The following is a 114560-nucleotide window of genomic DNA, read 5'->3' on the forward strand; positions in this document are numbered from 1 at the left end:
GAGGGGTTTACGCTCTTTCGTGGTCCTGCGCCCCTCACCCGATTTGCACTGGACGATGCTTCGCATCGCCAGGAGCAAATCGACCTCTCCCCGCTGGGGAGAGGTAAGGGACCTGCGGCCCTCAGTTTAACTCCCAGCAGATGTGCGTTGCGGGGCGGTGCATTGCGCGCCGTCTGTCCCTATATTCCGGGCCGACCCGATCGCGCCCTGAGGAGTAACGCCATGACCCCGACTGCCGCCCGCGCCCCGCAAGCCTCGTCCAATCTGCGCGACCGGTTGAAGGACCCGTCGCTGCTGAGGGAAGCCTGTTACATCGACGGCGCCTGGACCGGCTCGCCGGTCTTCGCCGTCAATAATCCCGCGACCGGCGTCGAGCTCGCCAAGGTTCCGCAGCTCGGCGCGGACGATACCACCAAAGCGGTCGAAGCCGCCGAGCGCGCGTTCCCGGCCTGGGCCAAGCTCACCGCCAAGCAGCGCTCCAACATCTTGCGCAAATGGTTCGAGCTGATCGTCGCCAACCGCGAGGATCTCGCGCTGATCCTCACTTCCGAGCAGGGCAAGCCGCTCACCGAGGCGCTCGGCGAGGTCGATATCGGCGGCGCCTATGTCGAGTTCTTCGCCGAGGAGGCGAGGCGCGTCTATGGCGAGACCATCCCGACGCAGCGGAGCGACGCGCGCTTGCTCGCGATCAAGCAGCCGATCGGCGTCTGCGGCGCGATCACGCCGTGGAATTTCCCGAACTCGATGATCACGCGAAAAGTCTCGCCGGCGCTGGCGGCCGGCTGCACCGTGGTGTTGAAGCCCGCCAACGAGACGCCGCTGTCCGCGCTCGCGCTCGCGGCTCTTGCCGAGAAGGCCGGCGTGCCCAAGGGCGTGTTCAACATCGTCACCGGTGACGCGCCGCCGATCGGTAAGGTGCTGTGCGAGCATCCGGCGGTTCGTTTCGTCGGCTTCACCGGCTCGACCGCCGTCGGCAAGATCCTCTACCAGCAGGCCTCCGTCGGCGTGAAGCGGCTCGGCCTCGAGCTTGGCGGCAACGCGCCGTTCGTGGTGTTCGACGATGCCGATATCGACGCCGCGGTCGAAGGCGCCATCGTCTCGAAATACCGCAACATGGGCCAGACCTGCGTTTGCGCCAACCGCCTCTATGCCCAGGATGGCATCTACGACGAGTTCGTGCAGAAGCTGTCGAAGAAGGTCGCGACGATGAAGATCGGCGACGGCACCGAGGGTGGCGTCACGCAGGGTCCGCTGATCAACATGAAGGCGGTCGACAAGGTCGAGCGCCACATCGCCGACGCCGTCAAGCGCGGCGCCAAGGTCGTCACCGGCGGCAAGCGCAGCGAGCTCGGACGCTCGTTCTTCGAACCGACGGTGCTGGCCGACGTCAAGCCGGAACTCGCTGGTGTCGCAGGAGGAGACCTTCGGCCCGCTCGCACCCGTCATCCGCTTCAAGGACGAAGCCGATGTCATCGCGATGTGCAACGCCTCGCCGTTCGGCCTTGCCTCCTACTTCTACTCCCGCGATCTCGGCCGCGTCTGGCGCGTCGCCGAGGCACTGGAATCAGGCATGGTCGGCGTCAACACCGGCCTCATCACCACGGAAGTCGCCCCCTTCGGCGGCGTCAAGGAAAGCGGCCTGGGGCGTGAAGGCTCGCATCACGGCATGGAAGAGTATGTCGAGATCAAATACGTGATGATGGCGGGGGTGTGAGGGCGCATCAGTCTCTCCGAGTCATTGCGAGCGAAGCAATCCAGAATCTTTCCGCGGAGACAGCCTGGATTGCTTCGTCGCCAGCGCAAAATTGCTTCGCAATTTTGTCGCGGGCTCCTCGCAATGACGAAGCGAGGTGCAACAGCAGGGCTAAATCTTCAGCTCTTTCCCCGTCACGCGCCTGTAAGCTTCGAGATACCGCTTGCTGGTTGCATCCACAACGCTGGCGGGCAGCGGCGGCGGTGGGGCGTCTCCGTTCCAGCGGCCGGCGCGGCGCTCGACGTCGAGATAGTCGCGTAAGGGTTGCTTGTCGAAGCTCGCCTGCGGCTGGCCAGGCTTGTAGGCATCGACCGCCCAGAAGCGCGAGGAATCCGGGGTCATGACTTCGTCGATCAGGATGATGCGGCCGTCCTTGTCACGGCCGAACTCGAACTTGGTGTCGGCGATGATGATGCCCTGCTCGCGCGCCAGCTCCTCACCGAGCGAGTAGATCGCGCGCGTCATGCTCTCCAGCGTATAGGCGACCTCGTCGCCGACCACCGCGCGCATCTTCGCGATGGTGATGTTCTCGTCATGGCCGCTCTCGGCCTTGGTTGCCGGGCTGAAGATGGCAGGCTCGAGCTTCTCGCTCTCGACGAGGCCGGCCTTCAGCTTCTCGCCGGCCAGCGTGCCGCTCGCGGCATATTCCTTCCAGGCCGACCCCGAGAGGTAGCCGCGTATCACGCATTCGATCGGAAATACGGTGGTGCGCTTGCACAGCATGGCGCGGCCGAGAGTCTCGGCGCGGTGGGGCATCAAGGCCGGCACGGCCGCGATGATCGCGTCGGTGTCGGCGCTGATCATGTGATGCGGCACCACGCCTTCGAGCTCGTTGAACCAGAACGCGCTGATTTGAGTCAGCACCGCGCCCTTCATCGGGATGGTCTCGTCCATCACGACGTCGAAGGCGCTGATGCGGTCGGTGGTGACGAGCAGCAGGCGGTCGTCGTCGACGGCGTAGATATCGCGCACCTTGCCGCGTCCGATCTTGGGGAGGGGCAGGTCGCTGGAGAGCATGGTGGTCATCGGCAAAGCCTTCGCGCAAGAAATCCGGCCGCGGCTGACAGTGCGGCCGGAAACCGGATTAGCCTATTCCGGCAGCGGAATGAACTCATGTTCCTGCGGAACTGCCGCGAAGCGGCCGGTTTTCCAGTCCTGCTTGGCCTGCTCGATCCGCTCCTTGCTGGAGGAGACGAAATTCCACCAGATGTGGCGCGGACCCTCCAGTGCATCGCCGCCGAGAAACATCATCCGGGTCGCCTTCAGTGGCTTCACGGTGATGCGGTCGCCCGGACGGAAGATCAGCAGCCGCGGCCCTTCGTAGCGTTCGTTCGCGATCTCGACCTCGCCGTCGACCAGGTAGATCGCACGTTCCTCCTGATCGGGATCGAGCGGCACGCTCGCGCCTTCCGCCGCCGTGACCTCGGTGTAGAACCAGGGCGAGACCATCGACACTGGCGAGGTGATGCCGAACGAGGAGCCCGCGATCACCCGCGCGGTAAAATCGCGCTCGGAGATCATCGGCAAATCGCCTGCCGCATAATGCTGGAACGACGGTGCGATCTCCTCGGATCCCGCCGGCAACGCGATCCAGCTTTGCAAGCCCAGCATCTTCTGGCCCGAGGCGCGTTGCGCGTCCGGTGTGCGCTCGGAATGGGCGATGCCGCGCCCGGCGGTCATGAGGTTCATCGCGCCGGGCGCGATCTCCTGGACGTTGCCCTCGCTGTCGCGATGCATGATCGCGCCGTCGAACAGGTAGGTGACGGTGGCAAGCCCGATATGTGGATGTGGCCGCACGTCCATGCCCTTGCCGGAGACAAACTGCACCGGTCCGAAATGATCGAAGAAGATGAAGGGCCCGACCATCTGCCGCTTGCCATGCGGTAATGCGCGCCGCACCTCAAATCCGTCCCCGAGATCGCGCGTGCGCGGCACGATGACGAGATCGAGCGCATCGCAGGACATGGGATCGCCGAGCACGGGATCGTTGGAGGGTTGCCAGCTCATCGGTGAACTCCTTTTGGCTTTGTTGGATGCGAGACTAGCAGGAATTTGCAGCGCCGTCGCGACAAAGCCGGGGCTCAACGTCGCGGACCGCAATAGCGCCTTGTGCAGAACTATCATCGCCTCACCCACCGCTGTCATTCCCCGCGAAGGCGGGGAATCCAGTACGCTGCGGCTCATCGGTCTAACCACTGCCGTCTCGGAGTACTGGATCGCCCGGTCAAGCCGTGCGATGACAGTTGTGGTGCGGATGGTCCTTGAAAAAATACACCTGACGAAGGATGTTCGGCTGATTTCAATCGCGACCGTCGCATCGCCCGATGACATTTGCCGCAACAGAACTCGCATTTCGCGCCGCGTCCGTGGCGCTGCTGCTTGTGCTTGGAGCGTCGCTCGTCTCTGATTTCGGCCACGTGCTGGCAGCCCGGCTCGGCGCTGGCTTCGCGATCGGCTCGGCCGCGCATGCGGCGAGCTATTCGGTCGGCGTGTCGTCGCTGGTGCCGGCCTGGCATGCGCCGCTGATTGCGTTGTCGACGGGCAACATCGTGGTGTTCTGGCTGTTCACGCGCGCGCTGTTCGACGACGAGTTTCGCTTGCGCTGGTGGCACGGATTGATCTGGGGACTGGTGACCGCGTTCAGCTTCGTCAACTGTCTCTGGATCGCACCGGGCGGAAACGTCCGGCTTGCCGTCACCGTCGTCAATCTGATCGTGCTCGGTTTCATTGCGCTCGCGGTGGTGCAGACGATCAGTTCGTGGTCGGCCGATCTGGTCGAGCGCCGCCGCCGCGTTCGCGTCTTCATCGTCTGCGCGGCCGCGCTCTATGGCGGGCTGAACGCGCTGCTCCAGATTGTCGTGGCCGGAACGGAGGTTGGCGAACTCGCCGACACGATCAATGCGGGCGTGCTCGCCTGCATCGTTGCGGCCATCGCCTATGCGATGATGCGCGTCGATGGTGCCGACCTGTTTCCGGTGGCTGCGGAGGCCGCGCCGCCGCTGGTTTTGAGCCAAGCCCCGGCGGCAGAAGACGCCGCCGACCAGAAGCTCATCGATGCCCTGATGCGGCTGATGGCGGACGAGCGGATCTATCGCCAGGAGAACGTCACCATTGGCGTGCTGGCGAATTGGCTGAAAATTCCCGAATACCGGCTGCGCCGGCTGATCAACCAGCGCCTCGGCTATCGCAACTTCAACGTCTTCCTCAACAATCACCGGATCGAGGAAGCCAAGGCCGCACTCGCCGATCCCGCCCAGGCCGAAGTCCCCGTCATCACCATCGCCATGGATGCCGGCTTCCAGTCCCTCGGCCCCTTCAACCGCGCCTTCAAGGCGGTGACCGGCGTGACCCCGACGGAATATCGGCGGCTTAAAGCGAGCACGGCGTGATGGGCTCTTCGCCTCTCCCCGCCTGCGGGGAGAGGCCGGAATTTGCGGAGCAAATTTCGGGTGAGGGGAGCCTCCGCGAGTCCGTCTGTCGCCGTCCCCGCGGAGGCTCCCCCTCACCCCAACCCTCTCCCCGCAAGCGGGGCGAGGGGGGTCCACCGTCCCCGGTGCGACAGACCAGCCCGATTTTCAAGCTGTTGGATCTGTTGCGTTATTTCAGAATCGATCAGTCCCGGCCAAATCCAGCCACGCCATTTTCCAAATCCGGCGAGCACATATCCCATGTCTCCTGCTTCGTCCCGGGCACACGCCCCAAGCCGGAGACAGCCCGTGACCCGCCGCCGCAAGATCGTCCTCCTCGCCACCATCGCCTGTGCCGGTCTCGCGCTTGGCGCCGCGCGAGCGCGCGACGTGCCGAAGGTCGCCACCGGCTTTGTCGCCGGCATCCTGTGCTCCGAGACCTTCGTCTCCGGCCTCGATCCGCGGCGCACCTTCACCGAGACCAACGATGCGATGCCCGGCACCGGCCTGATCAGCTGGGCGATGGAGTATCGCGTCGACCGCGTGCGCAAGGACGTTACGGTGACACTATTTGGCCTCGGCCGCAGCCATGCCGTCTATCGCGAGGGGCTCGGCTGCACGCTCGCGCATGGCGAGCCGCTCGCCGAAGTCATCCCGCCGCCGGACGACCGGCAGCCCGCGCTGCTGCCCGAGATCGCCGGTCCGGCGATCGTGCCGCCGCAAAGTCCCGAGCTTGCTGCCGCGCTCGATCGCGCCTTTGCCGAACCCGTGCAGCCGCCCTATCGCCGCACCCGCGCGATCGTCGTAATGAAGGCGGGCCGCGTCATCGCCGAGCGTTATGCCGACGGCATCGGACCGGAGACACCGCTGCTCGGCTTCTCCATGACCAAATCGGTGATCTCGGCGCTGACAGGCGTGCTGGTGCGTCAGGGCAAGCTGAAGCTCGACGGGTCCGCGCCGGTCGCCGCCTGGAAGCATGCGGATGACCCGCGCCATGCCATCAGCGTCGATCAATTGCTGCGCCACACCGCAGGGCTGGCACTCGGCAGCTCGTTGCAGGCCTCGCTCGGCTCCGCCTTCGAGCCGGTGAACCGCATGAAATTCGTGGAAGACGACATGGCCGCCTATGCCGCGAGCATGCCGCTCGCGACCGCGCCGGGCGCAGCGTGGAATTATCACGACGGCAACACCATCCTGCTCTCGCATCTGATCCGCAACGCGGCCGGCGGACATCCCGCAGCTGCTGCACTGCACTTCGCGCGCCGCGAATTGTTCGTTCCACTCGGCATGCGCCATGTCACGCTCCAGCTCGACGCTTCAGGCACGATCGAGGGCTCGAGCGAGATGCTGGCATCGGCGCGCGACTGGGCGCGCTTCGGCCAGCTCTATCTCAATGACGGCGTCGCCGGCGGCCAGCGCATCCTGCCCGAGGGTTGGGTGAGCTATTCGTCCTCGCCCACGCCGAAGGCCTGGGTTGGCATCGGCGCCGGCTTCTGGACCAACCAGGGCGACAGCTTTGGCGCGAAGTTTCGCATCGCGCACGGCTGGCCGCGCGATGCCTTCTTCGCCAAGGGCACGATCGGGCAGTACACGATCGTGATCCCGTCCGAGCGGCTGGTGATCGTGCGCATGGGACGCTCGCCGAACTGGCCGCCGGAAGCAGATGGCGTGTTCGATCTGGTGCGCGATGTGGTGGCCGCAACGCGCGAGAAGGGGAAGATGGCCGGGGCGGATTGAGAGGAGCGGTGCGGCGCTTCTTACCCTCCCCTGGAGGGGGAGGGTCGATCGCGCGCAGCGCGAGCGGGGTGGGGTGACGGTCTATCCTTTGAAGCAGTGCCCGTGTGGAGAGATCACCCCACCCCGCTTCGCATTGCGCTTTGCTTCATGCGAAGCGACCCTCCCCCTCCAGGGGAGGGTGAGCATGCGCGCTCGAGCTATTGCCTCCCCAGCTCCGTCGCCTTCGCCACGCGGTCGAACCGCTCCAGCGTCATGATCGCATCCGCAAACTTCTCAGCGCGCGCGTTCAGCACGGGCCGCGCCAGCGTCAAAAACTTCTGCTGCATCGCCTGCCTGTCAGGAAACGAATTCGGCTCGCCGGAGGGATCGGCATAGAGCCGCTCATGCACGCCATCGTCCGTCGTGATGCTGACGCGGGCGCCGAACGGATGGGTGCGGCCGATTTCGAGCCGGTCGTCCTGCACCACGTCGAACTTGTCGGCGAGGGCGTCGACGGCGGCGTCGCCAAGGCGGTTGTAATCGTCCCAGCCGAATGAGCCCTGGTCGAGCGCGAGCGCGCCGGTGAAGAACATCGAGAACTGGCCGCCGACGATCGAGGTCGGATGCCGCTTGGTCGCGGCATCGCCGGTGAGCGTGATGCCGTTGCGATGCAGGCCGATCTCGACACGCTTGACCTGGTCCGGCGTCAGATTGTGCTCGCGCCGCATTGCGATCAGCGCGTTGATCGCCGCATGGGTGTAGCGGCAGCTCGGATAGGGTTTGACGCCGATCTTCAGCGTCTCGTAGGTCTTGCCGAGCTCGGCCACCGCTTTGCCCGGATGCGCATCGTCGGTGTAGCCGGCGAGCAGGCCGTGCTTGCCCTCGACCGATTCCGTCGCGCCGACGAAATCGTTGCGCGCCAGTGTCGCGGCGATCACGCCGTTCATCGCGGCGGCGCCGACCTGGTAGCGCTTGTTCCAGGCGCCGTTGACCAGAAATTGCAGCGATCCGGCAGCTTGGCTGCCGGAGACGCCGAAGGCGGCGATGATCTGCTGCTCGGAGAGGCCGAACAGTTTTGCGGCGGCCGCGGCCGCGCCATAGGTGCCGGCGGTCGCGGTCGGATGAAAACCGCGCGCGTAGTGTGAGGTCGGGTCGAGCGCATTGCCGAGCCGGCAGCAGACTTCATAGCCTGCAACGATCGCGGTCAGCACGTCGCGGCCCGACGCGCCGACCATCTCGCCGACCGCGAAGGCGGCCGGCACCACCGGCGCGCTCGGATGCAGCGAGGAATCCGCGTGCGTGTCGTCGAAGTCGAGCGAATGTCCCAGCGCGCCGTTGAGCAGGGCCGCCACCGCCGGCGTCCAGGTTTTGCTGTCGCCGAACACGGTGGATTCGCCCTTGGCATCGAGCGCGAGCGCTTCCAGCGTCTTTAGCATCGACGGGGTCGATTCCGCCTCGCTGCGGGCGCGGATGGCGCTGCCGAGGAAGTCCAGCGTCAGCACTTTGGCGCGATCCAGCACCTCCGCCGGAATATCCTGATATTTCAGATTGAAGACATAGGCGGCGAGCGTTGCGGTTTCGTGGGCCATCGTGTTTCCTCGCTTTGGCCGGCAAGTTAGGCGGGCTAATTTCGCCTTTCAAGCGGCCTAGCGGGGGCGGGCATCAGCCATGCTTTTGCCTGGCGCAAGAGGATCGGACCGGGACGTTGACGATGACACGCGCAAGAGAGCTGTTCGACCGGATTCGGGCGCGACGGACGCAATTGGGGCTGGCGATCCGAGTCACCGTGGCGGCGGTAGCCGCCTATGCCATCGCCACCGCGCTGCATTTGCTTTTGCCGCTCTGGGCGGTGCTGACCTCGCTGATCGTGACCCAGATGAGCGTCGGCCGCTCGCTGAAGGCGACGCGCGACTACATGCTCGGCACCATCGGCGGCGCCATCTATGGCGGCGCCATCGCGATCCTGATCCCGTACTCCGGTGAAGCGGGCCTGTTGGGGCTTCTGGTGCTCTCGGTCGCCCCGCTCGCCTTCATCGCCGCGATCAATCCGAGCCTCAGCGCCGCGACGGTCACCGCCGTGATCGTGCTCCTTGTTCCGACCATGCATCACTCCGATCCCATGACCTCGGCGATCGATCGCGTCAGCGAGGTCGCGGTCGGTGCCATCACGGGCCTGCTCGTCTCCTTCCTGGTGCTGCCCTCGCGCGCGGTGCGGCAGATCCGCGCCAGCGCAGCAAGACTGCTCGAACTGATCGCCGATGCCTTCACCGAACTGCTCGCGGGCCTCACGCGCGGCCGCGACAACGACGCGCTGCACCGGATCCAGGACGGCATCGGCACTGCGATGGTCAGCCTCAACGCGATTGGCGCCGAAGCCGAACGCGAGCGCGCCGCGCGGCTGTCGAGCGGGCCGGATACCGGTCCCTTGCTGCGAACCATCCTGCGGCTGCGGCATGACGTCGTGATGATCGGCCGCGCCACCGTGGTGCCGCTGCCGGCCGAGGTGCAGACGCGGCTCGCAGCTCCGCTGACGGAGGTCTCGACCGTGATCGCCCGCTTCCTGCGCTCAGCCGCTGCGGCCTTGCGGGAGGGCGCCGGCGCGCCGCCGCTCCATCCGGTCCACGTTGCGCTCCAGCATTACGCCGAGGCGGTCGCCGCCGTCCGTCACGATGGTCTGATCCGCGGCCAGCCGAGCGACACCGCCGAGCGCTTCTTCGCGCTCGGCTTCTCGCTGGAGCAGATGCACCAGAACCTCTGCGATCTCGACCGCGTCGTCGGCGAATGGTCGGAGGCAGCGGCCGACAAGCCCGCGCGGGTGGCGGAGTGAGCTAGCGCCGCTTCAGCCCCTTGCTCTGCATGCGCCAGACCAAGAGGTCGATGCGGTCCTGGCCGAAGAACGGCTCGTTCTCGAACACGAAGGTCGGCACGCCCCAATGGCCCGACGCGGCGTGGTCCTTCTCGTTCTCCGCGATCACCTGCTCGTAGCGATCCGGGTCAGCGGTGATTGCGGCATCCATGGCGGCAAGATCGAAGCCGGCCTTCTCGGCCGCGCGCGCGAGATGAGCGCCCTCGTTCCATCCCGCCACCGAACCGTCCCATAGCACGCGCGCGATCGCATGTGTGAATTCGAGCGAGCGGCCCTCGAGCTGCGCCATCGCGCCCAGCCGGGTCAGGCGGTGGATGTAAGGCTGCTCCGCCGCAACGTCGAGCGTCGTCTTGTCCTGCACGATCGGATCGGGCCTTGGAAAGCGGAACGGAATGCCCTCGTGCTGCGCCACACGCGTGCTGTCGAGCACCACATAGCGAATGAAGTTCGGGCTGGCCTTCTTGAAGAATCCAGGCACGCGGACCGCGAGCGGGTAGACCGGCCGCAGGTTGACCGCGAGGTCATACTCGGCGACGAGATTCAGTGTCTTGGGCAGGGCCAGATAGCTGAAGGGACTGCGGTAGGAGTAGAAGAGATCGACGGACAGCGTCATCCGGCCGGCTCCACGATGTCTCCCATCATGCTGCGGGCCACGAGCTTGTGGAACGGTACGATCAGCGTGAGGTAGGTACGCCCGAGCAGATTGTTGGTCCGCACCAACGTGGTCAATGTCACCTGCTGGTCCGCCCCGTCGCCGGCGACGTCAACCACGACGCGGAAATCGAGATGGTAGTCGTCAAACCCGGCGATGAGCTGCTCCGGCGTTTCGCTCAGCACTGGAAACAGGCCGATCATCCCGTACGGAGCCGGAGCACCTTCGCCCGACGTCTTCAGTCTGAAGGGTTTCACCAGGATGTTGCGCAAGCGCGTCAGCGCATCGATCCAGCGCGGCCCGTGCAGCACCATTCGGGTGCAGGCCTCGCGGGCGCTCAATTGCGTCGCGCCGACCTCTACACGAAAGGCATCGATGAACTGCGCGCCTGATAGTACAGCGCCGGCATCGACATCGGGTGTGACTTCGCGAACCGAGCCTGTCATCCCGCCAGTTTGCGCGTCAGCATGCCAAAGCGCAAGATCAACAGGCCGGCATAAACGAACGATCCGATCGACAGCCCGATCCAGACGCCGACCGCGCCGAGGCTGGCGTGGAAGGCGAGGACCCAGGCGATCGGGAAGCCGACGCACCAATAGCCTGTTGCTGCGAACACAAGCGTCATCTGGGTGTCATTGATGCCGCGCAGGGCGCCGCCCATGATGGTCTGGAGCGCATCGGCGATGAAGAAAGTCGCGCCGACCAGCAAAAGTGTCGCGGTCAGCGCGACGGTCGGCGCGCTGGCCTCGCTGCTGCCGAAGAACAGCCGTCCCAGCTCATAGCGGCCGAGGATGATCGCGACAGTCAGGGCCGCGACGAACGCAATGCCGAGCACGGCGGCAACGAGCCCCGCGCGCCGGACGCCGGCCGGCTCGTTGCGGCCGAAGGCGTGGCCGACGCGCACGGTGGCAGCCATGCCGATGCCGAGCGGCACCATGAACAGCACGGCGGTGACCTGGAGCGCGATCTGATGCGCGGCGAGCGCGGTGGTCGAGATCAGCCCCATCAGCAGCGCCGCCGAGGAGAACAGGCCGTATTCCATCAGCAGCGAGAACGAGATCGGCGCGCCGATCGCGATGAGCTGGCGCATCAGGGGCCAGTCGATCCGCCAGAAATGGACGAGCGGGTGATAGTCCGCGAACGGTTTTCGCCACGCGGCAATAGTGAGCGCGGCGAGGAAGGTGCCGAGATTGACCAGCGTGGTCGCAAGCCCCGCGCCGAGCAGGCCGAGCTTCGGCAGGCCGAACAGGCCATGGATCAGGACATAGACCAGCGCGGCATTGGCGGGGATCGCGGCGAGCGTGATCCAGAGCGGAGCCTGCGGCCGGTTCACCGCGCTCATCATGCTGCGCAGCGCGATGAAACCGAGCGCCGGCGCAATGCCCCAGGCCAGCCCGTTGAGATAGCGCTGGGCCAGCGCGGCAGAATCCGGCGCCTGCCCGAGCACGAGCAGGATCTGCTCGCCATAGAGCGGCGAGGCCATCATCGGCAGCGAGATCAGCAGTGCGACCCACAATCCGACGCGCAAGGAACGGCGGATCAGCCTGACATCGCCGGCGCCAAAGGCCTGCGCGGCGAGCGGCGACACCGCTGACATCAATCCGAGTCCGAAGGTGAAGCTGACGAAATAGACCGTATGCGCCAGCGCCGCCGCGGCCACCGCGTCCTCGCCGAGCCGGCCGATCATCGCGAGATCGGTCGTGATCATCGCGATCTGCCCGAGCTGCGTCAGCATCATCGGCACGGCCAGCCGCAACGTCTCGGCGAATTCATCGGCGAGATGGTTTGACGGCGCGCCGGCTTGCGGCTGCGCATGATGTTGCACGGTGTCGAGCATGGCCGGTCCCTAGCACAGCCACACGTCGAAAACATGGCCCGTGCTTTTTTCCTCTCCCCTTGCTGGCGAGGGTGGCTCGCCGCGATAGCGGCGAGACGGGTGATGGGTTTCTATCCGCTAGCTCGGAATTGTAGGGTGGGCAAAGGCGCGCTTGCGCCGTGCCCACCATCGATCCAACATCGCAACAGAAGCGGTGGGCACGCTTCACTTTGCCCACCCTACGATACTGCGTTCGGGGCACGAGATGGTGCGAGGTTTTTTTGCCCTCTCCGGCAAGGGGAGAAGGGAAGAGCTAGCCCTTCCGTTCCGGCACGCGCTTGATCTTCGCACCCAGTGCGTTCAGCCGTTCCTCGATGCGCTCGTAGCCGCGCTCGATCTGGTCGGCGTTGTTGATGGTCGAGGTGCCCTCGGCGCAGACCGCGGCGAGCAGCATCGCCATGCCGGCGCGGATGTCGGGCGAGGTCATCGGCGCGCCGCGCAGGCGGCTGGGGCCGGCGATGATGGCGCGATGCGGGTCGCACAGCACGATGCGCGCGCCCATCGCGATCAGCTTGTCGACGAAGAACATCCGCGATTCGAACATCTTCTCGAACATCAGGATCACGCCCTCGCATTGCGTGGCGGTGACGATCGCGATCGACATCAAATCGGCCGGGAAGGCCGGCCAGGGTTGGTCCTCCAGCTTCGGCACGTGGCCGCCGAAATCGTCCTGGATCTTCAGCGTCTGGTTCGAGGGCACGATGAGGTCGTCGCCCTCGACGCGGCAGACGATGCCGAGCCGCTCGAATCCCATGCGGATCGAGCGCAGGTGCTCGACACCGGCACGCACGATGCGCAAGGGCGAACGCGTCACGGCGGCAAGGCCGATCAGCGAGCCGACCTCGATATGATCGGGCTGGATGGAGTAGGTCGCTTCCCCCAGTGTCGCCGGACCATCCACGATCATGGTGTTGGTGCCGATGCCCTCGATCTTCGCGCCGAGCGCGACCAGGAAATTGGCGAGGTCCTGCACATGCGGCTCGGACGCGGCATTGCGCAGATAAGTGACGCCATCGGCGGCGACAGCTGCGACCAGCGCGTTCTCGGTCGCGGTGACGCTCGGCTCGTCCAGGAACACGTCCGCACCGGCGAGCTTCGGCGCACGGAATTCGAGCCGGTCGGTCGCGGTGACCTTTGCGCCCAGCTGCTCCAGCGCCAGCACATGGGTGTCGAGACGTCGGCGGCCGATGACGTCGCCGCCGGGCGGCGGCAGCATCACTTCGCCGCAGCGGGCGAGCAGGGGACCCGCCAACAGAATCGAGGCGCGGATGCGCACGCACAGCTCGGGGTCGAGATCGGCGGCGCGGATGCTCTTGGCATGGATGCGCAGCGTATTGCGCGCGGTCCACTCCGCCGCGGCGCCGACCGAGCGGATCAGCTCGACCAGCGTCTCGGTGTCGCGGATCCGCGGCACGTTCTGAAGCGTCACCGGATGCTCGGTCAGCAGTGCCGCCGCGATGATCGGCAGCGCCGAGTTCTTGTTGCCGGACGGCTCGATCGAGCCCGAGAGCCGGTGACCGCCCTCGACGATGTATTGGATGGGCGCCACGGGGTTCTCGCTGTCCTGTTGGTGGGGCTGTTTCGGAGGCGGAAACTACAGAGAATTGAGCGCGGGAGCAATTGTGGTGGCCGTGGCTCGAGCCCGTCCCTCGGGAGCTTGTGACAGGCGGCCCTTAGAACAACCCAATGATATTCCCGACCACGTAAAGGATGGCAATCAGGATCAGCGCGCCGATCATGACGTAGGAAATTTCGATCGCGATGGCGCCGGTGCCGAGCGTGGCGGCCACGGCGGCGAGGAGCCGCTCTTCCCGGAAGATGAGCGCGAGCACCGAGAGCAGGATAGCGAGCAGGCCGAGCGAGATCGCGGTGACCGATGCGGTTTCACTCCAGCTTCGCGCCGCGGATTTTTCGATCCTGGGAGCCTGATACTCTACGCCCTTCACCCGCGCCATCACGCGGTCCTTGATGCGATGTCCCGTGTCGACGATGACCTGCTCCGCTGGCGGCGGCGGAAACACGATCGGCACGACCCAACGCGGCAGCACGGCGGCCATCAGCGCCAGCACGCCGACGATGCTGCCGATGATGCCGAGCCGGCGGGATGGCGCGGTGGAACTGGTCATTGCGGAGCTGGTCATGGCGTGAGCGCTTCCCGGCCGGAATGGCCCGCGGGTTCATGCCACTTCGTCGCGATGGCGGGAGGTGAGGTTCAGGGGGGCCTCACCTCTCCCCGACGGGGAGAGGTCGGATTGCGCCTGGCGATGCGAAGCATCGTCCAGTGCAATCCGGGTGAGGGCCCGCGACACCCAGTGAAATCAGATCCCCTCACCCGGATCGCATCTAGCGATGCGCTCCGACCTCTCCCTACGGGAGAGGTGATCTTTGCTCGCGGTCAGCACCGGTCAAGCAAAAACGCGTCGCGCGCTAGATATCGATCGTCGCACTCAGCGAATGTTCCTGGATGAAGTCGCGGCGCGGCTCGACCACGTCGCCCATCAGCTTGGTGAAGATGTCGTCGGCCTCGTCGACCTCCTTGACCTTCACCTGCAAGAGCGAGCGCGCCTCGGTGTCGAGCGTGGTCTCCCAGAGTTGCTCCGGGTTCATCTCGCCGAGACCTTTGTAGCGCTGCAGCGCGATGCCCTTGCGCCCGGAATCGGTGACCGCCTCGAACAGATCGACCGGACCGTGCACCACGTGCTCGCTGTCCTTGCGCCGCAGCTTGCCGGAGCGGGCGTAGACGTCCTGGAGCTTCGTCGTGTACTCGTCGAGCTTGCGGGCCTCGGCCGAGCCGAGCAGCGCGTCGTCGATGACAGCCGCTTCCTTGACGCCGCGCACGGTGCGCTCGAACAGGAACCCCTGGCCCTCGACGAATTGCCCGACCCAGCCGCGCTCGACCTCCTCGGCCTGGTTGTCCAGCCGGCTCGCGATATATTGCGCGGCGGCCGCCGCGTTCTCGGGATTGCCGTAGATCGACTTGTTCAGCACGCCGGTGATGGCGGCCTGCTCGACCACTTTGCGGTTATAGCGGCTGTGCAAATTGCGCAGGATGCTGCGGACCACGCGGGCGTCGTCGACCAGCGAGCGCAGATCGCGCCCGGTGCGGTCGCCGCCGGTGCCGGGAACGAACACGCAATCGTCGAGCCCGGCGTCGATCAGGTAATCCTCCAGCGCGCGCTCGTCCTTCAGGTATTGCTCGGACTTGCCTCTGGAGACCTTATAGAGCGGCGGCTGGGCGATGTAGAGATAGCCGCCGTCGATGATGTCGTGCATCTGCCGGTAAAAGAAGGTCAGCAGCAGCGTGCGGATGTGAGCGCCGTCGACGTCGGCGTCCGTCATCACGATGATCTTGTGGTAGCGCAGCTTCTCGATGGAGAATTCGTCGCCGATACCGGTGCCGAGGGCGGTGATCAGCGTGCCGATCTGCTCGCTCTTCAGCATCGTGTCGGAACGAACGCGTTCCACGTTGAGGATCTTGCCGCGCAGCGGCAGCACCGCCTGGAATTCGCGGTTGCGGCCCTGCTTGGCACTGCCGCCTGCCGAGTCGCCCTCGACGATGAAGAGCTCGGATTTGGCCGGATCCTTTTCCTGACAGTCGGCGAGCTTGCCCGGCAGCGACGAGACCGAGAGCGGGCTCTTGCGCGTCAGCTCGCGCGCCTTTCGTGCGGCTTCGCGGGCGGCGGCGGCCTGGATCACCTTGCCGACGATCATCTTGGCTTCGCTCGGGTGCTCCTCGAACCAGGCCTGGAGCGCCTCGTTGAGGACGTTCTCGACCACGGGACGCACCTCCGAGGACACCAGCTTGTCCTTGGTTTGCGACGAAAACTTCGGGTCCGGCACCTTCACCGACAGCACGGCGGTGAGGCCTTCGCGGCAGTCGTCGCCGGTCAGCGCGATCTTTTCCTTTTTCGCATTGGCCTCGGCATAACCGTTGACCTGGCGCGTCAGCGCGCCGCGGAAGCCGGCCAGATGGGTACCGCCGTCACGCTGTGGGATGTTGTTGGTGAAGCAGAGCACGTTCTCGTGGTAGCTGTCGTTCCACCACAAAGCAGCCTCGACGCCGATGCCGTTGGCTTCCGCGCGCACCATGATTGGCTTGGGCACCAGGGACTTCTTGTTGCGGTCGAGATATTTGACGAACTCCTCGACGCCGCCGGAATAGTGCATCTCCTCGCGCTTCTCGACCGCGTGGCGCGTGTCGGAGAGCGCGATGTTGACGCCGGAATTGAGGAAGGCGAGCTCGCGCAGACGGTGCTCGAGCGTGGCGAAATCATATTCGACGTTCTTGAACGTCTCGGTCGAGGCCAGGAACGTCACCTCGGTGCCGCGCTTGCCCGGCGCATCGCCAACGACCTTGAGCGGCGCCACGGCATCGCCATGGGCGAACTCGATGTAGTGCTCCTTGTCGTCGCGCCAGATCCGCAAGCCGAGCTTGCTGGACAGCGCGTTGACGACGGAGACGCCGACGCCGTGCAGGCCACCGGAGACCTTGTAGGAATTCTGGTCGAATTTTCCGCCGGCATGCAGCTGGGTCATGATGACCTCGGCCGCGGAGATGCCTTCGCCCTTGTGGATGTCGACGGGAATGCCGCGGCCGTCGTCGCGCACCGTGACGGAATTGTCAGCGTTGAGGATGACGTCGACGCGCGTGGCGTGACCCGCCAGCGCCTCGTCGATGGCGTTGTCGACGACCTCGTAGACCATGTGGTGCAGGCCCGAGCCGTCGTCGGTGTCGCCGATATACATGCCCGGGCGCTTGCGGACGGCATCGAGACCCTTGAGCACGCGGATCGATTCCGCGCCGTAGTCGCTCGCGTTGGAGGGCTCGTTTTCGGCACGCGGCTGCCGAGCAGGTTCTGTCATGAGAGGCCTTTGAGATGTCGCCCGAATCAGCGGCGCAAAAGGCGCTGATTTGCAGGCTATTTGTGCCATGAAAGAGGGTTTGCGCCTAGCGCAAAGTATCTCCTCGCAACCCTTTGGGAAGATAGGGTTTTTGGACCGATTTTCAAGGCTTTCGAAAGCCGATTCAGCGCGCTGCAAAAAGCCCGATTCGAAGGCCCGTTTGGGGCCTCGAAAACCCTTGAATTTGTGGGAACGGAAAGGTCAGTTTCGGAGCCCTCAATACAGCTGGAGCGGCGGCCACGCCTCACCGTCGCGCCCGACCGTGAGCTCCCAGGTATCGCCGGCGGCGACGGTGAGACTGTTCGTGATGGCCGGGCGGTCCGGCACGCCCAGTCTGTAGGAGTATTTGCCGGGCCCAAGATCCAGCGCGACGGCGTTCGCGCCGGCGGGGCGCGGGATGGTCCGCTCGTTGATCGTGAGCACGGCTTCCTGCTCGCCGATGTTGCTGAACACCAGCTTCGCCTGGCCGGGTGCGGGCAGGACGTTCGCCCGGGTCGCTGCATCCGAATTCTTCTGCACGAGGTGGACCGAGGTGCTGCCGGCCTTGCGGTCGAGCTCCAGCGCTGCCGGCCCGATTGGGGAGACGAAGTCGAGGCGCACGTGATCGGCGGTGATCACCGCGCCATCCTGCTCCTGCCAGCCGAGCTTTCCGAGCTCCGTGCGATAGAAGGCGAGGACGTCGTCGAGCCCTGCGGGCACGGTGGCTTCGAGCCGGGTCCGGAGCGGGGCTTCGATGCCCGGCATCACGGTGGTGTGGATCCCGCGATAGCTGTAGCGGGTCGGCGCAGGCAGCTTGGCATCCGGATCCAGCGTGAGCGCGGCAGAAAAGAGCGGCGGCAGATTCGACACAAAGGCGCCGGCGCTTGCCGCGAGCAGGCAGCTTGCGAAGAGAGCAAGGCCGCACGCAAAAACTTGCCATCGTGCCGGAGCTCGCACCCCAGGCCTCACCGTCGTCATGCTCACGCTCCAAGGATATCGCGCGTGTTGGAAATCTTGCGCGATGGCCGCTTCCAGCGGCCTCTGGCAGCTAGTCGCTGACGGAACCGGGCGGGTTCAATGCAGCGGCCTACCTACGGGCGGAGACGCGTCCGCTCTCGACGTCAAAGACCTCGCCTCCCGCGCCGATCTCGGCGAAGGCGGCAGGGTCCGCACCGGTCAACCACACTTGTGCGCCGAGCTTCTTCAGCTCCTCGAACAGCGCCGCGCGGCGGTTCGGATCGAGATGGGCGACGACCTCGTCGAGCAGCAGCAGCGGTACGATGCCGGTCATTTCCGCCACCAGCGTCGCATGCGCCAGCACGAGGCCGATCAAGAGCGCCTTCTGCTCGCCGGTGGAGGCATCGCGCGCCGGCATGCTCTTGGGCGCGTAGATGACCTGGAGATCGGTGAGGTGCGGGCCGTCGGTGGTGCGGCCGGCGATGGCGTCGCGCGGACGGTTGTCGCGCAGGATCTGGCGGTAGCGGTCCTCGACCGACGTCGCGGTCTCCTGAAGCAGCGCGTTCTCCATCCAGCCGTCGAGCGCGATTTGTGCCGACGGAAAGGCCGAGGCTTGCGCGCGCGCATTGAGCATGCCGGTCAGCCGTGCCGCGGTCTGGCCGCGCGTTGCGGCCACCGCGACCGCAAGCTCGGCGGTCTCGCGCTCGATCGCGTCACACCAATGATCGTCGTAATTGCGTGCCTCGAGCAGGCGGTTGCGCGAGCGCAACGAGCGTTCCAGTGCGTTGATCCGGCTGGAATGGTCGCTGTCTGATGGCGAGCACCAGGCGGTTCGAAGAAGCGCCGCCGCTCCGAGGCCGCGCCCATGAACAGCCCGTCCATCGCCGGCGTCAGCCACACCATGCGGATGTGGTCGCCGAAGCTGGCGGCGGAATTGACCGGCTCGCGGTCGATACGGCAGCGCCGGCTGATGGCGGCGTCAGTGCGCGGCGCATCGATGCCGGTGCCGAGCGTCGCCAGCCCCAGCGCGCCCTCGACCTGCGCCGACACCGCCCAGGAGCCGTCGCCCTGGTTGTCGGCGACGTCTTCCAGCGTCGCGCGCCGCAAGCCCCGCCCCGGCGACAGGAACGAGATCGCCTCGATGCAATTGGTCTTGCCCGCCCCATTCGGCCCGACCAGCGCCACCATGTCAGCCGCCGTCTCGAGCCCCGCCGCCCGATAATTGCGAAACTGCGTCAGCGTCAGACGATGAATGCGGGAGGGGGTCATATCAGCTCGTCATTGCCGGGCTTTGCTTTCCCTCCCCCCTTGTGGGGGAGGGTGGCGCCTCACGCAGTGAGGCGACGGGTGAGGGGTATCTTACCGCCCGGCAAGCTTTGCAAGAATATCCTCTAATACGGACACGGATTGCTGCAAAACGTCGTTGTTCCAATAGCGCGCGACCGCGAAACCTTCTGCGAAAAGTGCGGCTTCGCGAACTGCATCACGCTGCGATCCCGCATGCTGACTTCCGTCAATCTCGATCACGAGGCGCTTGTCGAAACAGACGAAATCGAGAACGTAGTTCTTGAATGGAACTTGCCGGCGAAACTTGTAGCTGGAGAGCCGACGATCCCTGAGCAAGCGCCACATGGCCGCTTCTGCGTCCGTCGGTTCGTGCCGCATATTCTTCGCAAATTGGCGGAGACGTTTGGGGACTGGCCGATGGGACGGATCCTGCGGCACTAACCCCTCACCCGACCGACTGTGTCTCCTCCAGCGGAGCTGCCCTCTCCCACAAGGGGAGAGGGCACAGCAATGCGCATCGCGTTCGGCTCTAAAGGCAATCTGCGTTGGCGAGGGAGCACCTCGCTCACACCCGCATCGGCATCAGCACGTACAGTGCGCTCTTGTCGTCGCGGTCTTGCACCAGGGTGGGGGAGCCGGGGTCGGCGAGCCTGAGTGTTGCGACGTCGCCTTCGATCTGGGCGGCGATGTCGAGCAGGTAGCGGGAGTTGAAGCCGATATCGAGAGCGTCGGAGGCGTATTCGACCTCCAGCTCTTCGGTCGCGCTGCCGGAATCCGGATTGGTCACCGACAGCACCAGCTTGCCCGCCGACAGCGACAGTTTCACCGCCCGCCCGCGCTCGCTCGAAATCGTCGAAACACGGTCGACCGCGTTCTCAAAATCCTTCTTGTCGACGACGAGCTCCTTGTCATTGCCCTGCGGGATGACGCGGCCGTAGTCGGGGAAGGTGCCGTCGATCAGCTTCGAGGTCAGCACCACATTGCCGATGGTGAAGCGGATCTTGGCCTGCGACAGCTCGATCGTCATCTCGGCCTCGGTGTCCTCGATCAGGCGCTGCACCTCGCCGACAGTCTTGCGCGGCACGATGACGCCGGGCATGCCCTCGGCGCCCTTGGGCTGGACCAGGTCGAGCTGGGCGAGGCGGTGGCCATCGGTGGCGACGCCGCGCAGGGTCGCCGCCTTGGCGGTGCCGGCGGCGTGCAGATAGATGCCATTGAGGTAATAGCGCGTCTCCTCGGTCGAGATCGCGAACTGGGTGCGGTCGATCAACCGCTTGACGTCCTTGGCGGCGAGCGAGAACGAGTGCGACATGTCGCCGGCGGCCAGATCCGGGAAATCATTCTCCGGCAGGGTCTGCAGCGTGAAGCGCGAGCGGCCTGCGCGGATCGCCAGCACCGCGCGATCGCCGTCGGCCTCAAGCACGATCTGCGAGCCGTCCGGCAGCTTGCGGACGATGTCGTAGAACATGTGCGCCGGCACAGTGGTGGAGCCCGCGGTCGCGGTTTCCGCAGGTAGCGTCTCCGTGACCTCGAGGTCGAGGTCGGTCGCCTTCAGCGACAATTTCGCATTCTCGGCGCGGACCAGCACGTTGCCGAGGATCGGAATCGTGTTGCGGCGCTCGACCACGCGATGGACATGGCCCAGCGACTTCAGCAATTGCGCGCGTTCGACCGTAACCTTCATTGCATTACTCGCCCGATCCCCAAGGAAAACACAGCGTTGAGAAGGCCGGGCAGCGGGACGCGCGCCACGGCACCGAAGACCCCGAAAAGCCGGATCATTCCTGCCGATATGACCAAAGCTGTCAGGGTCGCGCAAGGTGGCGCGGATGGCCCCCGGATTCAAGGGATCGGAGGCAGTTCCCCACGATTTACCGCCCAAACGAAGGCCGCCGCCCAGGCATGGCCGGGGCGGCGGGAGAATGGCGGCAGCCCTAGGCGTTTATTCCTGAAGCTGGCGCTTCAGCGACTCCACTTCCTCGGACAGCGCCGTGTCCTTGGAGACCAGGGCCTCGATCTTGCGCACGGCGTGCAGCACGGTGGTGTGGTCGCGTCCGCCGAAGCGGCGGCCGATCTCGGGCAGCGAGCGCAGGGTCAGCGTCTTGGCGAGATACATCGCCACCTGGCGCGGGCGGACCACGTTGGCGGTCCGGCGTGAGGACAGCAGATCGGAGCGGCTGACGTTGTACTGCCGCGCCACCACGCGCTGGATGTCCTCGATCTTGATCCGCTTGGGCTCCTGCGGCCGGACAAGGTCGCGCACCTCGTGCTCGGCCATTTCCAGCGTCACCGGCCGGTTGTTGAGTTTCGAGTGCGCGAGCAGACGGTTGATCGCGCCTTCGAGGTCGCGGCCGTTATGGGTAATGGTGCGCGCCAGATAATGCAGCACCTCCTCGGGCACCTCGAACGTCGCATGGTGGGCGCGGGCCGCGGCAACGCGCGACTTGAGGATGCCGTGCCGCAGCTCCTCGCCGAGCGAGCCCATCTCGACCACGAGGCCGCCGGCGAGCCGCGAGCGGACGCGATCGTCCAGGCTCTCGAGATCGGACGGCGGACGGTCGGCCGCGATCACGACTTGGCGGCCGGCGTCGATCAGCGCGTTCAGCGTGTGACAGAACTCGGCCTGCGTCGACTTGCCCTGCAGGAATTGGAGATCGTCGATGACGAGCACGTCGATGCCGCGCAGCGCTTCCTTGAAAGCGAGCGCCGTCTGCGTCTTCAGCGCGGCGACGAAGCCGTACATGAATTTTTCCGCGGTGAGATACAGCACCTTGCGCTCGTTGCCGGAATTGCCGGCCCAGGTCACCGCCTGGAGCAGATGCGTCTTGCCGAGGCCGACGCCGGCATGGATGTAGAGCGGGTTGAACATCACTGGGTCGCCGCGGCGTCCTTCGGCGACTTGGCGCGCGGCCGCATGCGCCAGCGTGTTGGAGCGGCCGACGACGAAGCTCGCGAAGGTCAGGCGCGGATCGAGCGGCGAGCCGCCGAGCGCGTCGTGATTGGCCGAGACCGGCGCGGTCGCGGTCGAGCGCAGCTCCGGGGTCGGCGCGCGGCGCGCCTCGACCGGGGCGGGCGCTTCCTTCGGCTGCGCGACCGGGCGCACCGCCGAGCGGACCGTGAGATCGATACGATGCACTTCCGGCATCTCGGCCTGCCAGCACGACAGCACGCGCTCGGCATAATGGGCCTGAATCCAGCTCTTCAGGAAGCGCGTCGGCACCGAGAGTTCGCACGCTCTCGTCCTGCACGCCTTCCAGATCCATGCGCGCAAACCAGCTCGTGTAAACGTCTTCGCCAACGCTCGAGCGCAGCCGACCCTTCACGCGTGACCAGCGATCCTGTTCCATTGTCATCGTCAGAAAACTTCTCTTGAGAGATAAGGTTGCGTTGTGAGCGCCATGCAGGGTTCCTGCCGAAATCCCTGGGATGGCGCGACCTCAAGCAAGTCCATCATCAGACACGGCTCGACCGTTCGGCGGAAACGCCGCGGGTCAGATCAGCGATGTCGGAGATGGAGGGGTCGCGAGGTCAGCGCGTACTCTGCGCGCCCTCACACGTCGGAGGCTGGTCGCTTGACGGATCGGAGACGGCATCGTCGAAAGAACGAAACTGTGTCAATACCGCGTTGAATCCGTAGGACATGATACCTCCCCGTCCCGCCGTGATTGCTCACGACAAGGTCCTGCGTGTGAAAAGACAGCCGCCCCTGAAAGCCCCAGTCGCGGATGCCCTGCCCGTCTGTACTCGCCGTTCGTTCGGCTTCGCCTCGCGTCTATCGGGGTAGCTTTACGACGTCTCTCATTTGCGCCTGGCGCGAGCGGGACAGTTGAGATCCCGCTTGGAGACATTCAGACAAAGAGCTACCATTCCCACATTGCTATGGGTTTCGAACCGACAATCGCTTGTTGAAGCGTCGCCTACGTGCACACCGCCGCCGATTTGCACGCTCGCCCCGTTTCCAAAACCGCGCTGGTCTCAAGATCGTGGGCGCCGCGAACGACTTAAGGAATACACTAAGCGGAAAGACTCGCAACGAAATTGATTCACACTTGAGGCGCCAAAAAACTTGATCTGCGTTAACGCCGCGCGCGAGTTGTTCACAGGCTCCGAAGCAAGTTTTTGGATTCGTGCACAGAATCGAAAATGCCGCGCCTCGTGTGACAATTCTCCGCCTACGCCAAAAAACTTTTAAAAATTCGTCACGCACCCGACGCGCGAGCGAATTTTCCAAATGCTTCTCGCTGCTATGTTGATAAGTGATTATTGAGTCATCGCTTTTCGAGACTCGTTTTGCAGGGTAACTCCACGCCGAGACGCGTTCCTGTGAATCTACGGTGTGCAGAAGTTTCGTCGCCCGCGGATTCAATTCGAGCCCGCAGCACAGGGGTTTTTGCAACGCGGTGAAAGTTTCCGCTGTTGCAAAATTTCGGCAGTAAAATTACGGAACGAAGAATAGCGCAGGCGATACAGATCTTCCAATCCGAGGATCGATCGTGCCGTGACGGCTTGCCTGAATATGACAGCCAACAAAAAAGCCCGGCGCGATGCCGGGCTGTTTGACGCGCCGATCGGATCGACCGATCGGATGCCGGAAGACTACTTCGCGAGCTTGGCAATCTGCGCGGTGAGGCGCGAGACTTTGCGGCTGGCGTTGTTCTTGTGAATGATGTTGCGCTGGGCGGCGCGCATCAAGGCCGGCTCGGCACTCGCCAGCGCCTTGACGGCAGCGGCGCGATCGCCGGTCTTGATGGCTTCCTCGACGGTGCGCACGGCGCCGCGCATCTGGGTGCGGCGCGACTTGTTGACGGCGGTGCGGCGGGCGATCTTGCGCGTCGCTTTCTTGGCGGAAGTGGTATTGGCCATGGTCTCAATGTCCTTTGCGGTACCGGTCGCGTCTTGGTCGGGTAGCGCCGGCTGCTTGACCGCGGAATCGACGCTCGGATTTAGGGTGTTCGGTTGCTGGGCTGTCCCGGGAACATGAGGCCTCAAAGGGCCTGCACCTGCTCAAAGAACAGCGGCGGCAGGATTGCGCCCACCGCCAGTTGGCGCCCTTATAGAGAGGGTCTTTCGCACCGTCAACGCTTTCGGGAGCTGGAAAACCGGCCTGAACGGGCTGGAGGCGGGCCGTAACGCCCTGAAGAGGTTGAATTTCTGCCGTCGCCCGGCTATTGGCTGGCAACATTCTGGAGGGTCGTCCGATCGCACGACCATGGCAGGTGAGGCATGATCCGCGGCTTTTTCCGACTGATTGGGCTGTTGCTGCTCGCCGGCGGGTTCATCTTCATGGTCTATGACGGCGCCCGCTGGGTGGCCGACCAGACCCTCAAATTCACCCGGTTCGGCCAGTTCTGGAACGACATCAATCAGGCCAGCCAGACCGCGTTCCGGACCTGGGTCGAGGCCAAGGCGCCCTGGCTCTGGACTTCGGTGATCCGCCTAGTGCTGGATCAGCCGGTTTTCGCCGTCCTCGGCATTCTCGGCATTTTGCTGATGATCCTGTTCCGCCCGCGCAAACCGCTGATCGGCTATTCCCGGGATTGAGCTTTCAATTCCCGGGATTGAGCGCGCGCGGGCCGCGTAACAGAGCTGCCTGTCGCTGCGTAGATGCCTATATTCCCACCTGATCGCGAGCACGCCGCCTGAGCGCTCGACCTCTTGAGCTCGCTCACGCGACGGACAGCTCGTTTCGGAGACCCATCATGCTGTTCATGCGCAAGACCACCGCATTGCCGAGCGCAACTGAGGCGCTGCCCGGCCGTGCGCAAGCCATCCCGACCGCGACCACCCATTTCGTCAACGGCGTGAAGCTGCAGCCGCCTTATCCCGCCGGTCTCGAGCAGGCGATGTTCGGGCTCGGCTGCTTCTGGGGCGCCGAGCGCAAGTTCTGGCAGCTCGGCGATGGCGTCTACGCGACCGCGGTCGGCTATGCCGGCGGTCACACGCCGAACCCGACTTATGAAGAGGTCTGTTCGGGCCGCACCGCCCATACCGAAGTGGTGCTGGTCGTGTTCGATCCGAGCAAGATCTCCTACGAGAGGCTCTTGAAGACGTTCTGGGAGAGCCACAACCCGACGCAGGGCATGCGCCAGGGCAACGACGTCGGCACGCAGTACCGCAGCGCCATCTACACCTTCAGCGACGCGCAGAAGAAGGCCGCCGAGGAGTCGAAGGCGCTCTACCAGAAGGCGCTCGCCGCAAAAGGGATCGGTGCCATCACCACCGAGATCGCGCCCGCCAGCGAATTCTACTTCGCCGAAGACTACCATCAGCAATATCTGGCCAAGAATCCCGCCGGCTATTGCGGCCTCGGCGGCACCGGCGTGTCCTGCCCGATCGGGGTTGGTGTGAGCGCGTAATTGTAAACTCGAAGTGTGCTGCGCTTACCCTCCCCTGGAGGGGGAGGGTCGGCTCACATTGAGCGCAGCGAAATGTGAGACGGGGTGGGGTGATCTCTCCACTCGGGCAGTGCTCATTGCGGAGAGACCGTCACCCCACCCCGCTACGCATTTCGCTTCGCTGCATGCGTAGCGACCCTCCCCCTCCAGGGGAGGGTGCGACAGTGACCACATCACTCAACGCTTTATTAACCATAACCGGTGCAAGACTGGAGCCGTCTCGTTTCGAGGGATAGGTCCGGTGCCGGTTGCACGCGCGTTTCGATGGTCGATCTTGGCAGCGTCCCTGGCAGCGTCCGCCGCGCTTGGCGGCTGCATGCAGACCGCCGGCCCCGTCGCGGTGATGCCGCCGCGCGCCGATCTCGACTCCATGGCCTATGGTCAGCCCTACAGCGCGCCGCAGCCGGTCGTCGTTGCCGACGGTGGCGGCGCCATCGGCGCGCTGCGCAATTCCTTTGCCTCCTCGCCCGCGCCCATGCCGGTCGGCTACGCCGCGCCAATGGCGGCGCCGGTGCGCTATGACCCTTCCTATCATCTCGACGCCGGCGACAGGCTTCGCGTCGTGGTCTACGGCCAGGAAGGTCTCACCAACAGCTATGCGATCGACGCCGGCGGCTCCATCACCATGCCGCTGATCGGTGCGGTGCCCGCGCGCGGCCGCACCACGGCGGGCCTCGCCGGCGAAATCGCCGCACGCCTGCGCAACGGCTATATCCGCGAGCCCTCGGTCGCCGTGGAGATCGAGGCCTATCGCCCGTTCTTCATTCTCGGCGAGGTCCTCGCGCCAGGGCAATATCCTTACGTGCCGAACATGACGGTCGAAAGCGCGGTCGCCATCGCCGGCGGCTTCTCGCCGCGCGCCAAGCGCGACGTCGTCACCGTCACGCACACGGAAGCCGGCGGCGCGATGCGCGCGGTCGTCCCCCTCGGCACGCCGCTTGCGCCGGGCGACACTGTGTTCGTCGGCGAGCGCTGGTTCTAGGCTTCAGCCCAACTTTTCTCCCCTCGTCATTCCGGGGCGCGACGAAGTCGCGAGCTATGATGCGCAATTGCGCATCAGAGAATCCATTCCACCGCAGAGCCCGCGGCCCGATGGATTCCGGGCCTGCACCGCTTCGCGGCGCATCCCGGAATGACGGCACGCTATTTCGTCAAATGCTTCGCGAAAAATGCCATGCTGCGCGGCCAGGCGATGTCGGCGCTGGCCTTGTCATAGCTGGCCCGCTCGTCGCAATGGAAGCCGTGCTGCGCGCCCGGATAGACGAAGACCTCCACATCGGGCCGCTTCGTCTTGATGGTCGCGACATCGGTCAGGGGAATGCCGGCATCTTGCTCGCCGAAATGCAGCTGCGTCGGCACCTTCGGCGTCTCATCGGCAAAGCGCACGATAGCGCCGCCGTAATAGCCGATCGCGGCCTTGAGGCCCGACAGCCGCGTCGCCGCAACGAAGGCGACGCTGCCCCTAAGCAAAAACCGATGATGCCGACCGGGCCGACGCTTCTGGCCGCATCGATCGCTGCCTGGACGTCGCGGAGCATCGCGGCCCAGTCCGGATTGGCGACGAATTTGCGCGCCTCCGCGATCTCGTCGGGCGAATAGCCCGACTGGAAGTTCGGCGACGTGCGGTCGAAGATCGACGGCGCGATCGCGGCATAGCCTTCCCCTGCGAGACGATCGCAGACCGAGCGGATGTGGTGATTGACCCCAAAGATCTCCTGGATCACCACCACCGCGCCCTTCGGCGTGCCCAAGGGATCGGCGCGATAGGCGCCCAGCTGGAAATTGTCCGAAGCCGTCAGCTTGATGTCTTGTCCCACGCGGGTTGTCCTTCTTGGTTGATCATTGATTGAGAGTTCGGAATGCTCCACAAACTCGTCATGCCCGGGCTTGTCCCGGGCATCCACGTCTTGTCTCAGCGCAGAAGAACGTGGATGGCCGGGACAAGCCCGGCCATGACGATCCGGAATTGTCGGCGCGCAGCCACCCTCACTCCCACATCCAGTTCTCGCCGTAATCCTCCTTCCATCCTGCCAATCGTCCATGGCGGAATTGCAGGAATAGGCGGTGGCGGTAAGGGATCAAGCCGCTGCCGCCGATGTTGCGCAAAGCGAGGTAGATCTCGTTGCCGGGACGTCCCCGCACATATTGCAGCGGCTGTCCGAGGGCGCGCGCGGTCTGCTCGGCATCCATGCCGAAGGCGAGCGGCGTGTTGTTCGACAAGGTCGCGACGAAGGGCCGGCGCGGCGGCATGGTGCCGAACGGCTCGGCCTGCGCAGACATCGATAGCAACATCATGCCAGCAGCCAGCATCATCAGCTTCATCGCCTACGTCCTTGCTTGATCGGCCTATCCCGGCAAGTTCTTCAGGAAAGGCTCGACCGCGTCAACAAAAGCCTTGGGCTGATCGATGTTGACGGCATGTCCGGCGGCGGGGATCACGACCTTTTGTGCGCCGGGGATCTTTGCCGGCCATGTAGTCGGACGCCGCCAGGAACGGCGTATCGTCGGCGCCGACCACGACCAGCGACGGCACGTTGATCTCGGGTAATAGCTCGATCACGCGCGCGTCGCGCTGGGTCAGCATTCCTCGCGCGGCGAGCGCCAACCCCCTGGCGTTGCGATGGCTGGCGGTGGCGCGTTCGCGCGTTGCCGATTTCAAGACGTCGAGGCCTTCACGATCGAGCCGGTCGGCGGTGGCAAGCGCCCGCGCGTTCCAGGCTTCGCGCGCGTCGTCCTTCTTGAAGCCGGGGCCGGTGTCGATGATCAGCAGCGCGCGAGCACGCTCCGGGTACGCGCGATAGAACGCGAGCGACATGTAGCCGCCGAGCGAGAGACCACCGATGATGGCGCGCTTCGCACCGACCGCATCGAGGATCGCCGCCATGTCGCCGACCGTCAGCGCTTCACTGTAGGCTTTGGGATCGTCGGGGTAATCGGACTGGCCGTGGCCGCGCATGTCCCACAAGATCAGCTTGTGGTCTTTCGCGAGCGCATCGACCTGCCCATGCCACATCGCCGACGTCGAGGAATAACCGTGAGTGAGCAGCAATGGCGGCCCCTCGCCATGGACTTCGTAATAGATCCCGACGCCGTCCCGATTGATCTTCGGCATGTCTCCTACCCTTCTGTTTCTCGCCGCGGGCGTCGCTGCACCCTCTCCCCTTGCGGGAGGGTGGCTTCGCGAAGCGAAGCCGGGTGAGGGGTCTCTATCCTCACGAATGGTTTCGCGCGTGGAGAGAACCCCTCATCCGGCGCTTCGCGCCACCTTCTCCCGCAAGGGGAGAGGGACGTTCGTGGCGCCGCTATGACTTCAGCTCACTTCGTCACAGTCTAGTCCGCCAAGTTACCTCGAAGAAACTGCCTGAATGCGATGGCACGCATGTCTGGCGCACGTGCTGTTGTGTCCAGTGGCTGTGTCGGCGCCGTTGGCGCGGCGCACAACGAGCAAGCGCAGAGCTGGCCTTTTCGACTGCTTCCAAATTGCATTTGCCTCCGCGCGTGAACGCGATCATGCTCGCTGCCAAGGCGGGACGCCAGCCCGGTGGGCGTCCGCCAGACAAGTTGCCGCCGTAAGCGGCTTCATGCACCGGCAGGGGAAGACGCCTATGCCAACTCTCACCATCAACGGGCGGAGTCTGTCCGTGGATGCGGCGAACGACACGCCGCTCCTCTGGGCGATCCGCGAGCAATTGCAGATGACCGGCACCAAGTTCGGCTGCGGTGCCGGGCTGTGCGGGGCCTGCACCGTGCACGTCAACGGCGAAGCCGTGCGTTCGTGCCAGACCATGGTCGGCGACGTCGCCGGCAAGAAGATCACCACCATCGAAGGCCTGTCCGCCAAGGGCGATCATCCCTTGCAGAAGGCGTGGATCGCCGAACAGGTGCCGCAATGCGGCTACTGCCAGTCCGGGCAGATCATGCAGGCGGCCTCGCTGCTTGCGAAGAATCCCAATCCAACCAAGGAAGAGGTCGTGGCGCATATGGACGGCAATCTCTGCCGTTGCATGACCTATTCGCGGATCCAGAAGGCGATCATGCGCGCCGCATCCGAGATGCGCACCGCGTCCGCCACCTCCAGCGAACGGAGGCCCACATGAACGAGCATGTGAAGAACGTGACCCCCGAGACGACCGATCTCAGCCGCCGCTCCTTCCTGGTCGGCACCGCCGCCACCGGCCTGGTGCTCGGCTATGCCGGCGTACCCGGCATCGATTCTGCGGCGGCTGCGGCTCCTGCCAATTTCGAGCCGAGCGTCTGGTATGCGATCTCGCCCGACGGTCTCGTCACCGTGACCTGCGGCAAGGCCGACATGGGCCAGCACATCGCCTCCACCATGGCGCAGATCGTCTGCGAGGAGCTCGGCGCGAAGTGGAGCGACATGCGCGTCACGCTTGCCTCCAACGATCCGAAGTTCAACGATCCCGTCTTGGGCGCGCAGATCACCGGCGGCAGCTGGTCGACCATGATGAATTTTGAGGCGATGAGTCGGGCGGGTGCCGCGGGCCGCATGGCACTGACGGAAGGCGCGGCCGCCGCGATGGGTGTGCCGGCCAGCGAGCTCGTGGTGCGCGATTCCATGATCGTGCATCCGAAGTCGAAGAAGCAGATGTCGTTCGCCGAAATCGTGAAAAGCGGCAAAGCGACGAAAACCTTCACGCCGGATGAGCTCAAGGCGATCAAGCTGAAGACGCCGGATCAATACACCATGATCGGCGTCTCGGTGCCGCAGCTCGACATCCCCTCCAAGACCAACGGCACGGCAAAGTACGGCATCGACGTGATGCTGCCGGGCATGGTCTATGGCGCGGTGGTCACGCCGCCGGTGCGCTTCGGCGCCACGGTGAAATCGGTCGACGACAGCGGCGCCAAGAAGGTGCCGGGCTTCATCAAGGCCGTCACGCTCGACGACAAGACCGGAACGACGTCGGGCTGGGTCGTCGCGGTGGCCGGCACCTATGCCAACGCCAAGAAGGCCGCGCAGGCGCTGAAGATCGCCTATGACGGCGGTCCGAACGCCAAGCTGTCGAGCCAGTCGCTGCTCGATGAAGCCAAGCGGCTTCAGGCGCTGGAGGATTCCGGCCAGTTCTTCGTCAAGGACGGCGATCCCGACGCCGCGTTCGGTTCGGCGGCGAAAGTGCTGGAGGCGGAATACACCACCAGCATCAACATCCACGCGCCGCTGGAGCCGATGAACGCGACGGCGGAGTTCAAGGGCGAGATCCTGCACATCTATTCCGGCAACCAGTTCGCGACGCGCTCCGGCGCGATCGCGGCAGGCGCTGCCGGAATCGATCCGAAGTTCGTGGTCATGCACCAGATGTGGCTCGGCGGCGGCTTTGGCCGGCGTCTCGATGCCGACATGATGATTCCGGCGGTGCAGGCGGCGAAGGCGGTCGGCAAGCCGGTGAAGGTGATCTACTCGCGCGAGAACGACATGACGATGGATTTCTCGCGCCCGCTCACCTATCAAAAGGTCAAGGCCGGCGTGGACGGCGATGGCAAGCTCATTGCGATCAGCCACGACGTGGTCTCGGCCTGGCCGACCGCGCGCTGGGGAATCCCCGACTTCCTGACGCCGTCGGTCGACAAGAAAGGTCCGCTCGAATTCCTTCACGGTGAACGGGGCCGACTTCTTCTACACCGTGCCCAACCATTATGTGCGCGCGATCAAGAACGAGCTCGCGCACAACGCCACGCCGTCGGGCCAGCTCCGTTCGGTGGCGCCGGGTTGGACCTTCTGGGCGGTCGAAAGCATGATCGACGAGATCGCGGCGGCGGCGGGCAAGGATCCGGCGCAGTTCCGCATCTCGCTGCTCGATGGCGCGGGCAAGAACGACGGCGGCGCGCAGCGGCTGCGCAACACGCTGCTCGCCGCGATGGGGTTGTCCGGCTACGGCACCAAGCAACTCCCCAAGGGAGAAGGCATGGGCGTGGCCTGCGTCTCATCGCAGGAACGGGCGAGTGCGAGCTGGACGGCGTGCGTCGCCCATGTCGCGGTGGCGCCGTCGGGCGCGGTGACCGTGAAGAAGCTCACGGTCGCAACCGACGTCGGCACCCAGGTACATCCCGACAACATCCGCGCCCAGGTCGAGGGTGCGGCGCTGTGGGGCCTGTCGCTGGCGATGTACGAGAAGGCGACACTCAAGGACGGTGGCATCGAGCAGACCAATTTCGACAGCTACACGCCCTTGCGCATGAGCCAGACGCCCGAGGTCGCTGTCGCCGTGATTGCCAATGGCGAGAAGGCCACCGGCGTCGGCGAGCCCGCGGTGACGGTGGTGGCCCCCGCCATCGGCAACGCCATCTTCAACGCCTCCGGCGCCCGCGTCCGGGCGCTGCCGATCACAGCCGAAGCCGTGAAGGCGAGCATGAAGGCGTGAGACCGAGCGCGATTGTTGCGTAAGATGATCCGCCGGAGGCCAACCTCCGGCGGATTTCCTTTGGGGTGCCCTGCATCTCCATACTCGCCGTCATGCCCGGGCTTGTCCCGGGCATCCACGTTCTGCGTGCCGCGGGCAAGACGTGGATGGCCGGGACAAGCCCGGCCATGACGGAGACTGTAGGGTTAAAAATTCTCTTTGTTATCAATGACCGGCTACTGTGCATGGGGTTGTTTTTCGACTTTTTGCGGAAATCCCTCAAATTGCACTCAATTCCGCAGGGTTCCATTGAGCACGCCTCTTAAGGGCCAGAGAACCTGATCCGGCTTAGGCTTAAGGCCAATACTCGTGCTCTCGGTTCCTTTTGGGGAAGTTCATGAACGCCTCAGCCAAACCCGCCGCCAAACGCCGGCTTCTGCTCGCCTCCGACCGGAGCGACGAGAGCAGCGAGCTCGTCAGCATCCTGAAAGCGGTTGGCGAGGTCTCGACGGTCACGACCCAGGACATTCCCGAGAAGCCGTCGCGCGATCTCTCCGGCCTCGTCGTCGACATCAATTTGCGCTCGCCCGAGAGCGTGCAGCGGGTGCGCAACAAGCTGCGCGGCGATGCCTATCGGTCGATGCCGCGGTTGTTCGTGCTCGCCGACGCCCTGCATCACGGCACCATGCAGGCCTGGGCGCTGGGCGCCACCGACACCATCTCGCGCCCGCTGCAGGCGGACGCCATCCTTCAGCGCATCCGTTCCGCCTTCCCGGACACCGCCGTCTATGACGCGACCGATCGCGGCAAGACGCTCAACCGCGGCGTCGAGGCGGCGCATGCGGTCCTGGCCAAGATGTTCGAGAAGCTGCCGCTCGGCGTGCCCCTGACCTTCGACGACGTCATTGCCGCCGAGAGCAAGATCCTGAAGGCGATCAAGCACTCCTCGCTGCGCGAATGGCTTACCACGGTCGGCTGCCACCATGTCGGCAGCTATCGCCACTGCCTGTTCGTCACCGGTTTCGCCGTCGCCTTCGCCCAGCATCTCGGCATGCGCGAGGACGACCAGCGCCGCCTGACCCGCGCCGCGCTGCTGCACGACGTCGGCAAGGCCTTCGTTCCCTCCGCGCTGCTCGACAAGCCCGGCAAGCTCACCGACGAGGAGATGGCCGAGGTCCGCCAGCATCCGCGCCGCGGCTATGACGCGCTCGCCGCGCAAGGCGGCTTCCCGCCGGAGATGCTCGACGTCATCCTGCATCACCACGAATTCCTCGACGGCTCGGGCTATCCCAACGGCCTGTCGTCGAACCAGATCAGCGACATCGTGCGGCTGACGACGATCGTCGACATCTACGCCGCCCTGGTGGAGAAGCGTGCCTACCGCATGCCCTTCACCCACTCGCGTGCGTTCACGATGATGGAAGGCATGGGCGGCAAGCTCGACCAGCAGCTGTTGCAGGCGTTCCGCCCGGTGGCGCTGGGGGCGTTTTGATTTCATCGTCGTCCTGGCGAAGGCCCGCTGCCGTAGGGTGGGCAAAGGCGCGCCCTTTGCGCGCCGTGCCCACCATGCATCGGCGTTCGCGGTGACAATGGTGGGCACGCTTCCGCCTTCGCTCTTCGAGCTGCGGCGGACAAGTCGCTTTGCCCACCCTACGGCAGCGTGCCGTTTGGCGGCGCCTCACCCCACCATCTTCCTTAGCTCCGCCTTCGCCACCTTCTCCAGCGTCGAGCGCGGCATGTCGTCGACGAGCCTGATCTCGCGCGGCACCTTGAAGTCGGCAAGGCCGGCGCGGCAGGCCGCCATCACGCGATCATGCAGGTCGGGCGCAGCACCCAAGACGCCGCCCTGCGGGATGATGAAGACGACCGGCACCTCGTCCAGCATCGGATGGGTCTTCGCCACCACCGCCGCCTCGCGCACGCCGGGAACGAGCGCGATCACCTGCTCGATCTCGGAGGCCGCGACGTTCTCGCCGCCGACCTTCAGCATGTCCTTGGCGCGGTCGCCGAACTTGATGTAGCCGTTCTGAAGCCGTTCGACACGGTCGCCGGTGAGGAAGAAGCCGTGCTCGTCAAAACTCTCGCGCGTCGCCTTCTCATTGTGCAGATATTCGGCGAACAGCGACAGGCCGGGGATGCCCTTGATCGAGAGATTGCCGGTGCCGCCGACGTCCGTCGGCCGGCCGTCATCATCGGTGATGCGGATCTGATACTCGCTCGCCGCGCGGCCGATCGACATCGGGATGTTGGGCTGATCGACCTCGCCGACGATGCCGTGGGTGATGGTCTCGGTCATGCCCCACCAGCCGATGATCTTGACGCCGAACGCGGCGAAGGCCGGCGGCTCGTTGATCGCACTGCCCCACAGGCGGAATTTGTGGTCGTTCGGGATCTCCTGCTCGAGCAGCGCCTTCATGCAGAACGGAATCGTCGAGGTCCAGGTCGAGCCGTGCTCGCGCGCGACGCGCCAGAACCGGCTGGCGGAGAAGCGCGGCTGGATCACGCAAGATCCGCCGACCCACAGCGTCGCCAGCATGGAATAGGCCAGCGCGTTGGTGTGGAACAGCGGCAGATAGGTCTGGTGCACGTCGCCGGCATGAAGGTCTTCGTGCGCGGCGTTGATCTTGGCGCCCCACAGCGCATTGGCGTGGGTCCACAGCACGGCCTTGGGGCGCGACGTCGTGCCCGAGGTGTATTGCACGCTGCACGGCGCGAGCGGATCGGTGGCGCGCCTGGGGCGATCCGCGCTCTCAGTGAACAGGGATTCGAAACTGTCGCCGCGCGCGACCGCTTGCGCCGGCGCTGTGCCCGCATCGTGCGAGGTCACCGCCATCCAGCTTATGTTGCGGCAGTTCTGCGCGACAACTTCCGCATAGGCCGGCTGCGTGATCGCGGCGACCGCGCCGCAATGATCGGCGAAGTACGCGATCTCGGCCGGCGCCGAGCGGGTGTTGGTGGTCACCGCGACGGCCCCGAGCTCGACACAGGCGAACCACGCCAGCATCGCCTCAATGCAATTGTCGAGATGGATCGAGCACATATTCGCCCCGCCTGACGCCGCGCCTTGCGAGGCCCGCCGCGAGGGCGCCGACCCGCTCGTGAAACTCGCCATAGCTCCAGCGTCGCGCCGGCGCATCGAACGGCGCCCAGATCAGGAACGGATGTGAGCTGCGCACCTCGGCGCGCAGCTTCAGCAGCCACGGCACGTCGAGCCCGTCGAAAGGGCCCACGATTCCGGCGGCGGTCTGTTGAATGGGCATGTGTCCTCCCGTGCAGCCTGCATCTTGATGGCGGCTGTCTTTGGATTATTGCGTCTTCCTGCCACCCGATGGCGCGGGAAGCAAATGGCGTGGGGCCGCCCGCTCTCTCCTCCGTCATTGCGAGGAGCCCTTGCGACGAAGCAATCCAGGCTGTTCCGGCGGAAGCAGTCTGGATTGCTTCGCGGAGCCTGTCATCGGGCCGCGCTTCGCGCGGACCCGTTGGCTCGCAATGACGGTGCTTGGGGCCGGCCGCCAGGCCCTAATCCTCATACGACGAGATCTCGATCAGGCTGCCATCGGGATCCCGGCAATACACCGAGCGCAGCGTGCCGCGGGCGCCCTGCCTCGGGCCCGGCCCTTCCTCGATCGCGACGCCATGGGCCTGCAGATGCGCCACCACCTCTTCGGGAGCGGCGGAGGTGAGGAAGCACAGATCCTCGCTGCCGGCGGTTGGGTGGTCCGCGGTGAACCACTCCACCTTGTCGCCATCGCGCGGCCGCACGTTGATCTTCTGGTTACCGAATTGTAGCGAAGTCCGCGGCGCTTTGCCGCCGCCGGGGTCGAACACCTTGACTTCCATGCCGAGAATCTTGCGGTACCACTCCGCGGTGGCCGCAACGTCGGCGACGTTGATCACGAGATGATCGAGAGCCTCGACCTTGACCGGCATGTCTCATCCTTTCGTCGTGATGCGCCCCGTGCACTTTCCGCCTGCGCCAAGCTTTGTTACAAGCCCCGCCGACGACATTTTACAAGATATCCGGCCTTCAAGAACAACACTGGGAGAACCCTTGAGATGATCACTCGCCGTACCGCGCTGGGCCTGCTCGCCGCCAGTCCGCTTGCAGCCACCCCGCTGTCCAAGGCCCTTGCCGCCGATTATCCGACCCGTCCGGTGAAATGGGTGGTCGGCTATCCGCCGGGCGGGGCCACCGACATCCTGGCGCGGCTGCTCGGCCAGCGGCTGTCGGAAAGGCTCGGCCAGCAATTCGTGGTCGAGAACAAACCGGGCGCCGGCAACAATATCGCCACCGAATCGGTCATCAACGCCGAGCCCGATGGCTACACGCTGCAGCTGGTCAACCCGGCCAACTACATCAACGCCTCGCTCTACGCCAACCTGAAGTTCAACTTCGTGCGCGACATCGCGCCGGTCGCCTCGTTCCAGCGCGTACCGAACGTGATGACCGTGAACAAGGACGTGCCGGCCAAGAACGTCGCCGAGTTCATCGAATATGTGAAGGCCAATCCCGGCAAGGTGAACATGGCCTCGTCCGGCAACGGCACCTCGGTGCATCTGTCCGGCGAGATGTTCATGGCCATGACCGGCTGCAAGATGCAGCACGTGCCCTATCGCGGCGCGGCGCCCGCGATCACCGACATGCTCGGCGGCCAGGTGCAGGTGATCTTCGACAACATGCCCTCGATCATCCAGCACATCCGCTCCGGCAGCTTGCGCGCAATCGGCGTCACCACCACGGAACGCTCGCCGCAATTACCCGACGTGCAGCCGATTGCCGACACCGTCAAGGGCTATGAAGCCAGCGCGCTGTTCGGCATGGGCGCGCCGAAGAACACGCCGAAGGAGATCATCGCCAAGCTCAACAGCGAGATCAACACGCTGATGAAGGAGCCCGACATGGCCAAGCGTCTGGTCGAGCTCGGCGGCGAGCCGCGGGTGCAGACGCCCGAGGCGTTCGGCGAGGAGATCAAGGCCGAGACCGAGAAGTGGAAGAAGGTCGTCGAGTTCGCCGGCCTGAAGGTCGAGTAGCGATCTTGTGATGAACGCGATTGAAGCCCTGCCGTTCGGCAGGGCTTTTTTCTTGCGCGCGCGATATACTTGATCTGGAATAAACCGGCGCGACGAAACCTCGTGAGGATGGTGGCGTATCTGACGCCAGCAAGAGAGGAGTTGGATCATGCGCAACACCCAATTGGCGCTGCTGACGCTCGGCGTGACGGTCCTTGCCGGATTCGCCAACATTCCCCCAGCCGCCGCGCGCGACTATCCCTGGTGTGCGCAAGGCGGCGAGTACGACTATCCCGGCGAATGCGCCTACAGCACCTATGAGCAGTGCCAGGCCAGCATCTCCGGCCGGCTGTTGTACTGCGGTCGCGATCCTCGCTTTGGCTACGGCCAGATGCAACCTCAGCCGCGAGTGCACCGCCGCACGCGCGACGTCGCGCCATACTAGCGCAACCCACGTTCCCCACTGCCCCGCTGCCTGATCACGCGCTCGTGCAGAACCGCGTGCGGAGGTTCGGGCTTGACGCATCTCGGTTCGCATTTATACTAAACCTCATGGTTAAGTATCAAGACGAGACGCTGGACCGGACCTTTGCGGCGCTATCCGACCCGACGCGGCGTGCCCTGCTGGCACGGCTCGGCGAGCAGGACAGCCTGTCGGTGAGCGAGCTGGCCGCACCGTTCCCGATCTCGCTGCCGGCGATCATTAAGCATCTCGACGTGCTCACGGATGCGGGCCTGATCGTGCGGGAGAAGACCGGGCGCACGGTCGCCTGCCGGCTCACCGCGCAGCCGATGGAGCAGGCGATGAACTGGCTCAATCGCTACGCGCAATTCTGGTCCGACAATCTCGATCGCCTTGCTGCCTTCGTGGAGGAAGAGACATGGCCAACGCAGCCGTCAACGCCGATCTCAGCGCCGCCGAGCGCCCAACGGAACGCCCAAGCCTCACACTCACGCGCCGGCTTCGCGCGCGGCCGGAAAAGGTCTACGCGGCCTGGACGCAAGCCGAGCAGCTAGCGCAATGGTTCGGGCCGCCGAACATGAAGCCGGCGACGCTTCGAGCCGAGCTCGACGTCCGCACCGGCGGCAGCTTTCGCATCAGCTTCACCCGTGAGGACGGCGAATATTTCGAGGCCGGCGGTACCTATCGCGACGTCGTGCCGAACGAGCGGCTGGTGTTCACCTGGGCCTGGCATTCGACGCCGGAGCGCGAATCGCTGGTGACGATCACGCTGAAGCCGGACAGCGGCGGCACCTTGATGGTCTTCCATCACGCCCAATTCTTCGACGAAACCGCCCGCGACAACCATTTGCGCGGCTGGAGCTCGTTCTTCGACAAGCTCGATGCCTTCGTCGCCTGATCCAGATCAGAGGAGGACACCATGCAGCAACATCAGATCGTCTCGCGCGAGCAATGGATCGCCGCCCGCAAGGCTCATCTCGCCCATGAGAAGGAGCTCACTGCGGCTCGCGAGCGCCTGGCCGAGGAGCGCCGTGCATTGCCGTGGGTCAAGGTCGACAAGAACTATTTGTTCGACGGACCGAACGGCAAGCTGACGCTCGGCGATCTCTTCAAGGGGCGGCCGCAGCTCGTGGTGCAGCACGTGATGTTCGCACCCGATTGGGACGCCGCCTGCAAGAGCTGCTCGTTCTGGGCCGACGGTTTCGAGCGCATGGTGCCGCATCTGGCCGCGCGCGACACCAGCATGGTTGCGATCTCGCTCGCGCCTGTTGCCAAGCTCGACGCATTCAAGAAGCGGATGGGCTGGACCTTCGACTGGGTCTCCTCGGGAAGCAACGACTTCAACTACGATTACGAAGTCTCGTTCACACCCGAGCAGATCGACAAGGGCGTGCCGAAGTACAATTTCGGCACCACGCCGTTCTACGGGCCCGAGCTGCCCGGCATCAGCGTGTTCTTTCGCAACGAGGCCGGCGAGATCTTTCACACCTACTCATGCTTCGCCCGCGGCCTCGATATGATGAACGCCGCTTATCAGTACCTCGACCTCACGCCGCTCGGCCGTCACGAGGAGGGCTTGCCCTATCCGATGGACTGGGTTCGCCTGCGCGACCAGTACGAACCGCAGGCGACGAAGGAGGCGTGCTGCCACGGGTGAGGGGAGCGGTTCGTTTCTCGATGTCGTCCTGGCGAAGGCCAGGACCCATACCGCGGAATCTATCGATGGCGCTCGGTTGTCGTACCGAACGACCAATCTTCGTCAAACCCCTTATTGGGGTAATGGGTCCTGGCTTTCGCCAGGACGACGTCGGAGGTTAGGCGCGGTCGGTGCCCGCCTTCACCGCTTCGCGTCGGCCTGCTCCGTCGCGTTGCACGAGATCAGCATCGTATAGGGCCGGGCGTTGCCGGCGATGTCGGTCGTCTTGAGCTCGCTCTTCGGCTCGGCGGTCTGGTAGGGCACCACGGAATTGTCGAGGAAGTCGCGCAGCGCGCCGGTCTTGATGGCGAAGTTGATGTTTTCGGGGATGTTCCCGGTTGCGACCGCGATCCGCAGATTGTCGAGCTTTCCGGTGACCACACCCACGACCTGCCCGGTGGTGTCGAACAGCGGGCCTCCGCTATTGCCGGGCTGCACGGGCGCGCTGATCTGCAGGAAACGCGAATCGTTGCGCATGCCACTGAGCGAGCTCACGATACCGGTGGTCACGGTGAAGTCCGAGCTCAGCAGCCCGTGATAGGGAAAGCCGATCGCGACGACGGAATCGCCGGAGCGGATCGAGCGGTCGCGAATCCGGGCAAACTCCTTGAACGTCGCTGTCGACGGCGCCTGCAAGAGGGCCAGATCGTTGTTTGCATCGCTCGATACGACGCGCAACACCATTGCGGCCTCGCCCGTGAGATTGCCCTTGAGGTCGCTGCAACCCTCGATCACATGGTTGTTCGTGACGATGTGCCCATTGGCGCTGACCACGAAGCCGGTGCCGCTCTTGGACTTGGCGGACTTGCTGGCCGGCGGTGGTGCCTGCTTGTCCGCTGTGGCCGCTGGCTTCGCTGTACCCTTGGTGAAGTCCCCGGCCTTGCTGAGCCCGTCCGCCTTCACCCGCGTGACGCAGTTCGCCAGCGCCGCGACCATGGGTGCCGTCGACGTCAACACGAACTGGAGTGGCTTGCTGCCGTTGGTCGTCACTACCATCAGGCTTGCCTTCTGGAAGGTGCGAGCGACATTGAGGGGCAGGATGGTCGTCACCATGTTTGGGGCGTTGGAGGTCGCAAACAACCTGGCCTGCTCCTGGCCGTCGAAGATGAAGTCGACGGGCGCGGTATCGCCCTTGTTGAAGCGAAAGCCGGGGCTGGCAAGGCTCAGAAGCCAGGAGCCGGCCGCATTCTGCGCGACGACGAGAACTCACCCCGTTGGCGTAAGGCGCGGTGGCCGCACAATGCGAGAACGCTCCCGTCTCGTCATTGCTGAAGGCGCCGCCGATCCAGTTGCCGACATTGACGGAGCCGAACGGTCCCGCCGCATGCGCGACGCTGACGACACCCACGTGCAACAAAGACGCAACGACAAATGACTTAAGCCACATACCAGCCCCCGGAAATGCTTTTCGCTCCATCTTATCTGTGGGACGCGGTGTCGCGCAACCGCCAGTTGTTCTTTCAAGTTCGATCTGGCTGTCGCGACATCCGGGCTTGCCTTTACTCTGCACTGCTATATACTTTGCAATACAAAGTAACAGGGCTCTGGGTAGCAGGGGCGGAACGAGGTTTTGGCGTTGCCAATGCGCGATCTCGACAAGGCGCTGGCCGACATCGTGACGATCCGCAGCCAGATCGCGGCGGGCACCGCGTTCCGCGGCTACGGCCCGGCGACAATGGCCGCGACAGGTGCCGTCGCGCTCATCACCGCGGTTCTGCAATTCTGGTTGCTCGGCGATCCCACCAGCGAGCCGCTCGACTTCTTCATCGGCTGGTTCATCGCCGCGGTGCTCTCCGGCCTGATCATCGGGATCGAGATGCGCGCGCGCTCGCGCCGCCATCATTCCGGCCTCGCCGATGCCATGATCCACCAGGCGGTCGAGCATTTCCTGCCCGCAGGCGTCGCCGGTGTGCTGCTTGCGGTGGTGATGTGGAAATTTGCGGCGGAAACGCTGTGGCTGTTGCCCGGCTTGTGGCAGATCCTGGTGTCGCTCGGCATCTTCGCCTCCGTCCGCTCGCTGCCGCGCACCGTCGCGCTCGCCGGCGCCTGGTATTTCGTTTCAGGCTTTGCAGTGGTGGTGCACGCCAGCCAAACTCACACGCTATCGCCATGGACCATGGGTCTGCCCTTCGTGATCGGGCAGTCGGTGATGGCGGCCATTCTGTATGTCGCGTCCGGAGACCATGATGTCGAAGTCTGACAGCGCGCCGTTCTCCTACGAAGGGCTCGATCGCGTCATCCACGAGAAGGCGAGGCTCGGCCTGCTGACCTCGTTGATGGCGCATCCCAAAGGGCTGGCATTCGCCGACCTCAAGCAGCTCTGCGGCCTCACCGACGGCAATCTCAGCCGGCATCTTGCCGTGCTCCAGGAGGCCGGCCTCGTCGAGGTGACCAAGGGTTATGAGGGCAATCGCCCGCACACGACCTGTCGCCTCACCAAGTCCGGCCGCCGCCGTTTCCTCGACTATCTCGCCGTGCTCGAACGCCTCGTGCGCGATGCCGCCAAGGCCGCCGGCCGCGAGGCGCCGCCGCTCGGACGCCTCGGTTTCGCTTCGACCTGAACCCCCTTTTTGACCGGAGACTTTGTAATGCAAAGTAACCCTGTGTCCTGCGACGACAAGCTTCACGTCGGCATCATCATGGACGGCAATGGCAGATGGGCGACGCGGCGCGGCCTGTCGCGCCTGCGCGGCCACGAGGCCGGCGTCGAGACGATCCGACGCATCGTCGAGGCCGCGCCCAAACAGGGCATCGGCACGCTGACGCTCTATGCCTTCTCCACCGACAATTGGCGCAGGCCCAAGGCCGAGGTCGCCGCGCTGATGACGCTGCTGCGCTTCTACCTTTCCAATGAAGTGCAGAGCCTGGTCAAGAACGGCGTGCGCCTCACCGTGATCGGCCGCCGCGACCGCCTGCCCGACGGCATCGCCAGCGCGATCGCGCGCGCCGAAGAGGCGACCGCCCAAGGCAGCACGCTGCATTTGCGCATCGCCGTCGATTATTCCGCGCGCGACGCCATCCTCAATGCCGCGGCGAAGGCAGCGGCGCTGACCAGCCTCACCCGCGAAGCGTTCTCGCAACTCGTCACCGGCGAGGCGGGCCTGCGCGACGTCGATCTCATCATCCGCACCTCGGGCGAGAAGCGGCTGTCGGACTTTCTGCTCTGGGAAGGCGCCTATGCCGAGCTGCATTTCACCGAGCGGATGTGGCCTGAATTCGATGCCGGCGATCTCGCCGAGGCGCTCGCCGCCTTCCATGGTCGCGAACGCCGTTTCGGCGGCCTCCAGGCGATCATGCCCGAGGAGGTGCCTGCGCTCTCACGAGCGTGACGCCCGGCCTTCACTTGCTGTAATCTTGAGCAAGCGTAGGGCGCGGATCATGCTCTACTGTCGCCGTGAGGGGAGCCTTTGGCGATGCGCGCAGTTCTGGATTATTGCAGCGGCGGGACGGAGCGGCAGGTCAAAGCCGGTACCGTGGTGATCACCGAGGGCGGCACCAGCGGCCATCTCTACGTGCTGATGCAGGGCAAGCTCGAGGTGCTCAAGGGCGAGATGGTGGTTGCCACCGTCACCGAGCCGGGCGCTGTGCTCGGCGAAATGTCGGTGCTGCTGGGCCAGCCGCATACCGCGACGGTGCGGGCCTGCTCCGATGTGGTCATCTACGAATTCGAAGATGCCGCCTCGCTTCTCGAGCAGCAGCCCGGCATGGCGCTTCTGATCGCGAAGATGCTGGCCCAGCGGCTCAACGCCGCCAACACCTATCTCGCCGACCTCAAGCGGCAATATGCCGACCATGGCTCCCATCTGGCCATGGTCGGCGAGGTGCTGCAGAGCATGATCAACCTACCGCCGCAGGAGGTCTCGCCAGGCTCGGATCGGCAATCCGATCCAACGATCTAAGCCAGTCCGGCGGATTCTCAATCGGAGCGGCGGGTCGCTTCAGCGGCGCGCTCAGGTCGATCCATTGCGCTTCCCCGGCCGCAAGCCAGAACGCCTTGTCCGCATCGAAGTCGAGCACGATGTAGGTCGGCGGCCGGCCCGGCTGCAGGCCGGTGTTGAAGACCCAGCTCTCGCCCAGCCGGTCGAACCAGGAGCCATCCTTGATGAACGGCGACTGATGCACATGGCCGGAGATCACCATCGCCGGCTGATACTGCATGATCCATTGCACCAGCTCGACGTCGCCGAAGAAGCGCTTGCCGCCCAGCTTCGTCGGCGATTCTGTCGGCGGCGCATGGTGCACCCAGATCCAGCGCCGCGGGCGATTGGCGGCGGCATCACGGAGCTGCTCGACGAGGCGCTGCTTGACCACCGGTCCATCCCACCATGGGCACACCGTGAACAAGGTACCGCCGATGCTGAGGCCGTCGCCGTCGCAGGCAATCCCAAGCTCTCGTACCTCCGAGATCCAGCGCGAGATCTTCTCGCCGTCTGCATTGCGTTCATCGAGGTCGTGATTGCCGGAGCAGAGGATCACGCGGGTCTTGGCGCCGAGCAGCGCGAGGTACTTCTTCACCACCACGATCTGCGCGCGGAAATCAACCATCGAGCCGATGTCGAGCGCATCGCCCGCGAAGATCACGAGGTCGAACTGCGGAGCCGCGCTGACCAGCCAGTCGAGCTGCGGCAGCGAATAATGCAGGTCGGCCACGACCAGGCAGCGCATCAAAATCCGTCCGCGGGAAATTGAAAAATGTCATGAAATTCCGAATGTCACGAAGCAAGAAGCAGGCCAGCACGGCTGCTCCTTCTGATCAATCCGCGCAGCGGGCTGGACCGGATCATCGAATTCTGATCTCGTGGCGCACCCTTCAACCGCTCGTGTCCGCATGACCCCCTTCAAGACCATTCGTGCCCGCGCCGAGAAACGCAAGGGCGGGCCCAAGGCGCTGGAGAAGCTGATGCCTAACAAGCCAGACCTCAAGCGGCTGGCGAAGCTCGGCGACGACCGCATCCTCGCCGAGATGACGAAGCGGGTGTTTTGCGCCGGCTTTGCCTGGAGCGTGATCGAGACGAAATGGGACGGTTTCGAAGACGCCTTCCTGCATTTCCAGCCGGCCAAGCTCAGCTTCCAGCCCGAGGAGTATTGGGAAGCCCTGCTGCGCGATGCACGCATCGTACGCAACGGCGCCAAGATCATGTCGGTGCGCGACAATGCCGCTTTCGTGCAGGAGATCGCGAAGGAACACGGCAGCTTCGGCAAGTTTCTGGCGAAATGGCCATCGTCCGACGAGATCGGGCTGCTCGATCTCCTCGCCAAGCGCGGCAGCCGGTTAGGCGGCAACACCGGCCAGATGCTGCTGCGCTTCGTCGGCTGGGACGGTTTTGTGACCTCCAAGGACGTGGTGGCTTGCCTGCGCGATGCGGGTCTCGACATTGCCGAAGAGGTGAAGTCGAAGCGCGATCTCGCCAAAGTGCAGGCGCAATTCAACGCCTGGTCCGAGGAGACCGGCCTGCCCTACACGTATCTGTCACGCATCTGCGCATTGTCGATCGGTGAGGACAGGAGCGAGTAGCAGGCCAATAGAAGGCCATTGGCCGCCGGATCGTGGACATCCTGTGGCGATCCCGTGCCATGAGCGCGGCAGAGGCAGCGCTCGATCACGAAATACATTTCTAAGGAACATTTGTGCGCAGCACTTGTTCGGAGTTTGAGCCAGGCGGCACACCGGCGCAGGGAACGTCCGCTCTGGCTCAGCTCAATGAAACCCGACGTGACAGAACGGAGCAGCTCATGAAGCTCACATCCGAACAAGTGAAGCAGACTGTCAACCAACTCGGTGCTCAGGTGCTGCCCGACGAACATCCCGCCATGCCGCAGCTTAACAGCATGTTCGGTGAGCACACCTTCTTCGTCGACGAGATGGGCCTCAAAGTTCTCGAGCCCACACCGTCGCTCGGTACCGATCGCGAGAGCGGCGAAGTCGTCAGCCTCGCCGATTGGGGCGATTCCGACCTGACCCGCCTGATGGCGCACGAGCCGGAACCGACCGGCGTGATCGTGGTGTTCGAGCATGTGAGGCATTGATCGGCCCGAGCGGGACATTTTGAGACACGTGCGCCGCGGTCGGCGAACTACGGTTCGCTGCTGTGGCGCACGGCTTTAGCGTGCCCGGTCACGTGGCAATCAGCTCCGTTGTCTTGCCAACGCGTGTCTTGTCAACAAGTGTCTTGCCAACGAGCTTGGTGCCGATCGTGTCATCCGCCACGGACGCTGCGTGCGTAGCGCCGCGACAGGCCGGAAACAGCGCGATGATCGTGAGCGAGACCGCATACGAAAGGCAGAAGCAGGCTGCCAAATCGGGAATCTCGCCGATCGAACGCGCCAGCAGCCAGCGATGCAGCAGACACACAGTCACGACTGAAGCGAGGGCACCGGCGAGATGAGGCCCGACGACTTTCAAGAGGTCTCGATGACGCACCGGGCCGCTTCGCCCAATCAGCCACCACAGGATGGGCGTGCGCACGCTTGCGCCCGCGGGTTTTCGTGAGAGAGATTGCGAAAGGACCGGGCTGGAGCTGCAGAGAGGTTGACCGCATAAAGGTCCACCTGGCTCACTCATTGGGAACCGCGCGCAATAGCGTCAGGCCTCGAGACTTCGCTGTTCTCTTACACTGTTGCTTCAGCGGGAATCTCGATGGCGATCTGAGTTCCCGGACCCGCCTTGCTCTCGAGTCGCAGCCGACCGTTGAGCGATGAGACAACCAAATTGAACGCGATGTGGAGCCCGAGGCCGGCATTGCCACGCTCCCGACTGGTCGTAACGAACGGATCGAAGATGTGCGCTTGCAATGGCTCGGGGATTCCGACGCCTTCATCGGCACAGACCAGGCGGACTGATCTCGGGTCCGGTTGGCTCACTGTGATGACAAACCTGCCGCCGCTTTTGTCAGGATAGGCGTGCCCGGCAGTGTTGAGCGCGAGATTGCTGATCACCTGAGCAAGCGCTCCGGGATAGCTGTTGAGCGTGATTCCCGCCGGGCATTGTACGTCGACCGCCAGGCCGTGGTGCGACAGCAGCGGTCCAAGCTTGGACGTCAACTCCGACAGCCAATCCCTGAGCTCGAACGTGCGCCGGTCCTCATCGGCCTGATGGACGGCGACCTGCCTGAAACTATGCACCATCTCGGATGCGCGGTGCAGGTTGTCGAAGGTCAGGTTGAGCCCCTGCTTGAGCCGGTCAATCCCCTTCGTAAGATCGGATCGCCGGACCGACGTTCCGCCCAATGCGTCAGCCATTGCTTGTAGATCAGTCTGCATGGCTGTCGAGGTCGTCAAGGCGAGGCCAAGCGGGGTGCTGACCTCGTGAGCGACGCCTGCCACCAATTGCCCGAGTGAGGCGAGCTTTTCTGCCTGCACGAGGTGCTCCTGGGTCGCGCGGAGATCGCGGAGCGATTTCTCCGAGCGTTCTTTTTCCCGTTGCAGCGCCTCGGACGTTCGGAATTGCTTTCGCGCCCGGTACTCGCGCGCAGCCACGGCATAGAGCGACAATGCGTAGGCGTTTCCGACGAGAGAATGATTGATGAATCGCAGGCCCGTTGGCATGGTCAGCGCGAACGTCTCGGCGACCAGCAGCGCTACCCACGACAGCAGGCAGAAAATCGCCAGCGAGCCGATCCGCAATGGCAGCATGGTCGAGACGAACAGGATGATCATCATCATGCCCGGAGCGGCAAACGTGAAGCCTGACGGCAGCACGAGATAAATGCTCGGCAGGATGCAGCCGGGAATGACGCAGTAGACGAGGAAAATCGTCTCTGCCCATGGCTTCATCCATCGCCGGGACAGCAGCGCGGTCAGCGGGAGCAGCACGAACAGGGCAGTGCCACCGCGGATTGCAAGGGTGGTCGGAACGACTTCGGGATAGAGCACCCAATCCCAGATGGTGTAGCCGGCATAGGTGGCGGCACCGAGCAGCATCGCGATCTGCGTCCACCCGAGACTGCCTCGGACGTACTGATCGACAAACCGCCGCTCCTCGATGCGGTCTTCGAAGCGCAGTCCGAGGCGTATCAATAAGGCAAGCATCCCAACATCAATCGCGAAAAGGCGTGTTTTGATGTCTCTACGACAGGTTTGGCGCCGCGTCGCGGATAAAGATGTCGCGTTCGCCCCAGGGGCCCACCGGTCGCGTTCAAATACCCAATGTCAGCTGAGGCTCCGAATCGCCGCCGACCTGGAGCGAAGACAGCGAGACCCCCAGCAGCCTGACGCGCTTGGGCAGCGGCATCTCGGCTTCGAGCAGGCCGCAAGCCAGCCGTTCCAAATCGTCCCGTCCTGCAACCGCCGCTGCGACGGACCTGCTGCGCGTGATGATCTCGAAGTCGGCAAACTTGATCTTCAGGGTGACGGTGCGGCCGCGGTTGCCGGTCGCCTCGCAATGCCGCCAGACCTTGTCGACGAGCGGTTTGAGCTCGACGGCCAGCGCCTCGAACTCGGTGAGATCGGTTGAGAACGTGTTCTCCGCGCCAATCGACTTTCGGATCCGGTTGGCCCGGACCGGACGTTCGTCGACACCGCGCGAGATCCAGTAGTAATAGGCGCCCGACTTGCCGAAATTCGCATTCATGAACTCCAGCGTCTGGTTGCGAATGTCGAGACCGGTGAACATGCCGAGCGCGTTCATCTTCGCGCTCGTCGCCGGGCCTATTCCGTGGAACTTGCCGACGGGCAGCGTCTCGACGAAAGCGGGGCCCATTTCCGGCGAGATCACGAACTGACCGTTGGGCTTGCGATGATCGGAGGCGAGCTTTGCCAGAAACTTGTTGTAGGAGATGCCCGCCGAAGCATTGAGGCCCGTCTCGGCCTTGATCTTCTCGCGGATGCGCAGGGCGATGTCCCGCGCCAGCGGGATGCCTTGTAGGTTTTCCGTCACGTCGAGATAGGCCTCGTCGAGCGACAATGGCTCGATTATGGGCGTATGCTCGGCAAAGATGTCGCGAATCTGCCGGCTGATTGCCTTGTAGACCTCGAAGCGCGGCTTGACGAAGATCAGATCGGGACACTGCCGCTTCGCAGTCACGGATGGCATGGCAGAGCGAACACCGAACTTGCGTGCTTCATAGCTGGCGGCCGCGACCACGCCGCGTTCCGCAGAGCCTCCGACTGCGACCGGCTTTCCGCGCAGGTCCGGATTATCGCGCTGCTCCACGGACGCATAGAAAGCATCCATGTCGATATGGATGATCTTGCGGACGGGCGAGGCTTCGCCGGTCACCGTGTCGGATTCGCTCATGGAGGGATGATACAATCGAGCGAAGCGAAGCGCGAGGTGGCCCGTGCCCACGCTTCAATGGACCGCCTTCGAACGTGCCGCATGATGCATTTCTGCGGGCCGTTCTGGCAGATTTGCGGCTGCCGTGCGCGGAGCCGGTTTGCTAGCCTCGGTCCGGCCATCAAGGGAGGCAGATATGCACGAGAAATGCAGCGTCGAGACCATGATTGCAGGCCTGACCGTTGGCTTGACACGCAGCGCCCAAGACAGCGGAATGGCCAAGCTGACGCCGCTCCATCGCGAGGTCGTCAGCGGCATGCCGAGCCTTCCGGAGCAGGAGGTGCGGGTGCTTTTCGCTACGCTGTTGCCGGGCGACGTCACCCCGTATCACTCGCACCGGTTTCCGGTGACCGTGTATATGTTGGAGGGCACGTTCACACTGGCTCTGGACGGCCGGGAACCGATAGCGATCGAGGCAGGACAGGTGTTCGTTGAACCGGTCGGTATCAATATGACCGGGTTCAACAAGGGCGACGTGCCAGCGCGCATGGCGTTGTTCTACGTGTGCGAGCCCAGTGCGCCGTTTGCCGATACGGCAGGTGCCGGAAGCTGACCTGCGGCACACGCAAAGAACGCGATTCAGAACAAACAGGTCTTTAAAACAAGCGCTTTCGCCGCGATGCGGTTAGCTCCTCGGGTCCAGCCGGCCCCAAAAGTCAAGGGCCGCGGCGACGATCGCCTCCGGCGCGTCCTCCTGGACGAGGTGCTTCGCATCGGGAATGACTGTGAACGAAGAGTCCGGAATGCGTCGGGCGAGTTCCTTGCCATCCACCAATGGAATGAACTCGTCCTCCTCGCCCCACAGAATGGCGACGGGGCACCGGATCTCGCCGTACCGCCCTTCCACCTCTTGCGAATATTTGTCGTCCATCTGTGCGATCTGTCGCCAGAAGGCGTTCTGCCCCTCGCCGCCAAGCCATGGCTCTATGTAAGCCCGCATGTCCTCCTCGCGCAGGCGGTACTTCACCGCGGCGCTTATGTAGGCGCGCAGAATCGCCTCGTGCACGTAGGCTGGCAATCCGGAGAACACACCCGGGTGCGCCTTTGCTGCCTGGACGAGAACCGAGCCTTGCGGGCTGATCGCGACGGGATCAATCAGCATGAGGCTGCGGTACTCGACGCCGTCCAGTAGATGCGCGCGCAGCGCGGCCGAACCGCCGAAGTCGTGGGCAATAATGTCTGGCCGGTCGATGCTCCAGTGACCCGCGAGAGCGGCGAGCAGGCCGTTCTGGGCTTCGTGGAGGACGTCCGCATCTGGCTTGGCCGATTGGCCGTAGCCCAAAAGGTCGTAGTAGAAAACGCGCCGGTGCCGAGCGAGCCAGGGCACAATCCGACGCCATTCACGCGAGGAGAAGGGCGAGCCATGCACGACAACGGCCGGCCGCCCCTCGCCCGCAACGCCCCAGGCGATGCTCTGTCCCTCAAATGAGAACCGATCCCGTAAGTCCCATCGCGCCATTGCCGTCCTTTCGAATCCAGGAGTCACCGCGATTCAGGTAACGCTGCGGCCAGAGTGCCGAGGTCAGTTCTGATGTGGGCGAGCACAACCTCGATAAGGAACATGGAGCGGGTTGCCACTCCGCTTAGAGAACATATCGACATCGCGATGTGTTCCACGGTTCAGCGCGCCGAGCACAGGGCGAAGGAACTCGCGGCGATGGGCAGATTAGCGCGAGCTGCTTTGCGCTGATTTCTGCTCGCGGTTGAGCAAGTCCTTCATCTGGGCAATCTCAGAAAGCTGGCTTTCGGTGATGCTGCTGCAGAGCTTCTTGATGCGGTCGTCGGCAAGATTGGCTTTGCGGCACATGAGTACGGCGCCTGAGTGATGGGGAATCATAACACAGCGCACTACGGCACCACGCGCGCGGCGCATTCGATGCTGGGCTACTTGGGCGGCTTCATCGGGCAGCGGGCGATTGGTTGGGTTCTTGACTGGCGCGGCGGATGCTCTGCGACAGGTGGGCGAGTGTGATCTCGTTAGTGGCTTGCGGGGATCGCGGTTAACCGATGCAACGATGGAGGCGGACATCAACTCGATGGTCGTCGAAAGAGCCTAATTCCATTGATTTGCTTACCCATCGCTTACGCAAGCGAAGAGATCGAACGGCCGAACGGCCCCTAACCAATTGAATTTATTGGCGCACCCGACACGATTCGAACGTGTGACCTTTGCCTTCGGAGGGCAACGCTCTATCCAGCTGAGCTACGGGTGCTAGTCGAGGCTTCATGTAGCCGATTGGCGAGGGGCGGGCAACCGGTTCTCACCGGCTCGCGCTCGAAGCGCTTTCGAGCGAAGTGGATCCGGTTCGGGTAAAGAAAACGCGTCAAAACAAGCATCTAGAGCCCCGTTCCGATTCCATCGAAACGGAAATGGCTCTAGGCCGATTTGCGCCGGACAGGGGCCGGAACCGCTGCGGCCTCCCGGCCGAGGGCGGCGAACTCGGCCAGCACCCGTTCGGCGCAGATGATGCGGTTGCGGCCGAGCCGTTTGGCCACATAGAGCGCCTCGTCGGCCGCGCCGAGCAGCCGGTCGGGACCGCCATCGGCGCCACTGGGAATGTGGCTTGCGACGCCGACGCTGAGGGTGACGTGGTCGCCGGCGCCGATGGCACCGTGGGCGATCTGCAAGGCCATGACGGCGCAGCGGATCTCCTCAGCGACGACGCAGGCGGTATCGCAATCCATGTCCGGCAGGATCAGCGCGAACTCCTCGCCACCATAGCGGCTGGCGAGGTCGAGCGGGCGCATTGCGTGCCGGCTGACGGCAGCGGCGACCGCGCGCAGGCATTCGTCGCCGCTCTGGTGGCCGTGCCGGTCGTTGAAGAGCTTGAAATGGTCGACGTCGACGAACAGCAGCGCCACCGGCTTCTGCGTGCGCTGGGCGCGCGCCCATTCGCTCATCAGCATCTGGTCGAAGGCGCGGCGGTTCGACAGGCCGGTCAGCCCGTCCTTGGTGGCGAGCTCCTTCAGCGCCATCTCGGCGCGCTTCTGGTCGGTGAGGTCGCGCAGCGTCTCCACCACGGCGATCAGCTGGCCGGCCTCGTCGTGGATCGGGCCGGCGTCGATGGCGAGATAGAGCTGGCTGCCGAGCTTCGGCATCACGCACCAGTTCTCGGCGCTGAAGCCGAGGCCGTTATGGCCGCGCGCGGCATATTCCGAATAGTACTCCGGAAGCTGCTCTGGGCGGTCCAGTGCGACGAGGTCGGCGAGGCAGGGGCGCTTGGTCTCGTAGAAGGCCCGCCAGTGCTTATTGGTGCCGATCACCTCCGAGGCGGTCACGCCGGTCAGCCGCTCGCAGGCTTTGTTCCAGATCACGACGCGGCGCTTCGGGTCGATCACGAAGGTCGGCACCACCAGATGCTGCATCAGCCGCACGGCGTAGGAATCGGCGACATCGACGGTCTTGGCCGGAGGCTTGCCTGGCTTCGCCATCAGGCCACCGCCGCCACCGGCAAGATTCCGGGCAAGCCATCGCCGCCGAACAGCTTTCGCATGTCCGCGGCCGGCTTCGGCGCGCTGAACAGATAACCCTGCATCTCCGTGCAGCCGAGGTTGCGCAGCATCTCGCGCTGGGCCTCGGTCTCGACGCCCTCGGCGACCGTGGTCATGCTGCTGGCGGCGGCGATGTTGACCACGGCCTGCACGATGACAGGCGCGCCGTTCGTCTCCGCGATGTCGGCGACGAAGCAGCGATCGATCTTGATCTTGTCGAACGGGAAGCGCTTCGGATCAGCTGAGCGAGGAGTAGCCGGTGCCGAAATCGTCGAGCGCGATGCGCACGCCGATGGCGCGGAGCTGGTGCAGGATCGAGAGCGCCGCCTCGTCGTCGCGGATCAGCACGGCCTCGGTGATCTCAAGCTCGAGCCGGCGCGGGTCGAGCCCGGAGGCGGCGAGCGCGCCGGCGATCCGCAAGGCCAGCGTGTCGCATTTGAGCTGCACCGGCGAGACGTTGACCGCAACGCGGACATGCGCAGGCCAGGTCGCGGCCTCGTTGCAGGCCATGCGCAGCACCCAGTCGCCGAGCTCGTTGATCAGGCCGGTGTCTTCGGCGACCGGAATGAACTCCGCCGGCGACACCATGCCGCGCTCGGGATGGCGCCAGCGCAGCAGCGCCTCGCAGCCGGAGACCTCGCCCGAGCGCAGATCGACCAGCGGTTGGTAGTGAATCTCGAAGCCGCCGTTGACCAGGGCCTGGCGCAGATCCTGCTCCATGGCCAGGCGCGCCTTGGCGCAGGCGTCCATCGCCGGCTCGAAGAAGCGGTGGGTGCGGCGCCCTTCGGCCTTGGCGCCGTACATCGCGAGGTCGGCATTCTTGATGAGCTGATCGAGATCGGAGCCGTCCTGCGGCGCCAGCGCGATCCCGACGCTCGCGTCGGTGGAGAGCTGATGGCCGAGACAGTGATAGGGCTGCCGGATCGCTTCGTAGATCCGCGTCACGAACGACACCACGTCGGCCGAGGACTGGATCCCGGTCTGGATGACCGCGAATTCGTCGCCGCCGAGCCGCGCGATCAGGTCGCCCTGATTGAGGCAGCCGCGCAGACGGGCCGCGATCGCCTTCAACAGCTCGTCGCCGACATGGTGGCCGAGCGAATCGTTGATGCCCTTGAATTCGTCGACGTCGATGTAAAGCAGCGCGAACTGCCCGCCGCTGGCGACCTTCGCCAGCTCGCGTTCGATCTGCTCGCGGAACAGGGTGCGGTTCGGCAGGTCGGTCAGCGCATCGTAGTGCGCCATATGCGCGATCTTCTCGTGGGCGCGCCGCCGCTCGGTGACGTCATCGACGACGTGGATGAGATAGCGCGGCTCGCCGGCCTTGTCGCGGAGGCCGATCCGGGTCGAGGTGATGTAGCGCAGACCCATGGCCTGGGTCTGCCAGGGATGCTCGTCCTTGAAGAGCCCCTTGAGAGATTGCAGTGCCTTGTTGTCGTCCTCGGTTACCACCGTCGCTGACGGCGTCGGGAAGATGTCGAAGGCGGTCTTGCCGACGACGTCCTCGCGTGACTGGCCGAATTGCTGCTCGGCGACGCCGTTGATCAGCAGATACTGCCGCGTGCGCGCGTCCTTCACCGTGATCTGCGAGGGGATGTGGTCGATGATCTCGCGCAGGAAAGTGTGGTTGCGGTCGCGCTCCTGCTCCAGGTTACGGCGCTCGGTGATGTCTTCGATCGTGGCGACCCAGCCGCCCTGCGCGAGCGGGGTGTTGATGACGTGGAAGGCGCGGCCATTGGCCAGCTGATGAGTTCTCGTGGAGACCGTGCCTTCGGCGACGATCCGCATGACGTCGGCGCAAAATTCCTCGACATTGCCGTCGAACGCGCCACGCTCCTTGCGATGGTACATCGCCTCGTTGATGTGACAGCCGGGCTTGATGACATCGTGGGAGAGACCGAACATGTCAGCGTAGCGGCGGTTGCAAATGACGATGTATCCGGCGGCATCGTACAGGATCAGCCCCTGCGACATGTTGTTGAGGGCGGTATCGAGCCGCCGCCGCTCCGCCTCGATTCGCTCCTGGGCCTCGCGATTCTGCCGGTTGATCTGTCGGATGATCAGATAGAGGATCAGCGCGATCACGGCTGCCGAGACGCCAGCCGTAGCGACCAGGAAGCCGGTCTGCTGCCTCCAGTCCGCGAGCGCAGCCGACATGGTATTGGTCGCGATGATAACCAGGGGAAAATGATTCAGGGACGCGGCCGAGCCGAGCCGCTCCTCGCCGTCGAGCGGACTCCGGACGCGGAGCGTGTGCTGCCCGCCCTTAGTCAGCACCTTCTGCATCAGCGGCGCATTCTTGAAGCTTCGTCCGATCATCTCTTCGAGATGCGGATAGCGCGCCAGCATCTTGCCTTCGCGATCGAACAGCGAGATCGCCGTGCCCTCGGCAAGCGCGACGGACGCGAAATATTGCTGGTAGCTGTCCGGATCGATCCGCCGGACCATCGCGCCGAGGAATCCTCCGTCGGCGCCGTTCAGCCGGCGCGCGACGATCGTGGTCCATTTGTCGATGATGAAACTGCGGACGGATTCCAGGATGACCGGCTCGGCCATCGGATCCGATTTGAACGTCTGGAAGTAAGCGCGCGAGGAGATGTTGATCTTCGGCAGCGGCTGGGCCCGCGACCAGTTGATCAGCTCGCCGTCGGCGTCGTAGATCGCGATGTCGCCGAGATAAGAGACGGAGCTGATCTTGCTGCGCAGCATCTGGTTGATCGCGAGCCCGGACATGCGCTCGCGAAACATCGCGGGCGAAGTGATCTCCGGCAGGTTCATCTGCCCGATCACATCGGCGGCGACGACGTCGGAATCTTCAAATTGCTGATCAAAGTGCCGCGCGATCAGCTGCACCGTGTTTTCCAGCTCGCGCTCGCGGTTGGCGAGGGTCCGCTCACGGAATTCGCCGATGGCCATGGCCGTCACGGTGAAAATGCCCGCGACCAGCAACACGCCGCACAGGGTCAGCCACAGCACCGGCCCGCGCCGAATCGCTGCCTCCCAGCCGTTCTTCGCGGCTAGGGACATTCCGGCTGCGATCCCTGACAAGACGTGGCGCATTCCCCCTCCCTGGAAGGGCAGGAATACACCACACAAATGGCCTAAACCTTCAGGAAAGCCAGTTACCTGGGCATTAATCCCATTGCGAGATCGCATCCACATGCAGCGAACCGGCGCGCTGCATCATTAATCTTCGCTTAATGCGAGGCGCCGGCGCTCTTGCCGCCGCCGGCCTTGCGCAGCCGTCCGACCACGCCGGTCGGGAAGAAGTAAACGCTGGCGATGAACAGCAGCCCGAGCCACAGCAGCCAGCGGTCGGGATGCAACAGGCCCGGCAGCAGCGGCAGGCCGGCTTCCGACGCCGCCGTGGACGCGACGCCCATCAGCGACTGCAGATAGTTCTGGGCGAGGATGAAGATGGTGGCGCCGATGATCGCGCCGTAGATCGTGCCCATGCCGCCGATCACGACCATCAGCAGGATATCCAGCATGATCGAGAAGCTGAGCGAGGTATCGGGCCCGGCATAACGCAGCCACAGCGCATTCAGGATGCCGGCGCTCGCGGCGACCAGCGCCGCAAGGCAGTTGGCGTAGGTCAAATGGAAGACGGTGCGGAAGCCGAGCGCCTCGGCGCGGAAACGATTCTCGCGGATCGCCTGGAGCACGCGTCCGAACGGCGAGTTCACCACCCGCAGCAGAGCCAGGATCATCAGGGCGGAGATGGCGAACACCAGGTAGAAGGTGAGGATGCGGCCGTTGATCTCGAAGCCGAACAGGCTTTTGGAGACCAGCACCGTGCCGGGCCGCAGCAGCTCGGGCAGCTGGAAACTGCGCCCATCCTCGCCGCCGGTCAGCCAGGAGAGCTGCGAGGCCAGCACCTGGAAGGCGGAAGCGACCGCGAGCGTGATCATGGCAAAGAAGATCGCGGCGACGCGCAGCGAGAACAGCCCGATCGCGAGCGCGAGCAGAGCCGCGAGCGGCAGGCCGATGACGATGCCGGTTGCGACCGCGGCCCAGTTCGGGCCCATCCCGTACAGCGCGATCGCGATCGCGTAGCTGCCGATGCCGTAAAACATGGTGTGGGCGAACGACACCGAGCCGGTATAGCCGAGCAGCAGGTCGTAGGACGCGACCAGGGCGGCGAAGACGCAGATCTTGGCCGCGACGTTCAGCGCCTTGGCGCCCGGGAACAGGAACGGCGTCGCCGCCAGCGCCAGGATGATGAGGACGAGAACAAGCGTGAGGACACGGCTGCGCGGCGGGTCGCCGGAGAGGATCATCATCGGCTGGTCACCGCATAGAGGCCGCGCGGCCGCCACATCAGAATGGCGACCATCAGCAGGATGTTGGAGACGAGGGCGAGTTTCGGCACCAGGAAGCCGCCGTAATTGGCAACCATGGCCACGAGGACGGCGCCGATGAAGCAGCCGCCGATCGACCCGAGCCCGCCGATGATGACGACGATGAAGATCAGCACGGTGAGGTCGTCGCTCATGGAGGCGTGAACCTGCTCGCGATAGAGCGCCCACATCACGCCGCCGAGGCCCGCGAGTGCCGATCCCGTCATGAACACGCCGAGGAATAGCCGGCGGATGCGATAGCCGAGCGCCTCGACCATCTCACGGTTCTCGACGCCGGCGCGGATCAGGAGGCCAAGCTTGGTGCGGTTGAGCACGAGTTGGATCGCGATGAAGACGGCGAGGCCGATCAGCATCGCCAGCACGCGGTACTTGGCGATCGCGACGTCGCCGAGGATGAAGGACCCGCGCAGCGAAGTCGGCAGAGGCATCGGGATGATCTGCGGTCCCCACAGCGCATAGAGCGTCTGCTCGGCGACGATCAGGCCGCCCGTCGTCATCAGGATCTGCTTCAGATGCTGGCCGTAAACGGGCAGGATCAGCACGCGCTCGACGATCAGGCCGAGCGCGCCTGATACCGCCATCGACAGCAGCGCTGCCGGCGCCAGCACCGCCAGGTTCACCCACAGCGAATCGGCCTGGATCGAGGCCGCAAACGGCGCCAGCACCAGGGTCGCGACATAGGCGCCGACCGCGATGAAGGCGCCGTGGCCGAAATCGAGCACGTCCATCAGGCCGAACACCAGGGTCAGACCGGAGGCCATGATGAAGATCATCATGCCCATGGCGAGGCTCGCGGCGGTCAGCGTCAGCCACGAACTGGTCGAGCCGATCAGCGGGATCATGAGAAGCGCGAGCGCGACCGGCAGCAGGATCGGCGCGATGTCGCGCTTCGGCTTCGGCAGCGGATCATTTGCGGCGAGTTCAGTCACTGATGCGCCTCCAGGCTCAGGCCGAGCAGTCGCTCTTGCAGCGGCACGTCGGCCGCCAGCGCCGCCATCTCGCCGCGATGGACGATGGTGCCGTTGTCCATCACCAGCACGTTGTCGCCGAGCTCGCGGGCGGCAAAGAAATTCTGCTCGACCAGAAGGATGGTCGCGCCCTTGCGCTTGATCTCCTTCAGACACTCGATCAGCGCCATCACGATGGCGGGCGCGAGGCCCTTGGTCGGCTCGTCGATCAAAAGCAGCTTGCGCGGCTCGATGATGGCGCGCGCGATGGACAACATCTGCTTCTGCCCGCCCGAGAGGCTTCCCGCCCGCGACAGCCAGAATCGGCGCAGCGCCGGGAAGAAGCCAAAAATCCAGTCGAGCTGGGCATCGTCCAGCGGCCCGTCGCGCGCCGCCAGCACCAAATTCTCCTTCACCGTGAGGTCGGAGAACACCGCCATGCTCTCCGGCACGTAGCCGACGCCGAGCCGCGCGATGTCCGGCGTGGCGCGACTCTCGATGCGCTCGCCGGCGAGGCTGATCTCGCCGTGCGAGGCCTGCCAGAGGCCCATGATGGTGCGCAGCGTCGTGGTCTTGCCGGCGCCGTTGCGGCCGAGCAGCATCGTGGTCTGCCCCTGCGGAACTGCGAGATCGATGCCCTGGAGGATGTGATAGCGGCCGATATGGGTGTGCACGCCGGAGAGCTTTAAAAGGTCGGTCATGCCGCACTCCCTGCAGCGGTCTTGGGCGCTACGCCGAGATAGGCCTCCTGCACGATTGGCGAGGCGATCACTTCGGCAGGCGGGCCGTCCGCAACCAGCTGGCCGTTATGCAGCACGATGATGCGGTCGGCGAGCGAGCGCACCACGTCCATCTTGTGCTCGACGAGCAGGATGATCTTGCTCCGGTCCTGCTTGAGCTGCGCGATCAGGTTGAGGACCACAGGCACCTCGTCGATGCTCATGCCGGCGGTCGGCTCGTCGAACATGAAGACATCAGGTTCCAGCGCGATCATCAGCGCGACTTCGAGCTTGCGCTGGTCGCCATGCGACAGCGCGGTCGCGGCGACGCCGCGCCGACTGCCGAGCGCGACCTGGTCGAGGATGTTGTCTGCGCGGGCAATCAGGTCGCGGCGGACCATCCAGGGCCGCAGCATGTCGTAATGGGTGCCGTTCGCCGCCTGCACCGCGAGGCGGACGTTCTCCTCCACGGTGAGGTTCGGGAAAAGATTCGTGAGCTGGAACGCGCGCCCGAGGCCTGCGCGGGTGCGCATCGGCGCGGACTGCCCCGTGATGTCGGTGCCGTCGAACAGGATGCTGCCGCTGGATGCACGCAACTGACCCGAGATCAGATTGAAATAGGTGGTCTTGCCGGCGCCGTTCGGCCCGACGATGGCCGTGAGCTCGCCCGGGCGGAACGTGCAGGTGACGTTGTTGACCGCGACATGGCCGCCAAAGCGGATGGTGAGGTCGCGGGTTTCGAGGGTCAGGGCCATTCTAGCAAACCGCGTTGGTCCATCGGTACACCTCTCCCCGGAGGGGAGAGGTCGATTTGCGCAGCAAATCGGGTGAGGGGCTCAGGTCCCACGAGAGAGCGGACCCCTCACCCGTGCCTTCGGCGCGACCTCTCCCTTTGGGAGAGGTGAAGCACTCACCGCTTGTTGCGAACCGGCACGTCCATGTCCTCGATCTTCAGCTCACGCACCGGCTCAAGCACGGCCCAGGCGACGTTCGGGTCGACCTTGACCTTGAAGTGATACATGCTCTGCAGCGCCTGATGGTCCTCCTTGCGGAACACCATCTTGCCCTTCGGCGTGTCGAACTCCAGGCCTTCCATCGCCGTGATCAGCTTCTCGGTGTCGGTCGACTTCGCCTTGGTGACGGCGGCGACGACGGACATCGCGGCGGCAAAGCCGCCCGCGGTGAAGAAGTCCGGCGGCGCGTTGAAGCGCTTCTGGTGCTCGGCGACCAGCCAGTCGTTCACCGGATTCTTCGGGATCGCATAGAAATAGTACGTCGCGCCTTCCATGCCGGGCAGGCCCTTATAGGCGGCGAGCGCCGGCAGGATGTTGCCACCGGTGGACAGCTCGATGCCGTAGCGCTTCGGATCCATGTCCTGGAGCTTGGCCAGCGGATTGCCGGCGCCGGCCCAGATCACCCAGATCACCTTGCGGCCCGGCTTGTCCTTCAGCGCGTTGAACAGGCGCTGGCCGACGGCGGTGAAGTCCGTTGTGTTGGTCGGAGCATATTCCTCGGCGGCGAGCGTCGCGCCGGTCTTGGCGAGCGCCTCCTTGAAGGCGGCGACGCCGTCACGGCCGAAGGCGTAGTCCTGCGCCAGCGTCGCGACGGTGACGCCCTGCTTGCCGATCGCGACGGCGTTGGAGATCGCGTCCTGCGAGGAGTTGCGCGCCGTGCGGAAGATGTAGCGATTCCACTTCTCGCCGGTAATCTGATCCGCGACCGCGGGCTCGACGATCAGGATCTTCTTGTTCTCCTCGGCGACGGGGAGAATGGCGAGCGCCGCGGCCGACGAGGTCGTGCCGATCGCGATGTCGGCCTTATCGTCCTGATAGGCTTCCGAGAGCGCAGCCTTGGCCAGGTCCGGCTTGCCCTGGTCGTCCTTGGTGATGACGACGATCTTGCGGCCGTCGAGCGTCATGGTGCCCTTGGTGGCGTATTCAAAGCCCATTTTCAGGCCGGTCTCGGTCTGCTTGGCATAGGCCTCGAGCGGACCGGTCTTGCCGTAGATCAGCGCGATCTTGAGATCGTCGGCCCGTGCGGACGCGCCCGCGGCGAGCGCGAGGATGGTTGTTGTTATGATGAGTGATCGACGCACGATGGTCCCTCCTGATTTAAAGCTTCTGGCAACAGCGATTTGCACAACACTACGAACATTGCAATTGAACCTTCCGGCGAAGCGGATTTGGCGCATACGAGCATGCATCATTTTTGGGCCTGCTGCATGGCGTGCGCTGCGCCGGCTCCTTCGACCTGCCGCCGATCGGACTGCGCTTCGTCCGCGCTCTCGAAAATATGCGGCGCAACGCCGCGCTTCTCCAGGGCTTCGCCGAGCTTGATGCGCAGGAAGCCCGACGTGGTGTAGCGCGACACGCCGGAATAGAAGCGATCGACCAGGCTGCGGACCATGGCCGAATAATCGTCCATCAGCTCCGGCAGGATGGAAAAATTGTCATAATTGACGATGGCGTAGACGCGGCGCCCGAGCGGGGCGAGCCTCGCCTCGACGATGGAGGCGATGGTGTCGATCTCGGCCTTGCTGCGCAGCGGGTAGCGCTCCAGATTGACGAAGAACAAATTCTGCTGCTCGTCCAGCGTGAAGCGCTGGTCGAGCGGGATGGTGAGCAGGCGCTCGCGCAGGTCCATGAGATCTTCGCGGAAGATGCGGCCGTCCATCAGAGCAGGATCGCGCGGGATCAGCGGCTTGAAATCCATCAGGCGCAGGATGTCGCGCTCGATGTCGATGCCGGGCGCAACTTCCGTCAGCTCGAGGCCATCAGGCCTGAGCTCGAACACGCAGCGCTCGGTGACGTACAGCGTGCGCTGCTTGCGCGCGGCGGCAAACGGGCCGCTGAAGGTGACGTGCTCGACGCTATCGACGAACTTGCGCGACTTGGCTTCGTCAAGGATGACGAGCTTGCCGTCGTTCACCGCGATGCGCTGCTTGCCCGCACCGAAGGTGCCGACGAAGATGACCTCCTTGGCATTCTGGCTGATATTGATGAAGCCGCCGGCACCCGCGAGTTTCGGCCCGAACTTGCTGACATTGAGGTTGCCGGCACGATCGACCTGGGCGAGGCCGAGGAAGGCGGCATCCAAGCCGCCGCCGTCGTAGAAGTCGAACTGATAGGGCTGGTCGATCACCGCCTGCGTGTTGATCGCCGCGCCGAAATCGATGCCGCTCGCCGGAATGCCGCCGATCACGCCCGGCTCCGCCGTCAGCGTGATCAAATCGATGATCCGCTCCTCGTTGGCGACCGAGGCAATCCCTTCGGGCATGCCGATGCCGAGATTGACGACGCTGTTGGCCTTCAATTCGAGCGCGGCGCGCCGGGCGATGATCTTGCGCTCGCTGACCGGCATCACCGGCAGCGAGGCGGCACGGACGCGGATCTCGCTCGAGAAGGCCGGATTGTATGGCGTGCCGAAGGTCTGCCAATGGTTCTCCGGCCTCGCCACGACGACGCAGTCAACGAGAATGCCGGGAATCTTCACTTGGCGTGGATTGAGACTGCCGGCCTCGGCGACGCGCTCGACCTGGGCAATGACGATGCCGCCCGAATTATGCGCGGCCATGGCGATGGCCAGCGCCTCCAGCGTCAGCGCCTCCTTCTCCATCGTGAGGTTGCCGTCGGGATCGCCGGTGGTGGCGCGGATGATTCCGACATTGATCGGAAACGTCCTGTAGAGCAGGCACTCCTCGCCGCGCAGTGTGATCAGCTCCACCATGTCCTCGGTGGTGCGCGCATTCAGCTTGCCGCCGCCGTGTCGGGGATCGACGAAGGTGCCCATGCCGACGCGGGTGATGTGGCCGGGCCGCCGCGCCGCGATGTCGCGGAACAGATGGGTGATGACGCCCTGCGGCAGGTTATAGGCCTCGATCTGGCCCGCGATCGCAAGCTGCTGCAGCTTCGGCGCAAGGCCCCAATGCCCGCCTATCACGCGGCGGACCAGGCCCTCATGCGCGAAATGATTGAGGCCGCGATGCTTGCCGTCGCCCTGGCCGGCGGCATAGACCAGCGTCAGATTGCGCGGCTTGCCTTGCGTATAGGGCGCATCGCCCTCGTTGGAGAGATAGAGCTCCTCCAGTGCGATCGCGATCTCCTCGGCAAAGCCGATGCCGACGAAGCCCCCGGTCGCCACCGTATCGCCGTCGCGGATCAGCATGACCGCCTCGGCTGCGGTGACGATCTTGCCCTTCTCGGAATTGCGCAGGTAAGGCAGAGCTGGGTGCTGGCTCACGGCGTTCCTCCCGATCGTTTCGACCGCATGCCGTTGGTGCCTGATCCTATCGCGAGAAGCAGCCCTGGAACAGGCTGCTCCTCGCGCTGGAAGGCCTGATCGGGACACTCAGCCCTGAACTATCTTGCGCGTTTCGGTGGCAAAGTAGACCGACACGACAGTGATGAGCGCCAGCGCGATCATGTAGAGCGAAATCGGCCAGGTCGCCGGCGCGTACGCCGTCATCAATCCCGTCGCGATCAGCGGCGACAGCGCGCCGGCGAAGATCGAGGCGAGGTTGTAGCCGAGCGAGACGCCGCTATAGCGCACCTTGGTGCCGAACAGCTCCGACAGGAAGCTCGCCTGCGGGCCATACATCGCGGCGTGCCCGACGGCGAGGCCCAGCACGATCGCGATCCAGGCATATTGCGGGTTCTTGGTCGCCAGCAGCATGAACAGCGGGAACGACATCAGCGCCGAGAACACCGCGCCGAAGATGTAGATCGGCCGCCGCCCGACGCGGTCGGAGAGCGCGCCGAACGTCGGAATGGTGAAGGTCTCGATCGCCGCGCCTATCAAGACGCCGTTGAGCATGTCCTGCTTGTTCATGCCGAGCGATTGCGTGGCATAAGCGAGCACGAAGGTTGCGTAGATGTAGAAGAAGCCGTTCTCGGCAAAGCGCGCGCCCATCGCCAGCAGGATGTTCTTGGGATACATCCGGATCGCGTCGACGATCGGCATTTTCACTTCCTGCTTGGTATCCTTGACCTTCTGGAACTCCGGCGATTCCGCGATGGTGAAGCGGATCCACAGGCCGACCAGCACCAGCGCGATCGAGAACAGAAACGGGATACGCCAGCCCCAGGCATAGAGCTGCGCGTCGGTCAGCATCGAGGACACCACCGAGAACACCAGCGTGCCGAGCACGAGGCCGAGCGGTGCGCCGAGTTGTGGCCAGCTGCCGTAGAAGCCCTTTTTGTCGGCGGGCGCATGCTCGACCGCCATCAGCACCGCGCCGCCCCATTCGCCCCCTAAGCCAAAGCCCTGGATCAGGCGGCAGGTGACGAGCAGGATCGCAGCCCAGATGCCGGCGGTCTCGTAGGTCGGCAGGAAGCCGATCGCCGCAGTGGCGGCGCCCATTATCAACAGCGTTAGATAAAGCATGGTCTTGCGGCCGATCTTGTCGCCGTAATGGCCGAACACGACGCCGCCGAGCGGGCGCGCGATGAAGCCGAGCGCATAGGTCGCGAACGCCAGCAACGTTCCCATCATCGGGTCGAAGGTCGGAAAGAACAGCTTGTTGAAGATCAGCGCCGCGGCGGTGCCGTAGAGGAAGAAGTCGTACCACTCGATGGCCGTGCCGATCAGGCTCGCGGTGGCGACGGTGACGTGCGAGGGCTGTTTGGCCTGAAGCTGATGGACCGAGATCGCTTCACTCATCTTGCGTCCTCCCTGGTTGCGAATGCGCGTGTGCAGCACGCGTCATTGTGCAAGAGCGAAGAGCAAGGTCCGCGCCAGATGGCGTCAATTGGTGCAAATGGGCGAAACCCCAGCAATTTCAGTGGAGTCATCCGGACAAAGCGGCGAGCTGCGCTGTCCGGAATCCGAGACTTCGGACAGTCCCGTGTCTCGAAACTCAGACGGAGGCCGGCCCCGCGGCGAGGCCGAACTTGGCGAGCTTCTTGTAGAAGGTGGCGCGCGAGATCCGCAGCATCCTGGCGGCTTCGGAGATCTGGCCGTTGCTGGCGGCGAGCGCCTGTTCGAGCGTGTGCTTCTCGAACTCGGCCTCGGCTTCGGCATAGGGCACGACCGTTCCGGCCGGGCGTTCGGGCGGAGCTAGTCTGACCTCGGCACCGACGGGAAGGATGCGAACGAAATCCTCGCCCGTCAGCCGCCCGGAATCGCTGAGGATCAGCGCTCGCTCCAGGATGTTGCGCAGCTCGCGCACGTTGCCCGGCCAGTCATAGCGCGCGAGTGCGGCGAGCGCGCTCGGCGTGATCCGGGCGCTGACATAGTCGCCGGATGCGCTGATGTCCTCGAGCAGCCGGGCGCAGATATCGGGAAGATCATCCAGGCACCGGCGCAGCGGCGGCAAGTCGATCGAGAGCACGTTGAGGCGATAGTAAAGATCGGGGCGGAACGTGCCCTCGCTGACGCGCTTGCGCAGATCCACATTGGTCGCGGCGACCACGCGCACGTCGACCCTGGAGATCTTGTCCGAGCCGAGCGGCTCGATCTCGCGCTCCTGCAGCACGCGCAGCAGCTTGGCCTGCAATTGCAGCGGCATCTCCCCGATCTCGTCGAGGAACAGCGTGCCGCCGTCGGCAATGCGGAATTTGCCCTCGCGCCCCCTGCGGTCGGCGCCGGTATAGGCGCCCGGCGCCGTGCCGAAGAATTCCGACTCGATCAGCGTGTCGGGAATCGCCGCGACATTGACGCTGACGAACGGCTTCTCCGCCCGCGACGAGGCGTTGTGGATCGCCTGCGCCAGCATCTCCTTGCCCGTTCCGGTTTCGCCGGTGAGCAGCACCGTGACGCTCTGCCGTGCGGCGCGGCTTGCGAGCTCCTTGGCCTGTGCGATGGCCGGTGTCGTGCCGACGAAGTCGGCGAAGGTGAAGCGCGCCGCGCGGGCGTTGGACAATTGCCGCCGCGCCAACCGCAGATCGCTCTCCAGCTGGGCGACGCGGGCGAGCAGGGGTTTCAGGCTCTCGAGGTGGTCATAGAGCACGAAGCCGATCGCGCCGATCACCTTGCCGTTCTCGTCCTCGATCGGCATGCGGGTGACGACCAGTTGCTCGCCGCCGAGCTCCATGATGTCGAGCAGGATCGGCTCGCCGGTCTCGACCACCTTCCGCATCAGGCTGTTCGGAATGACCTCCTCGATGGGACGGCCGATCGCCTCAGAGGTCCGCTTGAGGCCGAGCGCTGTGAGATATTTTTCGTTGACGTAGACGACCCGCCCGCCCCGGTCGATCGCGATCGCGCCCTCGCACAGCTTTTCCAGCCGCTCGAACAGCGTCTCCATCGCGCGCGCACGAAGATAGGCGGGGTCGCTGATGGAGGAGGCGGCGGACATGACGTACCTCGCGGGAAGTCAGCCTGTGCATTACCAAAAGGCCAGTAATTTCAAAGGGGGAATTGGGTTGCTTGCCGGGTCGTCCATCCCCGGCGTCGTCCTGGACAAGCGCAGCGAAGCGGAGTGCAGATCCAGGACCCATTACCCCAAAAGGTGGCTTGGCAAAGATTCGTGGTTACCAGCTCGCGCCACAACCCCTTCCCGGGGTAATGGGTCCTGGCTTTCGCCAGGACGACATTGAGGGTGTTGCCGTCGCACCCCTACCGCCGATACCCGCTCGCTCGCGAATAGCCCTGGCGGTTCTGCTGCATCGGGCGGCTGGCCACGTTGACCCGCGCTTCGCTGGCCACCGTCGTTGCGAACTTCAGCTCCTCCAGGAAGATCGGCCGGGAGAAGTAATAGCCCTGCGCGTAGCGGATCTTGGTTGCGGCCTGGAGATAGGCGAGCTCCTCGTAGGATTTCGAGGCCCTCGGCAATCACGGTCATGCCGAGCGCTTCGCTCAAGGATTCGATCGCGCGCAGAATGCCCTGGCTGCGCGGACGCTTATGGATGTCGGTGATGAAGGAGCGGTCGATCTTGATCTCGTCGGCGGTGATGTCGGCGAGCGCCGAGAGCGAGGAATAGCCGGTACCGAAATCGTCGATCGAGATGCCGACGCCAAGCTTGCGGAACATCGGCAGGATCTCGTCCTGGAAATGATTTTTGGCGACGAAGGCGTCTTCCGTCAGCTCGATCATGAAACGCTGCGGAAAACCGGTGTCGTCCAGCGCCTGCGCGAAGCTGCGCATGAATTCGGGGTTGCCGGCCTGCTTGGCGGCGACGTTGATGCTGATGGTCGCTTCCGCGCCGAATGTCTCGTTGATCAGGTCGATCGACTTGACGATCTCGGCCAGCACGAGGTGGGTCAGCTCGTCGATCAGCCCGAGCTCGCTGGCGAGGTTGATGAACGAGCCGGGCGCCTGGATCACGCCTTCGTCGTCGCGCAGGCGCACCAGGGCCTCGATACCCTTCACCGCTTGCGTTCTGATGTCGACCTTGGATTGGAACGCGCAGCAGAAGCGCTTTTCCAGGATCGCGAGCCGCAGCGACTGCTCGACCTTCATCCGCGCCAGCGCCTCGCGCTCCATGCTGGAGTCGAAGAAGGCTGCCGACCCCTTGCCGTCGTTCTTGATGCGGTACATCGCGATATCGGCGTTCTGGCGCAGGGTCTCGAAGCTGCTGCCATGATCGGGATAGAGGCTGATGCCGACGGAGGTGGAGGCGAAGATTTCCGAATGGTCGATGAAGAACGGCGCGGTCAGCCGTTGCAGCGTCGATTGCATGAATTCGGCGACTTCCTCCTGGCTCTGGATCGGCGACAGCAGCAGCAGGAATTCGTCGCCGGAGATGCGCGAGAGCATGTCGGAATCGCGCAAGTCGCGTCCGAGCCGCTTCGACAGCTCGACCAGCAGCGCATCGCCGACGGCGTGGCCGTAATAGTCGTTGATATGCTTGAAATTGTCGACGTCGAGAAAGGCCAGCGCGAAACGCTCGCCGCGATCGCGTGCGAGCAGGCCGTTGGTGCGATGCTCGATCACGCGCCGCGAGGGCAGCCCGGTCAGCTCGTCGAAATAGGCCGAGCGGAACAGCTGGTCCTCGAAATTCTTCTGCTCGGTGATGTCGGAGGATGCCGAGATCAGGAGCTGGCGTCCGGCGAGGCGGACAGGACGATGGGTCGTGAGCAGCACCTGGCGCGCGGCGCCGTTGTGAAGGGCTTCCTCGGTGACGACCGCCTGGCCGGCGCTCAGCGCCTGTCGGCAGGCTTCGCGGCGCGGCGCGAGATCGGGCGAGGGACGGCTGCCGTCCATGCCGAGCTGGGAAGCCGCGGCATCGTTAACCAGCAAAAGCTCGCCGTGCGCGTCCTGCACGGTGAGGCCGGCCGGCAGCATTCTAACGATTTCCTTGAGAAATCCGAGCTCGGCTTCGCTCGCGCCAAAATATTCGTTGTCGTTCATAGAAGTCATGAATCTTGTTGTTTCAGCGCGCTTTTGCAATGGGCGCGATCTAGCGCGGTTCCCTCTTAAGTTTGGTTAAGGGGTCCGAAGAAATACGGGGGTGTTTTGGACGAAACTCGCGACGATCCGACGCGTGACGTCGATCGTCATTAACAGAGGGTCAATGAGCCCCGCCAAACTGCGAGCGGAGCGCGCGGCTCTCTTTCGCTTGTATCGAACTTCATCGCGCGATGAGTTTCGGTTGAAACGGTGCAAGCCGTAGTCGACACCTCTCCCGTAGGGAGACAGGGCAATCGCATTTGAAAGCGACTTCCCTGCGGCCATCCTTCGAGACGCCCGCTTGAGGCGGCTCCTCAGGATGAGGGCGGAGTGTGCGGCAGCAAATCTTAGCCTCATCCTGAGGAGACCGCCACCGGGTCCGCGCAAAGCGCGGCCCGATGACAGGCTCCGCGGTCGTCTCGAAGGACGAGGCGCGCGCTCAGGCCGCCCCAAAGGCCATATGCGATTGCCCGGCGTAGGGAGAGGTGACCGATCGACCGAACTTTGCTGTCCGTCAGCCGCCCTTGGGGATACGGCATTGCATGATGCAATGGAGGCCCGTCTTCAAGAATGAGAGCTCGGTCTTGCCGTCGAAGGCGGTTAGCGCCGACTTCAGCAATTTGGTGCCGAAGCCCGGCGCCGACACCTCGCCGATGCTTGGTCCCTCGGTCTCGTCCCAAGTGATGGTCAGGCGATCGCCGCTGACGGTCCATGACACCTGCAACAATCCGCGCGGCGCCGAGAACGCGCCATATTTGCCCGCGTTGGTGGCGAGCTCGTGAAACATCAGTGACAGCGTGACCGCGAGCTTCGGCGGCAGGAACAGCCGGTCGCCATTGAGCGTGAAGCGGACGTGGCCGTAAGGCCCGAGCTCCGCGATCAGGAGATCGCGGATGTCGCAGCCCGCCTTGTCGATCCGCGAGATCAAATCGTCGGTCGTGGCCAGCGACCGCAGCCTCGGATCGATGCGGGCCCAGACCTGCGGCTGGTCGTGCAGCACCTGGTGCAGCACGGCGTGCACCGTCGACAGCTTGTTTTTCAGCCGGTGTTGGAGCTCATCGACCAGCAGCTTGCGATAGTCTTCTTCCTCGATCAGGCGCTTGGAAATCCGGCGCTGCTCGATCAGCAGCGAGCGATAATGCTCGACACCCCAGATGGTCAGTGCGCTCACGGCCCAGTAAAGCGCCAGCAGGGCAAATCGCGCGTGATCGGCAAAGGCATCGCTGAAATTGACGACGACGCCGAGCACGCCGCCGACGAGTGCCGTCACGACGCCGATCCGGAAGCCGCCGAACGCGGCGGCAAAGAACACGGCCGGGAAATACGGGGTGAAGTAGACGTCGGGCCGGACCTGCGCGAGACCCCAGCGCGCCGCCGTCGCAATCAGCAAGCAGGCGGCCGCGAAGGCGATGCTCAGACCGAGCGATGGCGGTGCCACGCCCTGCCAGCCTTTGCGGAACTCGTCGATCAGCTTTCCCATGCCCCGCCCGGTCGCGATGCCCGTTCGAAAGTCGAGCCATGGTTGCGAATGTTACGCATGTCGGACGCGCAAGCAAAGCTTGCCTTGCCGCGGGCCGGCGGGAATAGTGACCGTCGCGGCGCCGTCATCTGTCAGTGTCCGCCATCTGAAAATCAAATCATTCAAAAACGGGAACAATCCATGGGCAGGCTAGACGGCAAGGTTGCGGTCATCACCGGCGCGACGAGCGGGATCGGATTGCGTACCGCGGAAGTCTTCGTTGCCGAAGGTGCCAAAATTGTGATCGCGGGTCGGCGCGTGCCGGAAGGCGAGGCGTTGGCGAAGCAGCTCGGGGCGACTTGCATCTTCCGCCAGACCGACGTCACGGTCGAAGCGCAGTTGCAGGCGCTGATCGCGCTCGCGGTCGACAGATTCGGCCGGATCGACTGTCTGTTCAATAATGCGGGCGGCCCGGCGCAGACCGGCGGCATCGAGGGCCTCGAGGCCGAGCGGTTCGATGCGGCGATGGCGACGCTGGTGCGCAGCGTCATGCTCGGCATGAAGCACGCCGCGCCCCACATGAAGAAGCAGGGTTTTGGCAGCATCATCAACAATGGCAGCATCGCCGGCCGTCTCGCCGGGTTCTCGTCCTCGACGGTCTATAGCGCGGCCAAGGCGGCGGTGATCCATCTCACCAAATGCGTAGCGATGGAGCTCGGCGAGTCCAATGTGCGCGTCAACTCGATCTCGCCCGGCGCGATCGCAACCGGCATCTTCGGCAAGGCGCTGGGGCTGTCGACCGACGCGGCCGAGAAGACGCCGGCGGTGATGCGCGAGGTCTACAAGACCGCGCAGCCGATCCCGCGCGCCGGTCTCCCTGATGACATCGCCCATGCCGCGGTGTTCCTGGCGAGCGACGAATCCAGCTTCATCAACGGCCACGACCTCGTCATCGACGGTGCCATGACCGGCGGCCGCAACTGGAGCCAGCAGCAGCAGGGTTATGTGGCCTTGCGCAAAGCGTTCGATCAGGGGGCGTAGGAGCCACGGGCGCCGAAGCCGTAGGGTGGGCAAAGGCGCGCCCTTCGCGCGCCGTGCCCACCGTCGGTGTTCAAACCGGGAGAGACATGGTGGGCACGGCGCTCCGCGCCTTTGCCCACCCTACGAAAGCAGGTTTCCGTCATTGCGAGGAGCCCTTGCGACGAAGCAATCCAGAATCCCTCCATGGAAAGATTCTGGATTGCTTCGCGGAGCCTGTCATCGGGCCGCGCTTCGCGCGGACCCGTTGGCTCGCAATGACGGCGGTGGCGCTAAACCGCCGTCACCCGCACCCGCAAACCATCCCGCGGTTTCGGGATCGGCCACATCTGCCAGTCCGGCTTGTAGCCCGGCTCCAGCGATACCTCGATGTTCTGCAGGAAATGCCGCGCGAAGCATTTCGCCTGCATATAGGCGAAATGCAGGCCGAGGCACATATGCGCGCCGCCGCCGAACGGCACAAAGGCGAAGCGGTGGCGGCCACGCTGCGCCTCCTCGGTGAAGCGCATTGGATCAAACTGGTCCGGCTCCGGCCAGATGTCCTTCATGTGATGGGTGTAGAGCGGATTGACGCCGACGGCGGTGCCGGCCGGAATCGTAAACCCCTTGAAAGTGAAATCGCGCATCGCGCGGCGCGGCATCGAGGGGACCGGCGGCTTGATCCGCAGCGCCTCCTTGAACGCCATCTCCGTCAGCGGCATCTTCTCGAGATCGTCGAAGCTGCTCGGTGCATCCGGGGCAAGGCCGAGCGCGAGGACCTCTGCCCGTAGTCTGTCCTGCCAGTCCGGATTGGCGGCGAGCTCGCCGATGAAGGAGGTCAGCGACGAGGTCAGTGTATCGTGCGCCGCCATCATCAAAAAGCTCATATGGTCGATGATATCCTGCTCCGAGAGCAGCGCGCCGTCCTCGTGGGTGGCGCGGCAGAGCTGCGAGAACAGGTCATCGCCGCCGTGATTGCCGCGTCGCAGCGGAATCTGCTGGCGGAAATAGGCGACGATGCGCTTGCGTCCCTTCACCCCTCGCGCCATCTGGGTGCCGGGCAGGGGGCGGCGGACCGGGGCGACGGCGGCCGCGACCATGTCGACGAAGGCACGGTCGATCTCGTCGACCTCGGGGCCGATGTCGGCGCCAAGGAACGAGGCCGCAGCGAGATCGAGCGTGAGCTGCTTCATCGCCGGATAAAGCTGCATCTCGCCGGGTTTGGCCTTCCACTGCGCCACGCGCGCGGAAATGCCGCGATCGAGATCGCTGAGATATGACTTCATCGGCCCGGCCTTGAACGCGACCGACAGCGCCTTGCGATGCAGGCGGTGCTCGTCGAAATCGAGCAGCATCAAGCCGCGCGGAAACAACAGGCCGAGCACCTTGTTCCAGCCATGCGTCGACGAGAACAGTTTCTGCTGGTCGAACAGCACGAGCTCGTTGGCCTCGGGCCCGAGCAGCACGACATTGGTCTCGCCGAAAATGTGCGTGCGGTAGACCGGGCCGTATTTGGCGCCGTTCGCCTCGATGTGCCCCTTGGGGTCGGCGAGCACCTGCAGGGTCTTGCCGATGATCGGCCAGCCTTCGTCGCCGGGGATGTGGGTCAGCTCATTGCGTCTCGGCGGGGTGAAGCCAAGCGCAGGGGCGGCCACATTCTGCATCGACATGACGATTGCTCCGGTTGGCAAGCTCCGCGAGCATAGCACGATCCGGTCGCGATGAGCGGGGGTCGTCTTGCGCACAAAATCGCGACACGTACCATCGTCGTCCCGGCCTAGTGCGCAATTGCGCACGGGGGCCGGGACCCATAACCCCAGGAAGTAGTTTGTTGCGAGCTGGCAATTACCAATCTTCGCCAAACACAATTCGGTGGTTATGGGTCCCGGCTTTCGCCGGGACGACGAGTAGAGATGGCTGCAGCCTACCGCTTCGCCGCTTCCTTCTGCAAATCCGGGGCGTTGACGGCGGGGATGGCGACGCGGCCGGGGCCGGTCACCTTCAGCGCCTCGGCGGCCTTCTCGTTCTCCATGATCTTGGCCATCACGGCCTGGCCCGCACGCTCGAAGATCGCGCGGTTCTCGATCACGAATTTTTGCGACTTGCGAAGACCGTCGATGTAGCCGTTGATCTCCGGGACGACGTAGCGCGCTACCATGTCCCAGCTGCGGCGGGTGTTTTCCGGATCGGCCCAGTCGTGCACGAAGCCGATGATGGCGCCGACCCCGCCGGACACCTGCATCACGTTCTTGATGGTTTTGACGAGATCGTCGGGCGTGCCGATGGTGGAGGCTGCGCCCTCGACGAAGGCGGTCTTGTCCACGGCTTCGTCGGGCGAGGAGAACGCGGTGAGACCCGGCCGCTGCAGCGTGCCGACATTATATTCGTTGTGCCAGCGCATCAGCCCGGCGCCCGCTTCGCGGCGCGCCTGCTCGCGGGTTTCGGCGATATGCCAGGTCAGGAGCACGCGCCAGTCGGCGCGGCTCACCGTGGTGCCGTGCTTTTTCGCCGCGTCCTCGGCGAACTGCCATTGCTGTTGCAGCGACATCAGCCCCTGCGTCGTCATCGAGCCCAGCGAGATGATGCCGATGCCGTATTTGCCGGCCAGCGTCATGCCGGACGGAGAGATCTGCGAGGCCACCACGAACGGCATCTCCTCCTGCAGCGGCAGGATCTGCAGTGCGGCGTCGTTCATGGTGAACCAGTCGCTCTTCGCGGTGACGCGCTCGCCGTTGAAGAGGCGGCGGATCACGCCGATCGCCTCGTCCTGGCGGTCGCGCTGCGTCATCGGGTCGATGCCGAGCGTGTGCGCGTCGGAGGCGAGCGCGCCGGGACCGGAGCCGAAGATGGCGCGGCCGCCGGTCATGTGATCGAGCTGCACCATGCGCTGGGCGACGTTGAAGGGGTGGTGGTAGGGCAGCGACACCACGCCGGTGCCGAGCTTGATCCGCTTGGTGCGCTCGCCGGCCGCGGCCAGGAACATCTCGGGCGATGCGATCATCTCCCAGCCGGAAGAGTGATGCTCGCCGCACCAGAACTCGTCATAACCGAGGTTATCGAGCTGCTCGACCAGGTCGAGATCGCGCCGGAACTGGAGCATCGGATGCTCCCCGATCGGGTGATGCGGGGCAAGAAAGGCTCCGAATTTCAGGCGCGCCATGGCGTTCTCTCCGGCTTTGATTTTCTGGTTGTTGAAGCGGCAAGGCTACGTGCTCGCGGAAGCGAACGCAATCGCACGATGTCCCGCGCGGCGGAATGCAGGCATGCGCGGAGGCGCGATGAGATGTCTCGTCTCCCTCTCCCCGTTCTTACGGGGAGAGGGCGGGGTGAGGGACTGCTTCCGCAAATTCAGTGGCAGTGCGACTCGCGGAAGCTCCCCTCACCCGGAATTCAAACTGCGTTTGAATTCCGGCCTCTCCCCGCACGCGGTAGGGCTATCGCATATGCATTTCGCGGGGACCACCCGCGAGTTTGCTCGGCCTCTCCCGCTTGCGGGAGAGGCCGACGCGTCCCGGGCGATGCGAAGCATCGTCCCGAGCGCGGCGGGTGAGGGCTCTCACCGCACTGGGATCGCCTCCGCAATTCTCGACAATCCCGACGCGGAGGCACCCCCACCCCAGCCCTCCCCCGCAAGCGGGAGAGGGAGCCCACTGCCGATGCCGAAGCATTATTCACGCCATATGCGATAGCCCTACCGCACGCGGGGAGAGGCGAAGCAATCGCGGAAGCGCGGGAATCCTACCTCGCAGGTAATCGCGACACCACGCGCGATCTGAAATGATCGGGCAACGATAGTCCGGGGTCATGCGCCGATGCATCAGATCGTCACACAACAACTCGATTCCTCGCGCCGCTGGTGGGTGCTGGCCATCGTCGTCGCCGCGCAGTTCATGTTCGGCGTCGACGCCTTCGTGGTCAACGTCGCCATTCCCACCATCGCGGTCGATCTGAAAGCGTCGCCGGCGCAGATCGAATCCGTCATTGCGATCTACCTGATCGCCTATGCCACGCTGGTGGTCACCGGCGGCCGGCTCGGCGACATCCACGGCACGAAGAGCGTCTTCCTCGCCGGCGTGCTGGGTTTCACGCTGACCTCGCTGTGGTGTGGGCTTGCGCAATCCGGCGCGGAGCTGATCATCGCCCGGCTGGCGCAGGGCGCGACCGCGGCGCTGATGGTGCCGCAGGTGCTGGCGACGCTGCATCTGTTGTTCACCGACGAGACGCGCAGCCGCGCCTTCGCCATCTACGGCATCGTGCTCGGGCTTGCCGGCGCCGCGGGCTTCCTGCTCGGCGGTCTGCTGGTCACGCTCGATCTCGCCGGCACCGGCTGGCGCGCGGTGTTCTTCGTCAACGTCCCCAGCGGCCTCGCCATCGCCACTGCCGCCTGGCGCATCATGCCGTCGGTGCTGCGGCGATCAGGTACAAAGCTCGATATCAAGGGCAGCGTGGTGCTGTTCGCAGGCTTGTTGTGCCTGATCGGCCCGCTGCTGTTCGGTCATGATGCCGGCTGGGCGCCGTGGTTGTGGGCGGTGATGGCAATCGGCGGCGCGATCCTCGCCGCGTTCCTGAAGCTGGAGCACGCGGTCGCGCGTGACGGCGGCATGCCGCTGGTCGATCTCACGCTGCTGTCGGACGCCGCCTTCCTGCGCGGCCTCGGCGCGGCGTTCTTCTTTTTCGTCGCCAACCTCTCGTTCTATCTGGTGATGACGCTGTACATGCAGCGCGGCCTGAAGATCCCGCCGCTCTCGGCCGGCATGGCCTTCATCCCGCTCGCGCTCGCCTTCGTCGTGGCCTCGCGCCACAGCGGCGCGCGGGCGCGACATCGCGGCACCAAGGTGTTGCTCGAGGGCTGCGCGCTCCAGATCGCAGGTCTTGCCGCGCTCGCGCTCGTCGCGTTCTATGTCGATGCACCGACGCCGCTTGCGCTTGCGCTTACGATGATCGTCTTCGGCTACGGTCAGGGATTGGTGATGGCGCCGTTGTCGGGCGCGGTGCTCGCGAGCGTAAAACCTGTCGCAGCAGGCTCGGCCTCCGGCATGTACGGCACCACGGCGCAGATCGGAAATGCGGCCGGAGTGGCCGCAATCGGCGCGGTGTTCTTCGCCGTCGAATCGTTGCAATCAGCGCGCGCAGGATTTCTCGTCTCGCTTGCGCTGTTTGTGACATTAATCATGATCTGCGCCGCATTTCTGGCCTGGATGCGCCGCGCCTCTGCACCAAGTTGAGGCATAGCGGTTAATACATGCGGATTCCGCGGGAAATCCCGGCGATTTTCGTGGGATTGACAGCGCACAGACTTTTTATTTTGCAACGCAGCAACTATCTGGTTTGGCTGAACGTTGGAAGTTGCCCACCAGGAAGTTGCCGTGTCACTAGCCCGAAATGTCGATCTGTTGAGACGTCTGCCAAAGCTGGACGGTCTGCGCTTTGCCGAGCTCGGCCGCAGCGCGGATTCATCCAGCCCGTTGCAAGAGGTCACGGGCTTCGGTGACAATCCCGGCGCGTTGCGCATGCTCGCCTTCGTGCCGGCGCAGCTGCAGAAGCCGCGCGCGCTCGTCGTCGTGCTGCATGGCTGCGGCCAGACCGCTTCCGGCTACGATCTCGGCGCCGGTTGGTCGACGCTGGCGAAGCATTACGGCTTCGCGCTGCTGATGCCCGAGCAGCAGCGCATCAACAACGGCAACACCTGTTTCAACTGGTTCAATCCGGAGGACACCGCACGGGACAGCGGCGAGGCGCGTTCGATCCGCGAGATGATCACGCACATGGTCGAAGCGCACCGCATCGATCAGAGGCGCATCTTCATCACAGGCCTGTCCGCCGGCGGCGGCATGACATCGGTGATGCTCGCGACCTATCCGGAAGTTTTCGCAGCCGGCGCGGTGATCGCGGGCTTGCCCTATGGCATCGCCTCGAATCTGCGCGAGGCGCTGGACGGCATGTTCCATTCACCCGCGCGTCCCGCGCGTGAGCTCGGCGATCTCGTGCGCAACGCCACCCACCATCGTGGCCCCTGGCCGAAGGTGTCGGTGTGGCACGGCAGCGCCGACCGCACCGTCAATCCCGGCAACGCCAACGAGATCGTCAAGCAATGGCTCGATCTGCATGATCTGCCTGAGGTGCCGATGGCCGAGACCAATGTCGACGGCTATCCGCGCCAGGCTTGGTGGAACCAGGACGGCGAGACCCTGGTCGAATCCTACGCCATCACCGACATGGCGCACGGCACGCCGCTCGGTCTCGCCGACAACGACCAGCGTTACGGCATGGAAGGCGCGTTCCTGATCGAGGCCGGCATCTCCTCGTCCTACCACATCGCAAAATTCTTCGGCCTCACCGGCTGGATTGCGGAGACAGCGCCAAAGGCGGAGGCAAAGCCTGCAACGCCGAAGCCGGCGCTGACGCCCGCGCCGCATCTCGCCCGCTCGATCCGCGTAGCGGTCGCCGCACAGCCGGCCGAGCCGAAGCGCGAGCGGACACGCAGCTTCGATCTCGGCCAGATCATCACGCGCGCGCTGACCGCGGCGGGGTTGATGAAGTAATTCTATGTCGTCCCGGCGAAGGCCGGGACCCATACCGCGGAATCTATCAATGACGCTCGGTATGAGTTCCCGAACGACGAGTCTTCGCCAAACTCCCTCTCCGGAGTATGGGTCCCGGCCTTCGCCGGGACGACAGCGGAATTTGTGGCTTAGCTTCGCTTCAACACTACGCCGTCTGATCGATCCATTCGATCGGCGTCACCGTGACCTCGCCGCCGGCCACCTTCCGCGTCATCTCCTGATAGGTTTTAAAGAAGTCGCGCGATTGCAGCGCCTTTTGCGCGGCATCGTCGGTGACGCTGGCGAGGTGGATATAGCTGCCGTCATCGCGGTGCTTCAGGACACGATAGCCGATCCGCCCTTTCAGCTCCGGATCGCCGTCGATCGCCTTGATGAAGCGGCCGATCTCCTGATGCCAGGCCTCCGTCGTGCCGTTCCTGAACGCATATGTGATCATGAAGTGCTTCATGTGACGCTCCTTACTTCGTCGTGTGCGTCATCATCTGCGGCTTGCAAGCGATCCTGCAAGTATGGACAAAATTGATAGTATGGACTTTTTCGCCGGCGCTCCTATTCTTCCGCGCGCTGGCTGCGCATGGAGGAGACGACATGGCGAAGGCAAGAGCGAACCCCGCGCGCGCCTGTCCGGTCGCGGCGTTTCAGAAGATGATCAGCGGCAAATACAAGCTGCGCATCGTCTGGGACCTCAAGGACGGTCCGCGCCGCTATGGTGAGATCAGGAGCGGCCTGCTGCGCGGCACGGAAGGCAGCGCGGAGATCACCCCGCGCGTGCTCAGCCGCGAATTGAAGGCGCTGACGGCGAGCGGCCTGATCGACCGCAAGGATTTCGGCGAGGTGCCGCCGAAGGTCGAATATCGCCTGACCCGCAAGGGCAGGAGTTTTGTGCCGGTCGTCGCCGCGATCCGGGAATGGGGCGAGCGTAACCTCGGCGAACCCGCTGCACTGGCGGACGCCGCCGAGTAGAGCATGATCCGGAAAAGTGTGAAGCGGTTTTCCGAACAGATCATGCTCAAACAAAAAACGCTTACATCTCGCCGGTGATGAACGGATTGGTCATCCGCTCCTGGCCGATGCTGGAGCCGGCGCCGTGGCCGCAGATGAAGCCGACATCGTCGCCGAGCGGCAAGAGCTTGGTCAGAATCGAGTTGATCAGCGTGGCGTGACTGCCGCCGGGCAGGTCAGTGCGTCCGACCGAGCCTGCGAACAGGACGTCGCCGACATGGGCAAAGCGCAAGTCCTTGTTGAAGAACACCACGCTGCCCGGCGAGTGGCCGGGGCAGTGATAGATGTCGAACTGCAAGCCGCCGATCGACACGCTGTCGCCTTCGTTGAGCCAGCGGTCCGGCGCAAAGTTGCGCACCCCGGTCATACCGAAGCGCGCGCCGCTCTCGACCACGTTGTCGAGCAGGAACTTGTCCGCTTCATGCGGTCCCTCGATCGGCACCTTCAGCGCGTCGCGCAAGTCGGCAGCGCCGCCGACATGGTCGATATGACCATGGGTCAGCCAGATCTTCTCCACGCTGACGCCGGTCTGCTTGATCGCGTCCAGAATCTTCGGCACGTCGCCACCGGGATCGATCACCACGGCCTTCTTGGAAGGCTCGTCCCAGATGATGGTGCAGTTCTGCTCGAACAACGTCACGGGAACGATGATCGCGCCGGCTTTGGCTTTGGTGTCATTTTGTTCGGTCATGGCCGCACAATGCCGATTTTTGCCAGGCCGCCAAGCAAAAGATTTGGGCCAAACAGTCGGAACGAGCTCGGGAACAGCCGTCACACGGCCGTCCCAATTGACCTGCCAATTTGAACCGGGGCGTCGCTGTCGCGTTCTCCCGCGCGAGGCGCAGATTTGGGTGGTCTTTCGGCATGGCTCAAGGCAACGAGAATTGGTGGCGCGACGGCATCTTCTATCAGATCTATCCGCGCTCGTTTCAGGACTCGAACAGCGACGGCGTCGGCGATCTCGCTGGCATTCTCAGGCGGCTGCCTTACGTCAAATCGCTCGGCGTCGACGCGATCTGGCTGTCGCCGATCTTCCCCTCGCCGATGGCGGATTTCGGCTACGACATTTCCGACTATACCGGCATCGAGCCGCTGTTCGGCACGATGGCGGATTTCGACGCGCTGCTCGCCGCCGCCCACGACAATGGCCTGAAGCTGATCCTCGACCTCGTGCCGAACCACACCTCGGACCAGCATCCCTGGTTCGTCGAGAGCCGCGCCTCGCGCGACAATCCCAAGCGCGGCTGGTACATCTGGCGCGATCCGGCGCCCGATGGCGGCGTGCCGAACAACTGGCTGTCCGAGTTCGGCGGCAGCGCGTGGCAATTCGACGAGATCACGGGGCAATATTACTATCACGCCTTCCTCGCCCAGCAGCCGGACCTCAACTGGCGCAATCCGGATGTTCGCGCGGCGATCTATGACGTGATGCGGTTCTGGCTGGAGAAGGGCGTCGACGGCTTCCGCGTCGACGTGATCTGGCACCTGATCAAGGACGTCGAATTCCGCGACAATCCGCCAAACCCGCATTACGTCGAGGGCCGGCCGCCGAACGAGAAGATCCTGACGCAATACTCGACCGATCAGCCCGAGGTGCATGACGTGATCGCGCAGATGCGGCGTCTCACCGATGGCTTTGGCGCGCGCGTCTTGATCGGTGAGATCTATCTGCCGCTGCATCGCTTGATGGCCTATTACGGCAACGATCTCACCGGCGCGCAGATGCCGTTCAACTTCGCGCTGCTCTCGACCTTCTGGAGCGCGCGCTCGATCGAGAAGATCATCGAGGATTACGAGAAGGCGCTGCCGCGCGGCGCCTGGCCGAACTGGGTGCTCGGCAATCACGACCGTCCGCGCGTCGCAAGCCGCGTCGGTCCCGAGCAGGCCCGTGTCGCTGCCATGCTGTTGCTGACGCTGCGCGGCACGCCGACGCTCTATTACGGCGACGAGATCGGCATGCATCAGCTCGCGATCGCACCGGAGGACACGCGCGATCCCTTCGAGAAGAACGTGCCCGGCATCGGTGTCGGCCGCGACGGCTGCCGCACGCCGATGCAGTGGGATTCCTCGAACTTCGCCGGCTTCGCGGAGGTCCGGCCGTGGCTGCCGCTGCCGGAGGATCACATCCGCGAGAACGTCGTCGCTCTCGAAGCCGATCCGCGCTCGATCCTGAACCTGTACAAGCGCCTGATCGCCTTGCGGAAGGCTTCGCCGCCGCTGATGGCAGGCGACTATCATCCGATCTCGGCGCAAGGCGATCTCCTGCTCTATCGCCGCGAGGCCGGCGGCAGAGCGGTGGTCGTGGCGCTCAATCTCGGCCCCGATCCGATCGCCGTAACCACCAGCGCCATCCGCTTCGGCAGCGAGATCTTGCTGTCGACGTTTCTGGATCGGGAAGGTGAGCGGCTGGAGGGCGTGTTGGACTTGCGGGGGAATGAAGGCGTGGTGGTGGCGGCGCCATCCTAGCCGTGGTCCCGGCCTAGTGCGCAATTGCGCACTGGGGCCGGACGGCGGCTGAAGGCTATCTGACAGCATCATTCTCCAATGTCGTCCTGGACAAGCGAAGCGCAGATCCAGGACCCATTACCACCGAATGTAGTTTGGCGAGGACTTAGGATGACCGCCTGCGTGCGACAACGGCCTCTTGGGGTAATGGGTCCTGGCTTTCGCCAGGACGACATTTGAGAATGGGCAACGGCTCGACCATTCTCGGCAGTGTGCATCCCAACGGAATCGGCTATCCTTCCCCCATGGACAACACCGCCCGCAATATCGCCCTCGTACCGCCGCCGGACCGCCGCCAGTCGGAGACGGCGCTGGCGGTCGCGCGCGGCACCGCGCGACTGCCGCGCTCGCTCGGCTTCTCCTGCATCAGCGAATTGCCGCTGCCATCGGGCCGCCGCGCCGATCTCGTCGCGCTGAACGAGCGCGGCGAGATCTGGATCATCGAGATCAAATCATCGGTCGAGGATCTGCGCGCCGACCAGAAATGGCACGAATACCGCGCCCATTGCGACCGGCTGTTCTTCGCCTTCACGCAGGATCTGCCGTGCGAGATCTTTCCTGAAGACACCGGCCTGATCGTCGCCGACGCCTATGGCGCGCACATGCATTGCGAGGCGCCCGAGCACAAGCTTGCTGCCGCCACGCGCAAGCAGATGACGGTGCGCTTTGCGATGGCGGCTGCGCTGCGGATCAACCGCCTGGTCGATCCGCAGGGGCACGCGGATTTTTGGGAGTAGCGGCGATCGCGAGCGCAGACGTCGTAGGGTGGGTTAGCCCTGCAGATGCGCAAAGCGCATCTGCTCGGCGTAACCCACCACTTTAGCTGCTGCACGAAAAGAGGTGGGTTACGCCTTCGGCTAACCCACCCTACGAGACTGCGATGGTAACTACCGCGGCGCGCGCTTGGCCAGAATCCGCTGCAACGTGCGGCGGTGCATGTTGAGCCGGCGCGCCGTCTCCGAGACGTTGCGGTTGCACATTTCGTAGATGCGCTGGATGTGCTCCCAGCGGACGCGGTCGGCGGACATCGGATTGGTCGGCAGCTCGGATTTCTCCGCGCTGGTCGAGAGCAGCGCGGCGACGACGTCGTCGGCATCGGCTGGCTTGGAGAGATAATCGATCGCGCCCATCTTCACCGCGGTTACGGCGGTGGCGATGTTGCCATAGCCGGTCAGCACGATCGCGCGCGCATCGGGGCGCTTCTTCTTCAGCGCCGAGACCACGTCGAGACCGTTGCCGTCGCCGAGCCGCAGATCCACCACCGCAAAGGCCGGTGCCGATTTGCCGATCTGCGCAAGACCGTCCGAGACGGTGTCGCACGATGTTACGGCAAAGCCCCGTGTCTCCATCGCGCGCGACAGCCGCTCCAGAAACGGCTTGTCGTCCTCCACGATGAGAAGCGAGCGGTCGGTCTGTTCGTTCAGTTCGGCGATGGCGTTCAAGGTGTTGTCCTCTCTCCAGCGCATTGACATATGGCGTCGCAATCGATCGGTGCCAAGGCGGCAAATGGTCGATCGGCTCCGTTGTGCGACGCAAGGTCGCGGCCTATCCTATTGTTTCTTCAAGCGTCTCGATAGCCTCAAAACGCTCTCGCGGCCAATTGATCTGGACCACCGCGCCGTGGTCCGGAAAGGTCCGGTTGGTGAACGAGACCTTGGCGCCGGTGCGTTCGAGCAGCGTACGCGCGATGAACACGCCGAGGCCAAGGCCGCGCCGCTCGCCGCCTTCATCCTGGGTCCGCCGCCGCGACAGATAGGGCTCGCCGATCCGTTTGAGGATGTCGGGTGGGATGCCGGGGCCGTCGTCGGAGATCACGAGCTCGATATCGTCCTTGTTCCACCAGGCATTCACCTCGACGGTGGTGTGGGCGAAATCGACCGCGTTCTCGACGATGTTGCCGATGCCGTAGAGGATCGCCGGATTGCGCGAGCCGACCGGCTCGGCCGCGACCGCCACCGCGATCCGCACCTTGATGTCGACACCGAAATCGCGATGCGGCGCCACCACCTCCTCGATCAGCTCCGACAGCTTCATGCGGTCGAACGGTGCGCCGGTGGAGGAGAGCTGGGTGATCTTGCTCAGGATGTCGCGGCAGCGCTGGGTCTGCTCGCGCAAGGTTTTCAGGTCGGCGGCAAAGCTCGGGTCCTTCACCGTTTTTTCCAGCTCGCGCGAGATCAGGAAGATGGTCGCGAGCGGCGTCCCGAGCTCGTGTGCGGCTGCGGCAGCCAATCCGTCGAGTTGGGTCAGATGCTGCTCGCGCGTCAACACCAGCTCGGTTGCGGCCAGCGCGTCCGCGAGCTTGCGCGCCTCCTCGGTGACCTGGAAGGAGTAGAGGCTGGTGACACCGATCGCGAGCGCGATCGAGAGCCAGACACCGACGAGGTAGATCGGTGGCAGCACCAGCGGATCGTCGGAATCCCACGGCAGCGGCGAATGGAAGAAGAACAGGACCGAGGCGCAGGCCACAGCGAGGAGGCCGAGGCCGAAGGTGAAGCGGGCCGGCAGCGCCGTGGCCGAGATCAGCACGGGCGCGAGGAACAGGAACGAGAACGGGTTCTGGAGGCCGCCGGTAAAGAATAACAGACCAGCCAGCTCCACGATGTTCAGCGCCAGCAGTCCGGCCGCCTGCATCGGCTCCAGCCGCTGCATCGGATTGGCCGCGGTCTGGAGCGCCAGATTGAGCGCCGCCGACAGGGCGATGATGCTGACGCAGGGGACGATCTCGACGTTGAATTCCAGCCCCTGCGCCACGATGAAGATCGCGGCGAGCTGCCCCAGCACCGCGAGCCAGCGCAGCCGCAGGATCGTGTCCAGCCGGATATGCCGCTGCGCGTGGCGAAAGTCGGAATCGGCAATTTCGGTCATATCGGCCAATGTGGCGGTGCCTTCTAAGGTCACAAACGCGCGGCTCGCGGAACCGCCCGGGAATTACAAGCCTTGCGCTATCGGCTGCAATAGCAGAAGAACGGCCAGCATGACCGAGAATGACAAGGCTTCAAGCTGGCCGACTGTCGCGGATCGCAGCGCACCCGCGGCGATCGCGGTCGATCATCTCGTCAAGGTCTACAACCAGACCCGCGCCGTCGACGATATCTCCTTTTCGCTTTCGCGCGGCAGCATCACCGGGCTGCTCGGCGGCAACGGCGCCGGCAAGACCACGACCATCGCGATGATCATGGGCCTGGTGCTGCCGACCTCCGGCCGTGTGCAGGTGCTCGGGCATCGCATGCCCGAGGAGAGCGGGTCCGTGCTGGGCGGATGAATTTCGAGAGCCCCTATGTCGACATGCCGATGCGGCTCACGGTGCGGCAGAACCTCACCGTGTTCGGCAAGCTCTATGCGGTGAAGAACCTCGCTGGCCGCATCGCCGGGCTCGCCGACGATCTCGACCTCGGCGATTTCATCGACCGCGCCAACGGCAAGCTCTCCGCCGGGCAGAAGACCCGCGTTGCGCTCGCGAAGGCGCTGATCAATCAGCCCGAGCTGCTCTTGCTGGACGAGCCGACCGCCTCGCTCGATCCTGATACCGCCGATTGGGTGCGGGCGCATCTGGAGCGCTATCGCAAGCAGCACAACGCCACCATCCTGCTGGCGTCGCACAACATGCTGGAGGTCGAGCGGCTCTGCGACCGCGTCATCATCATGAAGCGCGGCCGCATCGAGGACGACGACACGCCGGAAGCCATCATGGCGCGCTACAACCGCACCACGCTGGAGGAGGTGTTTTTGGACGTCGCGCGCGGCCGGGTGAACGGCGCGAAGGAGGCGGCACGGTGAGGGAGCCCCTGTGTTGCTGCCGTAGCCCGGGTGAGCGCAGCGATACCCGGGAACGCCGCAAGCAAAGTCCCGGATGTCGCTTCGCTCATCCGGGCTACAAAGGGCCGCCATGACCGAGCTGTCCCTCCACCGCGGCATCTCCGTGCATCGCATCGGCGCGATGATCCTGCGCTATTGGTACCTGTTGATGTCGTCCTGGCCGCGGCTGCTCGAGCTCTTGTACTGGCCGGCGCTGCAAGTCATCACCTGGGGCTTTCTCCAGCTCTACATCGCCGAAAATGCCAATTTCTTCGCGCGCGCCGGCGGCACGCTGATCGGCGCCGTCATCCTCTGGGACATCCTGTTCCGCGGGCAACTCGGCTTCTCCATCTCGTTCCTGGAGGAGATGTGGGCGCGCAACATCGGCAATCTCATGATGAGCCCGCTCAAGCCGATCGAGTTTCTGCTGTCGCTGATGGTCATGAGCCTGATCCGGCTCGCCATCGGCATCATCCCGATGACGCTGCTCGCGCTGTTCCTGTTTCACTTCAACGTCTATGCCCTCGGCCTGCCGCTGATCGCCTTCTTCTGCAATTTGATCTTCACGAGCTGGTCAGTCGGCATCTTCGTCTCGGGCCTGGTGCTGCGAAACGGCCTCGGCGCCGAGAGCATCGTCTGGACCTTGATGTTCGCCATCCTGCCGCTGGCGTGCGTCTACTATCCCGTCAGCGTGCTGCCGGCCTGGCTGCAATACGTCGCCTGGGCGTTGCCGCCGACCTACGCCTTCGAGGGCATGCGCGCGCTCCTGATCGAGCAAACCTTTCGGACCGATCTGATGCTGGAGGCATTGGCCATCAATGCAGTACTGCTGGTTGCATCTTTTGGGGCATTCCTTGCCCTGTTGCGAAGCGCCAGGAAGCACGGCTCGCTGCTCTCGGCGGGCGAATAACGTCACTTTCCCGTGGATTCAGGCTGGTTTTGGCTTTTCCGGCACGTAGATGTACGGAACCATGCATTGACGCAATATTGCGCATTCGGCAGTATGCTGCGATGCGAAGAGGAATATAGCGATGCCTATTGGTGAGTTTGGCGGCGCGCCGCCCCTGGCGGCTGAAGGCAGTCCGGTCCTGACGACGCCGATGTACTGGATGTACGAGATGGCACATGCCTCTCTCAATCCAGCCCGCGCGGTCACCGATGCGACCAAGCTCCTGTTTCAGAATCCCCTCAATCCCTGGGCGCGCACCGAGGTCGGCAAGTCGGTCGCCGCGGCCTGCGAATTGTTCGAGCGTACCACGCGCCGCTACGGCAAGCCGGAATGGGGCCTCAACGACACCGAGGTCAACGGCATCCGCGTGCCCGTCGAGATCCGCTCGGTCTGGGAAAAGCCGTTCTGCCAGCTGCTCTACTTCGATCGCAAGTTCGCGCGCCCCTTGCGCAGCCCGCAGCCGCGCGTGCTGATCGTGGCGCCGATGTCCGGCCATTATGCCACGCTGCTGCGCGGCACGGTGGAAGCCCTCCTGCCCGCGCATGAAGTCTACATCACCGATTGGGCCGATGCCCGCATGGTGCCGCTCAGCGAGGGCCGCTTCGACCTCGACGACTACATCGACTATGTCATCGAGATGCTGCATGTCCTCGGCGGCAACACCCATGTCATGGCGGTGTGCCAGCCCTCCGTGCCCGTCGTCGCCGCCGTCTCGATCATGGAAGCGCGGCGCGACCCCTTCGTGCCGACCTCAATGACGCTGATGGGCGGGCCGATCGATACCCGCCGCAATCCGACCGCGGTGAACAACCTCGCTCAGGAGCGCGGCATCGACTGGTTCCGCAACCATGTCATCACCAAGGTGCCGTTCCCGCATCCGGGCATGATGCGCGACGTCTATCCGGGATTCCTGCAGCTCAACGGCTTCATCAGCATGAATCTCGACCGGCACATGGATGCGCACAAGCAGCTCTTCGCCAATCTGGTGAAGGGCGACGGTGACCTCGTCGACAAGCATCGCGAATTCTACGATGAATATCTGGCGGTCATGGACCTCTCCGCCGAGTATTATCTGCAAACCGTCGACACCGTGTTCGTGAAGCACGCGCTGCCGAAGGGCGAGATGACCCATCGTGGAACACGCGTCGATCCCTCCAAGATCACGCGCGTGGCGTTGATGACGGTCGAAGGCGAGAAGGACGACATCTCCGGTCTTGGTCAGACCGAAGCAACGCACACTTTGTGCAGCTCGATTCCCGATCATCGCCGCGTTCATTACGTCCAGAAGGGCGTCGGACATTACGGCGTGTTCAACGGCTCGCGTTTCAAGTCGGAAATCGTGCCGCGGATTCATGATTTCATGGTCTCGGCGGCGAATCCGAGCTCATTGCAGGCGCTCGCGGCCGAATAGAGCGTTTTCGAGCGAAGTGGCGACCGGTTCGCGTAAAGAAAACGCGTCAAAGCAGGAAACAAGAGCCGCTCCGATTTCATCGGAACGGCTCTAGTCGCGTATTTCGGCTTTCCCGTCGAAAATTCAGGTCCTGTCGGAGGCTCCGACAGGGGGCGGCTCCGTCCAGATTCGCGGTATTTAGGTAGCTTTATAGGAGTGAGTCGGCACTCACCCCTTGGGGGTGCCGCATGCGTCCAGCGGGGGCGAAAAAAACGGGTTCCAACCCCAGTCTGTAGGGTCTCCCGGACGCTTGACCGCTGTATATTGGGCAAATGATTTGTTTTTGCGCCGAGCGCTTTCCATGGCGGCGGTTATGGCAGAATCCGGGCGCCCTCCTGCCCCCCGGACTGACAGACATGGCCACTCGCGCGCTCCTTTATCGGCGGCCCCACGAACCGAAGACCCTCGTCATCACCCACGGATCGCAGTTTTTCGCGATCCGGTTGCGCCGACACAGACGCGCGCGCCGCTACACGCTCAGAATTCATCCGAGTGACCGCGAAGCCATCCTCACCATGCCGCCGCGTGGCACGCTCGTCGAGGCCAAGGACTTCGCGCAGCGTCACGGTGCGTGGATCGCTGCACGTCTCGGTCGCTTGCCGAAGGCCGCTCCGTTCCAGTCGGGAACGGTGATACCGCTGCGCGGCGTTCCCCATCGCATCGTTCACCGCGCCGGTGAGCGTGGCACGGTGTGGACCGAGATGCGCGACAGCGGTGAACGCATTCTCTGCGTCGCCGGCGGCTTCGACTATATCGATCGCCGCGTCAGCGACTTCCTCAAGCGCGAGGCGCGCCGTGACCTTCAGCGCTCGGCGGAGGCCTACGCGACCGAGCTCGGCGTCAGGGTCAAGCGGCTCTCGATCCGTGATCAGTCCAGCCGTTGGGGTTCCTGCACCTCGGCCGGCTCGTTGTCGTTCTCCTGGCGCCTGATCCTCGCGCCGCCCTTCGTGCTCGACTACCTCGCCGCCCACGAGGTCGCCCATCTCGTCGAGATGAACCACTCGGCGCGGTTCTGGCGCGTCTGCGGAAAAGTCTGTCCGTCAATGGAGCGCGCCAAGAAGTGGCTCGATACGTACGGAAATGACCTGCATCGGTATGGGGCCGAGGATTAGGGCGCGCTGCTGCGGTCTTGGAAGGTGTCATCGCCCGCCTTGTGCGCAATTGCGCACTGGAGCGGGCGATCCAGTATTCCAGAGGCCGTCGTAATTGAATCGAGAGGCCGCGGCGTACTGGATTCCCCGCTTTCGCGGGGAATGACAGCGGAGAGCGGAGCGGCATCAAGCGACGCTCACGCACTGATATCCGCACTCGTCCCTGAAGCGCGCGTGACGCCAGATAGGACGATTGCAGTTGCATGGCGCTCTTCTGGCCCTCGGCCAGCATCGCCTGAAAGGCGGCATCGAGTTGCTCGCGACTATAGGTCGCAGAACTGCTTTGGCGCGGCGTCCATTGCGATTGCGTGATCGCGGTGGAAGCTTTTTCGACCGTGCCGCCAAGCGGCGCGGCGTATTGGTCGGCCCGCCATTGCGCCAGATCCGGTCCCCCCAGACCTGGAGGATCCTCCAGCTTGCCGATCTTCGCGGCGGCCTCGTTGGTCATCGTCGAAGACCCGCCATTGTACAGCGTGGCGACCACCTTGCCGCCGACCTTCACCTGAGCATAGGTGTTCTCAGGCGCATTGTCCGAGATGGAAGGTTGACCGGCGCTCGCACCATGGGTCGTCAGCCAGTTCGTTGCCATGAGGTCGCGCAGGACCGGATTGTCCGCCACCGATATCGGCTTGGCACCTTGCAGCGGCTTCAGTTGGGAGACGCTTATTCCGGGGCTGGCGGTCGCCGCATCGGTTGCAGTCGACTCCACCGGTTTGAGATCCGACGTCGATGTCGCATTGGAACCGGACGTCGATGCAGGACGCAGATAGGGCAGCGCCGCGCTGGACAGGCCTGAAATCATGGAACGCTCCTTCACACTAAACCCGAATGTTCGGGACTCAACCTAGGAGAGCAAATCTCGGGCCGGTGTCGGACGCTTGAAGAGACTGGCGTTTTTGCGTTCGGGGAGCTGCGGGGCCGCGGAGAATCTTGCCGCGCTAGGCAGGAATTGCCGAAGCGGTGATGCGAGGATGGGTGGGCGAGTTACCAGCTCAGCAAAAGCCGTCATCGCCCGCGCAGGCGGGCGATCCAGTATCCGGGAGCCTTAGTGGTTCAATCGAGAAGCCGCGGCGTACTGGATTCCCCGCCCTCGCGGGAATGACAGGGCAGGGTGGAGCAACACCCAAGCCTCTCGCTCGATTTTCGCCACACTTCGCGACGATTGCGCGTCTCGCTCGTTTAGTCCCGCCGCATCAAACGCTTCGCATCATCAGCCGCGCATCGCGCCGGCGATTGCCGTCTACTGTGCATGGGGTTGTTTTCGCAGTTTTTGTTTCGAGGGGCCCAAGGCCCTCAGCCCCAAGCTATCGATTCCCGCCAAACAGGCGGTCCATCAGCCAGCCATCAAGCCCTGCGGCTGCCTCGGGGCGCACATTGGCGCGCGTGGGGGACGGCGGGCGATAGCCGCCATTGTTCGTCGGTGCTGGTCCTGCCGCTGTCGGCGACGCGACCTGCGAGGCCGCCTGTGCGAGGTTCGACAGGCCCCAGCTGGCTTGTGAATTCGGCAAGGCCGCCACCGGCACGCCCTCGTGCGCCGTGCGCATGAAGCGCGTCCAGACTTCGACCGGCAGGCCGCCGCCGGTCGCCTTCTTGGTCGGCGAGTTGTCGTCATTGCCGAGCCAGACGCCGGTGACGAGGTTGGCGGTGTAGCCGATGAACCAGGCGTCGCGGTAATCCTGGCTGGTGCCGGTCTTGCCGGCCGCCGGCCAGCCCGGGATCTCGGCCTTCTTGGCGGTACCTGATATCAGCGTCTCCCGCATCATCGAGTTCATCATGCCGACATAGCGGGGGTCGATCACTTGGTTGCGCTCGTCCGGCTGGCGCATGTAGAGCAGCTTGCCGCCCAGCGTCTTGATCCGCGTCACGACATGCGGCGTCACCGCGAGGCCGCCGTTGGCGAACGGCGCATAGGCGCCGACCAGCTCGACCACCGAGACTTCGGACGTGCCGAGCGCGATCGAGGCATTGGGCTCGAGTTCGAGGAGATGCCGAGCCGGTGCGCGGTGCGCACCACGTTCTTCGGCCCGACCTCGAGGCCGAGGCGTATGGCAACCGTGTTGAGCGACATCGCCAGCGCCTGCGTCAGCGTCACCGCGCCGAAATATTCGTGCGTGTAGTTCTCAGGTCTCCAGCCCTTGACCTCGATCGGCGCGTCCTGGCGGACGGTATCCGGCGTCAGCCCCTGCTCGAGCGCGGTGAGATACACGAACGGTTTGAACGAGGAGCCCGGCTGGCGCTTCGCCGTGACCGCGCGGTTGTACTGGCTCTCGGAATAGTTCCGCCCGCCCACCATGGCGCGCACGGCGCCATCGGGCGCCATCGCCACCAGTGCGCCCTGGCTGACGTTGAACTTCACGCTCTTGGCCGCGAGCTCGTCGATGATGGCGGCTTCCGCCACGCTCTGGAGCTTTGGATCGATCGTGGTCTCGACCTTGATGCTCTCGTCGATCTGGCCGACCAGGTCGTCCAGCACTTCGCCGATCCAGTCGGCGACGTAATTGACCGTGCCGGCGCCGACCGGCTTCACCTCGTAGGAGGGATGGCCGATCGAGGCCTTGGCCTGCGCGTCGGTGATGAACTTTGCATCCGCCATCGCCGCGAGCACGATTTGCGCGCGCGCTTCGGCGCCTTCCGGATTACGATTCGGCGCGAGCCGCGAGGGCGATTTGACGAGGCCCGCCAGCATGGCCGCTTCAGCGATCGTGACGTTCTTGGCCGACTTGCCGAAATACTTCTGCGCCGCGGCCTCGACGCCGTAAGCGCCGGAGCCGAAATAGACGCGGTTGAGATCGAGCTCCAGAATCTCGTTCTTGGAATGCTTGCGCTCCAGCCAGATCGCCAGCTCCGCCTCCTGCAGCTTGCGCTGCATGGTGCGCTCCTGGGTCAGGAACAGGTTTTTCGCGAGCTGCTGCGTCAGCGTCGAGCCGCCCTGCGAGACGCCGCGATGGAGCACGTTGGTGACGAGGGCGCGCAGGATGCCGACCGGGTCGATGCCGAAATGCGAATAGAAGCGGCGGTCCTCGATGGCGATGAACGCTTTGGGTAAGTACTGCGGCAAATCCTTCAGCGCGATATTGGCGCCGGCCATCTCGCCGCGCTGCGCCAGCATGCTGCCGTCGATGCCGACGATCTGAATCGTCGGTGGGCGCTTGGGGATCTCCAGCGACTGGATCGGCGGCAGATGGGCGCCGACATAGACCACGACGCCGATCACGGCGATGACGCCCCACAGCCCGAGCACCGCGCCCCAATAGACCAGGCGGCCGAGGCTGAGGCCTCCGCGCGATTTCGATCGGCGTTTCGCGCCGCTGCGACCGGCCGGAGCCTTGCGCTCGCGCGGCGGCGGCTCGTCGCCTGCATCCTCGCTCTTGCGCTTGGCGGATGATTTCGCTGATTTCTTTGGCTTGTCCTCGCCGCCGGGAATGCGGTCCGCCGCGGTCAGGCGCAGATCGGCGAGCGCCGCGGGCAAGCCGAACAACGGCTCCTTCCGCCCACCCTTTTTCTTTCCCCACGCCATACGCAAAACGCCCGGTCAGCCCGCCCCGCCGCACGCTAGCGGTCGCTGTTTAAGGCCCGGTTACACAAAGCTTAACGCGCGATTAGGAGGTGCGGCATTCGCCGGCCGCAGTTCCGCTTCTGAGGCGCCGGAGCTAGGATCGCCCGCATCAAGAAAGAGGGAACTCGCATGGGCCACATCGATCCGACCAAGGAGATCTTCGCGCAATTCCGGGAGAACGACCGCCCGGGCCCGATCCACATGCTCAACCTGGTGCGGTTGCGCAAGGAGGCGGCCTATCCGGACGGCCGCAAGGCCAGCGGCGCGGAAGCCTATGCGGCCTATGGCCGCGAGAGCGGCCCGGTGTTCGAGCGCCTCGGCGGCCGCATCGTCTGGCAAGGCAAATTCGAGCTAATGCTGATCGGTCCGCAGGACGAGCGCTGGGACCATTGCTTCATCGCCGAATACCCGAGCGTTGCTGCCTTCGTCGAGATGATCCGCGATCCCGTCTATCGCGAAGCGGTGAAGCATAGGCAGGCAGCGGTGGAGGATTCCCGGCTGATCCGCCACGCGGTGCTGCCGGTGGGGAAGAACTTTGGCGAGATACCTTCGTAGTGCGGATGGGCAAAGCGCCGGAGTGCGCGAATGCGCATTCCGGCGCGTGCCCACCACGTCTCATGCGATCGTGGAGAGGTGGTGGGCACGGCGCAAGAGCGCTTTTGCCCACCCTACGAGACCAACACTAACCCGACGGCCCGGTGTCTGCGATGATCGGTCCGAACAGCTCCCAGCGCTCGCCGTTGAACTTCATCATCTGCATCTGCTTGTTGATGCGATAGTCGTTCGGGCCCGTGGTGATCTTGATGCCGGGCAGCGCTAGGCTGGGCGTATAGCCCTTGATGCCGGCGACCTGCTTCATGACGTTCTCACGCGTCAAGTTGTCGCCGCATTGCTTCAGAACCTGCACCAGCAGCTCGGCTACCGAATAGGCGTAGGTGTTGACGGTGTTGAGCTTGTCGCCTTCCGGAAAATACTTGTCCATGAAGGCGAAGAAGGCCTTCACGCCCGGATCGTCCTTCCACTGGGGATCGCCGGGGTCCTTGCCGTAATTGGTGGAGATGATGCCCTTGGAGATGTCGAGGCCTGCGGGCTTCAACGTCGCTGACACGGGGCTCGCATTGATGTCGAGGATATGCACCGGGCTCCAGCCGAGGTCGGCAAGCTTCTTGATCGCCTGAGCCGCGAATTTCGGCGTCGACGCATCGTAGAACAGGTCGACGCCCATCGATTTCAGCTTGACCACCTGCCGAGTCGACGGTCGGGTCGGTGACCTCATAGGAGACCTCGCCGACGATCATGCTGGCGGCCTTGTCGCCGAGGCCGCTCTTGAGGCCCGCGAGATCGTCGCGGCCCATGTCGTCATTCTGGTAGAGCACGCCGATCTTGGCGTTGGGATGATTGGCGAGAATGTATTTTGCGTAGATGCGCCCCTCGGACACGTAGTTGGGATTATAGGCGATGGTCCAGGGATAGTTCTGCGGGTCGTTGAACCGCGCCGCGCCGGTCGAGGCGAGGAGCTGCGGGATCTTCTTGCCGTTGAGATATTTCTGCACGGCGGCGTTCGCAGCGGTGCCGATCAGCTGGAAAGTGAACAGCACCTCGTCGCCTTCGACCAGCTTGCGCACCTGCTCGACAGTCTTCGGCGGCGAATAGGCGTCGTCATACTGGATCAAATTGATCTTGCGACCGTTGATGCCGCCCTGATCGTTGATCATCTTGAAATAGGCGGCCTGGGTCTTGCCGATATTGGCGTAGACGGAATAGGCGCCGGAGAACGGGACGGTCTGGCCGATCTTGATCTCGGTGTCGCTCGCGCCGGTGTCGTATTTCTTCTGGGCGAGGGCTTGGCTCGCTGAGAACGCGAAGGCGAGCGCTGTCGTGGCAGCTAGGAAGGCTCTGCGATTGGTCATATTGGGTCGTTCCTCCTGACGGAATTTTCGATCGATGGTCTTTGTCCGTTGATTGCAACGGTCGCCATCGCTGCCGAAGATTGTGGAGGAACGCTCGCCGCCGCGCAAGGATCACGGCGCTGCGCCGTAGCGTCTCAGGCCAAAAGCTAGGCCAGGAACAATGCTACCAGCGCGATCGCCGCCGGCAGCGCCTGCACCATCAGGATGCGTGTGCTGACGGTCGCGGCGCCATAAGCGCCGGCCGCGATCACGCAAAGCAGGAAGAACGCCTTGATCTGGAACGCGAAGGCGGGATTGCCGTGGATGAGACCCAGATCAGGCCGGCGGCGAGGAAGCCGTTATAGAGGCCCTGATTGGCGGCCAGTACCTTCGTCATCTCGGCCTTCTCAGGCGTGTTGCGAAACACCTTCAAGCCCAGCGGCTTGTCCAGAGAACATCTCCAGGATCAGGAAGAAGACATGCAGGACGGCGACCAGCGCCACCAGAAGATTGGCGATCAAAATCAAGTTGAGCTCCCCAAAAGCGTCAGCTTTCGGGTGGACGTTAGCACGGCCGGCATGGCAAGTGCGACGGACGTATTTCGATGCAACGGTGCCGCAATGCCCGCTCGATCAACCAAAACGCCTGAACGCTTCGGTCTCGATCGCCTGGCGACGCCGATCGGCATCGCCCTGCTCGTCACCGACGCCGAGCGCGTCTTGCGCGCGCTCGATTGGGAAGACTACGAGCACCGCATGCGCGAGCTGTTGCGGCTGCATTATGGTGCGGTGGACCTCCGCGATCAGCCTGCGCCGACGCAGATGCGGGCTGCGCTGTCGGGCTATTTTGAAGGCGACCTCGGCCAGCTCTCGGCCATCGCATGGCGCATCGCCGGCACGTCGTTCCAGCAAAAGGTCTGGACCGCGCTCGCGCAAATCCCCGCCGGGACCACGATGAGTTACGGCGCGCTTGCCGCAAGGATCGATATGCCCAAAGCGATTCGCGCCGTCGGCCATGCCAACGGCTCCAATCCGATCAGCGTGGTGCTGCCCTGCCACCGCCTGATCGGCGCGGATGGCTCACTGGTGAAATACGGCGGTGGCCTCGAGCGCAAGCGCTGGCTGCTGCGGCATGAAGGGGTAGAGGTTTAGGCCTCCCCCTCGTCATTCCGGGCGCCGCGGAGCGGCGAGCTATGGTGCGCAATTGCGCACCTGAGAATCTCTCGCGCCACCGACTCTGCGGATGAATCGATTCCGGGCTCGCGCTACGCGCGCCCCGGAATGACGGGCGAGGGTCACGCCGCCGGCTGCACCGCCTTATCGCCGGCCATCACATGGGTCAGCGCGCTCTTGATGGCGGCCTGCCGCGTCGGCGCGTTGATCTGCGCGCCCAGCAGATCGGTGACGTAGAACACGTCGCGCGCGCGTTCGCCGAAGGTCGCGACATGGGCCGAGGCGATGTTGAGGTTGAGCTTCGAGATCGCGGTGGTCAGCTCGTAGAGCAGGCCGGGGCGATCGAGGCCGGAGACCTCGATCACCGTGTAGCGGTCCGACCATTGGTTGTTGATGGTCACTTCCGGCTCGATCACGAAGGGCTTCGCCTTGCTGCGCACGGTGCGCCGCGCCACAACCTCCGGCAGGCGCAGCTTGCCTTCCAGCACGTCCTCGATCATCTCGCCGATGCGCGTGGCGCGCCTTCCCTCGTCCTCGTCGCGGTCATATTCCCGGGAGATCGAGATCGTGTCGAGCGCGCGGCCGTCGGTCGTGGTGTAGATCTGGGCGTCGACGATGTTGGCACCGGCCGAGGCGCAGGCGCCGGCGATGATCGAGAGCAGCCAGGGGTGGTCGGCCGCGAAGATCGTGAGCTCGGTGACGCCGCGCACCTCGTCGAAGCCGACATTGATCGCGAGCTTGTGGCCGGCCTGCTCGCTGGAGCGGACGAAGCGGGCATGGCGGATCTTGCGCGGCAGCTCGACCTTGAGCCAATAGGCCGGATAGTGCCGGCCGATATCGGCATCGAGCTCGTCCTCCGGCCATTCGGCGAAGGCCATGCGGAATTCGGCGTACGCGGCGGCGAGGCGCTTGCCGCGATCGACTTCCGAAAAGCCGCCGGTGAGCACCGGCTCGGTCTCGTAATAGAGCGAGCGCGGCCAGCTGCGCCTTCCAGCCGTTCCACACGCCGGGGCCGACGCCGCGGATGTCGGCGGTGGTAAGGATCGTCAGGAGCTTCATCTGCTCGACCGACTGCACCACGGCGGCGAAGTTCTCGATCGTTTTACGATCCGAAAGGTCGCGCGACTGCGCGACCGTCGACATCGTCAGATGCTCCTCGATCAGCCATGCGACCAGCTCGGTATCGGCCGGGCTGAAGCCGAGCCGTGGGCACAGCCGCCGCGCCACCTTGGCGCCGGCGATGGAGTGATCCTCCGGCCGGCCCTTGGCGACGTCGTGCAGTAGCGTCGCGATGTAGATCACCGCGCGGTGCTCGGGTCTCGTCTTGCGCATGAGGTCGCTGGCGAGCGCGAACTCCTCGATGCCGCCGCGCTCGATGTCCTGGAGGAAGCCGATGCAGCGGATCAGATGCTCGTCGACGGTGTAGTGATGATACATGTTGAACTGCATCATCGAGACGATCTTGCCGAAGGCGCGGATGAATTGCCCGAGCACGCCGGTCTCGTTCATCCGCCGCAGCACGGTCTCGGCGTCGTTGGAGGTCAGGATCTCCATGAACAGCCGGTTGGCCTCGGGATTCTCGCGAAGCTGCCCGTTGATCAGGCCGAGCGAGCGCGTCACGTCGCGCATCGCATCGGGATGAAAGGCGAGGTTGTTCTTCTGCGCCAGGCGGAAGATGCGGATCAAATTGACCGGATCGTGCTTGAAGACGTCGGGCGCGGCGACGTTGATGCGGTTGTTGTCGACGATGAAGTCGTCGCTATCGGGCACGCGCCGCTTCACGGTGCTGGGCCGCAGCCGCGCCATCATTCGGCTCAGCACCGGCGCCGGCTTGGCCTGCTGGTCCTCGAGCTTGGCGCAGAGGATGGCGGTGAGGTTTCCGACTTCCTTGGCGACCAGGAAGTAATGCTTCATGAAGCGCTCGACGTCCTGCATGCCGGGATGCGAGGTGTAGCCGAGCCGGACTGCGATCTCGCGCTGCAGATCGAAGGAGAGGCGTTCTTCGGCGCGATTGCAGTAGAAATGCAGATTGCAGCGCACCGACCAGAGGAAATCGGCGCAGCGGCGGAAGCTGCGATATTCCTGCGCGTCGAACACGCCGCGCTCGACCAGCTCGTCGGTGTCGCGGACGCGGTCGACATACTTTGCGATCCAGAACAGCGTGTGCAGGTCGCGCAGGGCGCCCTTGCCGTCCTTGACGTTGGGCTCGACCAGATAGCGCGACTGGCCGCCGCGGCGATGCCGCTCCTCGCGCTCGGCGAGTTTTGCGGTGACGAATTCGGACGCGGTGCCCTGCACCACCTCCTTGTCGAAGCGCTCGACCAATTCGTCATAGAGCGGCTTGTCGCCGGTCAGGAAGCGCGTCTCCAGGATGGCGGTGCGGATCGTCATGTCGCCGCGCGCCTGGCGGATCGATTCGTCGACCGAGCGGGTGGCGTGGCCGACCTTCAGCCCCATGTCCCAGAGGCAGTAGAGGATGGCTTCGGCGACCTGCTCGCCCCAGGCGGTCTGCTTGTAGGGCAGGATGAACAAGAGATCGATGTCGGATTCCGGCGCCATCAGGCCGCGGCCATAGCCGCCGGTCGCCACCACCGCCATGCGCTCGGCGCCGCTCGGGATCGGCGAGCGATAGAGATGCCGTGTTGCCGCTGAATAGAGGATGCGGATGATCTCGTCCTGCACATGGCACAGCCGCTCGGCGCAGCGCCTTCCGTGACGGTCCTTCAAAAGGATCGCCTGTGCCGCGGCGCGCGAGGCGATCAGCTCGGCCTTGAGCAATTGCGCCATGGCCGTGCGGAACGTGTCCTCGCGGCCCTCGTGCTTTTCGGCGAGCGCATCGACCGCGGCGGTGATCCGCGCGGTGTCGAAGCGGTCATCCGTCTCTGGCTTCTGCTCAATCGCGACGCTGTCCATGTCTCACCGGATATAAGAGGCGGCAGGCGCTGTCACCCGCCATTCTCTGGCAATAGCCGTTCCATGCTGGAAAGCTGCGGCTTTGGGCAAATCCCTTCTCGGACCGCGCGCTTGCAAGGGACGGATTTTCTCGTTGACCTCTAGCCATAACTCCTTGAAAAACAATGAAGTTTTGGAGGAGCTGGGCATGACCAGGATTACACGACGCATTCTGTTGGTGGGAGCCGTCGCGCTCGCAATGACCCCTGCGGCACGGGCGGCGGATCCGCTCAAGGAGATCCGCATCGACTGGGCGACCTACAATCCGGTTTCGATGGTCCTGAAGCAGAAGGGCCTGCTGGAGAAAGAGTTCGCCAAGGACGGCATCACCATCACCTGGGTGCAGTCGGCCGGCTCCAACAAGGCGCTCGAATTCCTCAACGCCGGCTCGATCGATTTCGGCTCGACCGCGGGCTCGGCGGCGCTGGTCGCCCGCATCAACGGCAACCCGATCAAATCGATCTACGTTTATTCGCGTCCCGAATGGACGGCGCTGGTGACATCAAAGGATTCCAAGATCGCTGGCGTTGCTGACCTCAAGGGCAAGCGCGTTGCGGTGACTCGCGGCACCGATCCGCACATCTTCTTGGTGCGCGCCCTGCTTGGCGCGGGTCTCACCGAAAAGGACATCACGCCGGTGCTGCTCCAGCATGCCGACGGCAAGACCGCGCTGATCCGCGGCGACGTCGATGCCTGGGCCGGGCTCGATCCGATGATGGCGCAGGCCGAGGTCGAGGAGGGCGCAAAACTGTTCTATCGCAAGGCCGACGCCAACACCTGGGGCATCCTCAATGCGCGCGAGCAGTTCTTGAAGGACTATCCGGATGCGGCTCGCCGCGTGCTTGCGGTATACGAGGAGGCGCGAAAGTACTCGCTGGTGAATTACGAACGAGCTGAAGAAGACCTTCATTGCCGTCACAAAACTGCCTGACGCCGTCGTCGACAAGCAGCTCAAGGAGCGCACCGAGCTGACGCACAGCCGCATCGGCGCGCCCCAGCGCGAGTCGATCCTCGCTGCCGGCCTCGCGCTCCAGCAAGCCGGCGTCGTCGATGCCAAGGTCGACGTGAAAGCGACGCTGGACGCCCTGATCGACGACCAGGTCCCGCTGCCGACGAATTGATCTTCTTACCCTCCCCCTTGTGGGGGAGGGTGGCTTCGCGGCACGCGAAGCCGGGTGAGGGGTATCTTTCCTCACGGTCAGTGTTGCGAGTGGAGAGAACCCCTCATCCGGCGCTTCGCGCCACCTTCTCCCACAGGGGGAGAAGGGAAGACCTGGCGGAGGGCGCGGCAATAGTAGTGTTGCATTCCCCGACCAGACGCGCTTGCTAGAACCATGATCTCCGACGCGCCAGTCCTGCAACAATCCTCTGATACGGCCGACAGCGTTGCCGCGCCTTCGCGCGTCGCACGTTATGCGCGGCCGATGCTGGGGCTGTTGCTGCCGCTGACGCTGGCGCTTGGCTGGGAGCTTGTGGTCTGGCTCGGCTGGTCCAACGGACGTCTGGTGCCGCCGCCCTCGCGCGTGTTGGCCACCATCACGGAGCTCGCCCGCTCCGGCGAGCTGGTCCGCCACATCACAGCGACGCTGTGGCGGGTCGGGCTCGGTTTCGCCTTCGGCGTCGTTGCAGGCACGTTGCTCGGGGCCATTTCCGGCTATTGGTGGCTGGCGCGGCGGCTGCTCGATCCGACCGTGCAGGCGCTGCGCGCGATTCCTTCGCTCGCCTGGGTGCCGCTGTTCATTCTCTGGCTCGGCATCTTCGAGACTTCGAAGATCGCGCTGATCGCGGTCGGCGTGTTTTTCCCGGTCTATCTCGGCGTGATGGGCGCGATCCTTTCGGTCGACCGCAAGATCGTCGAGGTCGGCCGCACCTTCCGTCTCTCCGGGCCCGCCATGATCCGCCGCATCCTGTTGCCCGCGGTGCTGCCGGCCTACGTCGTCTCCTTGCGCGTCGGCCTCGGTCTGGGCTGGATGTTCGTGGTGGCGGCCGAGCTGATCGGCGCTTCCGAAGGTCTCGGCTATCTCCTGCTCGACGGCCAGCAGCTCGGCAAGCCCGCACAGATCCTCGCCGCCATCGTGATCTTCGCCATCCTCGGCAAGCTCACGGACTGGCTGATCGAGGTTGCCGCCGCGCCCTTCCTGCGCTGGCAGGACGCCTTCTCCCGCGCGAAGGGAGCTTGAGACGATGCTCGCGCTCGACCGGGTCAGCAAGACCTATCCCAACGGCGTGCAGGCGCTGGCGCGTTTCTCCGCGCAGATCCGCCAAGGCGAGATCATCGCCATCATCGGCGGCTCCGGCTGCGGCAAATCAACATTGCTGCGCGCCATCGCCGGCCTCGATCGCGCCAGCTCCGGCACGGTGACGCTCGACGATGAGGCGATCAGTTCGCCGCACGCCAAGATCGGCATCATCTTCCAGGAGCCGCGGCTTTTGCCCTGGCTCAGCGTCGCCGACAATATCGGCTTCGGCCTTGCCGATCTGCCCGCAGCCGAGCGGCGCGAGAAGGTGGCGCGCGCGCTCGAGCGCGTCGGGCTCACTGACAAGGCGCAGGCCTGGCCGCGCGAGCTCTCCGGCGGACAGGCACAGCGCGTCGCGATCGCACGCGCGCTGGTGCCGCAGCCTGAGGTGTTGCTGCTCGATGAGCCCTTCTCCGCACTCGATGCTTTCACCCGCCGCGACCTCCAGGATCATCTGCTCGACCTTTGGGCCGACACGCGGCCGACCTTGATCCTCGTCACGCATGACGTCGACGAGGCCGTGGTGCTGGCCGATCGCGTGCTGGTGATGCGGCCGCGGCCGGGCCGGCTGTTCGACCAGATCGAGATCAATCTGGGCCGGCCGCGCGACCGCAATTCGCCGCTGTTCGAGAATTTCAAGCGAAGTGTGCTGACGTCGCTCGACCGTTCGCTCGACCGCAGCGTGCCCGACCGTGACGCAACCCAGGGTCCCGGTCAGGCCATGTGGTGGTGACAATCCGCCTTCAAGCCGGTACATCGAGGAGCAATCTTTCCGGGAGAGAACGAACATGGACGCTGCCCAATTGCGCCAGATGCAGGCCCCGATCAAGGAGCGCTACAAGACCGATCCCAAGGCTGCGCTGATCACGCTGAAGGCCAAGGGCTCCACCGACAGCGACGGCATCGCCTGCAAGGTCGAGACCGGCCGCGCCATCGCGATGGCTGGCCTGCATCCCGCCACCGGCGGCTCCGGCCTCGAGCTCTGCTCCGGCGACATGTTGCTGGAAGCGCTGGTCGCCTGTGCCGGTGTCACGCTGAAATCGGTTGCGACCGCGATCGAGGTGCCGCTTAGGACCGGCAACGTCTATGCCGAGGGCGATCTCGATTTCCGCGGCACGCTCGGCGTCGACAAGGAGACCCCGGTCGGCTTCGCCGAGATCCGCCTGCGCTTCGAGGTCGACACGGATGCGCCGCAGGACAAGCTCGATCTGTTGCTGAAGCTCACCGAGCGCTATTGCGTGGTCTATCAGACCATCAAGAACGGCCCGAAGGTGTCAGTGTCGATGCAGCGGATGTGACTCTCTATACCCTCCCCTGGAGGGGGAGGGTCGATCGCGCGCAGCGCGAGCGGGGTGGGGTGATCTCTCCACTCGGGCACCGTGTCTGTTGAGAGACTGTCACCCCACCCCGTCTCATATTTCGCTGCGCTCCATATGAGCCGACCCTCCCCCTCCAGGGGAGGGTAAGAAGCCGAAAATGTCCCCCGACCTCCACTTCATCTTCTTCCTTCTCCTGCGCATGGCGATCGCCGCGGCGTTCGTCGTGACGGCGTCGATCATCACCGAACGCTCGGGACCGGTGATCGGCGCGCTGGTGGCGACGCTGCCGATCTCGGCGGGACCTTCCTATGTCTTCCTCGCGCTCGACCATGACGCCGCCTTCATCGCGCAAGGCGCGCTGTCGAGCCTTCCGGTGAACGCCGCGACGATCGTCCTTGGCCTCTGCTATGTCGTGCTGGCGCAGCGGAACAATCTGCTGGTGAGTGCCGGCAGCGCGATAGCCGTGTGGATCGTGCTGGCCTCCATCATCCGCCTGTTCGACTGGACCTTGACGGCCGGACTCGCCGTGAACCTGATTGCCTTCGGCATCTGCATTCCGCTGCTCGCCAAGTGCCGCCACGTGAAGATGCCGTTGGTCACGCGTCGCTGGTACGACATTCCGTTCCGCGCCGCGCTGGTGGCGACGCTGGTCGCGATCGTGGTTTCGACGTCGGGCTGGGTCGGCCCGCGGGTCTCCGGCGTCATCGCGCTCTACCCGATCGTCTTCACCAGCATGATGGTGATCCTACACCCGCGCATCGGCGGCCCGCCGACCGCCGCCGTGCTCGCCAATTCCGCCTGGGGCCTGCTCGGGTTCGGTATGGCGATCGCGGTGATGCATCTCGGCGCCGCAAACTTCGGCTCCGCGATCGGCCTCAGCATGGGGCTCGCCACCTGCATCGTCTGGAATCTGACGCTGTGGTGGAACGGGCGAAGGAAGCGGCTGGCGGCTGCGTGAGCTTCGTACCGTAGGGTGGGCAAAGGCGCGCATTTCGCGCGCCGTGCCCACCATCTGCCTGCGGATTCGTCGTTGCATGGTGGGCACGCTTCCGCCTTCGCTCTTCGAGCTACGGCGGACAAGTCGCTTTGTCCACCCTACGGCACTATGACTGCTTCGGCAGCTTCGCCTTCAACGCATACAGCGCATCCAGCGCCTCGCGTGGCGACATCTCGTCCGGGTGCAGCGCCTTCAGCGCATCCATCAAAAGCTCGGCTTCGCTCGGCGGCGCAGCTTCTGCCGCGGCGCGCGAGGGTACGGCGAACAGCGGCAGATCGTCGGCGAGCGCGCGGGCGGTCTGGCCGCGATCCTGGGCCTCCAGCTTCGCCAGCACCGATTTGGCCCGCGTGATCACGGCCGGCGGCAGGCCGGCGAGTTTGGCGACCTGGATGCCGTAGGAGCGGTCGGCCGAGCCCGGCAGCACCTCATGCAAAAACACGACGTTACCCTGCCACTCCTTCACCCGCACGGTGGCGTTGAACATCCGCGGCAGCTTGGCCGAGAGCGCGGTCAGCTCGTGATAATGCGTCGCGAACAGCGTGCGGCAGCGATTGCTCTCGTGCAGGTGCTCGATCGCGGCCCAGGCGATCGAGAGGCCGTCGAAGGTCGCGGTGCCGCGGCCGATCTCGTCGAGGATCACGAGTGCGCGCTCGCCGGCCTGGTTCAGGATCGCCGCGGTCTCGACCATCTCGACCATGAAGGTGGAGCGGCCGCGGGCGAGATCGTCGGCGGCGCCGACGCGCGAGAACAGGCGATCGACGATGCCGATCCGCGCCCGCGTCGCCGGCACGAAACTGCCGATCTGCGCCATCAGGGCAATCAGCGCGTTCTGGCGCAGGAAAGTCGATTTACCGGCCATGTTGGGACCGGTGAGCAGCCAGAGCTGGCCGGACTTCTGTCCAGGCGCTGGCGACAGGTCGCAGGCATTGGCGATGAACGGCTCGCCATTGCGCTTGAGCGCCTGCTCCACCACGGGATGGCGGCCGGCCTCGATGGCAAAGCCGAGCGACGTGTCGACCTCGGGCCGCACATAGTTCTCGTCGACCGCCAGCTTGGCGAGCGACGTCGCGACATCGAGCAGCGCAAAGCCGTGCGCGGCGGCGCGCAAGTCTTCACTGATCTCGAGCGCCTTGGCGGACAGTCGCTCGAAGATTTCGAGCTCGAGCCCGAGCGCGCGGTCGCCGGCATTGGCAATCTTGGCCTCGATCTCCCCGAGTTCGGAGGTCGTGAAGCGCACCTGGCCCGCCAGCGTCTGGCGATGAATGAAGGTCGCATTCAGCGGCGGCGACATCAGCTTGTCGCCGTGCTGCGCGGTCACTTCGACGAAATAGCCGAGCACGTTGTTGTGCCGGATCTTTAGGGCCTTCACGCCGGTTTGGTCGGCGTAGCGGGCCTGCATCGAGGCCACCACCAGGCGCGAGGCATCGCGCAGGTTGCGGGCTTCGTCCAGCGCAGGCTCGTAACCCTGGCGCACGAAGCCGCCATCGCGCTTGATCAGCGGCAGTTGCTCGTCGAGTGCGCTGGCAAATTCGGATGCGAGCTCGCGCGACGGCTTTTGCAGCGCCGCCATGACCGCGGCGATCTCGTGCGGTGGCTGGTCGAGTTCGGACAGCCGCGTCAGCACCTGGTCGGCTGCGATGATGCCGTCGCGGATGCCGGCGAGGTCGCGCGGCCCGCCGCGGCCGACCGAGAGACGGGCCAGCGCCCGCGACATGTCGGGCGCGCCGCGCAGGATGCTGCGGATGTCTTCGCGCGTTGCCGAATCGGCAACGAAGGTGCTGACGGCGTCGAGCCGCCGCGCGATCGCTGGCGCGTCGGTCAGCGGCGCCGCCAGACGCTGGGCCAGCAGGCGCGAGCCGGCCGAGGTCACCGTGCAGTCGATGGCGTCGAGCAGCGAGCCGCGTCGCTCGCCCGCGAGCGTGCGCGTCAATTCGAGATTGGCGCGGGTGGCGGGATCGATCGCCATGGTCGCGCCCGAGGCCTCGCGCGCTGGCGGCGACAGCGGTGGATGCTTGCCGACCTGGGTGCGGTCGACATAGGTGACGGCGGCGGCCGCAGCCGTGGCTTCCAGCCGCGTCAGCTGCGCCAGCCCGTCCATGGTCGCGACCGCGAAATAATCGCACAGCCGCTTTTCGGCGGTGGCACCGTCGAAGACGTCGCGGGTCAGCGGCGTCACCGCCGGCAGCTCGCGCAGGGTCTGTCCGAGCTCGCTGTCGTTGTAGAGCGCGTCGGTGACGATCGCCTCGTTCGGATTGATGCGCGCCAGCGTCGCGGCAAGCTCGCCGCCCGAACACTCCGTCACCATGAACTCGGCGGTGGAGATGTCGATCCAGGCAAGGCCAAACCGGTCGCCGCCGGCGGAAGAGCGGGCGCGCGCGATTGCCAGCAGGTAGTTGTTGGCACGCGCGTCGAGCAGCGTGTCCTCCGTCAGCGTGCCCGGCGTGACCAGCCGCACCACGCCGCGGCGCACCACGCTCTTGTTGCCGCGCGCTTTCGCCGCGGCGGGGTCCTCGGTCTGCTCGCACACGGCGACGCGGTGGCCGGCCGATATCAGGCGGTGCAGATAATCCTCGGAGCGCTCGACCGGCACGCCGCACATCGGGATATCCGCGCCCTGATGCTTGCCGCGCTTGGTCAAGACGATGCCGAGCGTCTTCGAGGCGATCTCGGCGTCCTCGAAGAACAGCTCGTAAAAGTCTCCCATCCGGTAGAACAGCAGCAATCCCTGATGCGCCGCCTTGATTTCAAGGTACTGTTCCATCATCGGCGTCACGCGCGCGGCGGCTTCCGCCGGCGGAGCGGGCGTGGATTCGGGCTCTGGCGCGGGAATGGGCTGTTGCATTGTCATGGGCGGCGCAACCTACAAAATTTCGCCCCTCGCTCCTATCGCTTTGGCCGGAGAGGCGAGGTTTTCCACGTTGTCCGCACGGCGGCATGCGTGGCGGACGGCAGGCCCTGCAAAACGCACGCGAAACCGTCAATTGACCTGCCGCGGGCGCCCTCCTAAAACTCCGCGGACATTGAAGAATTTGGGCCGGATCGCGGCATTCAGGGAGAACAACGATGCGTGACGTCTTTATCTGCGATGCCGTGCGGACCCCGATCGGCCGTTTCGGCGGCTCACTCGCCAAGGTGCGCGCCGATGACCTCGCCGCTACCCCGATCAAGGCGCTGATGGCCAAGCATCCCAATCTCGACTGGGCTCAGGTCGATGAAGTGTTCTTCGGCTGCGCCAATCAGGCTGGTGAGGACAATCGCAACGTCGCGCGTATGGCGCTGTTGCTGGCGGGCTTGCCGGATTCGGTCCCCGGCCAGACCCTGAACCGGCTTTGCGCCTCCGGCCTCGATGCGGTCGGCGCTGCGGGGCGCGCGATCCGCTCCGGCGAGATCGAGCTTGCGATTGCCGGCGGCGTCGAATCCATGACCCGTGCTCCCTTCGTGATGGGCAAGGCGCAGGAGGCGTTCTCGCGCTCGGCCGAGATCTTCGACACCACGATCGGCTGGCGCTTCATCAATCCGCTGCTCAAGGCGCAGTACGGCGTCGATGCGATGCCGGAGACCGGCGAGAACGTCGCCGAGGAATTCCAGGTCTCGCGCGCCGACCAGGATGCCTTCGCCATCCGCTCGCAGCAGCGCGCGGGCGCGGCGATTGCGGCCGGCTATTTTGCGGAAGAGATCACGCCGATCACCATTCCCGGCGGCAAGGCCGGTCCCATCACGGTCGACAAGGACGAGCATCCGCGGCCCGAGACGACGCTGGAGGGTCTCGCCAAGCTGAAGCCGATCGTGCGCAATCCCGGCACGGTCACTGCCGGCAACGCCTCCGGCGTCAATGACGGCGCCGCCGCAATGATCCTCGCATCCGAAGCTGCGGTGAAGAGGCACGGTCTGACGCCCCGCGCGCGCATTCTCGGCCTCGCCTCGGCCGGCGTGCCGCCGCGCATCATGGGCATTGGACCTGTGCCGGCGACTCGCAAGCTGATGGAGCGGCTCGGCAAGAAGATCAGTGATTTCGATTTGATCGAGCTGAACGAAGCCTTCGCTTCGCAAGGCATCGCCTGCATGCGTCAGCTCGGCGTGCCTGATGATGCCGACTTCGTCAATCCGCATGGTGGCGCCATCGCGCTCGGCCATCCCCTCGGCATGAGCGGCGCCCGTCTCGCGCTCACCGCCGTGCATGGCATGGAAAAGCGCGGCGGCAAGCTCGCGCTGGCCACGATGTGCGTCGGCGTCGGCCAGGGTGTCGCGGTCGCGATCGAGAAGCTGAATTGAGCTCTTTCCGTCTCTCTCCCCGTTCTTACGGGGAGAGAGGAAAACGAGTGCCTCAATAGCAATACGACACGCCATCCAGAATTGCGCACTGCCGCTTGTTCGGTGCGTTGGGATCATCCAGCGGCACGATGCCCTTGCCCTGGCCGACGAACACGCCGGGCCCGACATGCACCGAGCTCTTGTTGCCGATGATCACGCTTGGATGGGGCGTCGAGCTCGAGCGGGTGCCGTCCGGCCAGACGATGGCATCGCCCGAAAGCACCCCGCGCCGCCCGTCGTCGCAGCTCACGTCAACGCCCTGCCGGGTGCAGACCTGCGCCATCGCCGGCGCGGCGACGGCGATACCCAGGGCCGAAATCAGGCTCAGCGCAGTGATGGTCTTGCAGACGGTCATGGCATCCCCCTGGCGGTTTGGCGTCCTCACGTGAATCGTCGCCCCAAACCCGCCGCAGGTTCAGCCGGCGGGCGGATCGGGCGTCGATCGGCATCGGATATTCTCTCGTAAATACAATATGTTGCGGAAAATTCGCCCGATTTACCCGCGATCCCTTGCAAAATCGTCGGCGCCCCTTCAAGAGAGGGCGCTCCGGAGAGATGGCCGAGTGGCTTAAGGCGCACGCTTGGAAAGCGTGTGTGCGGGAAACCGTACCGTGGGTTCGAATCCGACTCTCTCCGCCATTTGCACGATTGTCTGCGCCAAACTACGATTTCGCGCGCTTGGGTTCTTTAGCCCATTGCTATGCGTCGACTGCGCCCGCCGCAGTCGGCAGTACGCCCTGTCGAGATCCTCAAGCACGATTTGGATCCAAATGAACCGCCGAGTCGTTCCAGGCCCGGCGTAGATCGGCGACCGCGTGACGCCAAGCGTCGCCGTTCCGTCCGCCGAAGCGGCGGACGTAAGCTGGATGGAAAGTGATGCGGAGCGGGTGACCTTCAAATTGGAGCTTTGCCTTGCGCGTCACACGGATCGATTGCGACTGGCCGAACAGGCGAGCCGCTGTGCTGCCAAGAGCAACGATCACGCCTGGCCTGGACCGCCGAATGTCGTTCAGCACTGCTGCGCCATAGCGATCGACTTCCTCGATTGTTGGGCTGCGATTACGTGGCTTCCGCTCTTTGGAATGCGCGATTGGCCGGAAAGGAATGGCGTTTGCCAAACGCACCTGTTGGGGATCGATCCCAGCTTCATCCAGCATCTCGCGCAACGCCCTGCCGGCCGGACCGACAAAAGGCCTGCCCTGCGCAGCTTCCTCTGCGCCGGGTGCCTCGCCAACCACGTATAGCCGCGGTCGTCGGAACAGGCCTTCAGGCGCGACACGACGGTGATCGAGATGTGTATTGGCGACGCGTGCCTTGGCCATCGGTTCCGGCGCCAAGCCTGGCAATGCAAATGCTCTGGCTCTATCAACTGCCGTCGCGCCACTGATTTCCAACCGCGCCAAGACCGGCCGCCGATTCGCCTTGGAACCGACGGTCATTGACGCGAGTTTTCGACGCGCAGGGCTCGTTGAAAAATGGGACGGCGGTACTTACGAAGCCGAGGGCGCGGCCAGCGCAGCAGAGAGCGAGCGAACCATGCGAGCAGGCTTGCGGCGAGGACGCCTGAGCTTCGTTCTCAAGGGAAGCAAGCTTCGCGGGGCATATTCGCTCGTGCGCCTGAAGAGCCCGAAGCAATGGCTGCTGATCAAGACGCATGCGAAAAAGTGACCTCAGGCCAATGCTGGCGACCCTCATCGACGCGCCATTCGATGACAAGGAATGGATCTTCGAGACGAAATGGGACGGCTTCCGGCTTGTCGCAAAAACCGGAGGCAGAAATGGCTCCCTCTACTCGCGCAATGGCAACGACGTGACCAGGCGTTATGCCCCAGTCGCCGAAGCGCTCGATATCATCAAGCGCAATGCCGTGATTGACGGCGAGCTAGTGGCGCTCGACGCGGAGGGTCGATCCCGATTCCAGCTGCTGCAGAATGCCCTGAAAGGCAAGGCGCGTCTCCGCTATTATGTGTTCGATCTGCTCTTCCTCGATGGCCGCGACCTGCGTCGCAAGCCGTTGCTTGAGCGCAAGGACCGTTTGCACGCCATCCTTACCCGGCACCCACTCGTCCACTACAGCGGACACAGAAAGCGGCATGGCAAGGCGGCGTTCAACAAAGCACGACGAGCGGGGGAGGAGGGCATTATCGCGAAGCGTGCCGCAAGTCTCTACCACTCGGGCAGGCGCACGAAAGATTGGCTCAAGATCAAGGCCGACCAGGAACAGGAAGCCATTGTCGTCGGCTTCACCGCGCCGCGCGGGAGCCGCCAGCACTTTGGCTCGCTGGTGCTTGGCGTGTACGACAAGGGCAAGCTTGTCTATGTTGGTCACAGCGGTGGGGGATTCTCCCGAGAGATGCTCGCGACGCTGCACGCGCGCATGATGAAGTTGAGAACAGACAAGAAGCCGTTTACGGACGTTCCGCACGAGGACCGGACCACGTGGATCAAGCCGCGGCTCGTGTGCCAGGTCAAGTTCACTGAATGGACCCGCGAGGGGGAGATGCGACATCCGGTGTTTCTCGGCATGCGCAGCGACAAGCCGGCGCGGCAAGTCAGACGGGAGCGCGCATGAGAACCGGGCCGAAGTCCTCAGCCACTTAAGGGATCAAGGGCAATTGCGGACAATGCGTTCCCTGTTGCCATCCGCTAAACGCAATCTGAGCGAATTTGCTTGGACATTGGCTCGCGCGTCAGCGGGCGGGATGCCCGTAGTGGGCAGATCGCGCATTACGGGTCTTGGCAGCGCTCCATGGCAGATCCTGCATGTTTCGGTCGAGCTCCTGCTTGAGCGAGAGGTATTGAAGCATATCGGACAAGGCCAGGACGCCGAGAAGCCGTCCCTGTTCAACCACGAGCAGACGACTGTGCCGACCGCCCTGCATCCTTGCAAGCGCCTCCAGTGCATCCAGATGCGGAGGGACAATGATCTCCGGCGAGCAGGGGCGCATGACATCAGCGACGCGGCGCCGGGTGGTGTCGGAGGGATCAAGATCGCGGACATCCTTCGCCATGATGCAGCCAATGAGTTCGCCGTCGCGCAGCACGGGAAAAGCCTTGAAGTAGTACTTGTAAAAGTAATCCTCGACCAATTCCGCAATGGAAATATCCGGGGCGACGCCGATCGGATTGCGTTGCATGAGCGTGGAAACGGGAAGCCCGCCGAAGGTGTGGCGAAGCGTCAACTCGTGCCGTGCCGCGCCGGCGGCGCCGTGCAGGAACAAGCCAATAAAGAACAGCCAGACGCCACTGATTGTGCTGCCGGTGATGAATTCCAGGATGCCGTACAGGATCATGGCAAGGCCGAAGAACTCGCCACTGCCGGCGGCAATGCGCGTGGCCCGTCCAAAATCGTTCATCCAGCCCCAAAGGCCAGCGCGCAGCACCCGTCCGCCGTCGAGCGGGAAGGCGGGAATGAGATTGAACAGTGCCAAGATCCAATTGAGGCCGCCAAGGTAGTCGAGCACGCCGAATGCGGCGGGGGACATGGTCTTCTCGCCTGCGGCGGCGACCAGGAGCAGGATGGTGCCAAGCACCATGCTGGCGATCGGCCCGCCGATCGCCATAAGGAATTCTGCCTTGGCGCTGCTCGGCTCCTTGTTCAGTTCGGCGACCCCGCCGAAGATGAACAGCGTAATGCCGGCAATCGGCATGTCGTAACGCCGCGCAATCAGCGCATGGCTCAGCTCATGCAGGATGATCGAGATGAACAGGCCGATCGTGCCTGCAGATCCCATCCACCAGTATGTGGCGGCGGACAAATTCGGAACTGTGCGAGGGAACTCGCCGAGCGCCAGCGTCCAGATCAACAGCGCTGCCAGGATGAGCCACGAGATGTCGATCCATATCGTGAACCCGGCGAGCGTGAGGATTTTGATCCGGTGCAGGAACATCGCTGCCTCGCGAGCAGTGGCGCTCATGGGAAAACATCGCATCGAGGGCGCTTGTTCCTAAGGCTGAACACGGCGCATCAGGCCGCTGCACGATGAATGTCGGCGAACGTGATGCCCAGAACTCCGGATCATAGCGGCTCAAGTGCGTCGCGAATTGCTCTCGCATTCCGCTCAAAATCTCTCGGGTCGCCTTTCGCCCTACCTGGAGCGGGATACAGCCAAATGTGCGCATGCGGCACTTCTTCGCCCATGATGCGGGAATGTATTTCCTCGCAGAACGCCTTCTGCATTGCGCGCGCAACCGTCCGTACGACTTCGAAATACGCGCCAACGTTCGGTACGTCCCAGACCCAGCGCTGGTGTTTCTTTGGGATGATGAGAGTGTGCCGGGGGATTGCGGGCGAATGTCGAGAAAGGCGAGATGTTCCTCGTCCTCATACACTTTCGCTGACGGCATCTCGCCGCTGACGATTTTGCAGAAAGGACAGTCGATCATTGCTGGGCTCTTTCCCGCGACTGGCGCAGATCGGACGAAATCGGAAAGCGTCGTAACATGTCGAGCACTTCGTCGTCGGAGACCTGGCCGAAATCCCGATAGTAGTAACCGATGGCGGCGAACGCGGTATGTTCCTCAAGACAGACGAAATCATCACATTCTGCGCGCATTTGCGGGACAATCTCGGTCGGTGCAACGGGAACCGCGAGAACGAGCCGGCTTGGATTTCGTTTTCGCGTCGCCTGCAAGGCGGCCCGCGTGGTGGCGCCGGTCGCAATGCCATCGTCGATAACGATTGCCGTCCGACCGGAAATCTCAAGACGTTGACGATCTCCCAAATAGCGCTGACGCCGCCTCTCTATCTCGGCAATCTCCTTGCGGCACTCGGCTTGGAAATCGGCTTCGCTGACGCCTGCGAGCCGAATGACATCATCATTGCGCACCACGATCGGTGCGCCACCATCTACGACGGCACCCATTGCCAACTCGTTTTGGAACGGGACGCCGACCTTGCGAACGATGATGAGATCGAGCGGCGCATGCAGCGCGGCTGCGACCTCAGCTGCCACGGGCACGCCACCCCGAGGGAGCGCCAGAATGGCCGGGTGCTGGTTCCCGTACGTGGCGAGGGGCGCCGCCAACTTTCGACCCGCTTCGATTCTATCTCTGAACGGCATGTCGCTGTCCTGCCTTCGAACCTGCTCCTGGAGCCATAGGCGTGAGGTAACGGGCGAACCATCGTGCTGCGTGGTCTGTCACTTGTTCGATGGCTCCCGGTTCCGAAAAGAGATGGCTGGCTCCCGGAACGATCTCGATTGCCTTGGGTTCTCGAAGCCGCGCAAATGCGTCTTGATTGAGCTCGATCACCCCGAAGTCATTGCCGCCGATCACGAAGAGGGTTGGAGCATTGACTTGATCGATTGCATCGCCGGCGAGATCGGGACGGCCGCCGCGCGAGACGATAGCGCCGATTCGGTTGCGGAGCCGGGCTGCTGCCATGAGCGCTGGCTGCTGCTCCCGTGCTCGAGCCGAACAGACCCACCGCAAACCGAGCCATGGTCCGGTCCTGATCCAGCCAGCGCACCGCATCAAGCAAACGGTCGGCCAGCAGCTCAATGTTGAATACATTCGCGCGGTTCGCTTCTTCATCGACGGTCAAGAGGTCCAACAGCAGGGTCGCTAGCGCATGATGATTGAGAGCGGCGGCAACTGCCGTATTGCGCGGGCTGAAGCGACTCGATCCGCTTCCATGGGCAAAGACGACTACGGCACGGCTGCCTTCGGGAATGTGTAATATACCGGCAAGCCCACTAGGTGGAATGGAAACGTCCCGGACCTCACCGCTCTGTCCCGGTCGAGCACGAGCAACCATTTTCGCTCTCACTTCTTATTCCCTTTGCTACCAACGGGCGCTGCCAGCTTTGGTTTCGCAGCTCCGGAAGGCCTTCGCGTCGGCTTCGACAAGCCGCCCGGCGACGGGGCGGGAACCGCTCCTGCGGTATCGCTCGCCCAGATTGGGCGGATGAAGGCCTCTAAGGTGCAGGCGATCAATGCAACTCGGCAAAGCGGGGGCTGCGCCGTTCCTGCAGCGTTGATGGGCGCCAGCAATGGAAGCGCGAGAGCAGAGCGAGAGCGAAATCCGCGAGCTGCGGCTGCGTGACAAAGTACATTTTCTGAGCCGGCGAAATGTGTATCCGGAAGGCGCAGCCACCATCACCACTCGCGAGACCCATATGTCATGGGTCTTTCTCGTCGGGGATAAAGCCTACAAGCTGAAGAAGCCGGTCCGCTTTCCATATCTTGACTTTTCGAGCGTGGCCAAACGTGAGGCCGCGTGCCGGGCTGAGCTGCGCCTCAATCGCCGCCTCGCCCAGGACGTATATCTCGACGTCCTGCCGCTGGTCTGGTCTCCCAAGGGGCTTGCCATCGGCGGCTCAGGGGAGGCGGTGGATTGGCTCGTCATGATGCGTCGCCTCGACGAGCGGAATATGCTGGATAACAGCATTGTTGAGGGGGATGTCAAAACTTGGGAGCTTGATCGGCTGGCCGCTGTCCTTGCCCAGTTCTATCGCCGCGCACAGCCTACCTTCATTTCGTCGGCCGTCCGACTAGCCGAATGGTACCGAAGCCTCGACTATAATCGGCGCGTGCTGCTTGACAGGCGGCTCGCGATGCCGGCGGGGCTGATACAGTGGATCGACCAGATGCAACGCCGTTTCCTCGATCGCCGATCAGACCTACTCGCCGATCGCATCCGTCGCCGAAAGATCATCGATGGTCACGGCGACCTGCGGCCCGAGCACATCTGGCTTGGCGATCCAGTTCGCATCATTGACTGCATCGAATTCAATCCGCGCCTGCGTGCGGTCGATCCATTTGACGAGATCGCTTTCCTTGACCTTGAATGCGAGCGCCTTGGGGCAGGATGGATCGGCGAGTACATTACACGACGGATACGGCAAGAACTCAAGGACAGTCCGGGCGACGAGCTAATGACGTTTTATCGGTGTCATCGTGCAACATTGCGCGCCCGTCTTGCGATCGCCCATCTCCTCGAGCCCGAGCCGCGCAGTCCCGAGAAGTGGCCGCGGGTCGCGCGCCAATATCTTCGCCTGGCGGCATCGGACGCAATCAAGCTGGTTGGATTGCTCAGAAGACCAGGAGGTCGGCGAGATCGCGGTTCTCGTGCAGCCGGCGTATCGTCTCGGCGAGCAGTGGGGCGACAGGGAGGACTTTGACCTTGGCGCGCGCAGCGGCATCGTCAATTCGAACGGGCACCGCATCGGTCACGACAAACTGCTCAATGGCAGGATTCGCAACGACCTCGGCGGACCCAGGCATGAATAGCCCATGTGTCACGAAAGCCAATACGCGACGGGCGCCTGCGCGCCGTGCCGCCTGCGCGGCACGCAGCAGCGTGGTTCCGGTACTGATCAGGTCGTCAATGATGAGCACCGTCGCATCGGCTGCATCGCCGACGAAGAGGTCGCCCGAAACCACGCCGGCGCTGCGGTGCTTGTCGACGTACCCCTTGCCGATCGGACGATGCAGCGTGGCTTCCAACGCTTCTCGCAAGAGTTGTGCGCGCTTCACGCCACCGGGATCCGGAGACACCACGCTGAAGCTTTCATCCAATAAGTGCGCGGCAAACTTAACGAATAGCGTTGTCGACGTCAGTGCGACGGTCCGGCAGCGGAAGGCATTTTCGAACGCAACCGGATTGTGCACCTCGAGGGCGACGACGGCGTCAGTACCAACAGCCTCGAAGAGACTGCCAATGTAGCGCGTCGTTACCGGGTCGTTGAGCTTGGTGCGGCGATCCTTTCGCGCATAGCAAAGATACGGCACGACCGCGGTGACGCGAGCGGCGCCGCAGTCTTTGAGAGCGCCGATGAAGAAGAGCAATCGGCAGAGCTTGTCGTTTACGCTTTGGTTTGGCCCGTTATGCAGGGTTTGTATCACGTATGCGTCTGTGCCACGTACCGAATCGAGGGGGCGCGCCTTGTGCTCGCCATCCTCGAACTCACGCTCCTCGTGTGCAGCAAGCGACCAACCCAACGCCTGAGCCGTGGCTTTGCCAAGATCGGCCGTCGCGTTCAGCGCGAACAGCCGCATCTCGGAATGACAGGCCAATTCCGCCATCTATAGCTCCGTTCGCGAGATGACCGGCCCCCGAGCGGGATGGGATCACTTCCGCGTCGGCGGGGCTGCAAGCGCGAGACCCCAGCTTCAAGGGGATCTCACCATTGAACAAATGAGGCCAATGCCGAGTTCCCGGTATGGGAGAGGTGCCATTCGGTCTCGCGAAGCTGCATATGCGTGCCTTTCAAAAATGAAAGGCGTAAATGCGCCCGTCGGCGCCCACATAGAGGCGGTCCTGCGTCGCGATCAGCGTCTGGAAGCGTCGGAGGCCGCTCAAGGCCTCGCTTACAAAAATCGGTTCGCCGGTATCGCCGCGGAATGCGTGCAGCCGATTGTCGCCTTCGGCGCCAACAATCCAAACAATCGGGTTGGAATGGCCGTCCGTGGTGGTCGCAACGGGGGAGCCGCGGCCGCGGAGCGCACCGCACCAAGCAGTGGCTATCGCCGGCGGGGAGCCTGCTGCGATCTTCAAGACCGTCAAATCGTGACCTCGGCCGGGTTGCGGGCAATGCGCTCCGGAGGCCTGGAAGGCAACAAAGACATCATCGCCGACGCGATAGGCGGCCGGCGAGGTGACGATCGACGACTGGGATACTGTTTCGACCGCCAGCTGGCCGCCGACGCCGCCGAGACTATTTCGATCGAGAAGATAAGCCTTGCCATCCTTCCCCAGCGCCAGGATCAGAGCGCGATCCCCGCCCGCTCCGGTTATGTTGAAAGTAAGCGGATTGCTGCCCCCGAGGTCCGCATCGGCGGCATCGAGTGTTTT

86 protein-coding genes, 2 tRNA genes and 18 pseudogenes (1 of these 106 cut by a window edge) are annotated in these 114560 nt (G+C 64.3%); 46 read left to right on the forward strand and 60 right to left on the reverse strand.

Going from position 1 to position 114560, the window contains the following annotated elements:
* The first annotated feature begins 222 nt into the window (after positions 1-222).
* Positions 223-1714 (forward strand): annotated as a pseudogene (locus tag ACSKB8_RS10180) (NAD-dependent succinate-semialdehyde dehydrogenase).
* A 150-nt stretch (positions 1715-1864) separates the two neighbouring features.
* Here ACSKB8_RS10180 and ACSKB8_RS10185 read toward each other — a convergent pair.
* Positions 1865-2779 (reverse strand): phosphoribosylaminoimidazolesuccinocarboxamide synthase, encoded by a 915-nt coding sequence (locus ACSKB8_RS10185; protein ID WP_438103866.1) that lies wholly within the window; start codon positions 2777-2779, stop codon positions 1865-1867.
* A 63-nt stretch (positions 2780-2842) separates the two neighbouring features.
* A complete protein-coding gene (locus tag ACSKB8_RS10190; protein WP_438103867.1) occupies positions 2843-3760 on the reverse strand; it encodes a pirin family protein in 918 nt (305 codons plus the stop codon).
* A 317-nt stretch (positions 3761-4077) separates the two neighbouring features.
* Here ACSKB8_RS10190 and ACSKB8_RS10195 point away from each other — a divergent pair, with 317 nt between their 5' ends.
* Complete coding sequence (locus ACSKB8_RS10195; RefSeq protein ID WP_438103868.1) at positions 4078-5142, forward strand: helix-turn-helix domain-containing protein; 1065 nt, start codon at positions 4078-4080, stop codon at positions 5140-5142.
* Between the two features lie 327 nt (positions 5143-5469).
* A complete protein-coding gene (locus ACSKB8_RS10200) occupies positions 5470-6897 on the forward strand; it encodes a serine hydrolase domain-containing protein (protein ID WP_438103870.1) in 1428 nt (475 codons plus the stop codon).
* A gap of 197 nt (positions 6898-7094) precedes the next feature.
* Here ACSKB8_RS10200 and ACSKB8_RS10205 read toward each other — a convergent pair whose 3' ends face one another.
* A complete protein-coding gene (locus ACSKB8_RS10205) occupies positions 7095-8465 on the reverse strand; it encodes an MmgE/PrpD family protein (RefSeq protein WP_438103872.1) in 1371 nt (456 codons plus the stop codon).
* Positions 8466-8587: 122 nt separating this feature from the next.
* Here ACSKB8_RS10205 and ACSKB8_RS10210 point away from each other — a divergent pair, with 122 nt between their 5' ends.
* Positions 8588-9703, forward strand: a complete 1116-nt coding sequence (locus tag ACSKB8_RS10210; protein WP_438103874.1) for an FUSC family protein — start codon at positions 8588-8590, stop codon at positions 9701-9703.
* Between the two features lies 1 nt (position 9704).
* On the opposite strand, the gene ACSKB8_RS10215 is transcribed toward ACSKB8_RS10210, so the two are convergent.
* The 8 genes and pseudogenes from ACSKB8_RS10215 to recF all read right to left on the reverse strand — a co-directional run bounded on the left by ACSKB8_RS10215 (position 9705) and on the right by recF (position 19377).
* Entirely contained in the window at positions 9705-10355 is a 651-nt protein-coding gene (locus ACSKB8_RS10215) for a 2-hydroxychromene-2-carboxylate isomerase (protein WP_438103875.1), read from the reverse strand.
* Positions 10352-10840 carry a DUF2867 domain-containing protein gene (locus tag ACSKB8_RS10220; protein WP_438103877.1) on the reverse strand — a complete coding sequence of 163 codons (489 nt, stop codon included), beginning with the start codon at positions 10838-10840 and terminating at the stop codon, positions 10352-10354. Before ACSKB8_RS10220 ends, ACSKB8_RS10215 begins: the two co-directional genes overlap by 4 nt.
* Positions 10837-12231, reverse strand: coding sequence for an MATE family efflux transporter (locus ACSKB8_RS10225; RefSeq protein ID WP_438103878.1), 1395 nt, complete (start codon positions 12229-12231; stop codon positions 10837-10839). Before ACSKB8_RS10225 ends, ACSKB8_RS10220 begins: the two co-directional genes overlap by 4 nt.
* 292 nt (positions 12232-12523) lie before the next feature.
* Positions 12524-13819, reverse strand: coding sequence for a UDP-N-acetylglucosamine 1-carboxyvinyltransferase (murA, locus tag ACSKB8_RS10230; protein WP_370989843.1), 1296 nt, complete (start codon positions 13817-13819; stop codon positions 12524-12526).
* A 124-nt stretch (positions 13820-13943) separates the two neighbouring features.
* Positions 13944-14411 carry a hypothetical protein gene (locus ACSKB8_RS10235; protein WP_370989844.1) on the reverse strand — a complete coding sequence of 156 codons (468 nt, stop codon included), beginning with the start codon at positions 14409-14411 and terminating at the stop codon, positions 13944-13946.
* Between the two features lie 286 nt (positions 14412-14697).
* Positions 14698-17133, reverse strand: coding sequence for a DNA topoisomerase (ATP-hydrolyzing) subunit B (gene gyrB / locus ACSKB8_RS10240; protein ID WP_438103881.1), 2436 nt, complete (start codon positions 17131-17133; stop codon positions 14698-14700).
* A gap of 255 nt (positions 17134-17388) precedes the next feature.
* Complete coding sequence (locus ACSKB8_RS10245) at positions 17389-18129, reverse strand: hypothetical protein (protein ID WP_438103883.1); 741 nt, start codon at positions 18127-18129, stop codon at positions 17389-17391.
* Between the two features lie 109 nt (positions 18130-18238).
* Positions 18239-19377: pseudogene (recF, locus tag ACSKB8_RS10250) on the reverse strand (DNA replication/repair protein RecF).
* On the opposite strand from recF, the gene ACSKB8_RS10255 reads away from it, so the two are divergent.
* Complete coding sequence (locus ACSKB8_RS10255) at positions 19361-19447, forward strand: hypothetical protein (protein WP_370989858.1); 87 nt, start codon at positions 19361-19363, stop codon at positions 19445-19447. The pseudogene recF and the gene ACSKB8_RS10255 sit on opposite strands and share 17 nt — an antisense overlap.
* A 20-nt stretch (positions 19448-19467) precedes the next feature.
* Here the strand turns inward: ACSKB8_RS10255 and ACSKB8_RS10260 are convergent, their stop codons facing one another.
* The 4 genes and pseudogenes from ACSKB8_RS10260 to rpsT all read right to left on the reverse strand — a co-directional run bounded on the left by ACSKB8_RS10260 (position 19468) and on the right by rpsT (position 24258).
* Positions 19468-19833: an endonuclease domain-containing protein gene (locus ACSKB8_RS10260; protein ID WP_438103884.1), complete on the reverse strand. Its 366-nt coding sequence runs from the start codon at positions 19831-19833 to the stop codon at positions 19468-19470.
* A gap of 127 nt (positions 19834-19960) precedes the next feature.
* On the reverse strand, positions 19961-21079 hold the full coding sequence (gene dnaN / locus ACSKB8_RS10265; RefSeq protein ID WP_091898217.1) for a DNA polymerase III subunit beta: 1119 nt from the start codon (positions 21077-21079) through the stop codon (positions 19961-19963).
* A 258-nt stretch (positions 21080-21337) separates the two neighbouring features.
* Positions 21338-22748 (reverse strand): annotated as a pseudogene (dnaA, locus tag ACSKB8_RS10270) (chromosomal replication initiator protein DnaA).
* 1243 nt (positions 22749-23991) lie between these two features.
* Positions 23992-24258: a 30S ribosomal protein S20 gene (gene rpsT / locus ACSKB8_RS10275; RefSeq protein WP_028178125.1), complete on the reverse strand. Its 267-nt coding sequence runs from the start codon at positions 24256-24258 to the stop codon at positions 23992-23994.
* A 360-nt stretch (positions 24259-24618) separates the two neighbouring features.
* On the opposite strand from rpsT, the gene ACSKB8_RS10280 reads away from it, so the two are divergent.
* The 3 genes from ACSKB8_RS10280 to ACSKB8_RS10290 all read left to right on the forward strand — a co-directional run bounded on the left by ACSKB8_RS10280 (position 24619) and on the right by ACSKB8_RS10290 (position 26772).
* Complete coding sequence (locus ACSKB8_RS10280; RefSeq protein ID WP_091898220.1) at positions 24619-24936, forward strand: hypothetical protein; 318 nt, start codon at positions 24619-24621, stop codon at positions 24934-24936.
* Between the two features lie 158 nt (positions 24937-25094).
* The gene (msrA, locus tag ACSKB8_RS10285) at positions 25095-25751 is read left to right on the forward strand and encodes a peptide-methionine (S)-S-oxide reductase MsrA (protein WP_438103887.1); all 657 of its coding nucleotides are present in this window, start codon (positions 25095-25097) and stop codon (positions 25749-25751) included.
* A gap of 280 nt (positions 25752-26031) precedes the next feature.
* Complete coding sequence (locus ACSKB8_RS10290; protein WP_438103889.1) at positions 26032-26772, forward strand: polysaccharide biosynthesis/export family protein; 741 nt, start codon at positions 26032-26034, stop codon at positions 26770-26772.
* A 161-nt stretch (positions 26773-26933) separates the two neighbouring features.
* Here the strand turns inward: ACSKB8_RS10290 and ACSKB8_RS10295 are convergent.
* The 3 genes and pseudogenes from ACSKB8_RS10295 to ACSKB8_RS10305 form a co-directional block, all read right to left on the reverse strand.
* Positions 26934-27607: pseudogene (locus tag ACSKB8_RS10295) on the reverse strand (dienelactone hydrolase family protein).
* Between the two features lie 169 nt (positions 27608-27776).
* Positions 27777-28112 (reverse strand): hypothetical protein, encoded by a 336-nt coding sequence (locus ACSKB8_RS10300; RefSeq protein ID WP_128947860.1) that lies wholly within the window; start codon positions 28110-28112, stop codon positions 27777-27779.
* A 24-nt stretch (positions 28113-28136) separates the two neighbouring features.
* Positions 28137-28902 (reverse strand): annotated as a pseudogene (locus tag ACSKB8_RS10305) (alpha/beta fold hydrolase).
* 493 nt (positions 28903-29395) lie between these two features.
* Here ACSKB8_RS10305 and ACSKB8_RS10310 point away from each other — a divergent pair.
* The 3 genes and pseudogenes from ACSKB8_RS10310 (at position 29396) to ACSKB8_RS10320 (ending at position 33641) form a co-directional block, all read left to right on the forward strand.
* Positions 29396-29887, forward strand: coding sequence for a (2Fe-2S)-binding protein (locus tag ACSKB8_RS10310; RefSeq protein ID WP_036002624.1), 492 nt, complete (start codon positions 29396-29398; stop codon positions 29885-29887).
* Positions 29884-32170: pseudogene (locus ACSKB8_RS10315) on the forward strand (molybdopterin cofactor-binding domain-containing protein). Before ACSKB8_RS10310 ends, ACSKB8_RS10315 begins: the two are co-directional and overlap by 4 nt.
* A 376-nt stretch (positions 32171-32546) precedes the next feature.
* The gene (locus ACSKB8_RS10320) at positions 32547-33641 is read left to right on the forward strand and encodes an HD-GYP domain-containing protein (protein ID WP_091898237.1); all 1095 of its coding nucleotides are present in this window, start codon (positions 32547-32549) and stop codon (positions 33639-33641) included.
* 186 nt (positions 33642-33827) lie between these two features.
* On the opposite strand, the pseudogene ACSKB8_RS10325 reads toward ACSKB8_RS10320, so the two are convergent.
* Both ACSKB8_RS10325 and ACSKB8_RS10330 read right to left on the reverse strand, forming a co-directional pair.
* Positions 33828-35409: pseudogene (locus tag ACSKB8_RS10325) on the reverse strand (AMP-binding protein).
* Between the two features lie 259 nt (positions 35410-35668).
* Positions 35669-36079, reverse strand: coding sequence for a VOC family protein (locus ACSKB8_RS10330; protein WP_128940657.1), 411 nt, complete (start codon positions 36077-36079; stop codon positions 35669-35671).
* A 126-nt stretch (positions 36080-36205) separates the two neighbouring features.
* Between ACSKB8_RS10330 and ACSKB8_RS10335 the strand changes: the two genes are divergently transcribed.
* The 5 genes and pseudogenes from ACSKB8_RS10335 to ACSKB8_RS10355 all read left to right on the forward strand — a co-directional run bounded on the left by ACSKB8_RS10335 (position 36206) and on the right by ACSKB8_RS10355 (position 39279).
* Positions 36206-37180 (forward strand): Bug family tripartite tricarboxylate transporter substrate binding protein, encoded by a 975-nt coding sequence (locus tag ACSKB8_RS10335; protein ID WP_438103891.1) that lies wholly within the window; start codon positions 36206-36208, stop codon positions 37178-37180.
* Positions 37181-37328: 148 nt separating this feature from the next.
* On the forward strand, positions 37329-37604 hold the full coding sequence (locus ACSKB8_RS10340) for a DUF3551 domain-containing protein (RefSeq protein ID WP_438103892.1): 276 nt from the start codon (positions 37329-37331) through the stop codon (positions 37602-37604).
* A 107-nt stretch (positions 37605-37711) separates the two neighbouring features.
* Positions 37712-38176 carry an ArsR/SmtB family transcription factor gene (locus tag ACSKB8_RS10345; RefSeq protein WP_438103894.1) on the forward strand — a complete coding sequence of 155 codons (465 nt, stop codon included), beginning with the start codon at positions 37712-37714 and terminating at the stop codon, positions 38174-38176.
* An 11-nt stretch (positions 38177-38187) separates the two neighbouring features.
* A pseudogene (locus ACSKB8_RS10350) lies at positions 38188-38520 on the forward strand (SRPBCC family protein); the annotation flags it as partial.
* A 21-nt stretch (positions 38521-38541) separates the two neighbouring features.
* Positions 38542-39279 (forward strand): DUF899 domain-containing protein, encoded by a 738-nt coding sequence (locus ACSKB8_RS10355; RefSeq protein ID WP_438103895.1) that lies wholly within the window; start codon positions 38542-38544, stop codon positions 39277-39279.
* A gap of 180 nt (positions 39280-39459) precedes the next feature.
* Here the strand turns inward: ACSKB8_RS10355 and ACSKB8_RS10360 are convergent.
* Positions 39460-40705 (reverse strand): annotated as a pseudogene (locus ACSKB8_RS10360) (S1C family serine protease).
* A 195-nt stretch (positions 40706-40900) separates the two neighbouring features.
* On the opposite strand from ACSKB8_RS10360, the gene ACSKB8_RS10365 reads away from it, so the two are divergent.
* From ACSKB8_RS10365 to ACSKB8_RS10380, 4 genes are all read left to right on the forward strand, one after another.
* The gene (locus tag ACSKB8_RS10365; protein WP_370990819.1) at positions 40901-41518 is read left to right on the forward strand and encodes a hypothetical protein; all 618 of its coding nucleotides are present in this window, start codon (positions 40901-40903) and stop codon (positions 41516-41518) included.
* Positions 41505-41879 carry a transcriptional regulator gene (locus tag ACSKB8_RS10370; RefSeq protein WP_176946122.1) on the forward strand — a complete coding sequence of 125 codons (375 nt, stop codon included), beginning with the start codon at positions 41505-41507 and terminating at the stop codon, positions 41877-41879. Before ACSKB8_RS10365 ends, ACSKB8_RS10370 begins: the two co-directional genes overlap by 14 nt.
* 27 nt (positions 41880-41906) lie before the next feature.
* Positions 41907-42647 (forward strand): di-trans,poly-cis-decaprenylcistransferase, encoded by a 741-nt coding sequence (locus ACSKB8_RS10375; protein WP_091898445.1) that lies wholly within the window; start codon positions 41907-41909, stop codon positions 42645-42647.
* A gap of 84 nt (positions 42648-42731) precedes the next feature.
* Positions 42732-43217, forward strand: a complete 486-nt coding sequence (locus ACSKB8_RS10380; RefSeq protein ID WP_438103898.1) for a Crp/Fnr family transcriptional regulator — start codon at positions 42732-42734, stop codon at positions 43215-43217.
* On the opposite strand, the gene ACSKB8_RS10385 is transcribed toward ACSKB8_RS10380, so the two are convergent.
* Positions 43156-43983, reverse strand: a complete 828-nt coding sequence (locus tag ACSKB8_RS10385) for a metallophosphoesterase family protein (RefSeq protein ID WP_438103900.1) — start codon at positions 43981-43983, stop codon at positions 43156-43158. The two genes, ACSKB8_RS10380 and ACSKB8_RS10385, sit on opposite strands and share 62 nt — an antisense overlap.
* Before the next feature lie 163 nt (positions 43984-44146).
* Here ACSKB8_RS10385 and ACSKB8_RS10390 point away from each other — a divergent pair, with 163 nt between their 5' ends.
* Both ACSKB8_RS10390 and ACSKB8_RS10395 read left to right on the forward strand, forming a co-directional pair.
* Positions 44147-44833 (forward strand): DNA-3-methyladenine glycosylase I, encoded by a 687-nt coding sequence (locus tag ACSKB8_RS10390; protein WP_438103902.1) that lies wholly within the window; start codon positions 44147-44149, stop codon positions 44831-44833.
* 218 nt (positions 44834-45051) lie between these two features.
* Complete coding sequence (locus ACSKB8_RS10395; protein WP_091898453.1) at positions 45052-45345, forward strand: hypothetical protein; 294 nt, start codon at positions 45052-45054, stop codon at positions 45343-45345.
* A gap of 88 nt (positions 45346-45433) precedes the next feature.
* Here ACSKB8_RS10395 and ACSKB8_RS10400 read toward each other — a convergent pair whose 3' ends face one another.
* From ACSKB8_RS10400 to dinB, 3 genes are all read right to left on the reverse strand, one after another.
* On the reverse strand, positions 45434-45784 hold the full coding sequence (locus ACSKB8_RS10400; RefSeq protein ID WP_438103904.1) for a hypothetical protein: 351 nt from the start codon (positions 45782-45784) through the stop codon (positions 45434-45436).
* A 143-nt stretch (positions 45785-45927) separates the two neighbouring features.
* Positions 45928-47346, reverse strand: coding sequence for a sensor histidine kinase (locus ACSKB8_RS10405; RefSeq protein WP_438103906.1), 1419 nt, complete (start codon positions 47344-47346; stop codon positions 45928-45930).
* A 106-nt stretch (positions 47347-47452) separates the two neighbouring features.
* Positions 47453-48553 (reverse strand): DNA polymerase IV, encoded by a 1101-nt coding sequence (dinB, locus tag ACSKB8_RS10410; RefSeq protein ID WP_438103908.1) that lies wholly within the window; start codon positions 48551-48553, stop codon positions 47453-47455.
* A gap of 175 nt (positions 48554-48728) precedes the next feature.
* Between dinB and ACSKB8_RS10415 the strand changes: the two genes are divergently transcribed.
* Positions 48729-49145 (forward strand): cupin domain-containing protein, encoded by a 417-nt coding sequence (locus tag ACSKB8_RS10415; protein WP_438103910.1) that lies wholly within the window; start codon positions 48729-48731, stop codon positions 49143-49145.
* 72 nt (positions 49146-49217) lie between these two features.
* Here the strand turns inward: ACSKB8_RS10415 and ACSKB8_RS10420 are convergent, their stop codons facing one another.
* The 15 genes and pseudogenes from ACSKB8_RS10420 to ACSKB8_RS10490 all read right to left on the reverse strand — a co-directional run bounded on the left by ACSKB8_RS10420 (position 49218) and on the right by ACSKB8_RS10490 (position 68919).
* Positions 49218-50051 carry an alpha/beta fold hydrolase gene (locus ACSKB8_RS10420; RefSeq protein ID WP_438103912.1) on the reverse strand — a complete coding sequence of 278 codons (834 nt, stop codon included), beginning with the start codon at positions 50049-50051 and terminating at the stop codon, positions 49218-49220.
* Positions 50052-50258: 207 nt separating this feature from the next.
* On the reverse strand, positions 50259-50621 hold the full coding sequence (locus tag ACSKB8_RS10425) for a DUF305 domain-containing protein (protein ID WP_438103913.1): 363 nt from the start codon (positions 50619-50621) through the stop codon (positions 50259-50261).
* A 107-nt stretch (positions 50622-50728) separates the two neighbouring features.
* A tRNA-Arg gene (locus ACSKB8_RS10430) sits at positions 50729-50805 on the reverse strand.
* A gap of 163 nt (positions 50806-50968) precedes the next feature.
* Positions 50969-52024: a sensor domain-containing diguanylate cyclase gene (locus ACSKB8_RS10435; RefSeq protein WP_438103915.1), complete on the reverse strand. Its 1056-nt coding sequence runs from the start codon at positions 52022-52024 to the stop codon at positions 50969-50971.
* Positions 52024-55111, reverse strand: a pseudogene (locus ACSKB8_RS10440) (bifunctional diguanylate cyclase/phosphodiesterase). The gene ACSKB8_RS10435 and the pseudogene ACSKB8_RS10440 overlap by 1 nt, the downstream one beginning before the upstream one ends.
* A gap of 170 nt (positions 55112-55281) precedes the next feature.
* Positions 55282-56367 carry a branched-chain amino acid ABC transporter permease gene (locus ACSKB8_RS10445; protein WP_438103917.1) on the reverse strand — a complete coding sequence of 362 codons (1086 nt, stop codon included), beginning with the start codon at positions 56365-56367 and terminating at the stop codon, positions 55282-55284.
* A complete protein-coding gene (locus ACSKB8_RS10450; protein WP_438103919.1) occupies positions 56364-57374 on the reverse strand; it encodes a branched-chain amino acid ABC transporter permease in 1011 nt (336 codons plus the stop codon). Before ACSKB8_RS10450 ends, ACSKB8_RS10445 begins: the two co-directional genes overlap by 4 nt.
* Positions 57371-58093: a branched-chain amino acid ABC transporter ATP-binding protein gene (locus ACSKB8_RS10455; protein ID WP_438103920.1), complete on the reverse strand. Its 723-nt coding sequence runs from the start codon at positions 58091-58093 to the stop codon at positions 57371-57373. The genes ACSKB8_RS10450 and ACSKB8_RS10455 overlap by 4 nt, the downstream gene beginning before the upstream one ends.
* A complete protein-coding gene (locus ACSKB8_RS10460; RefSeq protein WP_438103922.1) occupies positions 58090-58866 on the reverse strand; it encodes an ABC transporter ATP-binding protein in 777 nt (258 codons plus the stop codon). Before ACSKB8_RS10460 ends, ACSKB8_RS10455 begins: the two co-directional genes overlap by 4 nt.
* Before the next feature lie 155 nt (positions 58867-59021).
* Positions 59022-60206 (reverse strand): substrate-binding domain-containing protein, encoded by a 1185-nt coding sequence (locus tag ACSKB8_RS10465; protein WP_438103924.1) that lies wholly within the window; start codon positions 60204-60206, stop codon positions 59022-59024.
* 107 nt (positions 60207-60313) lie between these two features.
* The gene (locus tag ACSKB8_RS10470; RefSeq protein ID WP_438103926.1) at positions 60314-62350 is read right to left on the reverse strand and encodes an acyl CoA:acetate/3-ketoacid CoA transferase; all 2037 of its coding nucleotides are present in this window, start codon (positions 62348-62350) and stop codon (positions 60314-60316) included.
* A 108-nt stretch (positions 62351-62458) separates the two neighbouring features.
* Positions 62459-63769 (reverse strand): MFS transporter, encoded by a 1311-nt coding sequence (locus tag ACSKB8_RS10475; RefSeq protein ID WP_438103928.1) that lies wholly within the window; start codon positions 63767-63769, stop codon positions 62459-62461.
* 196 nt (positions 63770-63965) lie between these two features.
* The gene (locus ACSKB8_RS10480) at positions 63966-65405 is read right to left on the reverse strand and encodes a sigma-54 interaction domain-containing protein (protein ID WP_438103930.1); all 1440 of its coding nucleotides are present in this window, start codon (positions 65403-65405) and stop codon (positions 63966-63968) included.
* Between the two features lie 260 nt (positions 65406-65665).
* Positions 65666-67400 (reverse strand): annotated as a pseudogene (locus ACSKB8_RS10485) (putative bifunctional diguanylate cyclase/phosphodiesterase).
* A gap of 553 nt (positions 67401-67953) precedes the next feature.
* A complete protein-coding gene (locus tag ACSKB8_RS10490; protein WP_438103932.1) occupies positions 67954-68919 on the reverse strand; it encodes a sensor histidine kinase in 966 nt (321 codons plus the stop codon).
* A gap of 180 nt (positions 68920-69099) precedes the next feature.
* On the opposite strand from ACSKB8_RS10490, the gene ACSKB8_RS10495 reads away from it, so the two are divergent.
* Positions 69100-69939 carry an SDR family NAD(P)-dependent oxidoreductase gene (locus tag ACSKB8_RS10495; protein WP_438103934.1) on the forward strand — a complete coding sequence of 280 codons (840 nt, stop codon included), beginning with the start codon at positions 69100-69102 and terminating at the stop codon, positions 69937-69939.
* Positions 69940-70208: 269 nt separating this feature from the next.
* On the opposite strand, the gene ACSKB8_RS10500 is transcribed toward ACSKB8_RS10495, so the two are convergent.
* Together ACSKB8_RS10500 and ACSKB8_RS10505 are read right to left on the reverse strand one after the other, a co-directional pair.
* Complete coding sequence (locus ACSKB8_RS10500) at positions 70209-71585, reverse strand: cytochrome P450 (RefSeq protein ID WP_438103936.1); 1377 nt, start codon at positions 71583-71585, stop codon at positions 70209-70211.
* A 254-nt stretch (positions 71586-71839) separates the two neighbouring features.
* Positions 71840-73075, reverse strand: coding sequence for an LLM class flavin-dependent oxidoreductase (locus ACSKB8_RS10505; RefSeq protein ID WP_438103937.1), 1236 nt, complete (start codon positions 73073-73075; stop codon positions 71840-71842).
* Positions 73076-73727: 652 nt separating this feature from the next.
* On the opposite strand from ACSKB8_RS10505, the gene ACSKB8_RS10510 reads away from it, so the two are divergent.
* Complete coding sequence (locus tag ACSKB8_RS10510; protein ID WP_438103939.1) at positions 73728-75140, forward strand: MFS transporter; 1413 nt, start codon at positions 73728-73730, stop codon at positions 75138-75140.
* Between the two features lie 141 nt (positions 75141-75281).
* Complete coding sequence (locus ACSKB8_RS10515; RefSeq protein WP_438103941.1) at positions 75282-76457, forward strand: extracellular catalytic domain type 1 short-chain-length polyhydroxyalkanoate depolymerase; 1176 nt, start codon at positions 75282-75284, stop codon at positions 76455-76457.
* Positions 76458-76623: 166 nt separating this feature from the next.
* On the opposite strand, the gene ACSKB8_RS10520 is transcribed toward ACSKB8_RS10515, so the two are convergent.
* Entirely contained in the window at positions 76624-76926 is a 303-nt protein-coding gene (locus ACSKB8_RS10520) for a hypothetical protein (protein WP_370991020.1), read from the reverse strand.
* Between the two features lie 140 nt (positions 76927-77066).
* On the opposite strand from ACSKB8_RS10520, the gene ACSKB8_RS10525 reads away from it, so the two are divergent.
* Entirely contained in the window at positions 77067-77441 is a 375-nt protein-coding gene (locus ACSKB8_RS10525) for a winged helix-turn-helix transcriptional regulator (RefSeq protein WP_438103943.1), read from the forward strand.
* A 61-nt stretch (positions 77442-77502) separates the two neighbouring features.
* Here the strand turns inward: ACSKB8_RS10525 and ACSKB8_RS10530 are convergent, their stop codons facing one another.
* Positions 77503-78171 (reverse strand): MBL fold metallo-hydrolase, encoded by a 669-nt coding sequence (locus tag ACSKB8_RS10530; protein WP_438103945.1) that lies wholly within the window; start codon positions 78169-78171, stop codon positions 77503-77505.
* 173 nt (positions 78172-78344) lie between these two features.
* Between ACSKB8_RS10530 and ACSKB8_RS10535 the strand changes: the two genes are divergently transcribed.
* Both ACSKB8_RS10535 and ACSKB8_RS10540 read left to right on the forward strand, forming a co-directional pair.
* Positions 78345-79946, forward strand: coding sequence for an alpha-amylase family glycosyl hydrolase (locus ACSKB8_RS10535; protein ID WP_438103947.1), 1602 nt, complete (start codon positions 78345-78347; stop codon positions 79944-79946).
* Positions 79947-80230: 284 nt separating this feature from the next.
* A complete protein-coding gene (locus ACSKB8_RS10540; RefSeq protein WP_438110483.1) occupies positions 80231-80722 on the forward strand; it encodes an MmcB family DNA repair protein in 492 nt (163 codons plus the stop codon).
* Between the two features lie 150 nt (positions 80723-80872).
* Here ACSKB8_RS10540 and ACSKB8_RS10545 read toward each other — a convergent pair whose 3' ends face one another.
* Positions 80873-81427 carry an ActR/PrrA/RegA family redox response regulator transcription factor gene (locus ACSKB8_RS10545; RefSeq protein WP_164934823.1) on the reverse strand — a complete coding sequence of 185 codons (555 nt, stop codon included), beginning with the start codon at positions 81425-81427 and terminating at the stop codon, positions 80873-80875.
* 103 nt (positions 81428-81530) lie between these two features.
* Entirely contained in the window at positions 81531-82850 is a 1320-nt protein-coding gene (locus ACSKB8_RS10550; protein ID WP_128940626.1) for an ActS/PrrB/RegB family redox-sensitive histidine kinase, read from the reverse strand.
* 109 nt (positions 82851-82959) lie between these two features.
* Here ACSKB8_RS10550 and ACSKB8_RS10555 point away from each other — a divergent pair.
* From ACSKB8_RS10555 to ACSKB8_RS10570, 4 genes and pseudogenes are all read left to right on the forward strand, one after another.
* Positions 82960-83762: pseudogene (locus tag ACSKB8_RS10555) on the forward strand (ABC transporter ATP-binding protein).
* Positions 83763-83871: 109 nt separating this feature from the next.
* A complete protein-coding gene (locus ACSKB8_RS10560) occupies positions 83872-84690 on the forward strand; it encodes an ABC transporter permease (RefSeq protein WP_128930315.1) in 819 nt (272 codons plus the stop codon).
* Between the two features lie 121 nt (positions 84691-84811).
* Complete coding sequence (locus ACSKB8_RS10565) at positions 84812-86140, forward strand: polyhydroxyalkanoate depolymerase (RefSeq protein ID WP_370991025.1); 1329 nt, start codon at positions 84812-84814, stop codon at positions 86138-86140.
* Between the two features lie 311 nt (positions 86141-86451).
* Positions 86452-87291: a M48 family metallopeptidase gene (locus ACSKB8_RS10570; RefSeq protein WP_438103949.1), complete on the forward strand. Its 840-nt coding sequence runs from the start codon at positions 86452-86454 to the stop codon at positions 87289-87291.
* 176 nt (positions 87292-87467) lie between these two features.
* Here ACSKB8_RS10570 and ACSKB8_RS10575 read toward each other — a convergent pair.
* Together ACSKB8_RS10575 and ACSKB8_RS10580 are read right to left on the reverse strand one after the other, a co-directional pair.
* A pseudogene (locus ACSKB8_RS10575) lies at positions 87468-88132 on the reverse strand (hypothetical protein).
* A gap of 502 nt (positions 88133-88634) precedes the next feature.
* A pseudogene (locus ACSKB8_RS10580) lies at positions 88635-90847 on the reverse strand (transglycosylase domain-containing protein).
* 168 nt (positions 90848-91015) lie between these two features.
* Here ACSKB8_RS10580 and ACSKB8_RS10585 point away from each other — a divergent pair.
* Positions 91016-91441 (forward strand): DUF1330 domain-containing protein, encoded by a 426-nt coding sequence (locus ACSKB8_RS10585; RefSeq protein ID WP_438103951.1) that lies wholly within the window; start codon positions 91016-91018, stop codon positions 91439-91441.
* Positions 91442-91568: 127 nt separating this feature from the next.
* Here ACSKB8_RS10585 and ACSKB8_RS10590 read toward each other — a convergent pair.
* Positions 91569-92796 (reverse strand): annotated as a pseudogene (locus ACSKB8_RS10590) (ABC transporter substrate-binding protein).
* Positions 92797-92942: 146 nt separating this feature from the next.
* A pseudogene (locus ACSKB8_RS10595) lies at positions 92943-93296 on the reverse strand (DUF1304 domain-containing protein).
* Positions 93297-93395: 99 nt separating this feature from the next.
* Between ACSKB8_RS10595 and ACSKB8_RS10600 the strand changes: the two are divergent.
* Complete coding sequence (locus tag ACSKB8_RS10600) at positions 93396-93926, forward strand: methylated-DNA--[protein]-cysteine S-methyltransferase (protein WP_438110485.1); 531 nt, start codon at positions 93396-93398, stop codon at positions 93924-93926.
* A 143-nt stretch (positions 93927-94069) separates the two neighbouring features.
* Here ACSKB8_RS10600 and ACSKB8_RS10605 read toward each other — a convergent pair.
* Positions 94070-96860, reverse strand: a pseudogene (locus ACSKB8_RS10605) ([protein-PII] uridylyltransferase).
* A 187-nt stretch (positions 96861-97047) separates the two neighbouring features.
* Between ACSKB8_RS10605 and ACSKB8_RS10610 the strand changes: the two are divergent.
* The 5 genes and pseudogenes from ACSKB8_RS10610 to ACSKB8_RS10630 all read left to right on the forward strand — a co-directional run bounded on the left by ACSKB8_RS10610 (position 97048) and on the right by ACSKB8_RS10630 (position 101413).
* Positions 97048-98020: pseudogene (locus tag ACSKB8_RS10610) on the forward strand (aliphatic sulfonate ABC transporter substrate-binding protein).
* 213 nt (positions 98021-98233) lie between these two features.
* Complete coding sequence (locus ACSKB8_RS10615; protein ID WP_438103953.1) at positions 98234-99079, forward strand: ABC transporter permease; 846 nt, start codon at positions 98234-98236, stop codon at positions 99077-99079.
* Between the two features lie 4 nt (positions 99080-99083).
* Positions 99084-99869 (forward strand): ABC transporter ATP-binding protein, encoded by a 786-nt coding sequence (locus ACSKB8_RS10620; RefSeq protein WP_438103954.1) that lies wholly within the window; start codon positions 99084-99086, stop codon positions 99867-99869.
* A 55-nt stretch (positions 99870-99924) separates the two neighbouring features.
* Positions 99925-100434 carry an OsmC family protein gene (locus tag ACSKB8_RS10625; protein ID WP_438103956.1) on the forward strand — a complete coding sequence of 170 codons (510 nt, stop codon included), beginning with the start codon at positions 99925-99927 and terminating at the stop codon, positions 100432-100434.
* A gap of 178 nt (positions 100435-100612) precedes the next feature.
* Positions 100613-101413 (forward strand): hypothetical protein, encoded by an 801-nt coding sequence (locus tag ACSKB8_RS10630; RefSeq protein WP_438103958.1) that lies wholly within the window; start codon positions 100613-100615, stop codon positions 101411-101413.
* A 145-nt stretch (positions 101414-101558) separates the two neighbouring features.
* On the opposite strand, the gene mutS is transcribed toward ACSKB8_RS10630, so the two are convergent.
* Positions 101559-104300, reverse strand: coding sequence for a DNA mismatch repair protein MutS (gene mutS / locus ACSKB8_RS10635; RefSeq protein WP_438103959.1), 2742 nt, complete (start codon positions 104298-104300; stop codon positions 101559-101561).
* Positions 104301-104515: 215 nt separating this feature from the next.
* On the opposite strand from mutS, the gene pcaF reads away from it, so the two are divergent.
* Complete coding sequence (gene pcaF / locus ACSKB8_RS10640) at positions 104516-105724, forward strand: 3-oxoadipyl-CoA thiolase (protein ID WP_128940398.1); 1209 nt, start codon at positions 104516-104518, stop codon at positions 105722-105724.
* A gap of 52 nt (positions 105725-105776) precedes the next feature.
* Here pcaF and ACSKB8_RS10645 read toward each other — a convergent pair whose 3' ends face one another.
* Entirely contained in the window at positions 105777-106118 is a 342-nt protein-coding gene (locus ACSKB8_RS10645) for a hypothetical protein (protein WP_438103961.1), read from the reverse strand.
* Between the two features lie 194 nt (positions 106119-106312).
* On the opposite strand from ACSKB8_RS10645, the gene ACSKB8_RS10650 reads away from it, so the two are divergent.
* A tRNA-Ser gene (locus ACSKB8_RS10650) sits at positions 106313-106402 on the forward strand.
* A 110-nt stretch (positions 106403-106512) separates the two neighbouring features.
* Here ACSKB8_RS10650 and ACSKB8_RS10655 read toward each other — a convergent pair.
* Complete coding sequence (locus ACSKB8_RS10655) at positions 106513-107085, reverse strand: uracil-DNA glycosylase (RefSeq protein WP_438103963.1); 573 nt, start codon at positions 107083-107085, stop codon at positions 106513-106515.
* Here ACSKB8_RS10655 and ACSKB8_RS10660 point away from each other — a divergent pair.
* The gene (locus ACSKB8_RS10660; RefSeq protein WP_438103964.1) at positions 107078-107431 is read left to right on the forward strand and encodes a DNA polymerase ligase N-terminal domain-containing protein; all 354 of its coding nucleotides are present in this window, start codon (positions 107078-107080) and stop codon (positions 107429-107431) included. The two genes, ACSKB8_RS10655 and ACSKB8_RS10660, sit on opposite strands and share 8 nt — an antisense overlap.
* A 10-nt stretch (positions 107432-107441) precedes the next feature.
* The gene (gene ligD, locus ACSKB8_RS10665; RefSeq protein WP_438103966.1) at positions 107442-108335 is read left to right on the forward strand and encodes a non-homologous end-joining DNA ligase; all 894 of its coding nucleotides are present in this window, start codon (positions 107442-107444) and stop codon (positions 108333-108335) included.
* 118 nt (positions 108336-108453) lie between these two features.
* Here ligD and ACSKB8_RS10670 read toward each other — a convergent pair whose 3' ends face one another.
* The 4 genes from ACSKB8_RS10670 to ACSKB8_RS10685 form a co-directional block, all read right to left on the reverse strand.
* Positions 108454-109653, reverse strand: a complete 1200-nt coding sequence (locus ACSKB8_RS10670) for a CBS domain-containing protein (RefSeq protein ID WP_438103967.1) — start codon at positions 109651-109653, stop codon at positions 108454-108456.
* A gap of 128 nt (positions 109654-109781) precedes the next feature.
* On the reverse strand, positions 109782-110048 hold the full coding sequence (locus ACSKB8_RS10675; RefSeq protein WP_438110487.1) for an HIT family protein: 267 nt from the start codon (positions 110046-110048) through the stop codon (positions 109782-109784).
* A gap of 97 nt (positions 110049-110145) precedes the next feature.
* Positions 110146-110826 carry a phosphoribosyltransferase gene (locus ACSKB8_RS10680; RefSeq protein WP_438103969.1) on the reverse strand — a complete coding sequence of 227 codons (681 nt, stop codon included), beginning with the start codon at positions 110824-110826 and terminating at the stop codon, positions 110146-110148.
* The gene (locus ACSKB8_RS10685; RefSeq protein ID WP_438103970.1) at positions 110810-111148 is read right to left on the reverse strand and encodes a hypothetical protein; all 339 of its coding nucleotides are present in this window, start codon (positions 111146-111148) and stop codon (positions 110810-110812) included. Before ACSKB8_RS10685 ends, ACSKB8_RS10680 begins: the two co-directional genes overlap by 17 nt.
* Between ACSKB8_RS10685 and ACSKB8_RS10690 the strand changes: the two genes are divergently transcribed.
* The gene (locus ACSKB8_RS10690; RefSeq protein WP_438103972.1) at positions 111147-111332 is read left to right on the forward strand and encodes a hypothetical protein; all 186 of its coding nucleotides are present in this window, start codon (positions 111147-111149) and stop codon (positions 111330-111332) included. The two genes, ACSKB8_RS10685 and ACSKB8_RS10690, sit on opposite strands and share 2 nt — an antisense overlap.
* A gap of 424 nt (positions 111333-111756) precedes the next feature.
* A complete protein-coding gene (locus ACSKB8_RS10695; RefSeq protein ID WP_438103974.1) occupies positions 111757-112887 on the forward strand; it encodes a hypothetical protein in 1131 nt (376 codons plus the stop codon).
* On the opposite strand, the gene ACSKB8_RS10700 is transcribed toward ACSKB8_RS10695, so the two are convergent.
* On the reverse strand, positions 112799-113791 hold the full coding sequence (locus tag ACSKB8_RS10700; RefSeq protein ID WP_438103975.1) for a ribose-phosphate diphosphokinase: 993 nt from the start codon (positions 113789-113791) through the stop codon (positions 112799-112801). The genes ACSKB8_RS10695 and ACSKB8_RS10700 overlap by 89 nt on opposite strands.
* Positions 113792-113975: 184 nt before the next feature.
* Positions 113976-114560, reverse strand: the 3' end of a protein-coding gene (locus ACSKB8_RS10705) for an outer membrane protein assembly factor BamB family protein (protein ID WP_438103977.1). The gene runs 924 nt beyond the window's last position; 585 of the gene's 1509 nt are visible here — the last part of the coding sequence; its start codon lies off the right edge, out of view; it ends in the stop codon at positions 113976-113978.

This window comes from Bradyrhizobium sp. BR 1432 (genome assembly GCF_051547705.1).
Classification (GTDB): Bacteria; Pseudomonadota; Alphaproteobacteria; order Rhizobiales; family Xanthobacteraceae; genus Bradyrhizobium; species Bradyrhizobium zhanjiangense.

Bases quoted from the DNA above. Each gene is read 5' to 3' on its own strand.
- ACSKB8_RS10185 (WP_438103866.1), bottom strand. From the start codon at position 2,779: ATGACCACCATGCTCTCCAGCGACCTGCCCCTCCCCAAGATCGGACGC.
- ACSKB8_RS10190 (WP_438103867.1), bottom strand. From the start codon at position 3,760: ATGAGCTGGCAACCCTCCAACGATCCCGTGCTCGGCGATCCCATGTCC.
- ACSKB8_RS10195 (WP_438103868.1), top strand. From the start codon at position 4,078: ATGACATTTGCCGCAACAGAACTCGCATTTCGCGCCGCGTCCGTGGCG.
- ACSKB8_RS10205 (WP_438103872.1), bottom strand. From the start codon at position 8,465: ATGGCCCACGAAACCGCAACGCTCGCCGCCTATGTCTTCAATCTGAAA.
- ACSKB8_RS10210 (WP_438103874.1), top strand. From the start codon at position 8,588: ATGACACGCGCAAGAGAGCTGTTCGACCGGATTCGGGCGCGACGGACG.
- ACSKB8_RS10215 (WP_438103875.1), bottom strand. From the start codon at position 10,355: ATGACGCTGTCCGTCGATCTCTTCTACTCCTACCGCAGTCCCTTCAGC.
- ACSKB8_RS10220 (WP_438103877.1), bottom strand. From the start codon at position 10,840: ATGACAGGCTCGGTTCGCGAAGTCACACCCGATGTCGATGCCGGCGCT.
- ACSKB8_RS10225 (WP_438103878.1), bottom strand. From the start codon at position 12,231: ATGCTCGACACCGTGCAACATCATGCGCAGCCGCAAGCCGGCGCGCCG.
- ACSKB8_RS10235 (WP_370989844.1), bottom strand. From the start codon at position 14,411: ATGACCAGCTCCGCAATGACCAGTTCCACCGCGCCATCCCGCCGGCTC.
- gyrB (WP_438103881.1), bottom strand. From the start codon at position 17,133: ATGACAGAACCTGCTCGGCAGCCGCGTGCCGAAAACGAGCCCTCCAAC.
- ACSKB8_RS10245 (WP_438103883.1), bottom strand. From the start codon at position 18,129: ATGACGACGGTGAGGCCTGGGGTGCGAGCTCCGGCACGATGGCAAGTT.
- ACSKB8_RS10255 (WP_370989858.1), top strand. From the start codon at position 19,361: ATGCGGGAGGGGGTCATATCAGCTCGTCATTGCCGGGCTTTGCTTTCC.
- dnaN (WP_091898217.1), bottom strand. From the start codon at position 21,079: ATGAAGGTTACGGTCGAACGCGCGCAATTGCTGAAGTCGCTGGGCCAT.
- rpsT (WP_028178125.1), bottom strand. From the start codon at position 24,258: ATGGCCAATACCACTTCCGCCAAGAAAGCGACGCGCAAGATCGCCCGC.
- ACSKB8_RS10280 (WP_091898220.1), top strand. From the start codon at position 24,619: ATGATCCGCGGCTTTTTCCGACTGATTGGGCTGTTGCTGCTCGCCGGC.
- msrA (WP_438103887.1), top strand. From the start codon at position 25,095: ATGCTGTTCATGCGCAAGACCACCGCATTGCCGAGCGCAACTGAGGCG.
- ACSKB8_RS10300 (WP_128947860.1), bottom strand. From the start codon at position 28,112: ATGAAGCTGATGATGCTGGCTGCTGGCATGATGTTGCTATCGATGTCT.
- ACSKB8_RS10310 (WP_036002624.1), top strand. From the start codon at position 29,396: ATGCCAACTCTCACCATCAACGGGCGGAGTCTGTCCGTGGATGCGGCG.
- ACSKB8_RS10320 (WP_091898237.1), top strand. From the start codon at position 32,547: ATGAACGCCTCAGCCAAACCCGCCGCCAAACGCCGGCTTCTGCTCGCC.
- ACSKB8_RS10330 (WP_128940657.1), bottom strand. From the start codon at position 36,079: ATGCCGGTCAAGGTCGAGGCTCTCGATCATCTCGTGATCAACGTCGCC.
- ACSKB8_RS10335 (WP_438103891.1), top strand. From the start codon at position 36,206: ATGATCACTCGCCGTACCGCGCTGGGCCTGCTCGCCGCCAGTCCGCTT.
- ACSKB8_RS10340 (WP_438103892.1), top strand. From the start codon at position 37,329: ATGCGCAACACCCAATTGGCGCTGCTGACGCTCGGCGTGACGGTCCTT.
- ACSKB8_RS10345 (WP_438103894.1), top strand. From the start codon at position 37,712: ATGGTTAAGTATCAAGACGAGACGCTGGACCGGACCTTTGCGGCGCTA.
- ACSKB8_RS10355 (WP_438103895.1), top strand. From the start codon at position 38,542: ATGCAGCAACATCAGATCGTCTCGCGCGAGCAATGGATCGCCGCCCGC.
- ACSKB8_RS10365 (WP_370990819.1), top strand. From the start codon at position 40,901: ATGCGCGATCTCGACAAGGCGCTGGCCGACATCGTGACGATCCGCAGC.
- ACSKB8_RS10370 (WP_176946122.1), top strand. From the start codon at position 41,505: ATGTCGAAGTCTGACAGCGCGCCGTTCTCCTACGAAGGGCTCGATCGC.
- ACSKB8_RS10375 (WP_091898445.1), top strand. From the start codon at position 41,907: ATGCAAAGTAACCCTGTGTCCTGCGACGACAAGCTTCACGTCGGCATC.
- ACSKB8_RS10380 (WP_438103898.1), top strand. From the start codon at position 42,732: ATGCGCGCAGTTCTGGATTATTGCAGCGGCGGGACGGAGCGGCAGGTC.
- ACSKB8_RS10385 (WP_438103900.1), bottom strand. From the start codon at position 43,983: ATGCGCTGCCTGGTCGTGGCCGACCTGCATTATTCGCTGCCGCAGCTC.
- ACSKB8_RS10390 (WP_438103902.1), top strand. From the start codon at position 44,147: ATGACCCCCTTCAAGACCATTCGTGCCCGCGCCGAGAAACGCAAGGGC.
- ACSKB8_RS10395 (WP_091898453.1), top strand. From the start codon at position 45,052: ATGAAGCTCACATCCGAACAAGTGAAGCAGACTGTCAACCAACTCGGT.
- ACSKB8_RS10405 (WP_438103906.1), bottom strand. From the start codon at position 47,346: ATGCTTGCCTTATTGATACGCCTCGGACTGCGCTTCGAAGACCGCATC.
- dinB (WP_438103908.1), bottom strand. From the start codon at position 48,553: ATGAGCGAATCCGACACGGTGACCGGCGAAGCCTCGCCCGTCCGCAAG.
- ACSKB8_RS10415 (WP_438103910.1), top strand. From the start codon at position 48,729: ATGCACGAGAAATGCAGCGTCGAGACCATGATTGCAGGCCTGACCGTT.
- ACSKB8_RS10420 (WP_438103912.1), bottom strand. From the start codon at position 50,051: ATGGCGCGATGGGACTTACGGGATCGGTTCTCATTTGAGGGACAGAGC.
- ACSKB8_RS10425 (WP_438103913.1), bottom strand. From the start codon at position 50,621: ATGTCCGCCTCCATCGTTGCATCGGTTAACCGCGATCCCCGCAAGCCA.
- ACSKB8_RS10435 (WP_438103915.1), bottom strand. From the start codon at position 52,024: ATGGCGAAGCCAGGCAAGCCTCCGGCCAAGACCGTCGATGTCGCCGAT.
- ACSKB8_RS10445 (WP_438103917.1), bottom strand. From the start codon at position 56,367: ATGATGATCCTCTCCGGCGACCCGCCGCGCAGCCGTGTCCTCACGCTT.
- ACSKB8_RS10455 (WP_438103920.1), bottom strand. From the start codon at position 58,093: ATGACCGACCTTTTAAAGCTCTCCGGCGTGCACACCCATATCGGCCGC.
- ACSKB8_RS10460 (WP_438103922.1), bottom strand. From the start codon at position 58,866: ATGGCCCTGACCCTCGAAACCCGCGACCTCACCATCCGCTTTGGCGGC.
- ACSKB8_RS10475 (WP_438103928.1), bottom strand. From the start codon at position 63,769: ATGAGTGAAGCGATCTCGGTCCATCAGCTTCAGGCCAAACAGCCCTCG.
- ACSKB8_RS10480 (WP_438103930.1), bottom strand. From the start codon at position 65,405: ATGTCCGCCGCCTCCTCCATCAGCGACCCCGCCTATCTTCGTGCGCGC.
- ACSKB8_RS10490 (WP_438103932.1), bottom strand. From the start codon at position 68,919: ATGGGAAAGCTGATCGACGAGTTCCGCAAAGGCTGGCAGGGCGTGGCA.
- ACSKB8_RS10495 (WP_438103934.1), top strand. From the start codon at position 69,100: ATGGGCAGGCTAGACGGCAAGGTTGCGGTCATCACCGGCGCGACGAGC.
- ACSKB8_RS10500 (WP_438103936.1), bottom strand. From the start codon at position 71,585: ATGTCGATGCAGAATGTGGCCGCCCCTGCGCTTGGCTTCACCCCGCCG.
- ACSKB8_RS10505 (WP_438103937.1), bottom strand. From the start codon at position 73,075: ATGGCGCGCCTGAAATTCGGAGCCTTTCTTGCCCCGCATCACCCGATC.
- ACSKB8_RS10510 (WP_438103939.1), top strand. From the start codon at position 73,728: ATGCATCAGATCGTCACACAACAACTCGATTCCTCGCGCCGCTGGTGG.
- ACSKB8_RS10520 (WP_370991020.1), bottom strand. From the start codon at position 76,926: ATGAAGCACTTCATGATCACATATGCGTTCAGGAACGGCACGACGGAG.
- ACSKB8_RS10525 (WP_438103943.1), top strand. From the start codon at position 77,067: ATGGCGAAGGCAAGAGCGAACCCCGCGCGCGCCTGTCCGGTCGCGGCG.
- ACSKB8_RS10530 (WP_438103945.1), bottom strand. From the start codon at position 78,171: ATGACCGAACAAAATGACACCAAAGCCAAAGCCGGCGCGATCATCGTT.
- ACSKB8_RS10535 (WP_438103947.1), top strand. From the start codon at position 78,345: ATGGCTCAAGGCAACGAGAATTGGTGGCGCGACGGCATCTTCTATCAG.
- ACSKB8_RS10540 (WP_438110483.1), top strand. From the start codon at position 80,231: ATGGACAACACCGCCCGCAATATCGCCCTCGTACCGCCGCCGGACCGC.
- ACSKB8_RS10550 (WP_128940626.1), bottom strand. From the start codon at position 82,850: ATGACCGAAATTGCCGATTCCGACTTTCGCCACGCGCAGCGGCATATC.
- ACSKB8_RS10560 (WP_128930315.1), top strand. From the start codon at position 83,872: ATGACCGAGCTGTCCCTCCACCGCGGCATCTCCGTGCATCGCATCGGC.
- ACSKB8_RS10565 (WP_370991025.1), top strand. From the start codon at position 84,812: ATGCCTATTGGTGAGTTTGGCGGCGCGCCGCCCCTGGCGGCTGAAGGC.
- ACSKB8_RS10570 (WP_438103949.1), top strand. From the start codon at position 86,452: ATGATTTGTTTTTGCGCCGAGCGCTTTCCATGGCGGCGGTTATGGCAG.
- ACSKB8_RS10585 (WP_438103951.1), top strand. From the start codon at position 91,016: ATGGGCCACATCGATCCGACCAAGGAGATCTTCGCGCAATTCCGGGAG.
- ACSKB8_RS10600 (WP_438110485.1), top strand. From the start codon at position 93,396: ATGCCCGCTCGATCAACCAAAACGCCTGAACGCTTCGGTCTCGATCGC.
- ACSKB8_RS10615 (WP_438103953.1), top strand. From the start codon at position 98,234: ATGATCTCCGACGCGCCAGTCCTGCAACAATCCTCTGATACGGCCGAC.
- ACSKB8_RS10620 (WP_438103954.1), top strand. From the start codon at position 99,084: ATGCTCGCGCTCGACCGGGTCAGCAAGACCTATCCCAACGGCGTGCAG.
- ACSKB8_RS10625 (WP_438103956.1), top strand. From the start codon at position 99,925: ATGGACGCTGCCCAATTGCGCCAGATGCAGGCCCCGATCAAGGAGCGC.
- ACSKB8_RS10630 (WP_438103958.1), top strand. From the start codon at position 100,613: ATGTCCCCCGACCTCCACTTCATCTTCTTCCTTCTCCTGCGCATGGCG.
- mutS (WP_438103959.1), bottom strand. From the start codon at position 104,300: ATGACAATGCAACAGCCCATTCCCGCGCCAGAGCCCGAATCCACGCCC.
- pcaF (WP_128940398.1), top strand. From the start codon at position 104,516: ATGCGTGACGTCTTTATCTGCGATGCCGTGCGGACCCCGATCGGCCGT.
- ACSKB8_RS10645 (WP_438103961.1), bottom strand. From the start codon at position 106,118: ATGACCGTCTGCAAGACCATCACTGCGCTGAGCCTGATTTCGGCCCTG.
- ACSKB8_RS10655 (WP_438103963.1), bottom strand. From the start codon at position 107,085: ATGGCCAAGGCACGCGTCGCCAATACACATCTCGATCACCGTCGTGTC.
- ligD (WP_438103966.1), top strand. From the start codon at position 107,442: ATGCTGGCGACCCTCATCGACGCGCCATTCGATGACAAGGAATGGATC.
- ACSKB8_RS10670 (WP_438103967.1), bottom strand. From the start codon at position 109,653: ATGTTCCTGCACCGGATCAAAATCCTCACGCTCGCCGGGTTCACGATA.
- ACSKB8_RS10680 (WP_438103969.1), bottom strand. From the start codon at position 110,826: ATGCCGTTCAGAGATAGAATCGAAGCGGGTCGAAAGTTGGCGGCGCCC.
- ACSKB8_RS10690 (WP_438103972.1), top strand. From the start codon at position 111,147: ATGAGCGCTGGCTGCTGCTCCCGTGCTCGAGCCGAACAGACCCACCGC.
- ACSKB8_RS10685 (WP_438103970.1), bottom strand. From the start codon at position 111,148: ATGGCAGCAGCCCGGCTCCGCAACCGAATCGGCGCTATCGTCTCGCGC.
- ACSKB8_RS10695 (WP_438103974.1), top strand. From the start codon at position 111,757: ATGGAAGCGCGAGAGCAGAGCGAGAGCGAAATCCGCGAGCTGCGGCTG.
- ACSKB8_RS10700 (WP_438103975.1), bottom strand. From the start codon at position 113,791: ATGGCGGAATTGGCCTGTCATTCCGAGATGCGGCTGTTCGCGCTGAAC.